Here is an 86,383-nt window from a genome sequence, read left to right as displayed (position 1 = left end):
GCCTGCGTCGCGGCCAAGGCCCCTCCTACAGAATAGCGGTGATGCACAACGACAATCTCCCAGGCACCTCGGAGCCCGAATCCCCCGTCAGTAGGCCGAGTGGAGGTGTTGCGCAGGTGGACGAGCCGCATGGATGTGGCGCTGCAACAGGGCTTGAGCGCCGGCGAACTGTGCCGACTCAGACAGATCCGCGATGGCGTGCTGGCGGACATGCTGCAGCAACTGAGCTGATCGGCTCTCAGCCGCTGCAGGCGCACGGCACGCCATCGCGCGCCGACTCCGGCACACCGAAGACCAGATCAAACGCCCACTGGAAGGCAAAGGCGTAGAAGAAGAAAAACGCCAACAGACCAATATCGGCGACCAGCGCCTGCCACCAGCTGATCTCCAGCCACCAGGCCATCACCGGCACCAGCAGCAGTGTCAGACCACCCTCGAAGCCCAGTGCATGCAACAGTCGCCGGCCGAAGGTACGGGCGCGCTCCTTCTGCCTCGCCTCCCAGTACTCGAACAGGCTGTTGAATAGCATGTTCCAGCTCAGCGCCAGTAGCGACAGCAGCAGTGCCAGCGCACCGGAATGCGCGAGCCCCTTGTCAAAGGCAAATGCCATGGCGGGCGCCACGAACAAAACGGCGACCAGCTCATAGAGCACAGCCTGTGTCACCTTTCTCTTTGCCCCTTGCATCACATTGATCTCCTCACAGCAGCACCGAAGTGGCCCTGCATAGGCGCTTACTCTATGTTTGCCGAGAATCAGGGACAAATGACCTATAGTTCGCCAGGATGAATTGAATTCACCCATCAGGAAGATCTGCATGTTTGCCCGCCTGCCTCTCACCGCACTGCGTACCTTCGAATCGGCGGCGCGCCTGGCCAGCTTTCGCGAAGCCGCGCTGGAACTCAGCGTCACCCCCACGGCGGTGTCCCACCAGATCCGCAGCCTGGAACAATGGCTAGGCGTGTTGCTGTTCGAGCGCCTCGGGCGTGGCGTACGCCTGACTGAGACTGGCGAGAAGTTGCGCCGTAATCTGCACGGTGCCTTGCTGGACATCGACCACAGCCTGGCCGCCTTGCGCCCGCAAGCCGGCGAGCAGTGCATCAGCCTGAGCACCATGCCGGCCTTCGCTGCTCTCTGGCTGATCCCCCGGCTGGGACGCTTCTACAGGCGCCACCCAGGCATCCGCGTACGTATCGAGACCAGCCACGAGCTTGTCGACCTGCAGCGCGACGCCAGCATCGACCTGGTGATCCGCTGCGGTCTTGGCGAGTACCCCGAGCTGTACCAGCTTGCACTGCTGGAAGAACACTTCGCCGCCTATGCCTCGCCGCAGCTGCTGGAACGCCTGCCAGAGGGTGCGGAATTGATCGGTGTCGGTTGGGAGGCGCCATTGTCCGGGCTGCCGTCTTGGCAGAGTTGGGCCGCACAGGCAAACGAGCCCTGGGCGGCCAGCGCGACCTGCCGTGACTACCCGGACGAACACTACGCCTTGCAGGCCGCCATTTCCGGCCAGGGTCTGGCCCTGGCCAGCTCGGTACTGGTCTCCGACAGCCTTGCCAACGGCCTGCTGTGTCCTTACCGCGAAGACATCCGCCTACCCGGTGCCCGCTATCTCGCGTTGTGCGTACCGGGCCGCGAGCGGCAGCCGGCAGTTCGGGCGCTGCTCGACTGGTTGCAGGAGGAATGTGCTGAAAGTCTGGCGTGAAGGCTTTTTCGCGGCTGAAGCCGCTCCCACAAGAGCCAGCTGTGCACTGCCAAAGAGCACCGTGGGAGCGGCTTCAGCCGCGATTTACAAAGCCGAACAAAACAGAACCCCGGTCGCCAACAGGCTGGCAGCACTGGGTCGTTTCTTAGCCAGGGGCTGCTGCCATATCAGCACTTAGGCCAACCGCCTTCACTACCCCGCCCCGTGCCGTTAGGATCGAACCCTGCCTTCAGCCCGAAGGCCGCCGCACAAGGATGACTCATGAAAAAGCTCGCGCTGTCCCTGTTCTGCCTGTTCGCCCCTCTGGTCCATGCCGATTCCGCGCTGACGGAAGACAGCATCCGCGCCCTCTACGACGAGATGACCGTTGCCGCCTCGCAGCGCAATATCGACGGCGTGCTGGGGCTGATGAGCGATGACGTGACCATCAGGATTTCCGCCGCCAAGGGCAGCATCGAGCTGGATGCCGCCAAGTACCGGCAACTCCTGCAACAGGGTTGGGGCGGGCTGGACAGCTACAGCATGGCCGTGGAGATCGAGCAGATCGACATCGCCGCCGACGGCCAGAGTGCGACGGTGAAAGACACCACCACGGAAACCATGAGCATGCGGGGCCATGAGATGAACGCCGGCATGCAGGAAACCGCCACCCTGCGCCTGATCGACGGCGAGCCGAAGATCACCCGCATCGAGGCGCAGATCAAACAGTAGGTATCACTCGGCTGGCGCCTCGGGCTGCCAGCCACCCCCCAGCGCTGCGATCAACTGCACGCTGGCGGTCAGGCGGCTGCCCTGCAGGGTCAGGCGGGTGCGCTCGTTGGACAGCGCGCTGGTTTGCACGTTGACCACGTCGGTGAATTCCACGGTGCCGGCCTTGTACTGGTTGAGCAGCAGGCGCAAGGATTCGCGGGCGGCGTCCAGCGCCTCCTGCTGCACCACGGCCTCGCGCTCCAGCACAGCCAGCTGCACCAGGTAGTCCTCCACTTCACGGAAACTGTTCAACACCGTCTGCCGGTAATCGGCCACGGTCTGGTCATAACTGGCCTCGGCCTGTTCGACGCGAGAGCGAATCAGGCCGCCATCGAACAGGTTGAGAGCGAAGGCGGGGCCGATGGACCAGAAGCGGTTCGGCGTACTGATCCAGTCGTCCAGGCCGCCGCTACGGTAGCCGCCAGTGGCAGACAGGTTCAGCTCGGGGTAGTAAGCGGCCTCGGCCACACCGATCTCGGCGTTGGCGGCGATCACTCGGCGCTCGGCCGCCGCCACATCAGGGCGCCGCTCCAGCAACGTCGAGGGCAGGCTCACCGGCACACTGGGCAGCGCAGGAATATCCTGACTTGGCGGCAACTCGAACTCGGACGGTGCCACGCCCACCAGTACGGCGATGGCATGCTCCAGCTGGGCGCGCTGGTACTCCAGATCGACCGCTTCGGCTTCGGTGCCCTTGAGCTGGGTCAGCCCCTGGGTGACATCGGACTTGGGCACGATGCCGGCCTTGTACTGATTCTCGGCGATGCGGTAAGCCTCCTTGTAGGCGGCCACGGTTTCGTCGAGCAGGCGCTTCTGCTGATCCAGCACCCGTAGCTGCAGGTAGTTCTGCACCAGTTCGGACTGCTGGCTGAGGCGCACGGCGGCCAGGTCGGCAGCGCTGGCATCGAGGCCGGCACGCTCGGACTCCAGCTGGCGGCGCAGCTTGCCCCACAGGTCCAGCTCCCAGCTCACGCCGAGGCTGGCTTCATAGCTCTTGGAGACGGTCGAGGTGCCACCACCGCTGACGCTCACTCCACCCGTGGTGCCGATGGTACTGTCACCACCGCCCTGCCCCGCGCGGGTGACGCCGGTATTCAGACCAACACTGGGAAAGAAGGCCGCACGCGCACCACGCACCAGGGCCTTGGCCTGACGATACTGAGCCTCGGCACTGGCCAGGCTCTGATTATTGGCATTCAGGCGCTCGACCAGCGCATCCAGCTCGGCGTCGCCGTATAGCGTCCACCAGTCGCCGCGCAGCGCGGTATCGGCCGGCGCTGCGGCTTTCCAGCCCGCGGCCTGCTTGAACGCGGCCGAAGGCGCGCTGTCCGGGCGTTGGTAGTCAGGGCCGACGGCGCAACCGGCCAACAGAACAGCAAAAGCGATGGGCGTGAGATAGGAGCGAGTCATAGCGGGGTTTCCAGAGCGGCGTCGCTGCGTACGCCACGCCAGCGGTTGACCCGGTGGCGCAGACGGTCGAGATAGAGGTAGACCACAGGCGTGGTGAACAGCGTGAGCAACTGGCTGAGCACCAGGCCGCCGACGATGGCCAGGCCCAGCGGGCTGCGCATCTCGGCGCCTTCGGCCTGGCCCAGCAGCAACGGCAGTGCGCCGAGCATGGCGGCCAGGGTGGTCATCATGATCGGGCGGAAGCGCAGCAGGCAGGCCTCGCGGATCGATTCCTGCGGGCTGAGCTTCTGTTCGCGCTCCAGCTCCAGAGCCAGGTCGATCATCAGGATGGCGTTCTTCTTTACCACGCCGATCAGCAGGAACAGGCCGAGCAGCGAGATCAGGCTGAACTGACCACCGGTGAGCAGGATCGCCAGTAATGCGCCGACCCCGGCCGAGGGCAAGGTAGACAGAATGGTCAGCGGGTGGATGTAACTCTCGTAGAGGATGCCCAGCACGATGTACACCACCAGCAGGGCCAGCAGGATCATCAGCGGCTGGCCCTGGGCTTCCTTCTCGAATTGGCCGCCGGTGCCACCGAGCATGCCCTGTACTTCGGTCGGCAGGTTGACTTCGGCCACCGCCCGGCGAATCGCCTCGGTGGCCTGTTCCTGGGTCACGCCCGGCGCCAGCGAGTAGCCGATGCTCTCGGCGGCGAACTGCCCCTGGTGGTTGACCCGGTCTTCCTCCAGGCTGCGCTCCCAGCGAGCGAAACCGGATAGCGGTATGCGCTCGCCGCTCTCGCTGATCACCTGAATCTGATCCAGCGCCTCCGGGTACTGGGCGTACCTGGGGTTGATCTCCATCACCACGCTGTACTGGTTGAGACTCTCGTAGATGGTGGAGATCTGCCGCTGGCTGAAGGCGTTATTGAGCACGCTGCTGATCATCGCCATGTCTACGCCGAGGCGCTGCGCGGTGGCACGGTCCACTACCAGGGTGATCTGCTGGGCGCCCTCGCCTTCGTTGGCGTCGATGTCGGTCAGCTCGGGCAGTCTGGCCAGGGCATCGCGCACCTTGGGCAGCCAGGTCTTGAGCAGGTCCAACTCGCTGGCCAGCAGCACGTATTCGTTGTCCGAACTGCGCCCCTGGCGGCCGCCGAACTGCAGGTCCTGGTCGGCCATCAGCATCAGCCGCGCGCCCGGCACCTTGGGCATCTCGGCCCGGAGCCGGTCGATCACCTCCCTGGACGACTGCTCGCGCTCGGCAATCGGCTTCAGGCGGATCACCAGAAAGGCGTTGTTGATGCCGCTCTCGCCACCGATGAAGCCCGCCACGCTGTGGATGGCAGGGTCCTTGAGCAGCCCCTTGCGAAAGGCCTCCATCTTCGGCTGCATACGCTGGAATGACAGGCCGTCGTCCCCCCGTACGAAGCCGATCAGCTGGCCGGTGTCCTGTTCGGGCATGAAGGTCTTGGGTACCACGACGAACAGGTAGACGTTGCCGATGATGGTCAGCAGCAGGCTGAACAGGGTCAGCCGCGAATGGCGCAGCGCCCAGTCCAGGCCACGGCCGTAGGCGGCCAGCACGCGCTTCTGCACCCGTGCAGCCCACTGTGCCACCCGTCCCGGTTCGCGCTCCTGCCCTTCGGCCTTGAGCCAGCGGGCGCAGAGCATCGGCGTAAGGGTCAGCGAGACCGCCATGGAGATCAGGATCGCCGCGGTCAGGGTGATGGCGAACTCGCGGAACAGGGTGCCGACGATGCCCCCCATGAAGAGGATGGAGAGGAACACCGCGACCAGCGACAGGTTCATCGACAGCAAGGTGAAGCCGACTTCCTGGGTGCCCTTGAAGGCCGCTGCCAGCGGCTTCTCGCCGGCCTCGATGTGCCGCGAAATGTTCTCCAGCACGACGATGGCGTCGTCCACCACCAGGCCGGTGGAGATGATCAGCGCCATCAGCGACAGGTTGTTCAAGGAGAAGTCCAGCAAGTACATGACGGCGAAGGTGCCGACGAGCGACACCGGCACCGCCAGCGCCGGGATCAGCGCGGCACGCCAGCGACCGAGAAACAGGAACACCACCAGGATCACCAGGCCGACCGCGATCAGCAGCGTGCGTTCGGCCTCGTGCAGGCTGGCACGAATCACCGGCGAGCGGTCCATCGCCACCTCCAACTTGGCGCTGGCCGGCATCAACGCCTCCAGCGCGGGCAGCTCGGCGCGGATATCCTCGATGGTCTGGATGATATTGGCGCCAGGCTGGCGGTTGACCACCAGCAACACGGCTTTCTCATCGTTATAGAAACCGGCGTTGTAGCGGTTCTCCACCGAGTCGCGCACCGTGGCCACGTCGCCGAGACGCACGGCCGCGTTGTTCTGGTAGCGGATGATCAGGTCCTGGTACTGCGCGGCCTTCTTCATCTGGTCGTTGGCCTGGATCTGCCACTGGCGGTCCGCGTCGGCCACATCGCCCTTGGGACGGTCGCGGTTGGCCGCGTCGATCGCGCTGCGCACCTCATCCAGGGCCACGCCGTACTGGTCGAGCAGACGCGGCTCCAGCTCCACCCGCACCGCGGGCAGCGAGCTGCCGCCGATCTGGATCTCGCCAACGCCCTGCACCTGCGCCAGTTTCTGCGCGATTACCGTGGAGCCCAGGTCGTACAGCTGGCTCTTGTCCAGCAGCGGCGAGGTGAGCGACAGCACCATGATCGGCGCCTGCGACGGGTTGAACTTCTTGTAGGTCGGCATGGTGCGCATGCCGCTGGGCAGCAGGTTGCGCGCGGCATTGATCGCCGCCTGCACCTCACGCGCGGCCGCGTCGACATTGCGGCCGATGTTGAACAGGATGACGATCTGCGTGCTGCCCTGGCTGCTGCGGCTGGTCATCTCGCTGATCCCGGCGATGGTGCCGAGCGAACGTTCCAGCGGCGTGGCCACGCTGGAGGCCATGGTCTGCGGGCTGGCGCCGGGCAAAGTGGCGCGTACCACGATGGCCGGGAAGTCCATGTTCGGCAGCGGCGCCACCGACAGCAGGCGAAAGCTCACCAGGCCCAGCAGGACGATGGCCAGGCTGAGCAGCAGGGTCGCCACCGGGCGACGGATAAAGGGCGCGGAGAGGTTCATGCACGCTGCCTCTGTGGGAGCGGCTGGGCGGCAACCCGCTTCAGCCGCGATGCAGGCACGAACAAGCTATCGCGGCTTAAGCCGCTTCCACAAAAGGCCTTCCCGCTCACGCCACCACCCCCGCCGCGCTGCGCCCCAGCAGGCGTCGCGAGAGGCGGTCGAAGGCCAGGTAGATCACCGGCGTGGTGAACAGGGTCAGCACCTGACTGAGCAACAGACCGCCGACCATCACCAGGCCCAGCGGCTGGCGCAGCTCGGCACCGGAGCCCGAGGCCAGCATCAGCGGAATGGCACCGAACAGCGCGGCCAGGGTGGTCATCAGGATCGGCCGGAAGCGTAGCAGCGCCGCCTGGTAGATGGCCTCCTGCGGCGCCATACCCTGTTGACGCTCGGCCTCCAGGGCGAAGTCGATCATCATGATGGCGTTCTTCTTGACGATGCCGATCAACAGGATGATGCCGATGATGGCAATCAGCCCCAGGTCGTTACCGGTCAGCAGCAGCGCCAGCAGCGCCCCCACGCCAGCCGAGGGCAGCGTCGAGAGAATCGTGATCGGGTGGATATAGCTCTCGTAGAGCACGCCCAGCACGATGTACATGGTGACGATGGCCGCCAGGATCAGCAGCAGGGTCGAACTCAGCGACGCGCGGAAGGCTTCGGCCGCGCCCTGGAAGTGGCTCTGGATGGCCACCGGCAGACCGATGTCGCGCTGCACCTGTTCGATCACCGCCACGGCCTCGCCCAGGGACACGCCGGGCGCCAGGTTGAACGACACGGTGACCGCCGGGAACTGGCCGATGTGGTTGACCAGCAGCGTGGCCGGACGCTCTTCGATGCGCGCCAGCGAGACCAGCGGCACCTGCTCGCCGCTGCGGGTGGCGACATGGATACGGCGCAGCGCAGCGGGCCCGATCTCACCGGCACCGGCGCTTTCCAGCACCACGCGGTACTGGCTGGCCTGGGTGAAGATGGTGGAAATTTGCCGCTGGCCAAAGGCGTCGTACAGTGCGTCATCGATATCCGCGACGCTCACGCCCAGACGCGCCGCGGCGTCGCGATCGATATCGAGGAACACCTGCAGGCCGCGGTTCTGCAGGTCACTGGCCACGTCCTGCAGCTCCGGGCGCTCACCCAGCGCGGCGATCAGCTTCGGCGTCCAGGTTTCCAGCAACTCACTGTCCGGTGACTCCAGGCTGAACTGGAACTGGGTACGGCTGACCCGATCCTCGATGGTCAGGTCCTGCACCGGCTGCAGGTACAGGGCGATGCCCGGCACCTTGGCCAGCTCGGGGCGCAGGCGCTCGATCACCTCGCTGGCGGTCACGTCGCGCTCGGCATGCGGCTTGAGGTTGATCAGCAGGCGCCCGCTGTTCAGCGTCGGGTTGTCGCCATCCACGCCGATATAGGAGGACAGGCTGGCCACGTCCGGGTCGCGCAGGATCACTTCGGCCAGGCGCTGCTGACGTTCGCTCATGGCCTTGAACGAGATCGACTGCGGCGCCTCGGAGATGCCCTGGATCACGCCGGTGTCCTGCACCGGGAAGAAGCCCTTGGGCACCGCGAGGTACAGCAGCACGGTCAACGCCAGGGTGCCGATGGCCACCAGCAGGGTCAGGCCCTGGTGGCGCAGGGTCCAGGTCAGGCCCACGGCGTAGCGCGCGATCAAACCGTCGATAAAGGCGCCCGCTGTCTTGTAGAAGCGCCCCTGTTCCTCTTCCTTCTCGGCCTTGAGCAGGCGCGCGCACATCATCGGCGTCAGGGTCAGCGACACCACCAGGGAAATCAGGATGGCCACAGCCAGGGTGATGGCGAACTCGCGAAACAGCCGGCCCACCACGTCTTCCATGAACAACAGAGGGATCAGCACGGCGATCAGCGAGAAGGTCAACGAGATCAGGGTGAAACCGATCTGCTTGGCGCCTTTCAGGGCGGCGTTCAGCGGCGTCTCGCCCTCCTCCAGGTGGCGCGCGATGTTTTCCAGCATGACGATGGCATCGTCCACCACGAAACCGGTGGCGATGGTCAGCGCCATCAGGGTCAGGTTGTTGATCGAGAAGCCGGCCAGGTACATCACGCCGAAGGTGCCGATCAGCGACAGCGGCACGGCGATGGACGGAATCACGGTGGCGGAGAACTTGCGCAGGAACAGGAAGGTCACCAGCACCACCAGGCCGATGGCCAGGACCAGCTCGAACTGTACGTCCCTGACCGCCGCGCGGATGGTCTGGGTGCGGTCGGTGAGCACCTGCACCTCGAGACTCGCCGGCAGCCCGGCCGTGATCTGTGGCAACAGCGCCTGGATGCGGTCGACCACCTCGATGACGTTGGCACCGGGCTGGCGCTGGATGGTCAGCAGCACCGTCTCATTGCGATCGGCCCAGGCGGCCAGGCGCTCGTTCTCGGCGCCGTCGACCACCGTGGCGACATCCTGTAGGCGCAGGGCCGCACCGTTCTCGTACTTGAGGATCAGGCCGCGGTACTCGTCGGCCGACTTGAGCTGGTCGTTGGCATCCAACTGAGAGACACGGGTCGGGCCGTCGAAGTTGCCCTTGGGCTGGTTGACGTTCTGCGCGGTGATCAGCGTGCGCACGTCGTCCAGGTTGAGGCCGTGGCTGGCGAGCGCCTCGGGATTGACCTTGATGCGTACGGCCGGGCGCTGGCCACCGGCCAGGCTGACCAGGCCGACACCACTGATCTGGGCGATCTTCTGCGCCATGCGCGTGTCGATCAGGTCATGCACCTCGGTCAGCGGTAGCGTGTCGGAGCGAATCGCCAGGGTCAGCACCGGCGTATCCGCCGGGTTGACCTTGTTGTACACCGGCGGCGCCGGCAGGTCGCTGGGCAACAGATTACTGGCCGCGTTGATGGCCGCCTGCACTTCCTGCTCGGCGACTTCCAGATCCACATCCAGGCTGAAACGCAGGGTGATGACCGAGGCGCCGCCGGAACTGGACGAAGACATCTGCTGCAACCCCGGCATCTGCCCGAACTGGCGCTCCAGCGGCGCGGTCACCGAACTGGTGGTCACCTGCGGGCTGGCCCCGGGATACAGGGTCAGCACGCGAATGGTCGGGTAATCCACCTCCGGCAGTGCCGACACCGGCAGCAGGCGGTAGGCAATCAGGCCGGTGAAGAAGATCGCCACCATCAGCAGCGTGGTGGCAACCGGGCGCAGGATGAACAGGCGCGAGGTGTTCATGCGCCCTGCTTCTGTGCAGCCTGGGTTTCGGGCTGGGCCGGGGCGCCCGGCTCTTCGCTGATCACCTGCACCGCGCTACCTTCCTTGAGCTTGTCGGTGCCCTCCAGCACCAGCCGCTCGCCCTCCTCGATGCCGGCGGTCACCAGGCTCACGGCACCATCGCTGGCGCCGAGCTGGATATCGCGGATCTGCACCTTGTCGTCCTGGCCGAGCACGAACAGGAAGGTGCCGCGCGAGCCGTACTGCACGGCGGCGGAAGGAATCAGCGTGGCCTGCTGCAGGGTTTCCACCCGCAGGCGCACGTTGACGAACTGATTGGGAAACAGGCGCTCGTCGGCATTGCCGAAGCGCGCCTTGAGCCTGACGGTACCGGTGGCCACGTCGATCTGGTTGTCCAGGCTGTGCAACACACCCTCGCCGAGCAGCTCACGCTCGTTACGGTCCCAGGCCTGCACCCGCAATTGCTGGCCGTCGCGCACCTTGGCCAGCACCGGCGGCAGATCCTTTTCCGGCAGGGTGAAGTTGACTGCGATCGGCTCGACCTGGGTGATCACCACCAGCGGTGTGGTATCGGCGCTGCTGATCAGGTTGCCAACGTCCACCTGGCGCAGGCCGAGGCGCCCGGCAATCGGCGCGCGAACCTGGGTGAAGTCGAGGTTCAGTCGGGCATCAGCCACCGCCGCCTGATTGCTCTTCACCGTGCCGCGGTACTGGCCGACCAGCGCCAGCTGGGTATCCAGGGTCTGCTTGGCGATGCTGTCCTCGGCGTACAGCCCCTGATAGCGGGCCAGGTCGATCTCGGCATTCTTCAGCTGCGCCAGGTTCTGCGCCAGGGTGCCTTCGGCCTGCTGCAGCGCCACCTGGTAGGGCCGCGGGTCGATCTGCGCCAGCACGTCGCCGGCCTTGACCTGTTGCCCTTCCTCGAACAGCACCTTGAGCAGCTGGCCGTCCACCCGCGGGCGCACGTTCACCGTATTCAGCGCGGTCACCGTGCCGAGGGCCTTGAGTTCGATGTTGAAGTCGCCACGGGTGGCCTCGGTCAGACGCACCGGCACCGGGCCGTCCCAGGGACCATACGGCTGCTTGGTCTCGGCGTCGGAGTCGTCGGACAGCAGCCACCACAACAGCACAGCGCCGAGCGCGAGGGCCAGCAGAATCAACCAGAGACGGGGAATGCGCGGAGCAACACGGGTATCAGGCATGGTACGGCATCACTTTCCTGGGGAGGGTGAACGATAAGTACTCCCAGCAACCAGGCAAAGGGTCTTTACCGCCTATTTACCCTTATTTGACGTAACAAGAAGTTGAGAATTTAGAAACGACAACGGCCTGCTCCAGGCAGGCCGTTGGCTACCGCGCGAGCGGTTACTTCAATGCTGCCAGGGCGGCGGCGTAGTCGGGCTCGTCGGCGATTTCACCGACCAGCTCGCTGTGCAGCACCTTGTCGTTCTCGTCCAGCACCACCACGGCACGGGCTGCAACACCCGCCAGCGGGCCATCTGCGATGGCCACGCCATAGGCCTTGAGGAAGTCGGCGCCACGCATGGTCGACAGGTTGACGACATTGCTCAGGCCTTCGGCGCCGCAGAACCGTGCCTGAGCAAACGGCAGGTCAGCGGAGATGCACAGCACGACGGTATTGGCCAGAGCCGCGGCTTCACCGTTGAACTTGCGCACCGAGGTGGCGCAGGTCGGGGTATCGACGCTGGGGAAGATGTTCAGCACTTTGCGCTTGCCGGCCAGGCTGGCCAGGGTCACGTCGGAGAGGTTGTTGGCAACCAGGCTGAAGGCAGGAGCCTGTTGACCAGCCTGCGGCAGCTGGCCATCGACTTTTACCGGATTGCCCTTGAGGGTTACTTGAGCCATTGCGAGTTCCTTCTATGTGTTGATGCCAGGGTCACGGCACCCAGCGGGGAAATGCCCGCCAGTGTGACCGCCCGGTGCTGCGACGGCAATGCCCAGTTTTACTCAGGCGCTGGCCTGCCTCGCAGGTTGTGGATTGGGATGGAAGAACACATGTTCGCGGATCGGCCCCACTGCCACCTCGCCGATTTCCTCGTAGCCCTGGCGCTGATAGAACGCCAGGTAATGCGGGTTGCCGGTATCCAGCACGATGCCCTGAGAGCTGGAATCGGCCGCGCACCAGTCATGCAGGGCGGTAAGCAACTGTTCTCCCAGGCTCTGGCCCTGAAACTGCGGGTGTACGCCGAGCAGTGGCAGTACGTGATAGGGGCCTGGCGGCAGACAGGCCAGCACCGCGTCGTGGTATTCCAGGTAGCGTTTGGTGCAGCGAAAACCGGTGGTCATCAGCATGCGCAGGCGCCAGGCCCAACTCTCGGTGATGTCCAGGCGGCGTACCGGCGGCGCGATCAGAGCGATGCCCACCAGACGCTCTTCAATCAGCAAGCCAATGGCGGGCAGTTCTTCGGCAAAGTGCTGCTGCACCAACTCGCGCACGGTGGCACGCACACGCTGGTCGAAGCCGGGGCGTTCGCTCTCGAACAGATAGGCGAAGGTCGGATCATGACGGTAGGCGTGATACAGCAACGAACGGGCTTCACGGCTGTAGCCATGGTCCAGCAGACGAACTTCGGCGGTGCGATTAGGCATCAGGCTGACCTCTTTTTTATAGGGCTTTACGGGTCAACTGCCACGTTAGCATTGCCTCCCAGCCCTCGCCAGGCGCTGGCCGTCACCTCCTCAGCTGGGCTAGCATCGCCTCTTTATCTGCCGCAGGTGCCTCCCATGAAGATCGTTTCTTTCAATATCAATGGCCTGCGCGCGCGTCCTCACCAACTGCAGGCATTGGTCGAAAAACATCAGCCGGATGTGATTGGCCTGCAGGAAACCAAGGTCGACGACCCGCAGTTCCCCATCGCAGACGTCGAGGCCCTTGGCTACCACGTCCACTACCACGGCCAGAAGGGCCATTACGGCGTCGCCCTGCTCTCGCGGGAGAAGCCGCTGGAAATCCACAAGGGTTTTCCCGGTGACGAAGAGGATGCGCAGCGCCGCTTTATCTATGGCACCTTCGCCGATGCCCAGGGCAACCCGGTGACGGTGATGAACGGCTACTTCCCCCAAGGCGAAAGCCGCGACCATCCGGTCAAGTTCCCCGCCAAACAGCGTTTTTATGCCGACCTGCAGCAGCTGCTGGTCGAGCGCTTCGATCCGAGCCAGGCGCTGGTGGTAATGGGCGACATCAACATTTCCCCCGAGGACTGCGACATCGGGATCGGCGAGCCCAACCGTCTGCGCTGGCTGAAGACCGGCAAATGCAGCTTCCTCCCGGAAGAGCGCGAGTGGCTGGCCACCCTCAAGGGCTGGGGCTTGGTGGACAGCTTCCGCCATCTCCACCCTATGGTGAACGACCGTTTCAGCTGGTTCGACTACCGCAGCCGCGGCTTCGAGGACGAGCCCAAGCGCGGTCTGCGCATCGACGTGATCCTCGCCAGCCAGCCGCTGCAGGCGCGCTTCAAGGACGCCGGCATCGACTACGAACTACGCGGCATGGAGAAACCCTCCGATCATGCGCCGATCTGGTTGGAGCTAGACTAAGCGCTGAGCCAGTTCCTGGCAGGAAGTGAAGTGACTGGCCAGGCCAGATGGAGTAGATCTTGGAGAGCGCCACTAGCAGACAAGCCTGGTCATCTGACCTGAAAATCGCCGGCCTGGTCTGCCTGCTGGTTCTGACAGCCTGCCTACTGGGGATCGCCACCCGCCCGCTGGGCCACCTGGCGACCATCTGGCCCGCCAATGCTTTGTTGCTTGGCCTGCTGGTGCGTTACCCGCAGCTTGCCCGGCCCGCGGGCTGGTTGGGTGGCGTAGCGGCCTATGTGATTGCCGACAGCATCACCGGCGGTGCGCCCCTCCAGACCCTGATGCTCACGCTGGCCAACATGGCCGGGGTCGTCAGCGCCTATCTGCTGTTGTCGCGCCTCAGTGCGGAACACCGCCACCTGAGCAGCCCGCTCTCGGTGCCCTACCTGGCGCTGGCGGTCACGCTTGCCTCCCTGGCATCCGGGCTGGTTGGCGCAGTCATCGACCCCCTGCTGTTTGGTGGCACGCCTTTCTCGGGCCTGACGTTCTGGTTCGTCACCGAACTGGTCAACTACATCGCGATATTGCCGGTGCTGCTGACCATGCCGGACTGGCCCGAGCGCCTGAAAGACCGGAGGCAGACGCTGCTCACGCCCAGGCAGCGGCTGTTGCATGCCCTGCCTGCTGTCAGCCTGGTGATATTCGGTGTGCTCTGCCTGATGGTGGGCGGCCCCGGCGCACTGGCCTTCCCCGTTCCGGCGCTGCTGTGGTGTGCATTGAGCTATAGCGTTTTCACCACGGCCTTGCTGACGTTTGCCTTCACCAGCACTTTGCTCGTCGTGCTGGCTGTCGTGGGCATTCCGCTAGCGCCGTTCGATATGAACTCACACCCCGTGCTGCTCTCCTTGCGTCTCGGCATCACCTTGTTGGCTTTCGCGCCATTGACGGTGGCCAGCGTCATGGCTGTGCGCAACCAGTTGCTGCAACGTATGCAGTACATGGCGTCGCATGACCAACTCAGTGGCCTGCTCAATCGTTGGGCTTTCTATGAGCAGGCCAGGCAACTATCCCCCAATCGACCGCTAGCGCTGTTGATGTTCGACATCGACCATTTCAAGCGCATCAACGACACCCATGGCCACGCTGCGGGTGATCTGGTGCTGAAAGCCTTCGCCCGCCTCGCCAGTCAAGGCCTGCGCGACGGAGACGCCCTGGCTCGCCTGGGAGGAGAGGAATTTGCCCTGCTGCTGCCGGGCTGCTCGCACAACGAGGTTCAGGCGATTGCCGAGCGCATCCGTGCGGACTACGCCAATGCCTCGATCAGCCTGGAGGACGGCCAGCATATACACTCCACTGTCAGCATCGGTGCAGTTGTGGCCTTGCAGCCGCCTGCCGACATCGACGAGCTGCTGCTGAGCGCCGATCGTGCCCTGTACCAGGCCAAGGAATCGGGGCGCAATCGGGTTGTCATCCACCAATATGCCTCGGACGAACAGGCCAGGACGGAAACGGCCTGAACCAATCTCGAAGGAAAAGCGCCTACAGCTCTGGCAAGGGCTTCTCGCTGCGCTTCGTCATCTTTCCGTAACCATTCGTTCTTATTCTGCGCGCACCTGAACGTGTGCCCCCGGCACACCAGCTCACCCACGGAATAAGGTGTCTGTTTTCATGTCGTGCGCCCTGCCTGTCAGCGATCGCCCTCTCTGGAGCCAGGCCATCACCTGGCTCATCCTCGGTTTCATCTTTTACGCCCTGCCCTGGTCGGTGTTCGCCGCCGAACCCACCACGCTGATGCGCATCCAGGGCTCCAACACCATCGGCGCCAAGCTAGGCCCGGCGTTGATCAGCGGCCTGTTCCAGAGCCAGGGCTTCAGCAATGTCCGCATCGTGTCCGCCGGCGCCGAGAACGAGCAGCTGGTGCAGGCCGAAGACCAGCTGGGACGCACCCTGCAGGTCAGCGTCGCCGCCCACGGTTCCGGCACCGGTTTTGTCGCCCTGCAGGATGGCAGCGCCGACCTGGCGGCCTCCTCGCGCCCGATCAAGGACAGCGAGGCCTCCGCCCTGCAGAGCCTGGGCGATCTGAAGGGTGCCGATGCCGAGCAAGTCATTGCCATCGACGGCCTGGCCATTATCGTCAATCCGCAGAACCCACTGGCTTCACTGACCACTGAACAACTGGCCAAGGCCTTTTCCGGCGAAGTACGCGACTGGTCGCAACTGGGCGGCGCACCAGGCGCCATCACGCTCTATGCACGGGATGACAAGTCCGGCACCTACGACACTTTCAAGGAACTGGTACTGGCCGCCCACGACAAGAGCCTGGCGCCCACAGCAAAGCGCTTCGAGTCCAGCGACCAGCTGTCCGACCTGGTGAGCCAGGATCCTGGCGGTATCGGCTTCATCGGCCTACCGTATGTACGCCAGAGCAAGGCACTGGCCATCGCCGATGGCAACTCCCAGCCAATGCCGCCAAGCACCACGCTGATCGCGACCGAGGACTACCCGCTGTCGCGCCGCCTGTTTCTCTACAATCCGCCCGGCACACCCAACGAGTGGGTAAAGTCGTTGGTGCAGTTCGCCCACAGCCCTGCTGGTCAGGCCATCGTCGAGAAGAGCGGTTTCATCGCACAGACGGTGCAGGCGGTAAAAGTCCAGGCCAATACAACGATGCCGCTGGACTATCGCCAGCTGGCCGATGAGGCTCAGCGGCTGTCGGTCAATTTCCGCTTCCAGGAAGGCAGCGCCAGCCTCGACAACAAGGCGCAGCGTGATATCGAGCGCGTACTCGACTACCTCAAGCGTCACGACAAACTCAGCCACAAGGTCGTGCTGGTCGGCTTCGGCGACCCGAAGAACGATCCCGAACGCGCCGCGCTGCTGTCCAAGCTACGCGCCATGGCGGTACGCCGGGATCTTTCCAAAGGAGGCGTGATATTCCGCGAGATCACGGGCATGGGCGAACAGATGCCGGTGGCTGCCAACAGCGGTGACGAAGGCCGCATGAAGAACCGCCGTGTTGAGGTCTGGGTGTACTGACACGCGCATGTACACCTGGCCATGCATGCTTGGCCAGGCTATGCAAAGCAGCTAGCCTCTGCGGACGGATTACTCAACCGCCTGCGAGGCCACCTGTGATAGCTGATGTCCGGATCGAGCAGCGCAACGGCAAATGGCTGGTGAGCCTCGGCCGGCGCAAACTGAGTTTTCACGAGGAACTGGCCGCGCGCGCCTTCGCCGCCCAGCTGCATCAGCGCTTCGAATGGCTGCAACAACAGGCACAGCCAAACCAGCAGCGCTGAAACGACAAGGCCCGCTGATGCGGGCCTTGTGCATTCAAGCCGCGAATCAGCGGCTGGCTTTCATCGCCTCACGCGGCACGTACTTGCCGATCTCGTACTTGCCGATGGCTGCACGGTGCACTTCATCCGGCCCATCGGCCAGGCGCAAGGTGCGCTGCATGGCATACCAGTAGGCCAGCGGGAAGTCGTTGGAGACGCCGGCGCCGCCGTGAATCTGGATGGCACGGTCGATCACGTTGAGCGCGACGTTCGGTGCTACCACCTTGATCTGGGCAATCTCGCTGGCGGCGATCTTGTTGCCCACGGTGTCCATCATGTACGCCGCGTTGAGGGTCAGCAGACGGGCCTGGTTGATCTCGATGCGCGAGTTGGCGATGTGGTCGATGTTGCCACCCAGGCGCGCCAGCGGCTTGCCAAAGGCGGTGCGGCTGGCGGCACGCTTGCACATCAGCTCCAGCGCACGCTCGGCCATGCCGATGGAACGCATGCAGTGGTGGATACGGCCTGGGCCGAGGCGACCCTGGGCGATCTCGAAGCCGCGGCCCTCGCCCAGCAGCACATTCTCATAGGGCACGCGGACGTTCTCGAAGACGACTTCGGCGTGGCCGTGCGGGGCATCGTCGTAGCCGAACACCGGCAGCGGGCGGAGAATCTTCACGCCGGGGGTATCGGTGGGTACCAGGATCATCGAGTGCTGCTGGTGGCGCGGCGCGTCCGGGTTGGTCAGGCCCATGAAGATCATGATCTTGCAGCGCGGGTCGCAGGCGCCGGAGGTCCACCACTTGCGGCCATTGATCACCCACTCGTCACCGTCACGCACGGCATTGGCCTGCATGTTGGTGGCATCGGACGAAGCCACGCCTGGCTCGGTCATGGCGAAGGCGGAACGAATTTCGCCGGAGAGCAGCGGCTCCAACCATTCTTTCTTCTGCGCTTCGCTGGCGTAGCGCACCAGGGTTTCCATGTTGCCGGTGTCCGGCGCGGAGCAGTTGAACGGCTCGGCACCGATCAGCGAGCGGCCCATGATCTCGGCCAGCGGCGCGTATTCCATGTTGGTCAGGCCAGCGCCGTAGTCGGACTCCGGCAGGAACAGGTTCCACAGACCTTCGGCTTTGGCCTTGGCCTTCAACTCCTCCATGATCGCGGTCGGCTGCCAGCGGTCACCTTCGTTGACCTGCTCTTCGAACACGGCTTCGGCCGGATAGACATAAGCCTCCATGAACGCCGTAACGCGCTCACGCAGTTCCTGCACCTTGGGGGAGTAAGCGAAATCCATGGGAATACCTTGTGGTTGGCTTCGATGTGGAAATGATGCTAGAACAGCACCCACGATTTATCTAAGCTATTTTCCTGCCTTATCAACATTCATAAGCAATATGCGATGAAGCTTGATTTGGCATCGAATCGACGGAGCTGGCCATGAACTTGAACAAGGTAGACCTCAACCTCTTCATCGTCTTCGATGCCATCTACACCGAAGCCAATCTGACCCGCGCCGGACAGATCGTCGGCATCACCCAGCCGGCGGTGTCCAACGCCCTGTCGCGCCTGCGCGAGACCTTCAACGACCCGCTGTTCGTGCGCACCGCCCAGGGCATGGTGCCCACGCCAATGGCACAGAACATCATCGGCCCGGTGCGCAACGCCCTGCAGCTGCTGCGCGTTTCCGTGCAGGAAAGTCGTTCGTTCAACCCGCAGCAGGCCAACAAGACCTACCGCATCAGCATGACCGACCTCACCGAGACGGTGATCCTGCCGCCGCTGTTCCAGCGGCTCAAGCGTCTGGCGCCGATGGTGCAGGTCGAGAGCTTCCTGGCCAAGCGCCGCGAAACCACCAAGGAGCTGGCCGCCGGCCGCCTGGATTTCGCCGTGGATGCGCCGCTCAACACCGACCCACAGGTACGCCACGTCAAGCTGATGGAGGATCGCTACATCTGTGCCATGCGCCCCGGCCATCCGCTGGCCAAGGACAAGCTGAGCCTGGACGAATACCTGTCGCTGACCCATATCCAGATCTCCAGCCGCCGCAGCGGCCTCGGCTACGTTGACCTGTCGCTGGGCAAGATGGGGCTGCAGCGCAAGGTCACCCTACGCTCGCAACACTACCTGATGGCCAGCAGCATCCTGATGAACACCGACATGGCCATGACCGTGCCCGAGCGCTTCGCCCGCCGCCATGGCCTGCACCAGGTACCGTTGCCAGTGAATGACGTACCGGCCCTGGAGACCCACCTGTACTGGCATGAAAGTACCGATCAGGACCCGGCCAACCGCTGGATGCGTGAGCAAATCATCGAGATTTCCCAGCAGGTCACCCGCGCCGAGACTGAAAGTAAAACCTCATAAGCATCCGCTAACCCATTGAATAGAAAGCCCCGCAATCGCGGGGCTCTTTGTTTCTGCCTGTGGAAGCGCGTAGGGCGGGTGAAACCCGCGCCAATGTCATACCGCCCGCGGGTTTCACCCACCCTACGACCTGCCTGTGGGAGCGGCTTCAGCCGCGATGCCTTTGCTAATTCCATTTGCGGCTGAGGCCGCTCCCATAAAATCATAGTTCCGCCAGGTTGACGTTTACGTCAACGTAATTTACGTTAACGTAAAGCACTCTACGGTGACCCCCCATGCCCGCCCCCTACTCCATCTCCGACCTGGCCCGCGAACTGGACATCACTACACGCGCCATACGCTTCTACGAGGAGCAAGGCATGCTCGCCCCCGAGCGTCGCGGCCAGGAGCGCATCTACAGTGCCAAGGATCGAACCACCCTCAAGCTAATCCTGCGCGGCAAGCGCATCGGTTTCTCCCTGGCCGAGTGCAAGGAGCTGATCGAACTGTACGACCCGACCAGCGACAACCGCGTTCAGCTGCAGACCTTCATGCGCAAGATCAGCGAACGCCGCACGCAACTCGATCAGCAATTACTGGATATCCAGCAGATGCAGCTGGAACTGGATACCGCCGAGGAACGCTGCCTCGCCGCCCTGGAGCAAACCCAGGCGTAACAACCACTTAGCCAACCAACCTTACAAAGATAATCACAGGTGGAACCATGAGCTACCCAACCCTCAACTTCGGCCTCGGCGAGACCATCGACATGCTCCGCGATGCTGTCTACCAGTTCGCCCAGGCCGAGCTGGCGCCGCGTGCCGCGCAGATCGACCGCGATAACGAGTTTCCCATGGACATGTGGCGCAAGTTCGGCGACATGGGCCTGCTCGGCATGACCGTGGAAGAGGAATACGGCGGCACCAACATGGGCTACCTGGCCCACGTGGTAGCAATGGAAGAGATCAGCCGCGCCTCGGCCTCGGTCGGCCTGTCCTACGGTGCGCATTCCAACCTGTGCGTCAACCAGATCCGCAAGAACGGCACGCACGAGCAGAAACTCAAGTACCTGCCCAAGCTGTGCTCCGGCGAGCACGTCGGCGCGCTGGCCATGAGCGAACCCAACGCCGGCTCCGACGTGGTATCGATGAAGCTGCGCGCCGAGAAGCGCGGCGACCGCTACGTGCTCAACGGCAACAAGATGTGGATCACCAACGGCCCCGACGCCAACACCTACGTGATCTATGCCAAGACCGACATCAACGCCGGTTCGCGCGGCATGACCGCGTTCATCGTCGAGCGCGATTTCAAGGGCTTCTCCCGCCACCAGAAGCTGGACAAGCTGGGCATGCGCGGCTCCAACACCTGCGAGCTGGTGTTCGAGGACTGCGAAGTGCCGGAAGAAAACATCCTCGGCGCCGAGGGTGCCGGCGTGCGCGTGCTGATGAGCGGCCTCGACTACGAGCGTACCGTACTGTCCGGCGGCCCGACCGGGATCATGAGCGCGTGCATGGACGTGGTGCTGCCCTACGTACACGAGCGTCAGCAGTTCAAGCAGTCGATCGGCGAGTTCCAGCTGGTGCAGGGCAAGCTGGCCGACATGTACGCCGGCATGAACGCCTCCAAGTCCTACCTGTACAACGTGGCCAAGGCCTGCGACCGCGGCGAGGAATCGCGCAAGGACGCCGCCGCGGTGATCCTCTACACCGCCGAGATGGCCACCAAGCTGGCCCTCGACACCATCCAGCTGCTCGGCGGCAACGGCTACACCAACGAATACCCGGCCGGCCGCCTGCTGCGCGACGCCAAGCTCTACGAGATCGGCGCCGGCACCAGCGAAATCCGCCGCATGCTGATCGGCCGCGAGCTGTTCAACGAGACGAAATAGCCCTCAGCAACACGGACAGTCCCCTCTCCCATGCTTCATAACAAAAAGCTGGGAGAGGGCTAGGGAGAGGGTCTCTACGTCGCCTGCACTACCCTCTCCCCCGACCCCTCTCCCGTGAACGGGAGAGGGGAGCCATAGAACAACGTAGCCCGGAGCGCCACATGGCCATCCTGCATACCCAGATCAACACCCGTTCACCGGAGTTCGCCGCCAATCAGGCGGCCATGCTCGACCAGGTGAACGACCTGCGCGCCCTGCTCGCCCGCGTCCACGAAGGTGGCGGCGCCAAGGCCCAGGAACGCCACACTTCGCGCGGCAAGCTGCTGCCGCGTGAGCGCATCAACCGCCTGCTGGACATCGGCTCGCCCTTCCTCGAAGTCGGCCAGCTGGCCGCCCACGAGGTCTACGGTGAGGACGTGCCGGCCGCCGGCGTGGTCGCCGGCATCGGCCGTGTCGAAGGCGTCGAGTGCATGATCATCGCCAACGACGCCACGGTGAAAGGCGGCAGCTACTACCCGCTGACCGTGAAAAAGCACCTGCGCGCGCAGACCATCGCCCAGCAGAACCGCCTGCCGTGCATCTATCTGGTCGACTCCGGCGGCGCCAACCTGCCGCGCCAGGAAGAGGTGTTCCCGGACCGCGAGCACTTCGGCCGGATCTTCTTCAACCAGGCCAACATGAGCGCGATGGGCATTCCGCAGATCGCCGTGGTGATGGGCTCCTGCACCGCCGGCGGCGCCTATGTGCCGGCGATGAGCGACGAGACCATCATGGTGCGCAACCAAGCCACCATCTTCCTGGCCGGCCCGCCGCTGGTGAAGGCCGCCACCGGTGAAGTGGTGACCGCCGAGGAGCTGGGCGGCGCCGATGTGCACTGCAAGACCAGCGGCGTGGCCGACCATTACGCCGAGAACGACGAACACGCCCTGGCCCTGGCCCGCCGTAGCGTGGCCAACCTCAACTGGCGCAAGCTCGGCCAGCTGCAAGCGCGTGAACCGATCGCTCCGCTGCATGCCGCCGAGGAGCTGTACGGAGTGATCCCCGCCGATGCCAAGCAGCCCTTCGATGTGCGCGAAGTGATTTCGCGCGTGGTCGACGGCAGCGAATTCGATGAGTTCAAGGCGCTGTTCGGCACTACCCTGGTGTGCGGCTTTGCCCATGTGCATGGCTACCCGGTGGCGATCCTGGCGAACAACGGCATTTTGTTTGCGGAAGCGGCGCAGAAAGGCGCGCACTTCATCGAGCTGGCCTGCCAGCGCGGCATCCCGCTGCTGTTCCTGCAGAACATCACCGGCTTTATGGTCGGTAAGAAGTACGAGGAAGGCGGTATCGCCAAGCACGGCGCCAAGCTGGTCACCGCCGTGGCCTGCGCCAAGGTGCCGAAATTCACCGTGATCATCGGCGGCAGCTTCGGCGCCGGTAACTACGGTATGTGCGGCCGCGCCTACGACCCACGCTTCCTGTGGATGTGGCCCAACGCGCGGATCGGTGTGATGGGCGCCGAACAGGCTGCCGGCGTGCTGGTGCAGGTCAAGCGCGAGCAGGCCGCCCGCGCCGGCCACCCGTTCATTGACGAGGAGGAAATGCGCATCAAGCAGCCCATCGTCGCCCAGTACGAACAGCAGGCCCACGCCTACTACTCCAGTGCACGGCTGTGGGACGACGGCGTGATCGACCCGGCGCAGACCCGCGACGTGCTCGGCCTGGCCCTGTCCGCCAGCCTCAATGCGCCCATCGAGCCGACCCAGTTCGGCGTGTTCCGGATGTAAGCCATGACCGACTTCACTACCGTACAGCTGGAAAAAGACCCGCGCGGCTTCGCCACCCTGTGGCTGAACCGTCCGGACAAGAACAACGCCTTCAACGCCGAGATGATCCGCGAGCTGATCCTCGCCATCGACGCCATCGCTGCCGACAAGAGCCTGCGCTTCCTGCTGCTGCGCGGGCGCGGCAAGCACTTCTCCGCCGGAGCCGACCTGGCCTGGATGCAGGCCAGCGCCAAGCTCGACTACAACGCCAACCTCAACGACGCCCGCGAGCTGGCCGAGTTGATGTACAACCTCAACGCCCTGAAGATCCCGACCCTGGCCGTGGTCCAGGGTGCGGCCTTCGGCGGCGCGGTGGGCCTGGTCAGCTGCTGCGATATGGCCATCGGCACGGACGACGCGCTGTTCTCGCTGTCCGAGGTGCGCATCGGCCTGGCCCCGGCGGTGATCAGCCCCTTCGTGGTCCAGGCCCTCGGCGAGCGCGCCGCGCGCCGCTATGCGCTGACCGCCGAACGTTTCTCCGGTAGCCGCGCGCGTGAGCTGGGCCTGCTGGCCGAGGCCTACCCGAGCGCCGAACTGGACGACCAGGTCGAGAGCTGGATCGGTAACCTGCTGCTCAACAGCCCGCAGGCCATGCAGGCCAGCAAGGATCTGCTGCGCGAAGTTGGAAGCGGCGTACTCACCCCCAACCTGCGCCGCTACACCGAGAACGCCATCGCCCGCATCCGTGTCAGCCCCGAAGGCCAGGAAGGGCTCAACGCCTTCCTGGAAAAACGCACGCCCGCCTGGCAGGAGCCGCAAGCATGAGCCACAAGCACATCGACACCCTGCTGGTCGCCAACCGCGGCGAGATCGCCTGCCGGGTAATGCGCACCGCCAAGGCCCAGGGCCTGAAGACCGTGGCCGTGCACAGCGCCATCGACGCCAATGCGCGCCATGTGCGCGAGGCCGATATCGCGATCAACCTCGGCGGCGCCAAGCCGGCCGAGAGCTACCTGCTGGTCGACAAGATCATCGCCGCGGCCAAGGCCAGCGGCGCCCAGGCCATTCACCCGGGCTACGGCTTCCTCTCCGAGAACGCCGGCTTCGCCCGCGCCATCGAGGCCGCCGGTCTGGTGTTCCTCGGCCCGCCCGCCACCGCCATCGACGCCATGGGCAGCAAGTCTGCGGCCAAGGCGCTGATGGAAGACGCCGGTGTGCCGCTGGTGCCCGGCTACCACGGCGAAGCCCAGGACATCGAGACCTTCCGGGTCGCCGCCGAGCGCATCGGCTACCCGGTGCTGCTCAAGGCCGCCGCTGGTGGTGGCGGCAAGGGCATGAAGGTGGTCGAGCGCGAAGCCGATCTGGCCGAGACCCTGGCCTCTGCCCAGCGCGAAGCCCAGTCCGCCTTCGGCGACTCGCGCATGCTGGTGGAGAAGTACGTGCTGCAGCCGCGCCACGTGGAGATCCAGGTGTTCGCCGACAGCCACGGCAACTGCCTGTACCTCAACGAACGCGACTGCTCGATCCAGCGCCGCCACCAGAAAGTGGTCGAGGAAGCCCCTGCTCCGGGCCTGAGCCCGGAACTGCGCCGCGCCATGGGCGAGGCGGCGGTCAAGGCCGCCCAGGCCATCGGCTATGTCGGTGCCGGCACCGTGGAGTTCCTGCTGGACGCCCGCGGCCAGTTCTTCTTTATGGAAATGAACACCCGCCTGCAGGTGGAACACCCGGTCACCGAAGCCATCACCGGCCTCGACCTGGTGGCCTGGCAGATTCGCGTCGCCCGTGGCGAAGCACTGCCGATCACCCAGGAGCAGGTGCCGCTCAATGGCCACGCCATCGAAGTGCGCCTGTACGCCGAGGACACCGAGCAGGACTTCCTGCCCGCCTCCGGCGACCTCAGGCTGTACCGCGAACCGGCCGCGGGCGAAGGCCGCCGCGTCGACAGCGGCGTGGCCGAAGGCGACACCATTTCGCCCTTCTACGACCCGATGCTGGCCAAGCTGATCGCCTGGGGCGAGGACCGCGAACAGGCCCGCCAGCGTCTGCTGGCCATGCTCGACGAAACCGCCGTCGGCGGCTTCGCCAGCAACCTGCCCTTCCTGCGGCGCGTACTGGCCCATCCGGCCTTCGCCGGCGCCGAGCTGGATACCGGTTTTATCGCCCGCCACCAGGAGCAACTGCTGCCGTTCGCCGGCGAGCTGCCCAGCGAGTTCTGGCAACTGGCCGGCGAAGCCTGGCTGCAGAGCGAAGTGCCCAGCCGTACGCACGAGGACTATTACTCGCCGTGGAACGGCCACAGCGGCTGGCGCTCGGGTCTTGCCAGCGAGACCGACCTGCACCTGCGCTGCGGTGAGCAGCGCAGCACCGTGCATCTGCGTGGCGCGCTGCACAGCCGCCTGCAGGGCGAGCAACTGTGGGTCGAGCAAGATGGCCTGCGCCGCGCCCATCGGGCCATTCGCCAGGACGAGGCACTCTACCTGGAGTGGCAGGGCAAGCTACATGAAGTGCGGCGTATCGACCCGATCGCCGAAGCCGAGGCCAGCCATGCCCACCACGGCGGGCTGACGGCACCGATGAACGGCAGTATCGTGCGCGTGCTGGTCGAGCCCGGCCAGGCCGTGGAGGCCGGCACCGCCCTAGTGGTGCTGGAGGCCATGAAGATGGAGCACAGCATCCGCGCCGCCGAGGCCGGCACCGTCAAGGCGCTGTACTGCGCCGAGGGCGATATGGTCGGCGAAGGCGCTGCACTGGTAGAGCTGGAGCAAACCTGCCCGTAGGTTGGGTTGAAACGCGCAGCGTTGAAGCCCAACAGACGAGCCAGCCGGCAACTGCGCTGTTGGGCTTCGCTACGCTCAGCCCAACCTACAAACAGCACCAAAGGCGGCATGGTAGGTGAAGGTGCCGTGCTTGTGGAACTTGAGCCCTGATGTAGGTTGGGTCGGGCCGCGTAGGTTGAGGCGCAACGCGCCGAAGCCCAATATGATCGCTACGCCTGTAACAGCCTTTGTTGGGCTTCACTACGTTCAACCCAACCTACGGACTGGAAGATGCACTGCCCTCTTCCACCCTATGGAGAGATTGCATGAACCTGCCGCAACACGTCCGCCTGGTCGAAGTCGGCCCGCGCGACGGCCTGCAGAACGAGAAACAGCCGATCAGCGTGGCCGACAAGGTGCGCCTGACCGATGATCTGAGCGCCGCCGGCCTGAGCTATATCGAGGTGGGCAGCTTCGTCTCGCCCAAGTGGGTGCCGCAAATGGCCGGCAGCACCGAAGTCTTCGCCGGCATCCAGCAGAAGCCGGGAGTGGTCTACGGCGCCCTCACCCCCAACCTCAAGGGCTTCGAGGCCGCAGTCGAGGCAGGCGTGAAGGAAGTCGCGGTATTCGCCGCCGCCAGCGAGGCCTTCTCGCAGAAGAACATCAACTGCTCCATCGCCGAGAGCCTGGAGCGTTTCGTGCCCGTGATGGAAGCGGCCAAGGCCCACGGCATCAGCGTGCGCGGCTATGTCTCCTGCGTGCTCGGCTGCCCCTACGAGGGCGACATCGCGCCCGAGCAGGTCGCCGCCGTGGCCCGCGAGCTGCTGGCCATGGGCTGCTACGAAGTCTCCCTGGGCGACACCATCGGCGTCGGCACCGCCGGCAAGACCCGCCAGCTGTTCGAAGTGGTCGGCCGCGATATCCCGCGCGACAAACTGGCCGGACACTTCCACGACACCTACGGCCAGGCCCTGGCCAATATCTACGCCAGCCTGCTGGAAGGCATCGCCGTGTTCGACAGCTCGGTCGCAGGCCTCGGCGGCTGCCCCTACGCCAAGGGCGCCACCGGCAACGTCGCCACCGAGGACGTGCTCTATCTGCTCAGCGGCCTGGGCATCGAAACCGGCATCCACATGGACAAGCTCATAGCAGCCGGCCAACGCATCTGCGAGGTGCTGGGCAAGCCCAACGGCTCGCGCGTGGCCAGGGCCAAACAGGCGTAACGGCCGCCTGTGCTGTTTACGGGAGGGGCCATGCTACGCACGGCAGGAATACCCCTGTCAGCTTTTCCTGACAGGCTGTAAAGCGCGCAGCGCCCGCCATCGCTGCACCGTAGCGCCCACGCCACAGCGGCGAAGCTCAAGGCCGACCGACGCCGGCGGCTATGGCCGCCTCCTGACAACACTTTAGGCTGTACCATCCGCCGCCTCCGGGCTGGCTTGAACGAACAAGAACCATCGAGGAATCGAGATGCAACAACCGCTCTGGGCACCCTCTGCCGAACGCATCGCCGCCACCCGCATGGATGCCTTCCGCCGCTTCGTCAACCAGCGCCACACCCTGCAACTGGCCGACTATCCGGCCCTGCATGCCTGGAGCGTGGCACAACGCGAGGCGTTCTGGCAGGCCATCGTCGATTTTTTCGAGGTGCGTTTTACCCAGCAGCCCGAAGCGGTTCTGCGCGAAGAAGCAGCCATGCCCAGCGCGCACTGGTTCCCCGGTGCCACCCTGAACTTCGCCGAGCACCTGCTGCGCCGCCGCGACGAGCATCCGGCACTCATTGCCATTGGCGAGGACGGCTCGCGCGAGCAGCTCTCCTACGCCGAGCTGGCCGCCCATGTCGCCGGCCTGCAGCACAGCCTCAGGGCTGCCGGCGTCGGCGTCGGCGACCGAGTGGCCGCCTTTATGCCCAACACCTGGCAAACCGTGGTCGGCATGCTCGCCACCGCCAGCCTCGGCGCGACCTGGTCGAGCTGTTCACCGGACTTCGGCACCCAGGGCGTGATCGACCGCTTCGGCCAGATCGAACCCAAGGTGCTGATCGCCGCCGCCGGCTACCGCTACGCCGGCAAGAACCTCGACCTGACCGCCAAGCTCAACGAAATTCTCGAACGCCTGCCCAGCCTGCAGCAGCTGGTGATCGTGCCCTACTCCCGCGTCGAGGCCAGCCCGACTGATTACAAGTCCGTTGCGCGAATCAGCCTGTGGCACGACTTCTACCAGGCTGGCGGGGAACCGCAGTTCACGCCGGTTCCCTTCGAGCAACCGCTGTACATCCTCTATTCCAGTGGCACCACCGGCGTACCCAAGTGCATCGTCCACAGCGTCGGCGGCACCCTGCTGCAACACGTCAAGGAACTCGGCCTGCACACCGACCTGCACGCCGACGACACCCTGTTCTACTACACCACCTGCGGCTGGATGATGTGGAACTGGCTGGTCTCTGGCCTGGCCCTCGGCGCCACCCTGGTGTTGTTCGACGGCTCGCCCTTCCATCCCTCGGCCGAACGCCTGATCGACCTGATCGACGCCGAGGGCATCAGCCTCTTCGGCACCAGCGCCAAGTTCATCGCAGCCCTGGAAAAGGCCGGCGCCAGGCCGCGCGAAACGCACAAGCTGAGTCACCTGAAGGCCATCCTTTCCACTGGCTCACCACTGGCCCACGAGAGCTTCGAGTACGTCTACCGCGACATCAAAAGCGATGTCTGTCTGTCCTCCATCTCCGGCGGCACCGACATCGTCTCCTGCTTCGCCCTCGGCAACCCGGTGCTGCCAGTGTGGCGCGGTGAACTGCAGTGCAAGGGGCTGGGCATGGACGTGCAGGTATGGAACGAGACCGGCAAGCCGGTGATCGGCGAGAAAGGCGAACTGGTCTGCGCCAGGCACTTCCCCGCCATGCCCGTCGGCTTCTGGAAGGATGACGACGGCGCCAAGTTCCACGCCGCCTACTTCGACACCTTCCCCGGCATCTGGGCCCATGGCGACTACGCCGAAGAAACCCGGCACGGCGGCCTGGTCATCCACGGTCGCTCCGACGCCGTGCTCAACCCCGGCGGGGTGCGCATCGGCACCGCCGAAATCTACCGCCAGGTGGAAAAGGTCGAGCAAGTGCTGGAATCCATCGCCATCGGCCAGGACTGGGAAGGCGACGTGCGCGTGGTGCTGTTCGTACGCCTGCGTGACGGCGTGGCACTGACCGATGAACTTCAAGCGCAAATCCGCCAGATCATCCGCGCCAATACCACCCCCCGCCATGTGCCAGCCAAGATCATCCAGGTCGCCGATATCCCGCGCACCATCAGCGGCAAGATCGTCGAATTGGCGGTGCGCAACGTGGTGCACGGCAAGCCGGTGAAAAACACCGACGCCCTGGCCAACCCACAAGCATTGGAGCTGTATCGTGACCTCAAGGAACTACGGTCATGAATGAGTAAGCCATACCCAACCGGGCAAGAAATACCGCACCACCCTCTATACTGGGTGGCACACCAGGACAGGATACTGCTGATGCAAATCATCCTCTGGCTGCTGGTTGCTCTGCTGTTTGCCGGCTACGTTGCTGCCGAAGAACCGCTGAACTTGCATATGCCCGACGCGCCCCCGCTGACGCTACACAACGACAGCCGAGGCTACGGCATGGCTGGCGATATCACGCTCGCCGCAATCGCTCTCAGTGGCCGAACGGTGCGCATCATCGACGAGCCCTGGGCAAGAGCCCAGGTGCACGTTGCCACTGGCCACAATCAGCTCATCATTCCGCTGTCTCGCACTCCGGATCGCGAGGCCAACTACACCTGGATCGTCCCGCTCATGCCACTGGAGCGAGCCTTCTTTAGCCTCGACGAGCCTGTTCGCAGCTTCGATCAGGCTCGCCAGCGTTACCAGCGCATTGGCGTCGGACTTGGCACAGCCCAAGTAGAGATCCTGCGACGCGAAGGCTTCACCGACGAGCAGATCATCCAGCTCAAGCTGGGCGAGAATCCCGCCACGCTGCTTGAGCTCGGGCGTATAGATGCGTGGTTTACCGGAATTCCGGAAGCACTGTACATCTGGAGCAAATCGTCGCCGCAGCGGCAGCAGTTGCGCCAGAGCCCTGTTATGGCCAGCTCAGAACTCTACCTGGCCTGCTCCAAGGCCTGCGACTCGCAACTCGTGGAGCAATTGAAAGCCGCCGCGATGCAACTGGAGTCAAGTGGCGAGAGTCTGCGCTTACGTCAGGTCTATGTGTCTGAACTCAAACCGCACTGAACCTCGCTCATGCAACCAATGCCTCGCACCGACCAGCCTGGTCAAGGGCAGCAAGAGCAATCGGCATAGCTACTAAATGCAAGCGCCCAGCACTTTGGAAGCCCGCGATAAGGGCCCACTGCCATTGGCGACAAAAAGAACGACGGAAAGTGCCAAACACCGCAGAAACCGCCCAGGCGCAAGGCAGCTAAGACGCTGGTGTTGAAAATATAGGGATTCAGAATGGAGGCGGCCCCATCAGCCGCACCCCGGCACACGACGTTCCCGCTATGGCTGCTTCCTTCCGGACCTGACCAGGTTGACGGGTAATCGTTGCGGGGGGACCGATGGGGCCACCATAACGAAGCCCGTCAAACGACGGGCCGCGCCATTGTACTGACTGGGAGCAAAGTTACAACCGCTTCAAGCACTTAGCTCGTGTGATTGACACCCAGGCGCTAAACACGGAAGCGGCCTACCAGTTGTGCCAGACCATGAGACAGGTCGGAAAGACGCGCGCTGGCCTGGGTACTCTGCTCCGAGGTCGCCGCGGCTTCGTTGGAAAGGTCGCGAATATCGCTGATATTGCGGGCGATTTCCTCGGTTACGCTGCTTTGCTGCTCGCATGCGGTGGCGATCTGGGCGGCCATATCATTGATACGGGCGACCGAGTCTCCGGTAGCGGACAGTGCGCCATCGACGCCCGCGGCACGCTCAACGCTGTCGCGAGCCCTGGCGCTGCCAGAATGCATGGCCTTGACAGCATTCTGCACACCGACCTGCAGGCGCTCGATCATTTCCTGAATGTCCTTGGTCGAATCCTGGGTGCGCGCAGCCAGAGCTCGCACCTCGTCGGCCACGACAGCAAAGCCTCGGCCCTGCTCACCCGCACGCGCCGCCTCGATGGCGGCATTCAGTGCCAATAAGTTGGTTTGTTCGGCGATGCCTTTGATCACGGCCAGTACGGCACCGATGTTGGCTGTTTCCTGTTCAAGGGTTTGAATGGTCTCCGAGGCGCTTTCGACCTCCTGAGCCAACTGGCGTATAGCATGAATGGTGGCGCCCACGACCTGGGCCCCCTCGCGGGATTGGGTTTCCGCATTGCGTGCGGCATCCGCCGCATTCTGGGCGTTGCGCGCCACTTCATGGACAGCGGCACTCATTTCGGTGGCCGCCGTACTGACCTGATCGACAGCCGCATGTTCGCTACTGATCAGCCGGTCATTGGCCGCAGCCATGCCCGCCAGGCTCTGAGCGGATTCAGCCACCTCGCCGGTTACTCGTCCTACTTCCTTGATCAACGGTTGCAGTTTGTCGAGGAAGCGATTGAAAGCATCACTGAGCTTGCCCAGCTCGTCGCGCGATAGCACCTCCAGGCGGCCACGAAGATCCCCATCGCCTTCGGCGATCTGTTCAATACGATTGAGCAGGCTGTGCAGCGGACGAGTCACCAGTAGCGGGAAGCCCAGCACCAGCACGGCGCATATGAACAGGCCAACAGCAATAATGCTGCCTTGCTGCCAGCTGAGTTCTTCACCCAGGGCAATAGCCTTGAGGCCTTCGGCATTAGCTTCGTTGTCCTCCATTTCGCCCAGCTTATCGATCGACTCGCGCATGGCTTCGAACTGACTCTCGCTTTCCCCGAAGCTCAGCGCCGAAGCCGCATCCGGATCACTGACGGCAAGCTCCAGAACCTTGGTGGAGGTCGCCTTCCAGCGGGCGAATCCGGCATCGAAACTTTTCACCAAAGCCAGCGCCTCGGCGCTGGGTTGCATTGCGGCGTATTTGTGCACGCGGTCGTAGGCTTGCTGCATATTCTCCGCGTGAGACGCCCGTAAGGCCTCAGCATGCTCACCTGCGGACTCACCAAGGAGACTGCGCTCGGCGACGAAGGCTTGGTAAAGGTCGCGATCCGCATTGAGCAACACGCTGATCGCGGGCAGGTAGCGATTGGTAAGACGGGTGCTGGAATCAGCAACCTGCTGAATACCACTCATGCCCAAACCTCCCATCAGCACCAGCAATAAGGCCAGTAGCAAGATGGGCAGAGCAATCTTCCAGCGAAAACCCAGATCGGCAAACAAGCGCAGCATGGTAGCTTCTCCCGCGCAGTAAAACGCTATTGTTCTGCCATCAGCATAGTCAGTCTTGGGACATCGACACCTAAGGGACCGGAGAGGATGGCAACTGCAGCCTGGATCAGGCTGCCAGGCTCACTTCCAGTTTAGCGGCAGAACAAGGCCGGTCTTTATGGTAGCGTTCGCGGCAAACCACACGACTGGAGCCCTTATGGCCATCACCAAGGATCAACTCATTTCCGACCTCGCCGAAGCCTGCGACCTGCAAAAAAGCAGCGTGCGCGCCCTGCTCGATCAACTCGGTGAAATCGTCGCCGACGCGCTGGAGAACGATGGCGAGATCAATCTGCCCGGCATCGGCAAGCTGAAGGTCAGCGAACGCCCAGCCCGCACCGGCCGCAACCCGTCGACCGGCAAAGCCATCCAGATCGCCGCCAAGAAGGTGGTCAAACTCGTGCCGGCCAAAGCCCTGGTCGATGGGCTCAACTGAGCCAATCTGTGGCCGGCTAGGGATCGATGCCGTAGTCGGCCAACGCCGCAAGGAACTGTTGCTCGTCCAACACGCTCACCCCCAGTTCGCTGGCCTTCGCCAGTTTCGAGCCCGCACCTGGGCCGGCCACCACGCAGTGGGTCTTGGCTGAAACGGAGCCCGCCACCTTGGCCCCCAGGCTTTCCAGCTTTTCCTTGGCCTGATCGCGGCTCATCACTTCCAGCGTGCCGGTCAGCACCCAGGTCTGGCCCGCCAGCGGCAAGCCCTGCACCACCTTCTTCTCGCTTGCCCAGTGCATGCCGAACTCGCGCAACTGGGCCTCGATCAGGGCCGCACGCTCGGCATTGGCCGGAATGTCGAAGTAGTCGCGCAGGGACTTGGCCGCTTTCTCATTGAGGCGCTCAACCTGGCGTAGATCCAGCCAGTCGGCCTTGATCACCCCCTCCAGGCTGCCGAATTTGGCGGCCAGCTTTTCCGCCCCGGTCGCGGCGATGAAGGGGATATTGAGCTTGTCGATAAAGCCCGGCAGCGTCGCACAGGCGGAGAACTCAGGGTTGAGGTCGCCCTCTTCCTGCAACTCGACACCACGCGCCAGCAGCGCGTCGATGACCTTGAGGTTGTGCGCATCACCGAAGAAGTTGTGGATCTCATGGGCCACTTCCAGCCCCACATCCGGCAGGTAGGTCAGCACTTCCGGCAACGCCTGGCGGATACGCGCCAGCGAACCGAGGGCACGGGCCAACAGCTTGGCGGTTTCCTCGCCCACATCGGGAATGCCCAGCGCATAGATAAAGCGGGCCAGCGTGGGTTTGGCGCTGTCCTTGATCGCCGCCAACAGGTTACGCGTGGACAGGTCGGCGAAGCCTTCCAACGTCACCACCTGCTCGTAGGTCAGGGTGAACAGATCGGCCGGAGAAGCAACCAGGCCAGTGTCGACCAGTTGTTCGACGATCTTGTCGCCCAGGCCCTCGATATCCAGCGCGCGTCGGGAAGCGAAGTGGATGATCGCCTGCTTGAGCTGGGCGGCGCAGGCCAGGCGGCCAACGCAACGATAAACCGAGCCCTCACTGGTGGTTTCCTTGCCCTTGCCGCGCTTGATCAGCTGGGTACGCTCCACTGCCGAGCCACACACCGGGCAGCATTCGGGAATCTGCACCGGGCGGGCATCGGCCGGACGGCGCTCGGGCACCACCTGCATCACCTGCGGGATGACATCGCCGGCGCGGCGGATAATCACGGTATCGCCGATCATCAGTCCCAGACGCGCCACTTCATCCATGTTGTGCAGGGTCGCGTTGGACACGGTGACACCGGCCACCTTGACCGGCTTCAAGCGCGCCACCGGCGTCACCGCTCCCGTACGACCGACCTGGAATTCCACATCGAGCAGCTCGGTCAGCTCTTCCTGGGCCGGAAATTTGTGAGCAATGGCCCAGTGCGGGGTGCGTGCGCGGAAGCCTAGCTGTTGCTGATCCTCGATTGTGTTGACCTTGAACACCACGCCATCGATGTCATAGGGCAACGCCATGCGCCGCTCGCCAATGTCGCGGTAATAGGCCAGGCAAGCCTCGACGCCGCGCGCCAATTTCAGCTCGCGGCTGATCGGCACGCCCCAGGCTTTCAATTGCTCAAGCATCTTGACCTGGGTTGCCGGCAGCTCACCGCTCACCTGGCCCACGCCGTAGCAGCAGAACTCCAGCGGGCGGCTGGCGGTGATCTTCGGATCGAGCTGGCGCAGGCTGCCAGCGGCTGCGTTACGCGGGTTGGCGAAGGTCTTGCCGCCACTCTCGGCCTGACGGGCATTGAGCTCGTCGAAACCGGCCTTGGGCATATACACCTCGCCACGCACCTCCAGTACGGCCGGCCAGCCCTCGCCCTTGAGCCTGAGCGGCACATTACGGATGGTACGCACGTTGGCGCTGATGTCCTCGCCCGTGCTGCCATCACCACGGGTAGCACCGCGCACCAGCTGACCATCACGGTATAACAGGCTTACAGCCAGGCCATCGAGCTTGGGCTCGCAGCTGTACTCCACCTCGGCACCGCCACCAAACAGATCACCGCCCGACAGCCCAAGACCATTTTGCACGCCACGGTCGAAAGCGAGCAGATCATCCTCTTCAAAGGCATTACCCAGGCTGAGCATGGGCACCTCATGGCGGACTTCGCCGAAAGCGCCCAAGGCTTCACCACCGACGCGCTGGGTCGGGGAATCGGCGGTAATCAGCTCAGGGTGCTGCTCTTCCAGTGCCTGCAGCTCACGAAACAGGCGATCGTACTCCGCGTCGGGCACGCTCGGATCATCGAGCACGTAATAGCGGTAGTTGTGCTCATCCAGTTCGGCGCGCAGTTGGAGAATGCGCTGGGCGACGTCAGTCATGGGCTTGTGTCCTGAAAAACGACAAGAGCAGCCTAGGCTGCTCTTGGGATTACATGTGTTGGAATCTTTAGCGCTTGCCGGCGAGCTGCTTCTTGCGCTCGAACTCGACGATACGCTGGCGATAGTGTTCGATGGTTTGTGCGGTCATCACACTACGCTGGTCGTCTTTCAGCTCACCGTTGAGTTCGTGAGCCAGCTTGCGCGCCGCGGCAATCATCAGGTCGAAGGCCTGCTTGGGATGACGCGGGCCTGGCAAGCCGAGGAAGAAGCTCACCGCCGGGGTGTAGAACAGGTCAAAGTCATCCAGGTCAAAGGTGCCCGGCTTGACACCGTTGGCCATGGAGAACAGTACTTCACCATTGCCAGCCATGCTCTCGTGGCGGTGGAAGATGTCCATTTCGCCGAAGCGCAGGCCGCTCTCCAGGATGTTCTGCAGCAGCGCCGGGCCCTTGAAACCCTCGTCGCCGCGAGCGATCACATTGATGACCAGCACTTCTTCGACCGGCGCCTGCTCTTTGTGCGACTTGAGGCTGGATGGCTCCTCTTCGTCCTCGACCGGGGTCAGCAGGGTCGGCACCGGCTCATCGGCATCCAGGTTGAGATCACCCTGCTGCGGTTCGATGTGGCGCTTGCGGTTAGGCTCAGGCTGGGGCACTTCAATATTGCGCCGGCGATTGAGTTCGCTGGCGCTCATGGTGGGCATGTCTTCTTCTTTGAATTCCGGCTCGCGCTTGCGATCCACAACACGGGGCGGGCCAAGCAGGTCAGGGTCGGAATCATCGTCCGGCAGATTAGTGAAGCTGTGATCCAGCTTGAATTTCAGCTTGCCGCTACCACCACGCATGCGGCGCCAGCCATCAAACAGAATGCCGACGATAACGATCACACCAATGACGATCAGCCAATAGCGCAGCTCCATGAAACTCCCAAGCCCCTGAACGGTGAATTTGTAATGGAAACAAGGGCTTCCAGGCCCTTTTAAACATCAATAACTGTATGTTTCTACAGCTGTTTTTCGTAGGTAATAAAAGTGAGGCCTAAGCTAGCACGACGAATGGTAAATGTGCACCGCCGCAAGGCATTTCACCATGTTTAATGCCTCGCCTTCAGGCATCCACCAACGACATGGCCTCTTCGACATCCACAGCGACCAGTCGCGAGCAACCCGGTTCGTGCATCGTGACGCCCATCAACTGATCGGCCATTTCCATCGCGATCTTGTTGTGGGTGATGTAGATGAACTGCACGGTTTCCGACATCTCCTTGACCAGACGTGCGTAGCGCCCAACGTTGGCGTCATCCAGCGGCGCATCGACTTCGTCGAGCATGCAGAACGGTGCCGGATTGAGCTTGAAGATGGCGAACACCAGCGCCAGAGCCGTCAGCGCCTTCTCACCACCGGACAGCAGGTGGATGGTGCTGTTCTTCTTGCCCGGCGGCCGCGCCATGATTGCCACCCCGGTATCGAGTAGATCTTCGCCGGTAAGTTCCAGATAGGCGTGACCACCGCCGAACACTTTGGGAAACAGGGCCTGCAAGCCAGCATTGATCTGGTCGAAGGTTTCCTTGAAGCGGTTGCGGGTTTCCTTATCGATCTTGCGGATGACGTTTTCCAGGGTATCCAGCGCCTCGACCAGGTCGGCATCCTGGGCATCCAGGTAGCGTTTGCGCTCGGACTGCTGCTGGTATTCGTCGATCGCCGCGAGGTTGATCGCCCCCAGCCGCTGAATGCGCCCGGCGAGCTGCTCCAGTTGCTGCTCCCAGGCTGCCTCGCTGGCCTCGGTCGGCAAGGTGGCGAGCACGCCATGCAGATCGTAGCCCTCCTCCAGCAGCTGATCCTGCAAGGCTTTGCGGCGAATGCTCAGCCCCTGCCATTCCATACGCTGCTGCTCCAGCTGGCCACGCAGCAGCTGCGACTGCTGCTCGGCCTGGCTGCGGCGCTTCTCGGCGTCACGCAGCTCGCGGTCGGCGTCTTCCAGTGCCAGGCGGGCGAGCTTGAGCTCGTCCTCCACACCCATGCGCCGCTCCAGCAGCTCCTCCAGCTTCATGCGCAGCTCTTCCAGCGGCGCTGCGCCCTCCTCCAGATTGAGCGAGAGCTGTTCGCGTCGTTCAATAGCGCGCTCAAACTGCATTTCCAGACGCTCCAGCGCCTGGCGGGTCGACTCGTGCTGGGCCTTGATCGAACCCAGGCGCACGGCCAGCTGGTGGGCATGGTCCTTGTGCTGGCGCGCTTCCTGGCGCACCCGGTCGAGGCGCTCGCGCAGCTGGTCGCGGCTGGCCAGCAACTGCTCGCGCTGCTCGGTGTCGAGCGCCATGGCCTCCAGCGCCTCCTGCAGGATCAGACGCGACTCGCCCAGTTGCTCCTGCTCCAGCTCGCGCTGTTCGGCGGCCTCGCCCTGCTCCTCTTCGAGACGGCGGCGGCGCAGGGCCAGCTGCTCGGCCTTGGCCTGGCCGGCGGAGAGCTGCGCCTTGATCTCGCCCAGGCGCCGTGATTCGTCCTGCACCTGGCGGCGCTGCTGCTCGCGCGCCTCTTCCTGTTGGCGCTGAGCGGCCTGCAGGCTCTGCAGACGCTCGTCCAGATTGGCCAGCGCCGCCTCGCGCTCATCGCGCTCGCCTTGCAGGCGCTCCAACTCCTGGCCGCGAGCCAACACACCGCTTTCTGCCTCACTGGCGCGGCGCACGCGAAGGAAATGCCGACCGACCCAGTAGCCGTCGCGGCTGATCAGGCTCTCGCCATCGCTAAGCTGCAGACGCTGGGCCAGGGCCTGATCCAGGCTCTCCACCGGGCGTACCTTGCCCAGCCAGGGCGCCAGGTCGATGTTCGCCTCGACCTTGTCCAGCAGGCTGCCGGCGATGCGCGCACCACCGCTCTGCTGGCTGATCAGGCGAAGTTCGCCCTGGTCGAAGCCGCCCAGATCCAGGCCATTGAAGTCGTCCAGCAGCACGGCCTGCAGATCGGCACCCAGCACCGTTTCCACCGCCAGCTCCCAGCCGCTGTCCACGCGCAGCCCCTCGGCCAGGCGCGGACGGTTGTTCAGTTGCTGCTCGCGCAGCCATTCGGCGGCGCCCTTGCCCGGGTTCAGCGCGGCCTGCTGCAGCGCCTCCAGCGAGGCGATGCGACCGTTCAGGCGCTGCAGCTCACCCTGAGCCTGCTGCTGGGCCTGGGTGGCCTGCTGCAGCTCGCCGCGTAGCTGTTCCAGACGCTCAGCCTGGCTCTCTTCGGCGGCGTGCATTTCTTCCAACTGCATCTCGCTGGCAGCCAGTTGTTCGGAGAGTTCCAGAATGGCGGCGTCTTCGGGATCGGCGGATAACTGCGCCAGCTCGTCGGCAAGACGGCGCTGGCGCTCGACCAGCCGTTCCAGGCTCTGCTCCAGCTGGGCGATGCGCGACTGCTGCACCTCGGCCTGGCGACGCGGTTCGGCGCTGCGCTGGTTGAAGCTCTCCCACTGCTCCTGCCAACCGTGCATGGCGCTTTCGGCCTCTTCCAGCGTCGCGGCGGATTCCTCGGCGGCGGCGCTGGTCAGGTCCTGCTCGGGTTCGAGCATGGCCAGCTCTTCGGCCAGGGTCGCCAGCAGGGTGCGGTCGTGGCCCAGGTGTGACTCGGTTTCCAGGCGCGCACGCTCGGCTTCGTTGAGGTCGTCCTGCAACTGGCGCAGGCGCTGCTGACCGTGCTGGATGCTCTGCTCGACGCGGGCGATGTCGCCACCGACCGAATAGAAGCGGCCCTGCACCTGATTGAAGCGTTCGGACAGTTCATGGTGCCCATCACGCAGGCGCTCGATGCTGGCGTCAGCGCTGCGCTGCTCGGCCACCAGGGCCTCGAAGGCCACCTCCTGATCACCAATCACCTTTTCGCGGGCGCCGGCCTGCTCGTTCAGCGCCTGCCACTTGAGCGCCGACAGCTGCGCCTTGAGCTGACGCTCTTCTGCCTTGTATTCCTGGTACTTCTCGGCGGCCTGGGCCTGGCGGTGCAGGCGTTCGAGCTGGCGCTCCAGTTCCTCGCGCAGGTCAGTCAGGCGTGCCAGATTCTCCTGGGTGCGGCGGATGCGGCTCTCGGTCTCGCGGCGGCGCTCCTTGTACTTGGAGATACCGGCGGCTTCCTCGATGAAGTTGCGCAGGTCTTCCGGCTTGGCCTCGATCAGCTTGCTGATCATGCCCTGCTCGATGATCGAGTAGCTGCGCGGCCCCAGGCCAGTGCCGAGGAAGATGTCGGTGATATCGCGGCGGCGGCACTTGGTGCCGTTGAGGAAATAGGTGTTCTGCCCGTCGCGGGTCACCCGGCGGCGAATGGAAATCTCGGCGAAGGCTGCGTATTCGCCCACCAGCGAGTTGTCGCTGTTGTCGAATATCAGCTCGATGCTGGCCTGGGTGACCGGCTTGCGCGTGTTGGAGCCATTGAAGATGACGTCGGTCATCGACTCGCCACGGAGGTTCTTCGCCGAACTCTCGCCCATCACCCAGCGAACGGCGTCGATGATGTTGGATTTGCCGCAGCCGTTTGGGCCGACCACGGCCGCCATATTGCTGGGAAAACTGACGGTGGTCGGGTCGACGAAGGACTTGAAGCCGGCCAGCTTGATGCATTTCAGGCGCATCTTATGCATCCACTCCTGGCATGCGTCGTTCACGGAGGCACTGCGGGGCCTGGAAGCTCATGCTGTTCCTGTTCTTAGAGTGGGAAATTCGGGCGCGGGCGAGTTTAACACAGGCATTTGGCATGCCAATCCAGGGGCCTGCAAGGTGCATGACAGAGCCTTTGGCGCGCCCAGCTGACCTCTCAGTCAAATTTTGTTGACCCAAAAGTCAGAAAAATCTACATTGGCTTCATCACAGCCTCGTGACAACAAATACAAAGCCTGGAGGTCGCCTTGATCCAGTTCCTACTCAACGGCGAGTTACGCTGCGAGCGTCAACTCGACCCCAACGTCACCGTTCTCAATTACCTGCGCGAGCATGTGGCCAAGCCTGGCACCAAAGAGGGCTGCGGCTCCGGTGACTGTGGCGCCTGCACCGTCGTAATTGGGGAACTGGAGGGCGAACGTATTCGCTATCGCACCCTCAACTCCTGCCTGACCTTCGTTTCTTCGCTGCACGGCAAGCAGCTGATCACCGTCGAAGACCTGCGCTACCAGGGCAAGCTGCATGATGTGCAGCAGGCCATGGTCGACTGCCACGGCTCGCAGTGCGGCTTCTGCACCCCCGGCTTCGTCATGAGCCTGTTTGCGCTACAGAAGAACCGGGCCGCGTCCGGCAGCGATGGTTACGACAAGGGCCAGACCCTGGAAGCCCTGGCCGGCAACCTGTGCCGCTGCACCGGTTACCGCCCGATCATCGATGCCGCCGAACAGGCCTGCTGCAACCGTCAGCCGGATCAGTTCGACGCCGCCGAAGCCGACACCGTGGCCAAGCTCAAGGCCATCGCCCCGCGCGAAACCGCCGAGTTGAATAGCGGCGACAAGCGCTGCCTGCTGCCGCTGACCGTGGCCGACCTGGCCGACATCTATACCGCCAATCCGCAGGCGCGCCTGCTCGCCGGCGGCACCGACCTGGCCCTGGAAGTCACCCAGTTCCACCGCGAATTGCCGGTGATGATCTATGTCGGCCATGTCGCCGAGATGAAACGCATCGAGGTGAAGCCGGACGTAATCGAGATTGGCGCAGCGACTCCGCTGTCGGACTGCTACGGCGTGCTGTCGCGCGAATACCCTGACTTCGGCGAGCTGCTGCACCGCTTCGCTTCGCTGCAGATCCGCAACCAGGGCACCCTGGGTGGCAACATCGGCAACGCCTCGCCGATCGGCGACGCCCCGCCCCTGCTGATCGCCCTCGGCGCCAGCATCGTGCTGCGCAAGGGCAACCAGACCCGCACCCTGCCGCTGGACGAGTTCTTCATCGACTACAAGGTCACCGCCCGCCAGGAGGGTGAATTTATCGAGCGCATCATCGTGCCGCGGGCCAAAGCCTACCAGGCGTTCCGCGCCTACAAGGTGTCCAAGCGCCTGGACGACGACATTTCCGCCGTGTGCGCCGCCATCAACCTGACCGTCACCGACGGTGTGGTGCGCGACGCGCGCATCGCCTTCGGCGGCATGGCCGGCATTCCCAAGCGCGCCACGGCCTGCGAGCAATCGCTGATCGGCGCGGCCTGGTATCCGGGCTGCATCGAGCGCGCCTGCGAGGCCCTGGCCGAGGACTTCACGCCGCTGTCGGACTTCCGCGCCAGCAAGGAATACCGCCTGTTGACCGCGCAGAACCTGCTGCGCCGTTTCTTCCTCGAATTGCAATCCCCTGAAGTGGAAACCCGGGTGACCGCCTATGTCTAACCATCACGTCTCCAAGTCCCAGGCAGAGCTGGCCGAACTGTTCCGCGCCGGCATCACCACCGGCGTTGGCCGCGGGGTCAAGCACGAGAGCGCGGACAAGCACGTCAGTGGCGAAGCCGTTTATATCGACGACCGTCTGGAGTTTCCCAACCAGCTGCACGTCTACGCCCGCATGAGCGAGCGTGCCCATGCGCGCATCACCAAGCTGGATGTCAGCCCCTGCTATGAATTCCCTGGCGTGGCCATTGCCATCACCGCCAAGGACGTACCCGGCCAGCTGGACATCGGCCCGGTAGTCGCCGGTGATCCGCTGCTGGCCGACGGCAAGGTCGAGTACCTCGGCCAAGTCGTGTTGGCGGTTGCCGCCGACAGCCTGGAAACCGCGCGCAAGGCGGCCATGGCCGCCATCGTCGAGTACGAGGATCTGGAACCGGTGCTCGACGTGGTCGACGCCCTGCGCAAGAAACACTTCGTGCTCGACAGCCATCAGCACAAGATCGGTGACTCGGACGCCGCGCTGGCACGCGCCAAGCACCGCATCAAAGGCACCCTGCATATCGGCGGCCAGGAGCACTTCTACCTGGAGACGCAGATTTCCTCGGTGATGCCCACCGAGGACGGCGGCATGATCGTCTACACCTCGACGCAGAACCCCACCGAGGTGCAGAAGCTGGTCGCCGAAGTGCTCGGCGTGCCGATGCACAAGATCGTCGTCGACATGCGCCGCATGGGTGGCGGTTTCGGCGGCAAGGAAACCCAGGCCGCCGCCCCGGCCTGCCTGTGCGCGGTGATCGCCCACCTGACCAAGCGCCCGACCAAGATGCGCCTGCCACGCATGGAAGACATGACCATGACCGGCAAGCGCCACCCCTTCTACGTCGAGTACGAAGTGGGCTTCGACGATGACGGCCTGCTCAGCGGCATCCAGATGGAACTGGCCGGCAACTGCGGCTACTCGCCGGACCTGTCCGGCTCCATCGTCGACCGCGCCATGTTCCACTCGGACAACGCCTACTTCCTCGGCAACGCCACCATCAACGGCCATCGCTGCAAGACCAACCTCGCCTCCAACACCGCCTACCGCGGCTTCGGCGGCCCGCAGGGCATGGTCGCCATCGAGGAAGTGATGGACGCCGTCGCCCGCCATCTGGGCAAGGACCCGCTGGAGGTGCGCAAGCACAACTACTACGGCAAGGAAGACCGCAACGTCACCCACTACCACCAGACGGTCGAGCACAACGTCATCCACGAGATGACCGCCGAGCTGGAGGAGAGTAGCGACTATGCCAAGCGCCGCGAGGAAATCCGCGCGTTCAACGCCAAGAGCCCCGTGCTGAAGAAGGGCCTGGCGATGACCCCGGTGAAATTCGGCATCAGCTTCACCGCCACTTTCCTCAACCAGGCCGGTGCGCTGATCCACATCTATACAGACGGTTCGATTCATCTGAACCACGGCGGTACCGAGATGGGCCAGGGCCTCAACACCAAGGTCGCCCAGGTGGTGGCCGAGGTGTTCCAGGTCGAGATCGAGCGCATCCAGATCACCGCCACCAACACCGACAAGGTGCCGAATACCTCGCCGACTGCGGCATCCAGCGGCGCCGACCTCAACGGCATGGCGGCGAAGAATGCCGCCGAGACCATCAAGCAGCGTCTGGTCGACTTCCTGGTGCACGAGTACAAGGTCACCCCGGAAGACGTCGAGTTCCGCAACAGCCAGGTGCGCGTACGCGACCACTTCCTGTCGTTCGAGGAGCTGATCCAGAAGGCCTACTTCGGCCAGGTGTCGCTGTCGTCCACCGGCTTCTACCGCACGCCGAAGATTTTCTATAACCGGGACCAAGCGCGCGGCCGGCCCTTCTACTACTTCGCCTACGGCGTGGCCTGCTGCGAAGTACTGGTCGATACCCTGACCGGCGAATACAAGATGCTGCGCACCGACATCCTGCATGACGTGGGCGACTCGCTGAACCCGGCCATCGACATCGGCCAGGTCGAAGGCGCCTTCGTCCAGGGTATGGGCTGGCTGACCACCGAGGAGCTGGTGTGGAACGCCAAGGGCAAGCTGATGACCAACGGCCCGGCCAGCTACAAGATCCCGGCCATCGCCGACATGCCCATCGACCTGCGCGTGAAGCTGGTGGAGAACCGCAAGAACCCGGAGCAGACCGTGTTCCACTCCAAGGCCGTGGGCGAGCCGCCGTTCATGCTCGGCATTGCCGCCTTCTGCGCGATCAAGGACGCCGTGGCCAGCCTGGCCGACTACAAGGTGCAGCCCAAGATCGACGCGCCCGCCACCCCGGAGCGGGTGCTCTGGGGGGTCGAGCAGCTGCGCAAGCTCAAGCAACCGGCCCAGGCGGCTCTGGCCAGCAGCGCCGAACCTGCCTGAGGCATGGCGGCCCGGGTGTACGCTCGTCCGGGCCGCCATCCTCTACCCGAGAGGTGTAGAACAATGACAAAACACACCGAAGGCAAGCATCAACCGCAACCACCGCTGCCGGTGCCGCTGCTGGAACCCTCCCCGAGCAACTGGCGCCTGCCGCGCCCGGGGCAGACCTCGCCAAGCTGGAGGCTGAGCAAATGAGCTGGATCAGCGCCCTCGCCGAATTGCAGCAACAGGGTGAACCCTGTGTGCTGGTGACCATCATCGAGGAGCAAGGCTCCACGCCGCGCAATTCCGGCTCGAAGATGGTGGTCACTGCCACCCGTATCTTCGAGACCATCGGCGGTGGCCATCTGGAATACAAGGCCATGGAGCTGGCCCGCGAGATGCTCACCAGCCGCACCCAGCAGACCCGCCTGGAGCGCTTCAGCCTCGGCGCCAGCCTCGGCCAGTGCTGCGGCGGCGCCACTGTATTGCTGTTCGAGCCGATGGGCCAGCCGCAGGGTCATATCGCCCTGTTCGGCGCCGGTCACGTTGGCCGTGCACTGATTCCGCTCCTCGCCAGCCTGCCGCTGAAGGTGCGCTGGATCGATTCGCGTGACGCCGAGTTTCCGGACTACATCCCGTCCAACGTGGAAAAGGTGCTCAGCGACGAGGTCGTCGACGAGGTCGACGAGATGCCCGCCGGCAGCTACTTCATCGTCATGACCCACAACCACCAGCTCGACCTGGAGCTGACCCAGGCCATCCTGGCGCGGAACGACTTCGCCTACTACGGCCTGATCGGCTCGAAGACCAAACGCGTGAAGTTCGAGCACCGCCTGCGCGAGCGGGGCTTTTCCGCCGAGCAGATGCAGCGCATGCGCTGCCCGATGGGTTTGCCGGAAGTCAAAGGCAAGCTGCCGGCGGAGATCGCCATTTCCATCGCCGGCGAGATCGTCGCCCAGTACAACGCCCATTTCGGCCAGGACACCCGCAAGGGTGCCTCCAGCGTCAGCCGCCTGTTGCCCGACTCGCGCCGCGCCCACCCACATTCCTGATTCCGCCGGCCGCTTGCGGCCGCCCTGTCGAGATTCGTCATGAGCAAGAAAACCGCCTACCGCTCCGCCATCCTGCACAGCCTCGCCGACCCGGCCGAGGTCGGCATTGAAGCGTCCTACCAGTATTTCGAGGACGGCATCCTGCTGGTCGAGGACGGTCGTGTGCTCGAAGTCGGCCCCGCCGACGCGCTGCTGCCTAAGCTGAGCGGCGTGGAGGTGCGCGAGTATCGCGACGCCCTGCTCACCCCGGGCTTCATCGACACCCACATCCACTACCCGCAGACCGGCATCATCGGTGCCTATGGCGAACAGTTGCTGGACTGGCTGAACACCTACACCTTCCCCGCCGAAGGCGCCTTCGCCGACAAGGCCCATGCCGCCGACGTGGCCGGCATCTTCCTCAAGGAACTGCTGCGCAACGGCACCACCACCGCCCTGGTGTTCGGCACCGTGCACAAGCAATCGGTCGACGCCTTCTTCGAGGCTGCCGAGGCGCTGAACCTGCGCATGATCGCCGGCAAGGTGCTGATGGACCGCCACGCCCCGGATTTCCTTACCGACACTCCGGAAAGCGGCTACGCCGACAGCAAGGAGCTGATCGAGCGCTGGCACGGCAAGGGCCGCCTGCACTACGCGGTCACTCCGCGTTTCGCCCCGACCAGCACTGACGCGCAACTGGAGCTGGCCGGCCAGCTGTTCGGCGAGTATCCCGACCTGTACATGCACACCCACCTCTCTGAGAACAAGGCCGAGATCGCCTGGGTCAAGGAGCTGTTCCCCGAGCGCACGGGTTACCTGGACGTCTACGACCACCACAAGCTGACCGGCCCGCGCGCGGTCTTCGCCCACGGCGTGCACCTGTGCGACGACGAATGCAAGCGCCTGGCCGAGACCGGTTCGGCTCTGTCCTTCTGCCCGACCTCCAATCTGTTCCTCGGCAGCGGCCTGTTCGACCTAGAGAAGATGGAGCGGCACGGCGTACGCGTCGGCCTGGGCACCGACGTGGGTGGCGGCACCAGCTTCAGTCAGCTGCAGTCGCTCAACGAGGCGTACAAGATCATGCAGCTGCAGGGCAAGAAGCTCAGCCCGTTCAAGTCGCTGTACCTGGCAACCCTGGGCGGCGCCCGCTCGCTCTACCTCGACCAGCACATCGGCAACTTCGCAGCCGGCAAGGACGCCGACTTCATCGTGCTCGACTACAAGGCCACGCCGCTGATCGACTTCCGCATGCAGCAGGCCCGCAGCCTGGAGGAGCGCCTGTTCGCCCTGACCATCCTCGGCGACGACCGCACCGTGAAGGAAACCTTCGCCGCCGGCCGTTCGGTGCACCAGCGCGAAAGCTAACCCGAGTAGCCGGATACAATCCGGGGAACAGGCAACCCCATTCCCGGATTACATCCGGGCTACGACTGAGTATCTGTGGGAGCGGCTTCAGCCGCGAAGCGAGCGACACGGCAGCGACCGACCATCGCGGCTAAAGCCGCTCCCACAAAACCCGTCCCGAGCCGCGGTCGAACAGCAGAAACAAAAAGGCCCCGCACTGCGGGGCCTTATTCATTTCAACTGAGGTCAGGCGCTGCGCGGCACGCGCCCGGACTTCTTCTTATCCTGCAGCAGGTGCGAGAACACCGCGTGCAGGTCATCGGTGGCGCTGTCGTCTTCCAGATTGAGCTTGGCGTCGACACTGTCCATGTGGCGCATCATCAGGCCCACCGCGCGCTCCACGTCACGCGCCTCGATCGCATCGATGACCTGGTCGTGCTCGTCATCCGAGCAATGGGTACGGCTGCTGCTTTCGTACAGCGCGATAATCAGCGAGGTCTGCGATACCAGGCTGCGCAGGAAGCCAACCAGGGTCTGGTTGCCACCGGCTTCGGCCAGCTTGAGGTGGAACTCACCCGACAGGCGAATGCCCTTGGCCCGGTCGCCACGGGCGAAGCAGGCACGCTCCTCCTGTACCATCTGGCGCAGGCCGGCGATCTGCGCCGGTGTGGCATGGGCGCAGGCCAGCTCGGTAATGGCGCGCTCGATCATGCGCCGCGCGTAGAAGATCTGGCGGGCTTCGTCAGCGCCGGGGCTGGCGACCACGGCGCCGCGGTTGGGACGCAGCGATACCACGCCTTCGTGGGCCAGACGCGACAGGGCGCGACGAATGATGGTGCGACTCACGCCGAAGATTTCACCAAGCGCTTCTTCACTCAGCTTGGTGCCTGGCGCCAGGCGCTGCTCGAGGATGGCCTCGAAGATGTGTGCATAAACCACTTCGTCCTGGGTACCCGCACGGACGGCCTTGGTGGCACGCGGAGTCTTGCTCAGAGATTGCACGGCTTCGTTCATGTGGCTCACGTAGGAATAGGGGCTCTCGTTGACGCGACACTACGACGAAGCGAGGGCTGTTGGCCAGTCTCTGATCACGCAGGCGCTTGATTGCGGGCATTGTACACAAAATATCCGCCATATCCATGCACCCCAAGCGCCGTGCGGCCTGCATCGATCATGAGCAGCCCAGAAAAATCCTTAGAACGCTTTCCCCGGCTTTTTCCTGAGCATATTTGAAAACATCAATTGACTTTTTTGTACACAAAAAGATAATCCAATCGCACACTTTCTGACTTAAAAGTCAGGAACAGGCACAGCCCCGTGAGGCAAAGCACCTCAAGTCGACTCGCCGCGCAAGGGATTCAGGTCAACCAGCCGGACGAACGACTCACAACAACATCTGAGAGGTACCTGCTGTGGAAAGCGCTAAACAACAAGAACAACGACCGCTTGCGGAATATTCATCGGGACGAGGGCTGCTGGAGCGCCTGTTCAAGCTCACCGAACATCGCACCACGATCAAGACCGAGATGATTGCCGGCCTGACGACCTTCGTCACCATGGCCTACATCATCTTCGTCAACCCCAACATCATGGCCACCGCCGGTGTCGATCATGGCGCCGCGTTCGTTGCCACCTGCCTGGGTGCCGCACTGGGCTGCTTCCTCATGGGGCTGTATGCCAACTGGCCGGTCGGCCTGGCGCCCGGCATGGGCCTGAATGCCTTCTTCACCTATACGGTGGTCGGCGAAATGGGCTACAGCTGGCAGGTCGCCCTGGGCGCCGTGTTCCTCTCCGGCATCCTGTTCATGATCATGAGCCTGTCGAAGATCCGCGAGTGGCTGCTCAACAGCATCCCCATGAGCCTGCGCTTTGCCATGGGTGCCGGGGTCGGCCTGTTTCTCGGCCTGATCGGCCTGAAGACCGCCGGTATCGTCGTCGACAGTCCGGCCACGCTGCTGACCATGGGTTCGTTCGGCGAACCGTCCGCCCTGCTCGCCGCCATCTGTTTCCTGCTCATCGCCGTGCTCAGTCACCGCAACGTGTTCGGCGCGATCCTGTTCAGCATGCTGGCCGTCACCGCCATTGGCTGGATGTTCGGCCTGGTGGAATACAACGGCCTGGTCTCCATGCCACCGAGCCTGGCGCCGACCTTCCTCGCCATGGACATCGCCGGCGCGCTGAATGTGGGCATGATCAGCGTCATTCTGGCCTTCCTCTTCGTCAACATGTTCGACACCGCCGGCACCCTGATGGGCGTTGCCCACCGCGCGCACCTGGTCGATGAAGACGGCAAGATCCAGAACCTGTCCCGCGCCCTGAAGGCAGACAGTACGTCCAGCGTGATCGGCTCCATGGTCGGCTGCCCGCCGGTCACCAGCTACGTGGAGAGCGCCTCGGGCGTCGCCGCCGGCGGCCGCACCGGCCTGACCGCCATCGTGGTCGGGCTGCTGTTTCTGGCAGCCATGTTCTTCGCCCCACTGGCCGGCATGATTCCCGCGTATGCCACCGCTGGCGCGCTGATCTACGTCGCCATGCTGATGATGAGCGGCATGGCCCATATCGACTGGAAGGACCATACCGACACCATTCCGGCCATTGTCACCGTGGTGATGATGCCGCTGACCTTCTCCATCGCCAACGGTATTGCCCTGGGCTTCCTCACCTACGCCACGCTCAAGCTGCTGACCGGCCAGCGCGACAAGGTGTCTGTCAGCCTCTACGTGCTGTGCGTGATCTTCATCGCCAAGTTCGCCTTCCTCTGAGGTCAGGCTGCGCCCACCAAGCCCCGGTAGCGATACCGGGGCTTTTGCATTGTGCCAACACAACGCGCAATCGGCTGGGCGAGGCCAAAGGCCGCAAACCCAGCGCAGAGGCAAGACGAATAGCATTCGCCGGGTTTACCCAGCCCACGACTTCAGCGCCCTGCTGCCTGACGCCACGCTCGCACCCTCCGGCCACAAAAAAGCCCGCACTAAGCGGGCTGCAAAGCACCAAAGGGCCGGCAGAGCTCAGCTACCGCGATAGGTCGAATAGCTGTAGGGCGAAATCAGCAGCGGAACGTGGTAGTGCTCCTGCTGCTCATTGATGCCGAAACGCAGCACTACCACATCGAGAAACGCCGGCTCGGCCAGCTGCACGCCGCGGGCACGGTAATAGTCGCCGGCATGGAAATGCAGCTGGTAGACGCCCGAACGGTAGTCATCGCCTTGCAGCAGCGGGGCATCGCAGCGGCCGTCGTCGTTGGTCTTCGCCTTGGCGACCAGCTCCAGCCCGCCGGCCTCGACCCGGTACAGCTCGAGGGTGATGTCGCGGCCAGGGCTGCCGTGGGCGGCATCCAGTACATGCGTAGTCAATCGTCCCATATCGCTCAGGCGCCAACGGCGCCGTACCTCCTCTGCTAAAGATTGTCGTGGGGATCTAAGCTAAACACATAGAACAGCAAAGTCGTATTTTTGTACACAATTTTTACGCACAACAACAGCGCAAATTGACCCTAACCCCATTGAGAAAGCGCCATAAAGGCGCAGCAGCCGGCGATAAACAGGCGCAACAAATCTAGAAATAGTGATTTACAGGCCATGATTGTTTTTGTATACAATTGCTCAAGCCAATTATTCCGGCGACCCCGGAGCGGCATCCACTTCGATGAAGGAATCCACACGTGAGCGCTGACTATCCTCGCGACCTGATCGGCTACGGCAGCAATCCTCCCCATCCACACTGGCCAGGCGATGCCCGTATCGCCCTCTCCTTCGTGCTCAACTACGAAGAAGGTGGCGAGCGCTGCGTCCTGCACGGCGATAACGAATCCGAAGCCTTCCTCTCCGAGATGGTGGCTGCCCAACCGCTCAAGGGCGAGCGCAACATGAGCATGGAGTCGCTCTACGAATACGGTAGCCGCGCCGGCGTCTGGCGCCTGCTCAAGCTGTTCCAGCGTCACGACATCCCGATGACCATCTTCGCCGTGGCCATGGCCGCGCAGCGCCATCCGGACGTAATCCGCGCCATGGTCGAGGCCGGCCACGAGATCTGCAGCCACGGCTACCGCTGGATCGATTACCAGTACATGGACGAGGCCCAGGAGCGCGAGCACATGCTCGAAGCCATCCGCATCCTCACCGAACTGACCGGCGAGCGCCCAGTCGGTTGGTACACCGGCCGTACCGGACCGAACACCCGGCGTATCGTGCGCGAGGAAGGCGGCTTCCTCTACGACAGCGACACCTACGACGACGACCTGCCCTACTGGGACCCGGCCAGCACGCCGGACAAGCCGCATCTGGTGATCCCCTACACCCTGGACACCAACGACATGCGCTTCACCCAGGTGCAGGGCTTCAACTGTGGCGACGATTTCTACAACTACCTGCAGGACGCCTTCGACACCCTCTACGCCGAGGGCGAAGCGGGCGAGCCGAAGATGCTGTCCATCGGCATGCACTGCCGCCTGCTCGGTCGCCCGGCGCGTATCGCCGCCCTGGCGCGCTTCATCGACTACGTGAAGAGCCATGACAAAGTCTGGTTCGCCCGCCGCGTCGATATCGCCCGCCACTGGCACGCCACCCACCCCTTCAAGTAAGAGAGCGTGAAATGAGCCGCTTCCAGACCCTGACCCCCTCGAGCCTGAGCCGCGAGGCCTTCGTGGCCGCCTTCGCCGACATCTACGAGCACTCGCCCTGGGTCGCCGAAAAAGCTTATGACCTGGGCCTCGATGCCTCGGTCGACGAGATCGACAGCCTGCAACAGCGCATGGCTGACATCCTGCTCAGCGCCAGCCGCGACCAGCAGCTGGCACTGATCAACGCTCACCCGGACCTGGCCGGCAAGGCAGCCATCCGCGGCGAGCTCACCGCCTCCTCCACCTCGGAGCAGGCCGGTGCGGGCATCCACGAGTGCACCGCCGAGGAATTCGCCCGTTTCACCGAACTCAACGATGCCTACAAGGCCAAGTTCGGCTTCCCTTTCATCAAGGCGGTGAAAGGCAGCAACCGGCACCAGATCCTGGCGGCCTTCGAGGAGCGCATCCACAACTCCCCGGAGCAGGAATTCGCCACCGCCCTGGCCGAGATCAACAAGATCGCGCTGTTCCGCCTGCAGGCACTCTGACTGCAGATGGCTCCGCCACCTATAACCTGATGAATAAGTAGAACAAGCATGCGCACTCTGAAGATCGAACCGTTGACCAAGGAAGCCTTCGCCCCGTTCGGTGATGTCATCGAAACCGACGGCAGCGACTACTTCATGATCAACAACGGCTCCACCCGCCGCTACCACAAGCTGGCCACGGTGGAGACCGCGCAGCCCGACGACCGGGCGATCATCAGCATTTTCAGCGCCGAGGCGCTGGACATGCCGCTGCGCATTCGCATGCTGGAGCGCCATCCGCTGGGCAGCCAGGCCTTCGTGCCGCTGCTCGGCAATCCCTTTCTGGTCGTGGTCGCGCCACTTGGCGATGTACCTGTACCGGGTCTGGTCCGTGCCTTCCTCACCAACGGCAGGCAGGGCGTTAATTACCATCGCGGCGTCTGGCACCACCCGGTGCTGACGATCGAAAAGCGGGATGACTTCCTGGTGGTTGATCGCAGTGGTTCCGGTAACAACTGCGACGAGCATTACTTCACCGAGGACGAGCAACTGCTCCTCGACCCCCACCAATAAGAGAAGCCTGTCGGGCTGCGTGTAGACCGACGGGAAAGAGGTAACGACTGTGGACGCACATCTGACCGAATGGCTGAACCTGGGCATTCGCTGGCTGCACATGATCACCGGCATCGCCTGGATCGGCGCATCCTTCTACTTTGTCTGGCTGGAGAACAACCTCAACCGCAGCAACCCGCGCGACGGGCTGTCCGGGGATCTCTGGGCCATCCACGGTGGCGGCATCTACCACCTGGAAAAGTACAAGCTGGCACCGCCGAAAATGCCGGATAACCTGCACTGGTTCAAATGGGAGGCCTACTTCACCTGGATGTCGGGCGTGGCGCTGTTGATGGTGGTGTACTACCTCAACCCCAGCCTGTACCTGATCAAGCCCGGCGTGGAACTGGCTCCGGCCGCCGCCATCGCCATCGGTGCCGGCTCGCTGCTGGTGGGCTGGATCATCTACGACCTGCTGTGCGACTCGCCGCTGGGCAAGAAACCCGCCCTGCTCGGTCTGGTGCTGTTCATCCTGATCATCGGCGCCGCCTGGGGCTTCTCGCAGATTTTCAGCGGCCGTGGTGCCTACATCCATGTCGGAGCCGTGATCGGCACCATCATGGTCGGCAACGTGTTCCGCATCATCATGCCGGCCCAGCGCGCCCTGGTGAAGGCGATCGAAGAGAACCGCACGCCCGATCCGGTGCTGCCGGCCAAGGGCCTGCTGCGCTCGCGCCACAACAACTATTTCACCCTGCCGGTGCTGTTCATCATGATCAGCAACCACTTCCCGAGCACCTACGGCAGCCAGTACAACTGGCTGATCCTGGCGGGTATCGCCATCGTCGCGGTGTTGATCCGTCACTACTTCAACACCCGCCACGAGAGCAACAAGTTCGCCTGGACCCTGCCGGCCGGAGCCCTGGGCATGATCTGCCTGGCGTTCGTCACCTCGCCCAACTACAAGGCCAGCACCGCGCCGATCGCCAATGTCGCGCCGACTGCCCAACAGGAGCAGGCGCCAGCCACACCGCCGGCCCAAGCCAGTGAAACGGTGCAGGTGAACAAGGTGGAGGAAGTCCCCGCCACCGCAACCCCGGCTGCCGCCGTACCGAAGCTGGACAAGGTAGTCAGCGTCATTCATGAGCGCTGCACCGTCTGCCATTCGGCCCAGCCCACCAGCCCGATGTTCAGCGCTGCACCAGGCGGCGTGATGCTCGACACCCCCCAGGAGATGCAGGCCAACGCCGCGCGCATCCAGGCGCAGAGCGTCGCCACCCAGATCATGCCGCTGGGCAACATGACCCAGATGACCCAGGAAGAGCGCGACCTGATCGGCGCCTGGATCGCCAAGGGCGCGCCCATCAACTGATCTACCACGACGGGCCGCACTGCCTCCCTGGCGGCCCATCGCTTCGTGCCTGTCTCCCGACAGGCCTTTTTATCCCCCGCCCCGGGTGCCTCGATTTATCTGGCCCTCAGCCAGACGTCCGACTGCACACGCCCGGGTATTTCCCGACCCGCCGGCTGGCGGGTTCTTTTTTCGCGAAATGACTCGTCTGGTGCTGACGCAACAGGCGTCGACCCGAATGCACCATTGCGTGCTTTCATCCCCTCGGGCGACTTGGCCTGGAAAGTCAGCGCCTGCGCGCGTAATGTTCGCCCCGTCAAAACCATGATCTTCAGCGGATATGCCTCACATAAGTATCGATGTGGCCGACTGCGCCGCGCGCCTGCGGGCTGGCCAGCTGGTCGCCATGCCCACCGAAACCGTCTACGGCCTGGCTGCCGACGCCCGCCAGGATGCCGCCGTGCAGCAGGTGTTCGCACTCAAGGGACGGCCGAGCAGTAATCCGCTGATCGTGCACCTGCAGAGCGCCGCGCAAGTCAGTGAATGGGCCGCGCAGGTGCCGGCGGCAGCGCAGCGCCTGATGGACGCTTTCTGGCCGGGCCCGCTGACGCTGGTGCTGCCAGCGCGGGATGAGGTCTCGCGCGCCGTCACCGCGGGGCAGAACAGCGTAGCCCTGCGGGTCCCGGCGCACCCCACCGCACAGGCACTGCTGGCCGCTTTCGGCGGCGGCCTGGTGGCGCCATCGGCCAACCGCTACATGTCGATCAGCCCGACCAGCGCCGAGCACGTGGCGCAGCAGTTCGCCGCCAGCGACCTGTGGATTCTCGACGGCGGCCCCTGCCAGGTGGGCCTGGAATCGAGCATCGTCAGCCTGCTGCCGGACGACAACCCGCGCCTGCTGCGCCGTGGCATGCTCGATCAGGCCCGCCTGGAGGCCGTGATCGGAAAAGCGCTGGAAGGCAAGGCTGGCAGCCTGCGCGCGCCCGGCCAGCATCATCGTCACTATGCACCCAGCACCCCTACCCTCACCTTCGTGCAGACACCGGCCGAGGCCCTGGCCTCGCCGCGCTGCGGCTGGCTCTGGTGTGGTGGCGCACAGCCCAGCCAGGGACCGGCCCTGGACCTAGGCGACCAGCCGCAGGCCTACGCCGCACAACTCTATGCCGCGCTGTATCAGCTCGACGCACTCGGGCTGGAACGCCTGTATATCCAGCTGCCACCGCAGAGCGAGGCCTGGGCGGCCGTGCACGACCGCCTGGCCCGTGCCAGCCAGCGCCTGGACTGACGCCTCAGCCCAGCAGACTGGGAATTTCCAACGGCGCGTCGGCGAAACGGCTGAAGGCCTGCGCTGCCGGGGATGGACTCTTGGTGCGCCAGCGCACCAGGTACCAGCGGTTGGGAATCGGGAAGCCCTCCACGTCCAGCTCCAGCAGATTGCCCGGCGCCGTATGGATCAGGGTGTGCCGCGACAGGATGGCGATGCCCAGACCGGCCGCCACGGACTCCTTGATTGCCTCGTTGCTCTCGATGGTCATCTGCGGTCGCAAGGTCCAGCCAAAGCGTGCGAAATGCTCCTCGATGGCCAGGCGGGTGCCCGAACCGGGTTCACGGCTGAGAAAGGGCTCACCCGCCAGCTGTTCCCAGCGCAGACGCTGGCCGGCGAAACGGTGGCCAGCCGGGGCGATTACCACCAGCGGATTGTCGGCCAGCGGCACCACCTCCAGGTCCAGGTGCCGCGGCGGCTGGCTGAATACGTAGAGGTCGTCGCGGTTGTCCTCGAGGCGGCGGATCACCTCCGAGCGGTTGGCGATGTTCAGTTCAACTTCCACCTGCGGATATTGCCGGCAGAACGGGCCGAGCAGCCTTGGCACCAGGTATTTGGCCGTGGTCACCGCGCCGAGGCGCAGCTGCCCGGCGGTCAGCCCGTTGAGCTGCGCCAGGCGCATCTCCAGATGATCGAGGGCGTCGAAGATGTCCCGCGCACCTGCCTGCACCTCGCGCCCGGCATCGGTCAGGTGCAGGCGCTTGCCGAGCTGTTCGAACAATTGCATGCCCAGGGCCTGTTCGAGCTTGGCAATCTGCGTCGAGACCGAAGGCTGGGCCAGGTGCAGCGCACGCGCCGCCTCAGTCACGCTCAGGCGCTCGGCCACGGCGAGAAAGGTTTCCAGCTGGCGGAAGGTGGTCTGGCGAGTGTGGAAGCGCTGCCTTTTCATTGCTTATCACCAATGATATTCGACTCGATAATCTATTTTTGACTATATCAGTGACTGGTGAAAATGCCTGCAACGACATCTGCAGGAGTCATCGCCATGTCTGCCGCTCAAGCCCCTCACGGAACACTCACTGCCGCGCAGCAGGTGCAGCGCGTCAGCTTTCTCACCTGCCATGAAAAGACTCGCCTGGTGGCCGACGCGCTCGCGCCACTGGGGCTGCGTATCGACACGGTGAACAGCTACGACACCGATCACTTCGGCACCTTCAGCCGCGAAGTGCCACGTCAGGGCAGCGCCCACGACTCGGCGCAGGCCAAGGCGCAACTGGCCTGCTCGCTGGGTGCAACGCGCTATGGCCTAGGCAGCGAAGGCAGCTTCGCCCGCGACCCGCACCTGGGCTGGCTGCCCTGGGATTACGAGATCCTCTGCCTGTGGGATGCCCAGCTGGAATACCCGGTATTTGCCATGGCCGGTTCGGGCGCCACCAACTACGCCCAGGCCGAGATCGCCAGCCTTGAGCAGGCGGAGACCTTCCTGCGGCGCGCCCGATTTCCCGAGCACGCCCTGATCCTGGGACGTCCTGGCGAACCCTGGTTCCGCAAAGGTGTGCGCAACCCCGACTGGCTGCGCGGCCAACTGCAGTGGCTGCTGGAACGCGAGGCGCTGGTCTGGCTGGAAACCGACATGCGTGCGCACCTCAACCCCCTGCGGCAAACCGTGATTCGCGAAGCGGCCGAACAGCTGGCGCAACGCCTGGCCAGCCGCTGCCCGCGCTGCCGGGCACCTGGCTTCGCCGTGGCCCGCAGCGAACCCGGCCTGCTGTGCGGTGATTGTGGCCTGAGCACGCCCCTGGTAGCGGCACACGTCTGGCAATGCCCGGCCTGCCAATATGAGGAACGACAGGCCGTCGGGCAGCTGGCCAGCCCCGGCCAATGCGCGCAGTGCAATCCATGAGCAGCATTGCTGCCGGTGCGCGCCTGACCCACCTGCGCGCCCTTGAGGCCGAAGCCATCCACATCCTGCGCGAAGTGGTGGCGGTGATGCGCACCCCCTGCCTGTTTTATTCCATCGGCAAGGATTCCACCGTGCTGCTGCACCTGGCGCGCAAGGCCTTTTTCCCGGGGCCGTTGCCGTTTCCCCTGCTGCACGTAGACACCGGCTGGGAGTTCCACGAGATGGGCCAGTTCCGTGATCGCCTGGCCGCACGTCTGGGCCTGGACATGCGCGTGCACATCAACCCCGATGGCGAGCGGCTGAATATCACGCCGTTTTCCGTAGGCTCGGCCAAGTACACCGACCTCATGAAAACCGAGGCGCTCAAACAGGCGCTGGCGCAGTACGGTTTCGACGCCTGCTTCGGTGGCGCCCGGCGCGACGAGGAAAAGTCGCGGGCCAAGGAGCGCGTCTGTTCCTTCCGTGACCCGCACCAACGCTGGGACCCCAGGCAGCAGCGCCCCGAGCTGTGGCAGCTGTACAACACCCGGATCAATGCCGGCGAGAGCCTGCGGGTATTCCCGCTGTCGAACTGGACCGAACTGGACATCTGGCAGTACATCCACCTGGAAAACATCGAGATCGTCGACCTCTACCGCGCCGCGCCACGCCCGGTGGTAGAGCTGCACGGCACCCTGATCTGCGTGGACGACGAGCGTCTGCTGGAGCACCTTACGCCGCAGCAGCGCGCCAGCATCCAGACCCGCTGGGTACGGTTCCGCACCCTCGGCTGCTACCCGTTGACGGGGGCCGTGGAGTCGCAGGCGCAGACGCTGCCGGCGATCATCCAGGAGATGCTGCTGACCCGCACGTCCGAGCGCCAGGGCCGGGTCATCGACCATGACCAGGAAGGCTCGATGGAGAAGAAGAAAATCGAAGGCTACTTCTAAACCGCTCAACCTCTGCCGCCAGAATCACCGAGGCCGCGTCATGCAGACGCGGCCTCGGTGTTTTCAGGCATCCGGCAAGGCCTCCCAGCCGCAGGCGGTGCGCCGCTCCAGTTGCGCCGGCTGGCCGTCCAGGCACAGCAGGTGCAGCCAGCCGTGCTGCACCAGGTCGCGCACCACCGCATGCGTCTCGATCACTCGGTCGATCATCGCCTGCGGCGCTTCGATGACCACGTGCAGGCGCAGCGGGCGGTGCATCCACTGCTGGCCGTCGTGCAGCGACTGGCGGGCCAGGCCGATGCGCAGATCGCCGCCGTTGCCCTCGAACACGCCGATATGGCCGCCCACCACGTTGTGCAGCAGCTTGTTGCCGCTGCCGAACCGCAGGTTGTCGGTGGTGGAGGTGAAGTACTGCAGGTTGATCCAGTGCGCCACCACCATCGGTGCGGTCATGATCAGCTCCAGCACGCTGCCGTCGCGGTCCTCGCGCCAGTCGTAGTCGTGCAGGAAGGCACGGCCCTGCAGATCGACGCCACGGGTGCGGGCGCGCGGTGCGGCGATGAACGCGGCGTTGCCGGCCAGGCCCCACTCGGGGCGAGTCTGCGCCCAGTCGCGGGCGCGCCGGCGCAGCCGCGCCAGCAACCTGTCGGGCTGCTCGCGCAGGGGCGCCAGGCCCAGCTTCGCTGCCCGCTGCCGACGCACCTCGGCAGCGGCGCTGTCCAATGCCGCCCGCAGGCGCTGCCAGCTGGGTTGCAGCGCCTGGGGCAGCGCCGCGTGATCGAAGACCTGGACTTCATCAGTGGTGGTGTTGTGCAGCCCGGCCAGCACATGGCAATGCGGCGGCAGATCCAGTCCGCGCTCGCGCAGGCCAGCGCGCACTTCGGCTTCATTGAGCAGACTGGCCAGCAAACGTGCATTGATCTCGCCGCTCTGCCCGCAGCAGGCACCGCAGTCGAGCCCGGCTGCCTGCGGGTTGTTGGCGCTCTGGCTGCCATGGCCGACCAGTACCAGCAGTGCCGGCACGGGCCCGCTGAGGCCCATGGCCTTGAGGATGCGTTCGGCCAGTTCGACCTTCTGCGCCAGGGCCATGGTGGGCAGCTGCGGTTGCAGGCATTGCCATTCACTACGGCGCCAGGCGCTGTGATCCGGTTGGGCCGGGCTGTCGCTCAGGCCGTAGGTGCGCCCCAGCAGTGCGCCGGCGTAGCCCAGGCCGACGCTTTCAACCAGGGTAAAAGTCGAGGCCGGCAGGCGTTCGAACAGGCGCCAGCTGCCCTGGCGCGCGAGGCGACTCTGGCGTGCCTGAGCCAGCTGCCGGTCCTGTGCGGCGTCGCCCGTGCCCTCGCCCACCTGCAGCTGCGGGGCCAGCAACCCCGGCAGTTGTGGGCGTGTGGCGCGGGTGCCCAGCGGGGTGTAAGCGATGGGCAGGCCGAAGAAGCCGGCGAAACCACCGGTTTCCACGTCAGCACAGGTGTGTTCGAGGGCACGGCGCAGCGGCTCGGAGCGCACGTCGATGCAGAAAAACAGCTTGGCCAGCGGCGACTTCGGCAGCGCCGCCGGTGTGCTCCGGCACAGCGCGCGCTGCAGCTGTTCCTGCCAGGCCAGTTCGTCGGCCCGCTGCCAGGTCTGCAGGGCCTGCCAGGTCGCCGAGGGCGGCTGTTGCAGGCGCGCCTGCCAGGCCGCACGCCAGCACTGCCAGCGGCTGTCACCGTCGCGCCGGCGGTCATCCACCAGCCATTCCCAGGCGGCGCGAATGGCCAGCAGTTCGAGCATGCTGTGGTCGTCAGCCCCCTGCAGGCGGGCCTGCCAACGCCGGTAGGCGCACCAGGACGCCCAGCCAAGGCTGCGCAACAGCAGGCAGTCGAACCAGGGCGCCCAATCTGTCGCCGTAAGGCCAAGGCGCTGCACCGCCGCCTCCAGGGCCGCCTGCGGTTGCTCCGGCAGTTCAACGATGCGCTGATGCAGCTCGCGACAGGCGCTGAGTACACTCAGGCCTTTGTCCGCCAGCATGCTGCTGCGCCAGGCCTGATACAGCCCGGCGCGGGTATCCGCGCGCCAGTCCGCCTGCTCGCGGTCGAACCAGGCGGCGCAGCACTGGCCGATCTGCTGGGTGATCAGCACGGGCCAGCCCGGCAGCGGAATCCCGGGTTCGGCCAGGTCTTCCAGCAGCGGCAAGCCTTGGCCGGGCTCTTGGGGCGCGTCCAGTGCCTGCAACAGGTCGGCCGGGCTTTCGCTCATACCGCGTTCAGCCAGTGCCTGGCGCAGGTGGCGCTCGGTGATGGTGCCGTCCTGCCAGGCCTTGCGGTAGTCGGCGGCATCCAGGGTCAGGCGACTTCCGGCGCGCTGCCAGAGCTGCTCGGCGACCACCTGCCAGGGCTGCTCACGGCGCTCCCACAGCGGGCTGACGGCAATCATGCGGTCCAGCGGCCAGGTTGGCGCGATCCGCGCACAGGCTTGGCGCGCTGCCTCGTGCAGGGCTTGCCGGTCGAGGCCGGCGAGAGGTTCGAGCGCAGTCATGGGCGGTCTCCAGAGGTCGAGATGAGGGGCTGCGGCGAGCGCACCGGCCACAGGCGGAAGGTCAGGCGGGTGAAGTACTCGTCCAGGTAGAAGCCGGCGAACGCCAGCGGGTAGAGGCGTTGCGCCAGGGCGCCGTTGGGATGCGCGATGAGCACGGACTGCAGCAGAAACAGGCCAAGGAACAGCAGCACCGCCAAGCCGGTCAGCGCCAGCGGTGCAGTGCCGAGCGGCTGATCGAGCACCCAGCCGGCAAGCTGGTGCCACAGCAGGTAGGCACCCAACAACAGGGTGAACATGGCCAGCCCGTACGGCAGTTGCCCACGGCGCAGGCACCAGGGCGCCAGGCCGATGGACAGCAGTGTCAGGGCAACCAGGGGCAGCGTGTGGCCCGGCAGCGCCCAGGCCCACAGCGTATGCAGCAGGGCCAGCGCCAGGCCTGCCAGCAGCAGGGCGAACAGCAGGCCACCCAGCCGCGGCGCCGCCGTTTGCGGCTGCAGGGCATGCTGGCGGGCCTGAGCCACGGTTTCGCCCGCCGCGAGGAAGGCATGAGCCTTGTACAGCGAGTGAGCCAGCAGGTGCACCAGGGCCAGTTCGTACAGGCCCAGACCACACTCCAGCAGCATCAGGCCCATTTGCGCGCAGGTCGACCAGGCCAGACGAACCTTGATGCTGATGCGGGTCATCATCACCAGCGCGGCGATCACCGCCGTCAGGCCTCCGACCACCACCAGCAGGCTCTGCGCCGGTACGGCCGCGGAGAACAGTGGGGCGAAGCGCAGCAACAAGAAGCCGCCCAGGTTGACCAGCCCGGCGTGGAGCAGCGCCGAAACCGGCGTCGGTGCTTCCATCACCTGGATCAGCCAGCCGTGTACCGGCAGCTGGGCGGACTTGAGAATCACCGCCAGGGCCAGCAACAGCGCGGCCAGTTGCAGATCCCAGCCCAGCTGCCCGCTGGCCTGCAGACGCGCGTTCACGGCATCGAGAATCGTGGCGATCTGGCTATCGCCGCCGGCGCGCACCAGCAACACGGTGGCCAGCAGCAGGCAGGCATCCGCCAGGCGGCTGGCGAGAAACTTCTTGTGCGCCACCACCAGCGCCTGGGGGCGGTCGCGGTAGAAGGTCAGCAACTGGTGCAGGCACAGGCTGGAGATGATCCAGGCACCGACCAGCAGATACAGGTTGGCGCTGGTCACCACCGTGGCCACGGCGGCCAGGGTGGCGAGCAGCGCCAGCACGTAGCGGCGCTGCCCCGGCTCACCCTCCAGATAGCGCTGGGAATAGTCGATGATCACCAGGGCCAGCAGACCAACCAGACCGGCCATGGCCAGACCGAGGCGGTCGCTGCCCTGCCCGTCCAGAGCGGCCTGTAGCCAGGCGGCTAGCACCAGAATCAAGCCCAGATAACCGGCCGTCCGGGCCGGCCACCAGAGCCGGTATGGCGAACCGATGAAGGCGGCTGGCAACAGGGCCAGGGCATAGACCCAAGGCAGCAGCTGAACCAGCGGAAAAGACAGACCGGGCATGGCATAGGCTCCACAGACGCTTGATGGCGCCAGTGTCGTGGAGCGCTTGCGCTATTAAAAATAGATTGATAAGAATTGATCGTTCACATTTGAAGAACTAAAAATGCGCCGACTGAATTTCCACCACCTGCACTACTTCTGGGCCGTGGCCAAGGAAGGCAACCTGACCCGCGCCGCCGAAGCGCTGCATGTCTCGCAGTCGGCGCTATCAACCCAGATCCGCGTGCTGGAAGACCAGCTCGGCCATGCCCTGTTCATTCGATCCGGCCGCAGCCTGCGGCTGACCGAGGCCGGGCAACTGGTACTGGACTACGCCGAGACCATCTTTGCCCTCGGCAGCGAGCTGCAGGCCACCCTGCACAACACCCGGCAAGCCAGCCAGACGCTGCGCATCGGCGCCGTGGCCACCCTCTCGCGTAACTTCCAGGAGAACCTGCTGCGGCCCTTCCTTGGCCGTGCGGGCCTGCACATCACCCTGGAATCCGGCAGCGTGGATGAGCTGCTGGAACGCCTGGCCCTGCACAAACTGGATGTGGTACTGACCAACAAGGCGATCAGCGCCGACAATCAGCGCACCTGGCAGTGCCGTCTGCTCGATCGCCAGGCAGTCTGCCTGATCGGCCCGCCGCGTACGGATTCACGCCCCTTCGAGCTACGCCGCGACCTGCAGCAGGCCCGCCTCATCGTGCCCGGCCGCAGCAGCGACGTGCGCAGCCAGTTCGAGGTCTACTGCAACAGCCATGGCCTGCAGCCGGACATCTGCGCCGAAGTCGACGACATGGCCATGCTGCGCCTGCTGGCACGAGACTCCGGCGACATGGCGCTGTTGCCGGCCGTAGTGGTACAGGACGAACTGCGCAGCGGCGCCTTGCAACTGTATGCCGAGGTGCCCGACATCGCCGAACAGTTCTACGCCGTTACCCTGCAACGCCAGTTCAGCCTGAGCATTCTGGATGAACTGCTCGGCCTATCGCTGCCAAAAGACGGCACATAAAGGAAAAGTGCTAGCCAGGGATTATTGAAAATTCGCTGCCCACTAGTGGGCGACGATAGCCACCGCATAAAGATCTCTGGATTACCCCGCAATGTCTCTGGCGAGAGTGAGCTTCAGTACCACTACTTTTCCATTGCTTGAAGGATGGGGCTGCGATTTGCACTGCATTCATGAAAGTACCCTACTCGTACGGCAAGACGAGGATGCCGGCTAACCCCAAAGGCACTAACGGCCATAGACTGCGCCCTAATCAAAGGCGAGGAACTGCTCCATAACAACAGTCGCCGGCCAAGGACAGACCATAGACATGCTGCTATCAGCTTCGTACTCTTTGGCAGGTCATGTCGCTTTTTCTTCCAGCCTCATGTCGCACCTCCACCGCCACCCCGAAGGCAAATCAAGGATTTACCGATGGACAAGGAACGTTATCCGACACAAACGGCGCAAAATATTCCGCCACATCTGTCGTCTACTTATAGTTAGGTGCTAAACAGTGGACGCAAACAAATTACTTGACCAAGTCAAAGATACTGAGTCCTTTCTAGTCTTTGTCCGTGCACTAGCAGCAGATCGAGCCGAGTCATCTGCACAGGAAACAGCCAGCTCAAGCTCACCATATGGAGCTGACGCCAATGGCTGGGAAAACACAACAATTGAGTCCTTTTTAGAAAGTGCAGTCGCATGGGCAGAAGCTAGTAATTTTGGTCTCGCTCAGGGTCTTTCCCCATCAAATCCATGGAAGCAATTCGCTATCTTTCTTTACTGCGGCAAGACTTATGAGTAAGCACCTAACAATGCGCTCAACGCCGCTCACTTCGTTCGCTGGACAGCCAAAAGCTCCGCTTTTGTCTGCCCGTTAGCTTAATCGTTAGGTTCACATGATGAACTGGGCCCTCCTCATACTCGTGTCAATATTCACAGTTTTAGTGAACCTTGTGTTTCTGAGCAACGACACAGAAACGAGCCAGAAGCCACTCATAATCTTCAACTGCGCAATGCTAATCGGGTATGTGCTCATGTACATGTTCTACGGAAGCAAGCGCCAGAACACACTAAAAATCTGGCTCCCGATAAAGTCAAAAATCAAAGCAATTTTTCTACGCATATTGGTTCTCGGGCTTTGCCTAGCTGCACTGCCGCTAGCTTATAAATTATCGCAAGCATCTGAATGCACAGAATTCCTGGTGTACGGAAAAGGGGCAAGCCTCAGTTGGGCACTATCTTTAATGTGCAAGCTAACAGGCCCCATAACTCCAGCAATTCTTGTGTTATCTCTAATGGCTTGGGCGCTTCCTAGCCTTGTGAAAATTGTCTGGCAAAAAACCTAACAAATGGTTCAAGTCGCTCGCTTCGCTCACTCGGGACCGGCTAACGCCGGCCCCCTTAACCAAACGTTAGGCCACAGATGAAAGTTTTTGGACCTCCTGAAGGCTGCTACCTATATCTTCACGGCGTAGCACTAACATCATCTATTAGCCTAGCCGATGGCGTGGAGTTGCTGCCGGCTGGGCGTCCTAAACTATCCTACTCTCTCTTAGATAACATGGAGCGAGACGAGGATCGTGCTGTTCTAATGCTCTTTTTGCCTAGGGTTTCCTCACAGCTACGAATAACCGGAGCTAACGCACAGGAAGTTGCGACGCGAGCGTGGAACGGTGTGTGGGACGGCATGTTAGTAGGCGCTCTGGCGGGGTACGAGGTGACATGCAATCTCCAGTCAAATTCGCCTATTGAGGAACTTACTGAAATATCAAATATTCACGTGACCAACCACCATCTGCGCGGACTGCGAAGTTGGCCCCCTGAATCGCACCGGGTTTCGTGGAGGCCATTTCGTTTAAGTCAGGCCGCCACGGCCTGATCTGTTTGTTGCTGGAGGAAGTTTGCCTCAGCCTCCGCAGGCGGGATATACCCGATTGAGCTCAGCAGGCGCTGGTGGTTGTACCAGTGCACCCATTTCAATGTCGCCATTTCAACAGCCTCGCGGCTCTTCCATGACTGTCGGTAAATCAGCTCGGCCTTGTACAGCCCGTTGATTGTTTCAGCCAAGGCGTTGTCGTAGCTGTCGCCCTTGCTACCCACCGATGGCTCGATACCGGCCTCTGCCAGCCGCTCGCTGTAGCGGATCGAGACATACTGACTGCCCCGATCACTGTGATGGATCAGCCCTCCCGTGAGATGCGGCTGACGGGCATACAGGGCTTGCTCCAGAGCATCCAGTACGAAGTCCGTCTTCATGCTCGTACTGACTCGCCAACCGACGATCCGCCGCGCAAACACGTCAATCACAAACGCCACGTACAGCCAGCCCTGCCATGTCGATACGTACGTGAAGTCCGACACCCAAAGCTGATTTGGGCGGTCGGCATGGAACTGGCGCTGCACTCGATCCAACGGACACAACGTTTTGTCCCCGGCCACCGTTGTCCGCACGACCTGACCGCGCCTTATGCCCTGCAACCCGGCCCGGCGCATCAATCGCTCAACCGTGCATCTGGCTGCCTCGAAACCTTCTCGCTGGAGCTGCTTCCAGACCTTCACCGCGCCATAGCACTGCATGTTGGCATCCCATACGCGCTGAATTTCCAGGATCAACGCATCATCGCGCCGAGCACGACAACAGCGCAGTGCCGGGTTGCGCTGTTGTGCCGCGTGCCGACGATAACCGGACGGGGCGATCTGTAAGACGCGGCAGATCGACTCGACCCCGAGACGGTCACGATGCTGATCGACAAATGCCCTCAGGACTTGGTGCGGCGGTCGAGCTCCGCCTGGGCAAAATACGCACTGGCCAGACGCAGGATCTCGTTGGCCTTGCGCAGCTCGCGGTTCTCTCGTTCTAGGGCCTTGATGCGCTCACGCTCTTCAGTAGTCGGCCCCGGGCGCTGACCGACATCGGTCTGATGGCGACGAATCCAGCCATGCAGGGTTTGCGCTGCACAGCCAATCTTCGGGGCAATGGCCTCAATGGCTGCCCACTCGGAGGGGTAGTCACTCAGGTGCTCCAGAACCATGCGCACGGCACGTTCACGGATTTCAGGGGAGTAGGTCGTAGTCTTTCTCATGGCCTCATCTTCTCAAGAGTTGAGGCCTCCACGAAACCCGGTGCGATTCAATTGCGAGTTATGCCCTTGGCTTTGCTTGGTACCACTGGGTGGTTTTTGGTGAAGCATGGGCAAATGCTTTAGGTATCACAAAAGAAGAAGCTGACAATACCGAAGGTCTTGGTGGTGCCTTTATAATATCTTTAATTTCGGGACTTACAAAAAGCATAGTTATCGCCTTACTTATGACAACAATAAATATATCCGGCATTCTTAGCGGTACTTTATTTGGCGCAATAATTGCCGTCATATTTATTGGCACGTCATTAGGCTACTACAATGGCTTTGCTCGTACGCCTTCAAAGCTGACATTAATAAATTCGGCACATGGTTTGGTTGAGCTTTCTCTTATTGGAGCAATTGTCGGCGTATTCACTTAGCAAACCTCGCCTGACAAGTGGTACATGGACTCTCCCCACAAGTAGTGGGCAAAGCTTTTGATCTACGCTGTCGGCAGCGCGGTTGCATTCGTATATCCGGCCTGTAGTGGGCGCGAGCGCCCTGGCCATTCTGTAGTTCGCGCAGCGGGAGTTGGATATCCAAGAGCGGCACCCCAAGTCATACGTTGACCTGATCCTCAGTGGCGGCTTTACAAAAAACGGCGCATCAGCGCCGTTTTTCTTAACTGGTGCACGTCATCAATGTGCATGCGCGGTCTGTCGTCGGCGCTTTGCTGAGGCTTGCGTCCCCTCCTCCCCGCTGTCGGCCTCGATGATGGGAACCTCATTGCCCTCACAGTCGTACAGCTTGCCGTCACGGAAGTAGTCGCCATCGTTGAGGGCGGCGATGTCCTGATAACGCAAGGTGCGGTCGCTGGCGGCGACGAATACCGATTGTTGGTCGGAGTTGCCGGCCTTGAGGTGGTTGAACAGCAGGTTGAGCAGGATCGCCATGATCGCCGCCGAGCTGATGCCGGAATGGAGGATGGTTTCGAACCAAGCCGGGAAGTGGTGATAGAAGCTTGGCGCGGCGATGGGGATCATGCCGAAGCCGATCGAGGTGGCAACGATGATCAGGTTCATGTTGTTGCGGTATTCGACCTGGGCCAGGGTGCGAATCCCACTGGCCGCCACGGTGCCGAACAGCACCACGCCTGCGCCGCCGAGCACGGCAGTGGGCACTGCCGCGATCAAACGGCCCATCACCGGCAACAGGCCGAGGGTGACCAGGATCAGACCGGCCGTGGCCACCACATAGCGACTCTTGACGCCAGTTACAGCCACCAGGCCGACGTTCTGGGCGAAGGCGCTCTGGGTGAATGAGCCGAATAGCGGTGCCAGGCTGCTGGAGATCATGTCCGCGCGCAGGCCATTGCCCAGGCGCTTGGAGTCGACCTTGGTGTCGATGATTTCGCCCACCGCGAGGATGTCTGCCGAGGTTTCCACCAGGGTGACAATGATCACGATCAGCATCGACAGGATGGCGGCGAGCTGGAACTCCGGCATGCCGAAGTGCAGCGGTTGTGGCATGGCAACCAGCGGCCCTTCTAGCACCTGGGAGAAGTCAGCCATGCCAAAGCCTACGGCGACGAGGGTGCCGATCACCATGGCCAGCAGGATCGACAGGCGAGAAATGCTGGCATTGCCCAGTTTGCTCAGCAGCAGCACGGTGGCCAGGGTGAACGCCGCCAGGCCGATATTGGCGGTGCTGCCGAAGTCCGGCGCAGAGCTGTTGCCGCCCATCGCCCAGCGCGCCGCGACGGGCATCAGGGTCAGGCCGATGGTGGTGATGACGATGCCCGTCACCAGGGGCGGAAAGAACTTGGTGATGCGTGAGAACACCGGCGTGATCAGCAAGCCGATCAGTGACGCGGCAATAACCGCACCGAACACCACCGGCAGCCCCCCCGCGCCATTGCCACCGATGATGGCGATCATGGTCGCCACGCCGGCGAAGGACACGCCCTGCACCAGCGGCAGCTGACAGCCGAAAAAGGGAATACCGAGGGTTTGCAGCAAGGTGGCGAGGCCACCGGCGAACAGCGAGGCCGCGATGAGCAGGCCGATATCGGCCGGTGCGAGGCCGGCCGCCTGCCCCACGATCAGGGGAACGGCGACGATGCCGCCGTACATGGTGAGCACATGCTGCAGCCCGTAGGCCAGGTTGGCAGCAACGCCGAGGTTTTCGTCCTCGGGACGCCGTGTTGCGGAGGATGATACGGAGGAAGTCATATGCAGTTGCTCGCGTTGTTGTTCTGGCGCGTCTTACGACAGGCGCTGGCGCACAATCGGATGATTTCTGTATACATATTCCATACCACGCGCACCCACTCAGGTACGCGCGGCACTTGTGGGCATGACCTTAGAAGTGCACCTTGGCGATCCAGCTGAAGGTGCTCTGGTCGGTGCCACCGAGGATCTGGTCACCCAGGAAGCTGTCGTCGTCGATGCCGTACTTGTCCTTCCAGTAGTCGTACTCGATACCGACGTACAGCTGCTTGGCCCCCCAGCCCATGGCCTTGCCCAGGTCGTACTTGATCTGCGGGACGAAGTGCAGGTTGGCGTGGTAGGTGCCGCGGCTGTTCTCGTCGTTGTCCACCACCCAGTCCATGAAGCCGTCGATGAGGATGTCGGAGTCTCCCAGTGGGATGGTGAAGCTCCAGGCTGGCGTCACCTGCCAAACGTCGTCGCCTGGGCGGCTGCCGTCGCTGGTGCGGTTGTAGAAGTTGAGCGAGAAGTAGTTGAAGCCCGGGATGTCCAGATCGAAGCCCGGCCCGATCAGGTAGGACTCCACGTCGCCCTCGCCGAACTCGTAGGTCATGGCCAGCAGCACATCCTTGACCGGGCCGAACTGGATCTTCTGGTCGAAGATCTTGCCCAGCGACAGGCGCGGGGAAAACTCGCCGTAGTAGGTATTGCTGCCGACCTGCGCGTCGTCCTCGCCGTTGTAGAAGATCTTGTCGACGAAGAAGAAGTTGTCGCCGTACTTCCAGCCATCGGCATGCTCGAAGGTCAGGGTCTGCTGGATGTTCGGGTTGATCTTGTAGCTCTGCCCATAGAGGTAGGTCAGGCTGTTGCTTTGCCAGTGCAGCAGATCCTCAGCGGACGCCGGGGCGGCAGCCAGGCAGGTGGCGGTCAGCGCCAGGGAATGGGGCAGATAACGCAGTTGCATGTGGGTATTCCTTATTGTTTTTTGCGGTTGCAGTTGCCCCGTCCACTATCCCCCCTCCACGGCGAGCGGCTTGCAGACAGGAGAATGGAATAGGCGGAATTCAGCCGAGCAAAGGGCCAGGCAATAAGGCAGCCCTGGCATTGCCCGCACGCGGCGTTGGCGCAGCAGCCACGGACATGGCGAGCAAAGGGGATATGGCGCCGGGCATCTCGCCCAGCTGGGAGCGAACTCCGCAACGGATGGATGAACTCATGGGTAAAGCCTGCCTGTTGTTGTTCTCGGTCGTGGGCTTACTTGGGTGTTCACGGACACCCATGTGTTTATCGTCAAAGCCTGACCTTTCGATCAGCTTTGGCTCGTTATACACCCTGTAAACAGATCAAACAATATTCCAATACAGGAATGTATACATTTGTAGAAACGAGCGTTTGTCAGAGCTGCTTTTTCTCTTTCTGGCGCTTGAGGAAATCCACTTTCCACTGCTCCAGACCGAGGTATTCGGAATCCAGATTGGCTTCCACGCCGTGGCGCAGTTTGAGCGCGGCGATGGTCTCGGCATGGCGGGTCTGAAACTGATCGAAGCGCTGCAGCAGCTGTGGCTGGCGTACGCTGGAAAGGTGAAAACTGCCGCGGCTGTGCGGCAGCGAGGGGTCGAACACCAGAGCACCCGGTCGGGCCCGGATGTTGTCCAGGTAGTAGGTGGCCACGACTACGTTGTAATAGGCCCCGTCGGCCTCATCGCGCAGGGCCAGGCGCAGCATCTGCTTGAGATCGGCCCCGCTCACCACCTGGGTCTGCCCGGCAGAGATGCGCGCCTGGTAGTCCCCGGGAGTCCAGCCTTCGACCAGGGCCAGGCGCTGCAGGCGCCCTACCCCCTTGCCCAGCTGCTGCGGCGGCACCAAGACGCCATCCACATAGTCGACCACGGGCTGACTGTAGGCGACGCCAGCACCCTGCTTGGCGTCCTGGGCCCATTGCGGGCTGTCCGGGTATTTGAAGTCGATGCTGCCGTTGAGCAGGTGCCGCGTCAGCTGGCTGACCGGCAAGGCCTGGTAGCGCAACTCGATGCCCGCTTCACGGGCGAACAGGTCGAGCACTTCGCGCGCGAAGCCCTGGTAGTCGCCCTTCCCGTCCTGCCAGTAGTGCGGCTGGAAAGACTGCTGCTCGACACCCACCACATAGCTTTGCGCCAAGGCGCCTTGCGTACACAACAGGCCGGCACTCAGCCAGCCGATTACCCGAGGTTTCATGACCTTCTCCTTGTTTTCGTTTCGGGTAGACGCGCGCAAGCCCCGCGAACCCCTGGCTCGCGGAGCTTGCGTGCAGGTTTTACTCGCCGCTGACCAGGTGTAGCGCCAGCTGGTTGTGGCGCTCCAGCACGCGCGGCAGGTCGATGGTGGTGATCTGCCCACCACTGACCACCACGCGGCCGTTGATCACGCTGGTATCGACCTGGGTCGGGGTGCAGAACACCAGCGCCGCCAGCGGGTCGTGATGGGCGCCGGCATAGGCCACGTGGCCGAGGTCGAAGGCCACGAAGTCCGCCGCCATGCCCGGTGCCAGGGCGCCGATGTCGTTGCGGTTGAGCACCTTGGCGCCGCCCAGGGTGGCGATTTCCAGCGCCTCGCGGGCGGTCATCGCATCCGGGCCGAAGCCGACACGCTGCAGCAGCAGCGCCTGGCGCACCTCGCCGATCATGCTGGCGCCGTCGTTGGAGGCCGAACCGTCGACCCCCAGGCCGACCGGCACGCCGTGGTCGCGCATCTTGCGGATCGGCGCGATGCCCGAGGCCAGGCGCATGTTCGAACACGGGCAATGGGCGACGCCGGTGCCGGTGCGGGCGAACAGCTCGATACCGTGCTGGTCCAGTTGCACGCAGTGGGCGTGCCACACGTCATGGCCGACCCAGCCCAGGTCCTCGGCGTACTCGGCCGGGGTCATGCCGAATTTCTCGCGGCTGTAGGCGATGTCGTTGACGTTCTCCGCCAGGTGGGTGTGCAGCGATACGCCGTAGTGGCGCGCCAGGACCGCCGCCTCGCGCATCAGGTCGCGGCTTACCGAGAACGGCGAGCACGGCGCCACCACCACGCGCAGCATCGAACCGTGGGCGGCGTCGTGGTAGTCCTCGATCAGGCGTTGCGACTCCTTGAGGATGTCGGCCTCCTTCTCCACCACCGAATCGGGCGGCAGGCCGCCCTGGCTGCGCCCGACGCTCATGCTGCCGCGCGCGGCGTGAAAGCGCATGCCGATCTCGCCGGCGGCGTGGATGCTGTCGTCCAGCCTGCAGCCGTTGGGGTAGATGTACAGATGATCGCTGGAGGTGGTGCAGCCGGAGAGGATCAGCTCGGCCATGGCGGTCTGGGTCGACACCGAGATCATCTCCGGCGTCAGCCCGGCCCAGATCGGGTAGAGGTTGGTCAGCCAGTTGAACAGCTCGCCATCCTGCGCCGCCGGCACCACGCGGGTCAGGCTCTGGTACATGTGATGGTGGGTGTTGACCAGGCCGGGAATGACCACCTTGCCGGTCATGTCCAGCACCAGGTCGGCGGTTTGCGGCAACTCATGCGAGGGGCCGACCTGGCGAATCAGGTTGTCTTCGATGAACATCCCGCCGCGCTTGATCTCGCGGCGCTCGCCATCCATGGTCACCAGCAGTTCGGCGTTCTTCACCAGCATTGTTTTAGGCATGTGCGAATTCCTTGGCCCCACCGGGCTTGTGCTTGTTATGGGTAGGCGCGCCACGCAATTCTCGGATTCGCGCGCAGCGGCCCTGACCGGGCGCCACTAAAGGTCTGGCCAGGTGAAACAGGACGAATCCAGGGATGTCGTTCAGCCGCCGGTCATGCTCATGAAGCGCACGACCTGAACTTGTTCATTGGCGTCGAACCAGTGCCGCTCGGGTTTCAAACGCAGCGCATCGATCAACGCCGCGCGCAGGCGTTCGCCGTCGCCGGGATGGCGACGCAGCAGCGCCTTGAGATCCAGCGCACCCTCGTGGCCCAGGCACAGCACCAGCTTGCCTTCGGCGGTGACCCGCACACGGTTGCAGTCGCCGCAGAAGTTGCGGCTGTGCGGCGAGATGAAACCGACCTGGGTGTCGCTGCCGACTACCTGCCAGTAGCGCGATGGCCCGCCCGTACGGTGACTGCTGGGCAGCAGCTGAAAACGCTCTGCAACCCGCTCGCGCACCTCATCCGAGGTGCACAGGGTGACCTTGCGCTCGTGGCTGGAGATGCTGCCCAGCGGCATCTCCTCGATGAAGCTGATATCCAGCCCGCGCTCGACGGCGAAGGCCACCAGATCCTCCACCTCGTCGTCGTTGCGCCCCTTCTGCACCACGCTGTTGAGCTTGATGCGGCGAAAACCGGCGGCGCGCGCGGCGTCGATGCCCTGCAGCACCTGATCGAGGGCGTCGCGGCGGGTGAAGGCGGCGAAGCGCTCTCGCTGCAGGGAATCCAGGCTGATATTGAGGCGATCGACGCCAGCCTCGCGCAGCGCCGGCGCCAGATGTGCCAGCTGCGAGCCGTTGGTGGTGATGGCCAGGTCTTCCAGCTCGGGGCGCGCGCCCAGGCGCCCCAGCAAACTGAGCAAATTCTTGCGCACCAACGGCTCGCCGCCGGTGATGCGGATGCGCTTCACCCCCAGACCGATAAAGGCATCGGCCACGGCGTAAAGCTCTTCCAGGGTGAGGATCTGCGCGCGGGGAGCGAAGACCATGTCTTCGCTCATGCAGTATGTGCAACGAAAGTCGCAGCGGTCGGTGACCGACAATCGCAGGTAGGTGATGCGACGCCCGAAGGGGTCGAGCAGCTGTGGGTCTTGCATGACTTTAGCCTGTCGCAATACGCAGCGGCGACTGCCGCGGTCGTAGGCGCCAAAGAATGGAAACAGAAGATCTAATTTTTGTATACAGGAAATTCATCCAGTACCTTGCTTGAGGCTCGCGCAAACCCGGTGCTACCATGCCGAACCCTCGCCAGCCGGCCCTTCTGGGGCTGTCGACGAGCCATTCAAGGAGAGCCTGTGAGTAGTATTCGCGAGCGCAACATGGCGCTGATCCTGCAAGCCGCGAGCCAGGAATTCGCCGACAAGGGCTTCGCCGCCGCCAAGACCAGCGACATCGCCGACAAAGCCGGCCTGCCCAAGCCCAACGTCTACTACTACTTCAAGTCCAAGGAAAACCTCTATCGCGAGGTGCTGGAAAGCGTGATCGAGCGCCTGCTGCAGGCCTCCCTGCCGTTCGACGAGGACGGCCACCCCGAACAAGTACTGCGCGACTACATCCGCACCAAAATCGCCATTTCCCGCGACCTGCCCTACGCCTCCAAGGTGTTCGCCAGCGAGATCATGCACGGTGCGCCGCACCTGTCGGCCGAACGCACCGAACAGCTCAACGGTCAGGCACGCTTCATCATCGGTTGCATCGAGCGCTGGATCGACCAGGGCCTGATGGCCAAGGTCGATGCCAGTCACCTGCTGTTCAGCATCTGGGCGGCGACCCAGACCTACGCCGACTTCGACTGGCAGATCTCGGTGGTCACCGGCAAGACCAGCCTCAGCGACGCCGACTACGAGGCCGCCGCCGAGACCATCATCCGCCTGGTGCTCAAAGGTTGCGAAGTGCAGCCGGTAAGCGCCTGAGCGCTTTCAGCAGCCCCGCGTAGGTTGGGTTGAGGCGCGAAGCGCCGAAGCCCAACAGCAGAGTGGCCTGAACGCCGGCTGTTGGGCTTCGCTTCACTCAACCCAACCTACGGCGCGGATCTGTAGCCCGACCGCTCACACCCCCGGATCGGCCTGCAGGCGCATGGCCTCCAGTGCGCTCACCGCGCACTGCTCATCGATATCCGAGGCATCGCCACTGATGCCCACGGCACCTATCACCTCCCCAGCCTGATCGCGGATCAGTACACCGCCCGGTGCCGGCACCAGATTGCCGCCTGCCAGGTTATTGGCTGCACCAATAAAGGCCGGGCGCTGCTGGGCATCAGCCGCAATCAGCCGCGAGCCCTTGCCCAGGGCGATGGCACCCCACGCCTTACCGATGGCGATCTGCGGGCGAAGCATGCTGGCGCCGTCCTCGCGCTGCAGACAGATCAGGTGGCCACCGGCATCCAGCACGGCGACGGTCAGCGGCGCGGTGCGCAGTGCGCGGGCGGTGTTGAACGCCTGACTGGCAATGCCCAGGGCGGTTTCCAGGTTGAGTTGCGGCATGTTCATAGCTCCTTGAAGGATGGCTGGCCAGCAATTTTGCGCCACCGATTACACACATTAAACCTAATCTTTGTATACATTTAGATGAGCATAATTTTTACAAACCCGCCACAGATCAATTGAAACAGCCGTTTCAAAACAAAATCACTTTGCTTGCCTCGCCGCTTGACCCTCGTCGAAAGCCATGAATAGAATCTGTCGCATACAGTTTTGTATACACTTTCACAGGCACAGAGGAACAATAAATGGCCAGAATGAGAGCAATAGAAGCCGCGGTACTGGTGCTGCGCCGTGAAGGCGTAGACACCGCCTTCGGCATCCCCGGCGCGGCGATCAACCCGTTCTACGCGGCGCTGAAGAAGGTCGGCGGTATCGACCACGTTCTGGCTCGTCACGTCGAAGGCGCCTCGCACATGGCCGAGGGCTACACCCGCACCACTCCGGGCAATATCGGCGTGTGCATCGGTACTTCCGGCCCGGCCGGCACTGACATGGTCACCGGCCTGTACTCGGCCTCCGCCGACTCCATCCCGATTCTCTGCATCACCGGCCAGGCGCCGCGTGCCCGCCTGCACAAGGAAGACTTCCAGGCCGTCGACATCACCAGCATCGTCAAGCCGGTGACCAAGTGGGCGACCACCGTGCTGGAGCCGGGCCAGGTGCCCTATGCCTTCCAGAAAGCCTTCTATGAAATGCGCAGCGGCCGCCCCGGCCCGGTGCTGATCGACCTGCCGTTCGACGTGCAGATGGCCGAGATCGAATTCGACATCGATGCCTACGAGCCGCTGCCGCTGGCCAAGCCGAGCGCCACCCGCGCCCAGGCCGAGAAAGCCCTGAGCATGCTCAACGCTGCCGAGCGCCCGCTGATCGTCGCCGGTGGCGGCATCATCAACGCCGACGCCTCGGACAAACTGGTGGAGTTCGCCGAGCTGACCGGCGTGCCGGTGATCCCGACCCTGATGGGCTGGGGCACCATTCCCGATGACCACCGCCTGATGGCCGGCATGTGCGGCCTGCAGACCTCGCATCGCTACGGCAACGCCACCCTGCTGGAATCCGACCTGGTGTTCGGCATCGGCAACCGCTGGGCCAACCGCCACACCGGCTCGGTCGATGTCTACACCGAAGGCCGCAAGTTCATCCACGTCGACATCGAACCGACCCAGATCGGCCGCGTGTTCAACCCGGACCTGGGTATCGTCTCCGACGCCGGCGCCGCCCTGGACGCCTTCCTCGAAGTGGCCCGCGAGTGGAAAGCCGCCGGCAAGCTGCAAGACCGCAGCGCCTGGGTCGAATCTTGCCGCGAGCGCAAGCGCACCCTGCAGCGCAAGACCCACTTCGACAACATTCCGGTCAAGCCGCAGCGCGTGTACGAGGAGATGAACGAGGCGTTCGGCAAGGACACCTGCTACGTCAGCACCATCGGCCTGTCGCAGATTGCCGGCGCGCAGTTCCTCCACGTCTACAAGCCGCGCCACTGGATCAACTGCGGCCAGGCCGGCCCGCTGGGCTGGACCGTGCCGGCCGCCCTCGGCGTGGTCAAGGCCGACCCTTCGCGCAACGTGGTGGCGCTGTCCGGTGACTACGACTTCCAGTTCATGATCGAGGAGCTGGCCGTCGGTGCGCAGTTCAACCTGCCCTACATCCACGTGCTGGTGAACAACTCCTACCTGGGCCTGATCCGCCAGGCGCAGCGCGGCTTCGACATGGACTACTGCGTGCAGCTGGCCTTCGAGAACATCAACGCGCCAGAGATCAACGGCTACGGCGTCGACCACGTCGCGGTGGTCGAGGGCCTGGGCTGCAAGGCGATCCGCGTGTTCGACCCGAACGAGCTGCAGAACGCCTTCGCCGAGGCCAAGCGCCTGATGGCCGAGTTCCGCGTGCCGGTGGTGGTCGAGGTGATCCTCGAGCGCGTCACCAACATTTCCATGGGCACCGAGATCAACGCCGTCAACGAGTTCGAGGAGCTGGCCGCGCGCGGCATCGACGCGCCGACCGCCATCTCGCTGCTGGACTGAGACTCCCCTCTCCCGCCGGGAGAGGGGCCGGGGGTGAGGGACTGCCCGAAGAAAACCAAGCACCCTCACCCCAACCCTCTCCCATTGGGAGAGGGAGTTAACCAAGGAGCCAAGACATGCCCCGTTTTGCCGCCAACCTGTCCATGCTGTTCACCGAAGTGGACTTCCTGGATCGCTTTGCCGCCGCCGCCGAAGCCGGCTTCAGCGGTGTCGAATACCTGTTCCCCTACGACTACCCGGCCGAGCAGATCAAGGCCCAGCTTGACGCCAATGCGCTTACGCAGGTGCTGTTCAACCTCCCTGCGGGCGATTGGGCGAAAGGCGAGCGCGGTATCGCCTGCGATCGGAGCCGGGTCGAGGAATTCCGCGCCGGCGTGGACCAGGCCATCGCCTACGCCCAGGTGCTGGGCAACCAGCAGATCAACTGCCTGGCCGGCATCCGCCCGCAAGGCTACGACTGCGCGACCATCAAGCAGACCTTCGTCGACAACCTCAAGTACGCCGCCGGCAAGCTCGAGGCCGCCGGCATCCGCCTGGTCATGGAAATGATCAACACCCGCGACATTCCGGGCTTCTACCTGAACACCACTGCTCAGGCCCTGGAGATTCGCGAGGCGGTAGGCAGCGCCAACCTGTTCCTGCAGTACGACATCTACCACATGCAGATCATGGAAGGTGACCTGGCCCGCACCGTGGAGAGCAACCTCGCCGTCATCAACCACGTGCAGCTCGCCGACAACCCGGGCCGCCACGAGCCGGGCACCGGCGAGATCAACTACCGCTTCCTGTTCGAGCACCTGGACCGCATCGGCTACCAGGGCTGGGTCGGCTGCGAATACAAGCCCAAGACCACCACTGCCGCCGGCCTCGGCTGGCTGAAAACCCACAACGCCATCTGAACCTCCCCTCTCCCACGTGTGGGAGAGGGGGCGGTCGGCGCATCGGCGCCGGCCAACCCCATAACAACGTTCCAGGAGACTCCACTCATGGCAAAAATCGGATTCATCGGTACCGGCATCATGGGCAAACCCATGGCGCAGAACCTGCAGAACGCTGGCCACACCCTGTTCTTCTCCGAGCACTTCGACAAGGCGCCCGCCGACCTCGTCGGCGCCAACGGCATCGCCCTGGCCAACCCGCGTGAAGTCGCGCAGGAAGCCGAGTTCATCATCATCATGGTGCCGGACACGCCGCAGGTCGAAGACGTGCTGTTCCGTGCCGACGGCGTGGCCGCGGGCGTCGGCGCCGGCAAGGTGGTGATCGACATGAGCTCGATCTCGCCGACCGCGACCAAAGTCTTCGCCGAGAAGATCAAGGCCACCGGCGCCGCCTACCTGGACGCCCCGGTGTCCGGCGGTGAAGTCGGCGCCAAGGCCGCTACCCTGTCGATCATGGTCGGTGGCTGCCCGAACGCCTTCGAGCGCGCCCTGCCGCTGTTCCAGGCGATGGGCAAGAACATCACCCGCGTCGGCGGCAACGGCGACGGTCAGACCGCCAAGGTGGCCAACCAGATCATCGTCGCCCTGAACATTCAGGCCGTCGCCGAAGCCCTGCTGTTCGCCGCCAAGAACGGCGCCGACCCGGCCAAGGTGCGCGAGGCGCTGTCCGGCGGTTTCGCCGGCTCGAAGATCCTCGACGTGCACGGCGAGCGCATGATCAAGGGCACCTTCGACCCGGGCTTCCGCATCAGCCTGCACCAGAAGGACCTCAACCTGGCCCTGTCCGGCGCCAAGGAGCTGGGCCTGAACCTGCCGAACACCGCCAACGCGCAACAGGTGTTCAGCACCTGCGCCGCCATCGGTGGCAGCAACTGGGACCACTCCGCGCTGATCAAGGGCCTGGAGCACATGGCCAACTTCAATATTCGCGGCGAATAAGAGCCAGTCCCTTCGGAAGGTTGTGGGAGCGGCTTCAGCCGCTCCCACGCCGACTGACGAGCTGCTCCGCCCACCCTATCGACCTTCCTGGCCTGCGGAGTCACGGCCCAAGGGCCAGGTTGGTCGATTCCACTGCACAGCTGCCGTGCGCGACGGCTGTGCAATGGAATCGGCCTGCACAACAAGAGATCCCGAGATGACCATCGATCCGCAACGCCTGCTGCGCGACCTGTTCGCCACCGCCATCGCCGCCGCCCACCCCGACCAGGTGCTCGCCGACCACCTGCCCGCCGACCGCAGTGGCAAGGTCATCGTCATCGGTGCCGGCAAGGCCGCCGCGGCCATGGCCGCGGTGATCGAGCGCGAGTGGCAGGGCGAGGTCAGCGGCCTGGTGGTAACCCGCTACGAGCACGGCGCCGACTGCCGCAAGATCGAAGTGGTGGAAGCCGCCCACCCGGTGCCGGACGATGCCGGTGAGCGCGTTGCCCGCCGCGTGCTGGAGCTGGTCAGCAACCTCCGCGAAGACGACAAGGTGATCTTCCTGCTCTCCGGCGGCGGCTCTTCCCTGCTGGCCCTGCCGGCCGAGGGCATCTCCCTGGCCGACAAGCAGGCGATCAACAAGGCGTTGCTGCGCTCCGGCGCGGCCATCGACGAGATGAACTGCGTGCGCAAGCACCTCTCGGCGATCAAGGGTGGTCGCCTGGCCAAGGCCAGTTGGCCGGCCAGCGTCTACACCTACGCGATTTCCGACGTGCCGGGCGATGAAGCCACGGTGATCGCCTCCGGCCCCTGCGTTGGCGACCCGACCACCTCGGCCCAGGCGCTGGCGATTCTCGAGCACTACCAGATCGACATTCCGGCGAACGTGCGCGCCTGGCTGCAGGACCCGCGCTCGGAAACGGTCAAGCCGGGCGATCCGTGCCTGGCGCGCAGCCACTTCCAGCTGATCGCCACCCCGCAGCAGTCGCTGGACGCCGCCGCCAAGCGCGCTCGCGAAGCCGGCTTCACCCCACTGATCCTCGGTGACCTGGAAGGCGAGTCGCGGGAAGTGGCCAAGGTGCACGCCGGCATCGCCCGCCAGGTAGTGCTGCATGGCCAGCCGATCAAGCCGCCCTGCGTGATCCTCTCCGGCGGCGAAACCACCGTCACGGTGCGCGGCAACGGCCGCGGCGGGCGCAACGCCGAGTTCCTGCTCAGCCTCACCGCCTGCCTCAAGGGCCTGCCCGGCGTCTATGCGCTGGCCGGCGACACCGACGGCATCGACGGCTCCGAGGACAACGCCGGCGCCATCATGACGCCCTACAGCTTCGCCCGGGCCGGCCTGCAGCAGCTGGATGCCGAGGCCGAACTGGCCAACAACAACGGCTACGGCTACTTCGCCGCACTCGACGAACTGGTGGTCACCGGACCGACCCGCACCAACGTCAACGACTTCCGCGCCATCCTGATCCTCGAGGCCTCTGCCCAATGACTCCGAACAAGAAAGCCAAGATTCTTGCCACCCTCGGCCCGGCCGTAAAAGGCATCGACGACATTCGCCAGCTGGTCGAAGCCGGGGTGAACATCTTCCGCCTCAACTTCAGCCACGGCGAACACGCCGACCACGCCCAGCGCTACCAGTGGGTGCGCGAGGTCGAGCGTCAGCTGGGCTGCCCGGTCGGCATCCTCATGGACCTGCAGGGGCCGAAACTGCGGGTCGGTCGCTTCGTCGGCGGCAAGACCCAGCTGTTCAAGGGCCAGGCCTTCCGCCTCGACCTCGACGCCACGCCGGGCAACGACGTGCGGGTCAACCTGCCGCATCCGGAAATCATCGCCGCGCTGGAGCCAGGCATGAGCCTGCTGCTGGACGACGGCCGCCTGCGCCTGCAGGTGACCGCCCAGCACGCCGATGCCATCGACACGATCGTCATCGCCGGTGGCGAGCTGTCCGACCGCAAGGGCGTCAACGTGCCGGAAGCAGTGCTGCAGCTGTCGCCGCTGACCGCCAAGGACCGCGCCGACCTGGCCTTCGGCCTGGAGCTGGGGGTGGACTGGGTGGCACTGTCCTTCGTCCAGCGCCCGGAAGACATCATCGAGGCGCGCGCGCTGATCGGTGACAAGGCCGCGCTGATGGCCAAGATCGAGAAGCCCTCGGCGGTGCAGCACGTCGAAGCCATCGCCCGCCTGTGCGACGCGATCATGGTGGCGCGTGGCGACCTCGGCGTGGAAGTGCCGGCGGAAAACGTGCCGCGCATCCAGAAGGACATCGTCCGCGTCTGCCGCCAGCTCGGCCGGCCAGTGGTGGTGGCCACGCAGATGCTCGAATCCATGCGCTTCTCCCCTGCCCCGACCCGCGCCGAGGTCACCGACGTGGCCAACGCCGTGGCCGAAGGCGCCGATGCCGTGATGCTGTCGGCCGAGACCGCCTCCGGGGACTACCCGCTGGAAACCGTGCAGATGATGAGCAAGATCATCCGCCAGGTGGAAAACGGCCCGGACTACCAGGCCCAGCTCGACGTAGCCCGCCCACAGGCCGAGGCCACGGCGAGCGACGCCATCAGCTGCGCCATTCGCCGGATCAGCGCGATCCTGCCGGTCGCCGCCCTGGTCAACTACACCGAGTCCGGCTCTTCCAGCCTGCGCGCCTCGCGCGAGCGGCCGAAGGCGCCGATCCTCAGCCTGACGCCGAGCCTGGAGGTGGCGCGCAAGCTCACCGTGGCCTGGGGCATCTACTCGGTGATCAACGCGCGCCTGGGCAAGATCGAGGAAGTCAGCAGCACCGCGCTGGAAATTGCCCGCAGCCAGGGCTTCGCCGGCAGCGGCGATACCGTGGTGATCACCGCCGGCGTGCCGCTGGGGCAGCCCGGCAGCACCAACATGCTGCGCATCGAGCAGCTCGGCTGATGCCATGGTGCTGGCCAGTGGTTTCCGCGCCCTGCTCTGCGCCTTCGCGCAGATCTTCCTGCAGCAGCGTCCGGGCTTCGGCCTGGCGGTGCTGCTGGCGCTGCTGGTCGGGGCACCCAACCTGCTCGGTGATGCGCTGCTCGGCGCCCTGGCCGGCAACCTGGTGGCGCAGCGTCGTGGTTACGCCCAGGCCGATATCGACAGCGGCCTGTACGGCTACAACGGTGCCCTGATCGGCCTGCTGCTGAGCCTCAAGCTGGCCTGGACGCCCCTGCTGCCGCTGTTGGTGGTGACCCTGGCCGGGGCCTCCTGCCTGATGCTCAAGCCCTGGATGCAGGCCCTGCGCGAACGTCGCTGGCTGCCTGCCTATACCCTGCCGTTCGTGCTGTGCGGCTGGGCGCTGCCGGGGCTGGCCAGCCTGCTGCAGCTGCCCCTGGCGCCCGCCGCGCCGCCCATGGCGCTGGTCGACAGCGGTTGGCAAGCGTTCGTCGAAGCGACCCTGCGCGGCCTGGGCCAGGTGATCTTTCTCGATCATCCGCTGGCCGGGCTGTGCCTGTTGGTCGGCCTGTTTATCCATGCGCCGCGCGCCGCGACCTGGGCGCTGGCCGCCGCCGCGCTGCCAGTAGCCCTGGCGCTGCTCAATGCTCCCGCCTCGCCCCTGGTGCTGCAGGGCCTGCTCGGGTACAGCCCGGTACTGGCCGTCGTCGCCCTGACCCAGCTCTATCGCCGCCCTTGGGCGCCACTGGCCGCGCTGCTGCTGAGCCTGCTTCTGCAGCCGGGTTTCAACGCCCTGGGCGTGGCGCCGCTGACCATGCCGTTCATCCTCGCCTGCTGGCTGGTACTGGCCAGTGATCGCCTGCTACGCCACGCCGTCACGGGCTGTGTGCCCTTGCCAGAGTCGCGACGCATTCCCTAGGCTTGTACCCCTGCGTCCGTCCGGCGCAGGGTTTTCCAGCACAAGGAACAGGCACCATGGATCAGCCGCACAGCTGGCGCGAGCGTCTCTACGTCATCATCTTCCACACCGATACGCCGGCTGGACAGCGCTTCGACAACTGGCTGCTGGCCTGCATTTTGGTCAGCCTGGTGGTGGTGATGCTGGACAGCATCCAGAGCATTCACCAGCACTACGGCGTCTGGCTGTTCGGCATCGAGTGGCTGTTCACCGCGTTATTTGCCGTCGAATACGGCCTGCGCCTGTACTGCTCGCCCAAGCCTTTGCGCTACGCCTTCAGCTTCTTCGGCCTGATCGACCTGCTGGCCATCCTGCCGGCGTTCATCGGCCTGTTCTACGACGGTGGCCAGTACCTGATGGTGGTGCGTGCCCTGCGTCTGATCCGGGTGTTCCGCGTGCTCAAGCTGAGCCCCTACATGAAGCAGGCCAACTTTCTGCTCACCGCGCTGCGCGGCAGCCAGCAGAAGATCATCGTGTTCTTCGTCAGCATCGCCACGCTGGTCACGGTGTTCGGCGCCATGATGTACGTGATCGAGGGGCCGCAGCACGGCTTTACCAGCATTCCCAAGGGCATCTACTGGGCCATCGTGACCCTGACCACCGTAGGCTTCGGCGACGTGGTGCCGAAAACCCCGCTGGGCCAGGCGCTGGCCTCGCTGGTGATGATCACCGGCTACTCGGTAATCGCCGTGCCCACCGGCATCTTCGGCGCCGAACTGGCCAACGCCATGCGCGAGCACGGCCGCCTGCGCCATCCCTGCCCCAGCTGCAGCAAGATCGAGCACGAACCCAACGCGGCCTTCTGCGACCGCTGCGGCAATCCCTTGTATCCGCGCCAGAGTGATACGACGCAGTGATGCCGATCAGTCGCTGAAGCGGCGTCCAAGCCCCGCCGGCACACCGCTGCTGTCGGTCGGCTGCCAGGGTCCCTGTGGGCTGCTGGCCCAGCTCCAGCCACGATTCCAGCGGTAGTAGACGCGCTCGCGGTAATAGACCTTACTGCTGCCCTGCAGCACATACACCCCCAGGCTCGGGTCCCAGTAGGCATTGCCGCCGGGCGGCGGCGCATAGCGCGGGTGGCTCTGCTGGCGCACCGGCTCGCCCCGATCCGGCAGCTGCGGTTGCAGCGAGCAGCCCGCCAGCGCCAGCAGCCCCAACAGCGGCAGCGCGGCGCGCATCACTGTGCCTGTTCCGGGCTATCGATCAGCAACTGCTGGGCTTCCTTCGTGCTGCTGGAAATCGCCTGACCGCGGCCGATCCACTCGCCCTCTGTAGCCACACCGCTGCGCGAGATACGCGCCGCCAGTTGCACCTGCGGGAAGCTGGACAGCTTCATCTGCTCCATCATCGCGTCCTGGTCACTCAGCTCCACCGTCGCCGGCAGATCGGCCACCGTCAGGCGCTTGACCGCCAGCGGCATGGGCGGGCCAGACGCGGCGCGAGCGAAAACGAACACGCTGTCGCCAGGCTCTACCTTGGCCTTGACCTCAGGAGCCAGGTCGACCGTGACCTTGATCGCCGCCATCGACTTGTTCACCACCTCGGGCTGCGTCGCCGGCTCGGGCATTGCCGCTTGTGCCGGCTGGCCCGCCTGTTCACGCGCACGATCAATGCCAACCTGGATGGATTCTCGCGCCGGGTCATCTGCCGGCATCTGCGCCAGCAGGCGTTGCCAGTAGTCCACGGCGTCACTGAAACGCTCGTCTTCGAAGGCGGCAATGCCCAGCAGTCCCAGGCTGGTGGTTTCCGCCGGATCCGCCTTCAGGGCTTCATCGGTCAGCGCCTGCATCTGCGCGTTCCACTGCTTGCCGTTGGCGAAGTACAGCGCCTGGGCCCACTGCCCGAGCAGCTCGGGCGCGCGATCCGCCAGACGTGCGGCTTGCTCATAAGCCTTGGAGGCCTCGGCGGGCCGGCCATTGCCCATCTGCATGCGCCCGAGGAAATACCAGGCCTCGGCGGAGTCCGGGTTTTGCGCCACGGCCTGCTGCAGGCGGACGGTCATCTGTTCCATGCTCGGCTGCTGGCCAAGGGAGGCAATTTGCTGACTGGCGCCCCAGTGCCAGTACAGGCCGAAAGCCAGGCCCGGCACAGCCAGGGCGACCAGCAGCGGCAGCGCCTTGCCCAGCCGACGTGAACGGCTCGGGCCACTGCCCTCGGTATCGGCCAGCAGCTCACGACCAGCTTCCGCCTGGCCAGCCTCGAACTGTTCGGCGGTCAGGGTACCAGCGTCACGCTGCGCGGTGAGTTCTGCCAAACGCTCCTGGTACAGGGCCACGTTCAGCGCGGTGCGGTCTTCTTCGGCCTGGGCGCGGCGGCCACGGAGCACGGGAATCAGCAGAAAAGCCGTGCCGACCAGCAGCAACAGGCCGACGGCGAGCCAGAATTCGATCATCAGTCTTGGGTATCCCGGTCTTGTTTCAACAGAGCGTCCAGGCGCTCACGTTCGGCACGGCTCAACGCCGCCTGCTCGGGGGCCGCTTCGACCTTGCGCCGACGCAGCACCAACACACAGAGCACCACGGCACCCACGCCCAGCAAGCCGAAGGGCCCGTACCAGAGCAGCCAGGTACGGCTGTCCAGCGGTGGTTTGTACATCACGAAATCGCCGTAGCGCATGACCAGGAAATCGACGATCTCCTTGTCACTGCGCCCCTCGTCCAGCATGCGATAGATCTCGCGGCGCAGGTCGGTGGCGATGGGCGCATCGGAGTCAGCAATATTCTGGTTCTGGCACTTGGGGCAGCGCAGTTCTTCGGTGAGGCTACGGAAACGCTCGCGCTCCACTTCGTCCTTGAACTCATAGGTGTCGATGGCGGCACGGGCCACGCCGATCAGGCTCAGGCCTAGCAGACAGGCAAGCAGCAGGCGCTTCACTGTTTTTCCTCCAGCAGCGCCTGGTAACGCGGCGCCAGCTCCTGACGCCAGACGCGCTCGTCGATGGCCCCCACATACTTGTGGCGGATGATGCCCTGGGCATCGATCAGGAAGGTCTCCGGCGCGCCGTACACACCCAGGTCCAGGCCCAGGCTGCCCTGGGCATCGATCAGGGTGCGCTGGTACGGGTCGAGGTAATCCTTCAGCCACTGGCGTGCAGCCTCGGCATCGTCCTTGTAGTTGATGCCGTAGATGGTCACGCCGGCCTTGGCCAGGCTGTTGAGCATCTGGTGCTCGGCCTTGCAGGTCGGGCACCAGGTGGCCCACACATTGATCAGCGCAGGGCCTTTGAAGTCAGCCTGGGTAATCAGCGCCTGTGGCGCCTCCAGGTCCGGCAGGCTGAAGCTCGGCAGCGGCTTGTCGATCAGCGCCGAAGGCAACTCCTGCGGGTCGAGGAACAGGCCCTTGTAGAGAAAGGCCGCCATGCCGAGGAACAGCGCCAGGGGCACCAGCAGAATCAGTCGTTTCATGCCGCAGCTTCCTTGAGACCGAGAACATCCCGTACGCGGGTACGCACCTTGACCCGGTAACGCGGGTCGAAGGCCGCCAGCAGGCCGCCCAGCCCCATCATCAGGGCGCCCAGCCAGATCCAGCGCACGTAGGGTTTGATATGCACACGCACGGCCCAGGCGCCATTTTCCAGCGGCTCACCGAGTGCTACGTAGAGGTCGCGGGTGAAGCCGGCGTCGATGCCGGCCTCGGTCATCGGCATCTGCTGCACGGTGTAGAGGCGCTTCTCCGGGTGCAGCACGGCAACTTCCTCGCCGTCCTCCAGCACGCGCACGGTGCCTTTGTCCGAGGTGAAGTTGGGGCCCTCGAAGTGCTTGGCGCCTTCGAAGACGAAGACATAGCCACCGAGTTCGAGGGATTCCCCCGGCGCCAGGCGCAGGTCACGCTCGGCACTGCTGTGACTGACCAGCACGACGCCGATGGCGCAGACAGCGATACCGAGGTGCGCCATCTGCATCCCCCAATAGCTGCTGGACAGGCTGCGGACACCCTTGATCAGGCCCTTGTGACGGCACTTGTCGAGCAGGTCGCGCACACCGGCAAGCAACACCCAGAAGGCCAGCAGGAACACCGCCAGTACGCTCCAGTGGAAATCGCCGAACACCCAGCTGGCGACAAAGCCCAATACCACGGCGCCAATCAACACCGGCGTGAGCATGCCACGCAGCCACTTGACCGGAGTGTCCTTCCAGCGCACCAGCACACCGACCGCCAGCACCAGCATCAGCAGCCCCATCAGCGGCACGAACAGGGCGTTGAAGTACGGCGGACCGACCGACAGCTTGGCGCCGGTCAAGGCATCCAGCACCAGCGGGTAGAGCGTGCCGAGCAGGATCATCGAAGCCGCCACCACCAGCACCAGGTTGTTGGCCAGCAGGAAGGTTTCCCGCGACCACAGGGCGAAGCCTATCTGGCTCTTGACCACGGGCGCGCGCACGGCAAACAGTGCCAGTGAACTGCCGACCACGATCAGCAGGAAGATCAGGATGAAGACACCGCGCTCCGGATCGTTGGCGAAGGCATGTACCGAGGTGAGTACACCGGAGCGAACCAGGAAGGTGCCGAGCAGGCTGAGGGAGAACGCGGCGATGGCCAGCAGTACGGTCCAGCTCTTGAACACGCCACGCTTCTCGGTCACGGCCAGCGAGTGGATCAGCGCGGTGCCGACCAGCCAGGGCATGAACGAGGCATTTTCCACCGGGTCCCAGAACCACCAGCCGCCCCAGCCAAGCTCGTAGTAGGCCCACCAGGAGCCCAGGGCGATGCCGACACCGAGAAAGGCCCAGGCGACGATGGTCCAGGGGCGCGACCAGCGCGCCCAGGCCGCATCAAGCTTGCCGCCGAGCAGCGCGGCGATGGCGAAGGCGAAGGCCACGGAGAAGCCGACATAGCCCATGTACAGCATCGGCGGGTGAACGATCAGTCCGAAGTCCTGCAGCAGCGGATTGAGGTCACGGCCATCAGCCGGGGTATCGACCAGCAGGCGCTCGAAGGGGTTGCTGGTGACGATCATGAACAGCAGGAAACCGATGCTGATCATGCCCATCACCGCCAGCACTCGAGCCAGCATCACCTCTGGCAGCTGGCGCGAGAAGATCGCCACGGCAAAGGTCCAGCCGGCCAGAATCAGGGCCCACAGCAACAACGAACCCTCGTGCGCGCCCCACACGGCACTGAACTTGTAGTACCAGGGCAAGGC

The 86,383-nt window shown here is 64.1% G+C and carries 68 protein-coding genes, 1 other RNA gene, 1 pseudogene and 1 other annotated feature (1 of these 71 only partly in view); of the genes and pseudogenes, 39 read left to right on the top strand and 31 right to left on the bottom strand.

Going from position 1 to position 86,383, the window contains the following annotated elements; genetic code table 11:
• Positions 1-238: 238 nt before the first annotated feature.
• Positions 239-685, bottom strand: coding sequence for a PACE efflux transporter (locus ACF8C6_RS07440; RefSeq protein ID WP_392498699.1), 447 nt, complete (start codon positions 683-685; stop codon positions 239-241).
• 130 nt (positions 686-815) lie between these two features.
• On the opposite strand from ACF8C6_RS07440, the gene ACF8C6_RS07435 reads away from it, so the two are divergent.
• A complete protein-coding gene (locus ACF8C6_RS07435; RefSeq protein ID WP_392498686.1) occupies positions 816-1,703 on the top strand; it encodes a LysR substrate-binding domain-containing protein in 888 nt (295 codons plus the stop codon).
• A 261-nt stretch (positions 1,704-1,964) separates the two neighbouring features.
• Positions 1,965-2,414 carry a nuclear transport factor 2 family protein gene (locus ACF8C6_RS07430; RefSeq protein WP_392498685.1) on the top strand — a complete coding sequence of 150 codons (450 nt, stop codon included), beginning with the start codon at positions 1,965-1,967 and terminating at the stop codon, positions 2,412-2,414.
• Positions 2,415-2,417: 3 nt separating this feature from the next.
• On the opposite strand, the gene ACF8C6_RS07425 is transcribed toward ACF8C6_RS07430, so the two are convergent.
• The 6 genes from ACF8C6_RS07425 to ACF8C6_RS07400 all read right to left on the bottom strand — a co-directional run bounded on the left by ACF8C6_RS07425 (position 2,418) and on the right by ACF8C6_RS07400 (position 12,776).
• A complete protein-coding gene (locus ACF8C6_RS07425; RefSeq protein WP_392498684.1) occupies positions 2,418-3,863 on the bottom strand; it encodes an efflux transporter outer membrane subunit in 1,446 nt (481 codons plus the stop codon).
• A complete protein-coding gene (locus ACF8C6_RS07420; protein WP_392498683.1) occupies positions 3,860-6,967 on the bottom strand; it encodes a multidrug efflux RND transporter permease subunit in 3,108 nt (1,035 codons plus the stop codon). The genes ACF8C6_RS07425 and ACF8C6_RS07420 overlap by 4 nt, the downstream gene beginning before the upstream one ends.
• 106 nt (positions 6,968-7,073) lie before the next feature.
• Complete coding sequence (locus tag ACF8C6_RS07415) at positions 7,074-10,166, bottom strand: MdtB/MuxB family multidrug efflux RND transporter permease subunit (RefSeq protein ID WP_392498682.1); 3,093 nt, start codon at positions 10,164-10,166, stop codon at positions 7,074-7,076.
• A complete protein-coding gene (locus ACF8C6_RS07410; RefSeq protein ID WP_392498681.1) occupies positions 10,163-11,368 on the bottom strand; it encodes an MdtA/MuxA family multidrug efflux RND transporter periplasmic adaptor subunit in 1,206 nt (401 codons plus the stop codon). The genes ACF8C6_RS07415 and ACF8C6_RS07410 overlap by 4 nt, the downstream gene beginning before the upstream one ends.
• A gap of 163 nt (positions 11,369-11,531) precedes the next feature.
• The gene (tpx, locus tag ACF8C6_RS07405; protein WP_392498680.1) at positions 11,532-12,032 is read right to left on the bottom strand and encodes a thiol peroxidase; all 501 of its coding nucleotides are present in this window, start codon (positions 12,030-12,032) and stop codon (positions 11,532-11,534) included.
• Between the two features lie 102 nt (positions 12,033-12,134).
• Positions 12,135-12,776 carry a GNAT family N-acetyltransferase gene (locus ACF8C6_RS07400; RefSeq protein WP_392498679.1) on the bottom strand — a complete coding sequence of 214 codons (642 nt, stop codon included), beginning with the start codon at positions 12,774-12,776 and terminating at the stop codon, positions 12,135-12,137.
• Positions 12,777-12,911: 135 nt separating this feature from the next.
• Here ACF8C6_RS07400 and xthA point away from each other — a divergent pair, with 135 nt between their 5' ends.
• The 4 genes from xthA (at position 12,912) to ACF8C6_RS07380 (ending at position 17,005) form a co-directional block, all read left to right on the top strand.
• Positions 12,912-13,724, top strand: a complete 813-nt coding sequence (xthA, locus tag ACF8C6_RS07395; RefSeq protein ID WP_392498678.1) for an exodeoxyribonuclease III — start codon at positions 12,912-12,914, stop codon at positions 13,722-13,724.
• Between the two features lie 206 nt (positions 13,725-13,930).
• Positions 13,931-15,223: a diguanylate cyclase gene (locus ACF8C6_RS07390; protein ID WP_392498677.1), complete on the top strand. Its 1,293-nt coding sequence runs from the start codon at positions 13,931-13,933 to the stop codon at positions 15,221-15,223.
• A 151-nt stretch (positions 15,224-15,374) separates the two neighbouring features.
• The gene (locus ACF8C6_RS07385; RefSeq protein ID WP_392498676.1) at positions 15,375-16,742 is read left to right on the top strand and encodes a substrate-binding domain-containing protein; all 1,368 of its coding nucleotides are present in this window, start codon (positions 15,375-15,377) and stop codon (positions 16,740-16,742) included.
• Between the two features lie 95 nt (positions 16,743-16,837).
• Positions 16,838-17,005 carry a hypothetical protein gene (locus ACF8C6_RS07380; RefSeq protein ID WP_392498674.1) on the top strand — a complete coding sequence of 56 codons (168 nt, stop codon included), beginning with the start codon at positions 16,838-16,840 and terminating at the stop codon, positions 17,003-17,005.
• 46 nt (positions 17,006-17,051) lie between these two features.
• Here the strand turns inward: ACF8C6_RS07380 and ACF8C6_RS07375 are convergent, their stop codons facing one another.
• Positions 17,052-18,281 carry an acyl-CoA dehydrogenase gene (locus ACF8C6_RS07375; RefSeq protein ID WP_392498673.1) on the bottom strand — a complete coding sequence of 410 codons (1,230 nt, stop codon included), beginning with the start codon at positions 18,279-18,281 and terminating at the stop codon, positions 17,052-17,054.
• 143 nt (positions 18,282-18,424) lie between these two features.
• On the opposite strand from ACF8C6_RS07375, the gene ACF8C6_RS07370 reads away from it, so the two are divergent.
• The 9 genes from ACF8C6_RS07370 (at position 18,425) to ACF8C6_RS07330 (ending at position 29,970) form a co-directional block, all read left to right on the top strand.
• Positions 18,425-19,351, top strand: a complete 927-nt coding sequence (locus ACF8C6_RS07370; RefSeq protein ID WP_392498672.1) for a LysR family transcriptional regulator — start codon at positions 18,425-18,427, stop codon at positions 19,349-19,351.
• A 275-nt stretch (positions 19,352-19,626) separates the two neighbouring features.
• Complete coding sequence (locus tag ACF8C6_RS07365; protein ID WP_392498671.1) at positions 19,627-20,007, top strand: MerR family DNA-binding transcriptional regulator; 381 nt, start codon at positions 19,627-19,629, stop codon at positions 20,005-20,007.
• 47 nt (positions 20,008-20,054) lie between these two features.
• Complete coding sequence (locus tag ACF8C6_RS07360) at positions 20,055-21,218, top strand: isovaleryl-CoA dehydrogenase (protein ID WP_392498670.1); 1,164 nt, start codon at positions 20,055-20,057, stop codon at positions 21,216-21,218.
• Between the two features lie 161 nt (positions 21,219-21,379).
• Positions 21,380-22,987, top strand: a complete 1,608-nt coding sequence (locus tag ACF8C6_RS07355; RefSeq protein ID WP_392498669.1) for a carboxyl transferase domain-containing protein — start codon at positions 21,380-21,382, stop codon at positions 22,985-22,987.
• Positions 22,988-22,990: 3 nt separating this feature from the next.
• Positions 22,991-23,791: a gamma-carboxygeranoyl-CoA hydratase gene (locus ACF8C6_RS07350; RefSeq protein ID WP_392498668.1), complete on the top strand. Its 801-nt coding sequence runs from the start codon at positions 22,991-22,993 to the stop codon at positions 23,789-23,791.
• Positions 23,788-25,743 (top strand): acetyl/propionyl/methylcrotonyl-CoA carboxylase subunit alpha, encoded by a 1,956-nt coding sequence (locus ACF8C6_RS07345; protein ID WP_392498667.1) that lies wholly within the window; start codon positions 23,788-23,790, stop codon positions 25,741-25,743. Before ACF8C6_RS07350 ends, ACF8C6_RS07345 begins: the two co-directional genes overlap by 4 nt.
• A 305-nt stretch (positions 25,744-26,048) precedes the next feature.
• Positions 26,049-26,945 carry a hydroxymethylglutaryl-CoA lyase gene (locus ACF8C6_RS07340; RefSeq protein WP_392498666.1) on the top strand — a complete coding sequence of 299 codons (897 nt, stop codon included), beginning with the start codon at positions 26,049-26,051 and terminating at the stop codon, positions 26,943-26,945.
• Between the two features lie 247 nt (positions 26,946-27,192).
• Complete coding sequence (locus tag ACF8C6_RS07335) at positions 27,193-29,148, top strand: acetoacetate--CoA ligase (protein ID WP_392498664.1); 1,956 nt, start codon at positions 27,193-27,195, stop codon at positions 29,146-29,148.
• A gap of 81 nt (positions 29,149-29,229) precedes the next feature.
• Positions 29,230-29,970: a substrate-binding periplasmic protein gene (locus ACF8C6_RS07330; RefSeq protein ID WP_392498663.1), complete on the top strand. Its 741-nt coding sequence runs from the start codon at positions 29,230-29,232 to the stop codon at positions 29,968-29,970.
• A 232-nt stretch (positions 29,971-30,202) separates the two neighbouring features.
• On the opposite strand, the gene ffs is transcribed toward ACF8C6_RS07330, so the two are convergent.
• The 3 genes and pseudogenes from ffs to ACF8C6_RS07315 all read right to left on the bottom strand — a co-directional run.
• Positions 30,203-30,299, bottom strand: an RNA gene (ffs, locus tag ACF8C6_RS07325) — signal recognition particle sRNA small type.
• A gap of 108 nt (positions 30,300-30,407) precedes the next feature.
• Positions 30,408-31,187 carry a methyl-accepting chemotaxis protein gene (locus ACF8C6_RS07320; protein WP_392498698.1) on the bottom strand — a complete coding sequence of 260 codons (780 nt, stop codon included), beginning with the start codon at positions 31,185-31,187 and terminating at the stop codon, positions 30,408-30,410.
• A 78-nt stretch (positions 31,188-31,265) separates the two neighbouring features.
• Positions 31,266-32,042, bottom strand: a pseudogene (locus tag ACF8C6_RS07315) (MCP four helix bundle domain-containing protein); the annotation flags it as partial.
• Between the two features lie 196 nt (positions 32,043-32,238).
• Here ACF8C6_RS07315 and ACF8C6_RS07310 point away from each other — a divergent pair.
• Complete coding sequence (locus ACF8C6_RS07310; protein ID WP_277690871.1) at positions 32,239-32,517, top strand: HU family DNA-binding protein; 279 nt, start codon at positions 32,239-32,241, stop codon at positions 32,515-32,517.
• Positions 32,518-32,533: 16 nt separating this feature from the next.
• On the opposite strand, the gene ligA is transcribed toward ACF8C6_RS07310, so the two are convergent.
• The 3 genes from ligA to smc form a co-directional block, all read right to left on the bottom strand.
• Entirely contained in the window at positions 32,534-34,897 is a 2,364-nt protein-coding gene (gene ligA / locus ACF8C6_RS07305; protein WP_392498662.1) for an NAD-dependent DNA ligase LigA, read from the bottom strand.
• Positions 34,898-34,964: 67 nt separating this feature from the next.
• Positions 34,965-35,816 (bottom strand): cell division protein ZipA, encoded by an 852-nt coding sequence (zipA, locus tag ACF8C6_RS07300; protein ID WP_392498661.1) that lies wholly within the window; start codon positions 35,814-35,816, stop codon positions 34,965-34,967.
• Positions 35,817-36,003: 187 nt separating this feature from the next.
• Complete coding sequence (gene smc, locus ACF8C6_RS07295) at positions 36,004-39,492, bottom strand: chromosome segregation protein SMC (RefSeq protein WP_392498659.1); 3,489 nt, start codon at positions 39,490-39,492, stop codon at positions 36,004-36,006.
• A gap of 273 nt (positions 39,493-39,765) precedes the next feature.
• Here smc and xdhA point away from each other — a divergent pair, with 273 nt between their 5' ends.
• The 5 genes from xdhA (at position 39,766) to guaD (ending at position 45,987) form a co-directional block, all read left to right on the top strand.
• Positions 39,766-41,220 carry a xanthine dehydrogenase small subunit gene (xdhA, locus tag ACF8C6_RS07290; RefSeq protein WP_392498658.1) on the top strand — a complete coding sequence of 485 codons (1,455 nt, stop codon included), beginning with the start codon at positions 39,766-39,768 and terminating at the stop codon, positions 41,218-41,220.
• Positions 41,213-43,609 (top strand): xanthine dehydrogenase molybdopterin binding subunit, encoded by a 2,397-nt coding sequence (gene xdhB, locus ACF8C6_RS07285; protein ID WP_392498657.1) that lies wholly within the window; start codon positions 41,213-41,215, stop codon positions 43,607-43,609. The genes xdhA and xdhB overlap by 8 nt, the downstream gene beginning before the upstream one ends.
• Positions 43,610-43,672: 63 nt before the next feature.
• Entirely contained in the window at positions 43,673-43,804 is a 132-nt protein-coding gene (locus ACF8C6_RS07280; protein WP_392498656.1) for a hypothetical protein, read from the top strand.
• Complete coding sequence (gene xdhC, locus ACF8C6_RS07275) at positions 43,801-44,643, top strand: xanthine dehydrogenase accessory protein XdhC (RefSeq protein WP_392498654.1); 843 nt, start codon at positions 43,801-43,803, stop codon at positions 44,641-44,643. The genes ACF8C6_RS07280 and xdhC overlap by 4 nt, the downstream gene beginning before the upstream one ends.
• 39 nt (positions 44,644-44,682) lie before the next feature.
• The gene (guaD, locus tag ACF8C6_RS07270; protein WP_392498653.1) at positions 44,683-45,987 is read left to right on the top strand and encodes a guanine deaminase; all 1,305 of its coding nucleotides are present in this window, start codon (positions 44,683-44,685) and stop codon (positions 45,985-45,987) included.
• A 225-nt stretch (positions 45,988-46,212) separates the two neighbouring features.
• Here the strand turns inward: guaD and ACF8C6_RS07265 are convergent, their stop codons facing one another.
• Positions 46,213-46,980 carry a GntR family transcriptional regulator gene (locus tag ACF8C6_RS07265; protein ID WP_392498652.1) on the bottom strand — a complete coding sequence of 256 codons (768 nt, stop codon included), beginning with the start codon at positions 46,978-46,980 and terminating at the stop codon, positions 46,213-46,215.
• A 398-nt stretch (positions 46,981-47,378) separates the two neighbouring features.
• Between ACF8C6_RS07265 and ACF8C6_RS07260 the strand changes: the two genes are divergently transcribed.
• On the top strand, positions 47,379-48,728 hold the full coding sequence (locus tag ACF8C6_RS07260) for an NCS2 family permease (RefSeq protein WP_392498651.1): 1,350 nt from the start codon (positions 47,379-47,381) through the stop codon (positions 48,726-48,728).
• Positions 48,729-48,974: 246 nt separating this feature from the next.
• Here the strand turns inward: ACF8C6_RS07260 and uraH are convergent, their stop codons facing one another.
• A complete protein-coding gene (gene uraH / locus ACF8C6_RS07255; RefSeq protein WP_392498650.1) occupies positions 48,975-49,328 on the bottom strand; it encodes a hydroxyisourate hydrolase in 354 nt (117 codons plus the stop codon).
• A gap of 299 nt (positions 49,329-49,627) precedes the next feature.
• On the opposite strand from uraH, the gene puuE reads away from it, so the two are divergent.
• The 5 genes from puuE to ACF8C6_RS07230 all read left to right on the top strand — a co-directional run bounded on the left by puuE (position 49,628) and on the right by ACF8C6_RS07230 (position 54,239).
• A complete protein-coding gene (puuE, locus tag ACF8C6_RS07250) occupies positions 49,628-50,545 on the top strand; it encodes an allantoinase PuuE (RefSeq protein ID WP_392498649.1) in 918 nt (305 codons plus the stop codon).
• 11 nt (positions 50,546-50,556) lie between these two features.
• Complete coding sequence (uraD, locus tag ACF8C6_RS07245; protein WP_392498648.1) at positions 50,557-51,072, top strand: 2-oxo-4-hydroxy-4-carboxy-5-ureidoimidazoline decarboxylase; 516 nt, start codon at positions 50,557-50,559, stop codon at positions 51,070-51,072.
• A 48-nt stretch (positions 51,073-51,120) separates the two neighbouring features.
• Positions 51,121-51,624 carry an ureidoglycolate lyase gene (locus ACF8C6_RS07240; RefSeq protein ID WP_392498647.1) on the top strand — a complete coding sequence of 168 codons (504 nt, stop codon included), beginning with the start codon at positions 51,121-51,123 and terminating at the stop codon, positions 51,622-51,624.
• 49 nt (positions 51,625-51,673) lie between these two features.
• Positions 51,674-52,975 (top strand): urate hydroxylase PuuD, encoded by a 1,302-nt coding sequence (locus tag ACF8C6_RS07235; protein ID WP_392498646.1) that lies wholly within the window; start codon positions 51,674-51,676, stop codon positions 52,973-52,975.
• 319 nt (positions 52,976-53,294) lie between these two features.
• Positions 53,295-54,239, top strand: a complete 945-nt coding sequence (locus ACF8C6_RS07230; protein ID WP_392498645.1) for an L-threonylcarbamoyladenylate synthase — start codon at positions 53,295-53,297, stop codon at positions 54,237-54,239.
• A gap of 4 nt (positions 54,240-54,243) precedes the next feature.
• Here the strand turns inward: ACF8C6_RS07230 and ACF8C6_RS07225 are convergent, their stop codons facing one another.
• On the bottom strand, positions 54,244-55,167 hold the full coding sequence (locus ACF8C6_RS07225; RefSeq protein ID WP_392498644.1) for a LysR family transcriptional regulator: 924 nt from the start codon (positions 55,165-55,167) through the stop codon (positions 54,244-54,246).
• A gap of 96 nt (positions 55,168-55,263) precedes the next feature.
• Here ACF8C6_RS07225 and ACF8C6_RS07220 point away from each other — a divergent pair, with 96 nt between their 5' ends.
• Entirely contained in the window at positions 55,264-56,121 is an 858-nt protein-coding gene (locus ACF8C6_RS07220) for a DUF6671 family protein (RefSeq protein ID WP_392498643.1), read from the top strand.
• On the top strand, positions 56,118-57,050 hold the full coding sequence (cysD, locus tag ACF8C6_RS07215) for a sulfate adenylyltransferase subunit CysD (RefSeq protein WP_392498642.1): 933 nt from the start codon (positions 56,118-56,120) through the stop codon (positions 57,048-57,050). Before ACF8C6_RS07220 ends, cysD begins: the two co-directional genes overlap by 4 nt.
• 63 nt (positions 57,051-57,113) lie before the next feature.
• Here cysD and ACF8C6_RS07210 read toward each other — a convergent pair whose 3' ends face one another.
• Both ACF8C6_RS07210 and ACF8C6_RS07205 read right to left on the bottom strand, forming a co-directional pair.
• Complete coding sequence (locus ACF8C6_RS07210) at positions 57,114-59,561, bottom strand: YbcC family protein (RefSeq protein ID WP_392498641.1); 2,448 nt, start codon at positions 59,559-59,561, stop codon at positions 57,114-57,116.
• Positions 59,558-61,084, bottom strand: coding sequence for an NADH-quinone oxidoreductase subunit L (locus tag ACF8C6_RS07205; RefSeq protein WP_392498640.1), 1,527 nt, complete (start codon positions 61,082-61,084; stop codon positions 59,558-59,560). The genes ACF8C6_RS07210 and ACF8C6_RS07205 overlap by 4 nt, the downstream gene beginning before the upstream one ends.
• A gap of 103 nt (positions 61,085-61,187) precedes the next feature.
• On the opposite strand from ACF8C6_RS07205, the gene ACF8C6_RS07200 reads away from it, so the two are divergent.
• Positions 61,188-62,078 (top strand): LysR family transcriptional regulator, encoded by an 891-nt coding sequence (locus tag ACF8C6_RS07200; RefSeq protein ID WP_392498639.1) that lies wholly within the window; start codon positions 61,188-61,190, stop codon positions 62,076-62,078.
• A gap of 1,842 nt (positions 62,079-63,920) precedes the next feature.
• Here ACF8C6_RS07200 and ACF8C6_RS07195 read toward each other — a convergent pair.
• Positions 63,921-65,143 (bottom strand): IS3 family transposase gene (locus tag ACF8C6_RS07195; RefSeq protein ID WP_392498638.1). Its coding sequence is split into 2 segments (ribosomal slippage): positions 63,921-64,858 and positions 64,858-65,143, totalling 1,224 coding nucleotides; the frame shifts between segments, so codons are not numbered across the junction.
• Positions 64,749-64,865 (bottom strand) — a sequence feature (AL1L pseudoknot). It overlaps the preceding gene by 117 nt.
• Positions 65,144-65,193: 50 nt before the next feature.
• On the opposite strand from ACF8C6_RS07195, the gene ACF8C6_RS07190 reads away from it, so the two are divergent.
• Entirely contained in the window at positions 65,194-65,562 is a 369-nt protein-coding gene (locus ACF8C6_RS07190; protein WP_392498697.1) for a DUF1761 domain-containing protein, read from the top strand.
• 258 nt (positions 65,563-65,820) lie between these two features.
• On the opposite strand, the gene ACF8C6_RS07185 is transcribed toward ACF8C6_RS07190, so the two are convergent.
• The 5 genes from ACF8C6_RS07185 to moaA form a co-directional block, all read right to left on the bottom strand.
• Positions 65,821-67,353: a nucleobase:cation symporter-2 family protein gene (locus ACF8C6_RS07185; RefSeq protein ID WP_392498637.1), complete on the bottom strand. Its 1,533-nt coding sequence runs from the start codon at positions 67,351-67,353 to the stop codon at positions 65,821-65,823.
• Between the two features lie 130 nt (positions 67,354-67,483).
• Positions 67,484-68,287 (bottom strand): outer membrane protein OmpK, encoded by an 804-nt coding sequence (locus tag ACF8C6_RS07180; RefSeq protein WP_392498696.1) that lies wholly within the window; start codon positions 68,285-68,287, stop codon positions 67,484-67,486.
• Positions 68,288-68,724: 437 nt separating this feature from the next.
• The gene (locus ACF8C6_RS07175; RefSeq protein WP_392498636.1) at positions 68,725-69,543 is read right to left on the bottom strand and encodes a substrate-binding periplasmic protein; all 819 of its coding nucleotides are present in this window, start codon (positions 69,541-69,543) and stop codon (positions 68,725-68,727) included.
• A 79-nt stretch (positions 69,544-69,622) separates the two neighbouring features.
• Positions 69,623-70,981, bottom strand: a complete 1,359-nt coding sequence (locus tag ACF8C6_RS07170; RefSeq protein WP_392498635.1) for an 8-oxoguanine deaminase — start codon at positions 70,979-70,981, stop codon at positions 69,623-69,625.
• 141 nt (positions 70,982-71,122) lie between these two features.
• Positions 71,123-72,118 carry a GTP 3',8-cyclase MoaA gene (moaA, locus tag ACF8C6_RS07165; RefSeq protein WP_392498634.1) on the bottom strand — a complete coding sequence of 332 codons (996 nt, stop codon included), beginning with the start codon at positions 72,116-72,118 and terminating at the stop codon, positions 71,123-71,125.
• A 198-nt stretch (positions 72,119-72,316) separates the two neighbouring features.
• Here moaA and ACF8C6_RS07160 point away from each other — a divergent pair, with 198 nt between their 5' ends.
• Complete coding sequence (locus tag ACF8C6_RS07160) at positions 72,317-72,934, top strand: TetR/AcrR family transcriptional regulator (protein WP_392498633.1); 618 nt, start codon at positions 72,317-72,319, stop codon at positions 72,932-72,934.
• A gap of 135 nt (positions 72,935-73,069) precedes the next feature.
• On the opposite strand, the gene ACF8C6_RS07155 is transcribed toward ACF8C6_RS07160, so the two are convergent.
• On the bottom strand, positions 73,070-73,504 hold the full coding sequence (locus tag ACF8C6_RS07155; RefSeq protein ID WP_277690906.1) for a heme-binding protein: 435 nt from the start codon (positions 73,502-73,504) through the stop codon (positions 73,070-73,072).
• Positions 73,505-73,749: 245 nt separating this feature from the next.
• Here ACF8C6_RS07155 and gcl point away from each other — a divergent pair, with 245 nt between their 5' ends.
• The 7 genes from gcl (at position 73,750) to ACF8C6_RS07120 (ending at position 82,097) form a co-directional block, all read left to right on the top strand.
• Positions 73,750-75,525, top strand: a complete 1,776-nt coding sequence (gene gcl, locus ACF8C6_RS07150; protein WP_392498632.1) for a glyoxylate carboligase — start codon at positions 73,750-73,752, stop codon at positions 75,523-75,525.
• Between the two features lie 116 nt (positions 75,526-75,641).
• Positions 75,642-76,424, top strand: coding sequence for a hydroxypyruvate isomerase (hyi, locus tag ACF8C6_RS07145; RefSeq protein ID WP_392498631.1), 783 nt, complete (start codon positions 75,642-75,644; stop codon positions 76,422-76,424).
• An 87-nt stretch (positions 76,425-76,511) separates the two neighbouring features.
• Complete coding sequence (locus ACF8C6_RS07140; RefSeq protein ID WP_392498630.1) at positions 76,512-77,402, top strand: 2-hydroxy-3-oxopropionate reductase; 891 nt, start codon at positions 76,512-76,514, stop codon at positions 77,400-77,402.
• A 196-nt stretch (positions 77,403-77,598) separates the two neighbouring features.
• A complete protein-coding gene (locus ACF8C6_RS07135; RefSeq protein WP_392498629.1) occupies positions 77,599-78,873 on the top strand; it encodes a glycerate kinase in 1,275 nt (424 codons plus the stop codon).
• The gene (gene pyk / locus ACF8C6_RS07130) at positions 78,870-80,285 is read left to right on the top strand and encodes a pyruvate kinase (RefSeq protein WP_392498627.1); all 1,416 of its coding nucleotides are present in this window, start codon (positions 78,870-78,872) and stop codon (positions 80,283-80,285) included. The genes ACF8C6_RS07135 and pyk overlap by 4 nt, the downstream gene beginning before the upstream one ends.
• Before the next feature lie 4 nt (positions 80,286-80,289).
• Complete coding sequence (locus ACF8C6_RS07125; protein ID WP_392498626.1) at positions 80,290-81,201, top strand: urea transporter; 912 nt, start codon at positions 80,290-80,292, stop codon at positions 81,199-81,201.
• 56 nt (positions 81,202-81,257) lie between these two features.
• On the top strand, positions 81,258-82,097 hold the full coding sequence (locus tag ACF8C6_RS07120) for an ion transporter (RefSeq protein WP_392498625.1): 840 nt from the start codon (positions 81,258-81,260) through the stop codon (positions 82,095-82,097).
• A 6-nt stretch (positions 82,098-82,103) separates the two neighbouring features.
• On the opposite strand, the gene ACF8C6_RS07115 is transcribed toward ACF8C6_RS07120, so the two are convergent.
• The 5 genes in view from ACF8C6_RS07115 to ACF8C6_RS07095 are tightly spaced (each overlapping or abutting the next) and all read right to left on the bottom strand, a layout consistent with a single transcriptional unit that may run on beyond the window.
• Entirely contained in the window at positions 82,104-82,418 is a 315-nt protein-coding gene (locus ACF8C6_RS07115; protein ID WP_392498624.1) for a hypothetical protein, read from the bottom strand.
• Positions 82,418-83,632, bottom strand: a complete 1,215-nt coding sequence (gene ccmI, locus ACF8C6_RS07110) for a c-type cytochrome biogenesis protein CcmI (RefSeq protein ID WP_392498623.1) — start codon at positions 83,630-83,632, stop codon at positions 82,418-82,420. The genes ACF8C6_RS07115 and ccmI overlap by 1 nt, the downstream gene beginning before the upstream one ends.
• Complete coding sequence (locus ACF8C6_RS07105; protein ID WP_392498622.1) at positions 83,632-84,114, bottom strand: cytochrome c-type biogenesis protein; 483 nt, start codon at positions 84,112-84,114, stop codon at positions 83,632-83,634. Before ACF8C6_RS07105 ends, ccmI begins: the two co-directional genes overlap by 1 nt.
• Complete coding sequence (locus ACF8C6_RS07100) at positions 84,111-84,644, bottom strand: DsbE family thiol:disulfide interchange protein (RefSeq protein ID WP_392498621.1); 534 nt, start codon at positions 84,642-84,644, stop codon at positions 84,111-84,113. Before ACF8C6_RS07100 ends, ACF8C6_RS07105 begins: the two co-directional genes overlap by 4 nt.
• Positions 84,641-86,383, bottom strand: the 3' portion of a protein-coding gene (locus tag ACF8C6_RS07095; protein ID WP_392498695.1) for a heme lyase CcmF/NrfE family subunit. 231 nt of this gene lie beyond the right edge of the window; only the last 1,743 of its 1,974 coding nucleotides appear in the window; its start codon lies off the right edge, out of view; its stop codon occupies positions 84,641-84,643. Before ACF8C6_RS07095 ends, ACF8C6_RS07100 begins: the two co-directional genes overlap by 4 nt.

Origin of the sequence: Pseudomonas sp. zbq_18 (assembly GCF_043102245.1) — a bacterium.
Lineage (GTDB): Bacteria > Pseudomonadota > Gammaproteobacteria > Pseudomonadales > Pseudomonadaceae > Aquipseudomonas.
The sequence above is the reverse complement of the archived record's forward strand: the minus strand, read 5'-3'. Positions and strand labels throughout refer to the sequence as shown.

Excerpts from the sequence above, each read along its gene's own strand:
- ACF8C6_RS07440 (WP_392498699.1), bottom strand. The coding sequence starts at position 685 with ATGCAAGGGGCAAAGAGAAAGGTGACACAGGCTGTGCTCTATGAGCTG.
- ACF8C6_RS07435 (WP_392498686.1), top strand. The coding sequence starts at position 816 with ATGTTTGCCCGCCTGCCTCTCACCGCACTGCGTACCTTCGAATCGGCG.
- ACF8C6_RS07430 (WP_392498685.1), top strand. The coding sequence starts at position 1,965 with ATGAAAAAGCTCGCGCTGTCCCTGTTCTGCCTGTTCGCCCCTCTGGTC.
- ACF8C6_RS07425 (WP_392498684.1), bottom strand. The coding sequence starts at position 3,863 with ATGACTCGCTCCTATCTCACGCCCATCGCTTTTGCTGTTCTGTTGGCC.
- ACF8C6_RS07420 (WP_392498683.1), bottom strand. The coding sequence starts at position 6,967 with ATGAACCTCTCCGCGCCCTTTATCCGTCGCCCGGTGGCGACCCTGCTG.
- ACF8C6_RS07415 (WP_392498682.1), bottom strand. The coding sequence starts at position 10,166 with ATGAACACCTCGCGCCTGTTCATCCTGCGCCCGGTTGCCACCACGCTG.
- ACF8C6_RS07410 (WP_392498681.1), bottom strand. The coding sequence starts at position 11,368 with ATGCCTGATACCCGTGTTGCTCCGCGCATTCCCCGTCTCTGGTTGATT.
- tpx (WP_392498680.1), bottom strand. The coding sequence starts at position 12,032 with ATGGCTCAAGTAACCCTCAAGGGCAATCCGGTAAAAGTCGATGGCCAG.
- ACF8C6_RS07400 (WP_392498679.1), bottom strand. The coding sequence starts at position 12,776 with ATGCCTAATCGCACCGCCGAAGTTCGTCTGCTGGACCATGGCTACAGC.
- xthA (WP_392498678.1), top strand. The coding sequence starts at position 12,912 with ATGAAGATCGTTTCTTTCAATATCAATGGCCTGCGCGCGCGTCCTCAC.
- ACF8C6_RS07385 (WP_392498676.1), top strand. The coding sequence starts at position 15,375 with ATGTCGTGCGCCCTGCCTGTCAGCGATCGCCCTCTCTGGAGCCAGGCC.
- ACF8C6_RS07375 (WP_392498673.1), bottom strand. The coding sequence starts at position 18,281 with ATGGATTTCGCTTACTCCCCCAAGGTGCAGGAACTGCGTGAGCGCGTT.
- ACF8C6_RS07370 (WP_392498672.1), top strand. The coding sequence starts at position 18,425 with ATGAACTTGAACAAGGTAGACCTCAACCTCTTCATCGTCTTCGATGCC.
- ACF8C6_RS07365 (WP_392498671.1), top strand. The coding sequence starts at position 19,627 with ATGCCCGCCCCCTACTCCATCTCCGACCTGGCCCGCGAACTGGACATC.
- ACF8C6_RS07360 (WP_392498670.1), top strand. The coding sequence starts at position 20,055 with ATGAGCTACCCAACCCTCAACTTCGGCCTCGGCGAGACCATCGACATG.
- ACF8C6_RS07355 (WP_392498669.1), top strand. The coding sequence starts at position 21,380 with ATGGCCATCCTGCATACCCAGATCAACACCCGTTCACCGGAGTTCGCC.
- ACF8C6_RS07350 (WP_392498668.1), top strand. The coding sequence starts at position 22,991 with ATGACCGACTTCACTACCGTACAGCTGGAAAAAGACCCGCGCGGCTTC.
- ACF8C6_RS07345 (WP_392498667.1), top strand. The coding sequence starts at position 23,788 with ATGAGCCACAAGCACATCGACACCCTGCTGGTCGCCAACCGCGGCGAG.
- ACF8C6_RS07340 (WP_392498666.1), top strand. The coding sequence starts at position 26,049 with ATGAACCTGCCGCAACACGTCCGCCTGGTCGAAGTCGGCCCGCGCGAC.
- ACF8C6_RS07335 (WP_392498664.1), top strand. The coding sequence starts at position 27,193 with ATGCAACAACCGCTCTGGGCACCCTCTGCCGAACGCATCGCCGCCACC.
- ACF8C6_RS07330 (WP_392498663.1), top strand. The coding sequence starts at position 29,230 with ATGCAAATCATCCTCTGGCTGCTGGTTGCTCTGCTGTTTGCCGGCTAC.
- ACF8C6_RS07320 (WP_392498698.1), bottom strand. The coding sequence starts at position 31,187 with ATGGCTGCGGCCAATGACCGGCTGATCAGTAGCGAACATGCGGCTGTC.
- ACF8C6_RS07310 (WP_277690871.1), top strand. The coding sequence starts at position 32,239 with ATGGCCATCACCAAGGATCAACTCATTTCCGACCTCGCCGAAGCCTGC.
- ligA (WP_392498662.1), bottom strand. The coding sequence starts at position 34,897 with ATGACTGACGTCGCCCAGCGCATTCTCCAACTGCGCGCCGAACTGGAT.
- zipA (WP_392498661.1), bottom strand. The coding sequence starts at position 35,816 with ATGGAGCTGCGCTATTGGCTGATCGTCATTGGTGTGATCGTTATCGTC.
- smc (WP_392498659.1), bottom strand. The coding sequence starts at position 39,492 with ATGCGCCTGAAATGCATCAAGCTGGCCGGCTTCAAGTCCTTCGTCGAC.
- xdhB (WP_392498657.1), top strand. The coding sequence starts at position 41,213 with ATGTCTAACCATCACGTCTCCAAGTCCCAGGCAGAGCTGGCCGAACTG.
- ACF8C6_RS07280 (WP_392498656.1), top strand. The coding sequence starts at position 43,673 with ATGACAAAACACACCGAAGGCAAGCATCAACCGCAACCACCGCTGCCG.
- xdhC (WP_392498654.1), top strand. The coding sequence starts at position 43,801 with ATGAGCTGGATCAGCGCCCTCGCCGAATTGCAGCAACAGGGTGAACCC.
- guaD (WP_392498653.1), top strand. The coding sequence starts at position 44,683 with ATGAGCAAGAAAACCGCCTACCGCTCCGCCATCCTGCACAGCCTCGCC.
- ACF8C6_RS07265 (WP_392498652.1), bottom strand. The coding sequence starts at position 46,980 with ATGAACGAAGCCGTGCAATCTCTGAGCAAGACTCCGCGTGCCACCAAG.
- uraH (WP_392498650.1), bottom strand. The coding sequence starts at position 49,328 with ATGGGACGATTGACTACGCATGTACTGGATGCCGCCCACGGCAGCCCT.
- uraD (WP_392498648.1), top strand. The coding sequence starts at position 50,557 with ATGAGCCGCTTCCAGACCCTGACCCCCTCGAGCCTGAGCCGCGAGGCC.
- ACF8C6_RS07240 (WP_392498647.1), top strand. The coding sequence starts at position 51,121 with ATGCGCACTCTGAAGATCGAACCGTTGACCAAGGAAGCCTTCGCCCCG.
- ACF8C6_RS07230 (WP_392498645.1), top strand. The coding sequence starts at position 53,295 with ATGCCTCACATAAGTATCGATGTGGCCGACTGCGCCGCGCGCCTGCGG.
- ACF8C6_RS07225 (WP_392498644.1), bottom strand. The coding sequence starts at position 55,167 with ATGAAAAGGCAGCGCTTCCACACTCGCCAGACCACCTTCCGCCAGCTG.
- ACF8C6_RS07220 (WP_392498643.1), top strand. The coding sequence starts at position 55,264 with ATGTCTGCCGCTCAAGCCCCTCACGGAACACTCACTGCCGCGCAGCAG.
- cysD (WP_392498642.1), top strand. The coding sequence starts at position 56,118 with ATGAGCAGCATTGCTGCCGGTGCGCGCCTGACCCACCTGCGCGCCCTT.
- ACF8C6_RS07210 (WP_392498641.1), bottom strand. The coding sequence starts at position 59,561 with ATGACTGCGCTCGAACCTCTCGCCGGCCTCGACCGGCAAGCCCTGCAC.
- ACF8C6_RS07205 (WP_392498640.1), bottom strand. The coding sequence starts at position 61,084 with ATGCCCGGTCTGTCTTTTCCGCTGGTTCAGCTGCTGCCTTGGGTCTAT.
- ACF8C6_RS07200 (WP_392498639.1), top strand. The coding sequence starts at position 61,188 with ATGCGCCGACTGAATTTCCACCACCTGCACTACTTCTGGGCCGTGGCC.
- ACF8C6_RS07185 (WP_392498637.1), bottom strand. The coding sequence starts at position 67,353 with ATGACTTCCTCCGTATCATCCTCCGCAACACGGCGTCCCGAGGACGAA.
- ACF8C6_RS07175 (WP_392498636.1), bottom strand. The coding sequence starts at position 69,543 with ATGAAACCTCGGGTAATCGGCTGGCTGAGTGCCGGCCTGTTGTGTACG.
- ACF8C6_RS07170 (WP_392498635.1), bottom strand. The coding sequence starts at position 70,981 with ATGCCTAAAACAATGCTGGTGAAGAACGCCGAACTGCTGGTGACCATG.
- moaA (WP_392498634.1), bottom strand. The coding sequence starts at position 72,118 with ATGCAAGACCCACAGCTGCTCGACCCCTTCGGGCGTCGCATCACCTAC.
- ACF8C6_RS07155 (WP_277690906.1), bottom strand. The coding sequence starts at position 73,504 with ATGCCGCAACTCAACCTGGAAACCGCCCTGGGCATTGCCAGTCAGGCG.
- gcl (WP_392498632.1), top strand. The coding sequence starts at position 73,750 with ATGGCCAGAATGAGAGCAATAGAAGCCGCGGTACTGGTGCTGCGCCGT.
- hyi (WP_392498631.1), top strand. The coding sequence starts at position 75,642 with ATGCCCCGTTTTGCCGCCAACCTGTCCATGCTGTTCACCGAAGTGGAC.
- ACF8C6_RS07140 (WP_392498630.1), top strand. The coding sequence starts at position 76,512 with ATGGCAAAAATCGGATTCATCGGTACCGGCATCATGGGCAAACCCATG.
- ACF8C6_RS07135 (WP_392498629.1), top strand. The coding sequence starts at position 77,599 with ATGACCATCGATCCGCAACGCCTGCTGCGCGACCTGTTCGCCACCGCC.
- pyk (WP_392498627.1), top strand. The coding sequence starts at position 78,870 with ATGACTCCGAACAAGAAAGCCAAGATTCTTGCCACCCTCGGCCCGGCC.
- ACF8C6_RS07125 (WP_392498626.1), top strand. The coding sequence starts at position 80,290 with ATGGTGCTGGCCAGTGGTTTCCGCGCCCTGCTCTGCGCCTTCGCGCAG.
- ACF8C6_RS07120 (WP_392498625.1), top strand. The coding sequence starts at position 81,258 with ATGGATCAGCCGCACAGCTGGCGCGAGCGTCTCTACGTCATCATCTTC.
- ACF8C6_RS07115 (WP_392498624.1), bottom strand. The coding sequence starts at position 82,418 with ATGCGCGCCGCGCTGCCGCTGTTGGGGCTGCTGGCGCTGGCGGGCTGC.
- ccmI (WP_392498623.1), bottom strand. The coding sequence starts at position 83,632 with ATGATCGAATTCTGGCTCGCCGTCGGCCTGTTGCTGCTGGTCGGCACG.
- ACF8C6_RS07100 (WP_392498621.1), bottom strand. The coding sequence starts at position 84,644 with ATGAAACGACTGATTCTGCTGGTGCCCCTGGCGCTGTTCCTCGGCATG.